This is a genomic window from Planococcus glaciei, from assembly GCF_900099655.1.
Lineage (GTDB): Bacteria > Bacillota > Bacilli > Bacillales_A > Planococcaceae > Planococcus > Planococcus glaciei.
Map to the genome: position 1 here is coordinate 57,672 of NZ_FNDC01000011.1, position 87,369 is coordinate 145,040.

At 45.2% G+C, this 87,369-nt stretch carries 102 protein-coding genes, 2 pseudogenes and 1 riboswitch (1 of these 105 cut by a window edge); of the genes and pseudogenes, 80 read left to right on the forward strand and 24 right to left on the reverse strand.

From position 1 onward, the window contains the following. The 4 genes from BLQ32_RS13470 to BLQ32_RS13485 all read left to right on the forward strand — a co-directional run. Positions 1 to 423: the 3' end of a heavy metal translocating P-type ATPase gene (locus BLQ32_RS13470; protein ID WP_074510713.1), read on the forward strand. 1,698 nt of this gene lie to the left of the window's left edge; only the last 423 of its 2,121 coding nucleotides appear in the window; its start codon lies beyond the left edge, outside the window; the stop codon is at positions 421 to 423. Between the two features lie 186 nt (positions 424 to 609). Continuing rightward, positions 610 to 933, forward strand: a complete 324-nt coding sequence (locus tag BLQ32_RS13475) for an ArsR/SmtB family transcription factor (protein ID WP_036808954.1) — start codon at positions 610 to 612, stop codon at positions 931 to 933. Positions 934 to 1,070: 137 nt separating this feature from the next. Continuing rightward, on the forward strand, positions 1,071 to 2,303 hold the full coding sequence (locus BLQ32_RS13480) for an MFS transporter (RefSeq protein WP_074510714.1): 1,233 nt from the start codon (positions 1,071 to 1,073) through the stop codon (positions 2,301 to 2,303). Between the two features lie 364 nt (positions 2,304 to 2,667). Beyond that, positions 2,668 to 3,333: a Type 1 glutamine amidotransferase-like domain-containing protein gene (locus BLQ32_RS13485; protein ID WP_074510715.1), complete on the forward strand. Its 666-nt coding sequence runs from the start codon at positions 2,668 to 2,670 to the stop codon at positions 3,331 to 3,333. 283 nt (positions 3,334 to 3,616) lie between these two features. Here the strand turns inward: BLQ32_RS13485 and BLQ32_RS13490 are convergent, their stop codons facing one another. Continuing rightward, entirely contained in the window at positions 3,617 to 4,078 is a 462-nt protein-coding gene (locus tag BLQ32_RS13490) for a universal stress protein (RefSeq protein WP_074510716.1), read from the reverse strand. Between the two features lie 279 nt (positions 4,079 to 4,357). Here BLQ32_RS13490 and BLQ32_RS13495 point away from each other — a divergent pair, with 279 nt between their 5' ends. Beyond that, on the forward strand, positions 4,358 to 5,122 hold the full coding sequence (locus BLQ32_RS13495; protein WP_074510717.1) for a sporulation protein: 765 nt from the start codon (positions 4,358 to 4,360) through the stop codon (positions 5,120 to 5,122). A 100-nt stretch (positions 5,123 to 5,222) separates the two neighbouring features. On the opposite strand, the gene BLQ32_RS13500 is transcribed toward BLQ32_RS13495, so the two are convergent. Both BLQ32_RS13500 and BLQ32_RS13505 read right to left on the reverse strand, forming a co-directional pair. Further along, positions 5,223 to 5,456, reverse strand: coding sequence for a hypothetical protein (locus BLQ32_RS13500; protein WP_074510718.1), 234 nt, complete (start codon positions 5,454 to 5,456; stop codon positions 5,223 to 5,225). Between the two features lie 118 nt (positions 5,457 to 5,574). Next, a complete protein-coding gene (locus BLQ32_RS13505) occupies positions 5,575 to 5,817 on the reverse strand; it encodes a hypothetical protein (RefSeq protein ID WP_036808936.1) in 243 nt (80 codons plus the stop codon). Between the two features lie 247 nt (positions 5,818 to 6,064). On the opposite strand from BLQ32_RS13505, the gene BLQ32_RS13510 reads away from it, so the two are divergent. Next, positions 6,065 to 7,351 carry an MFS transporter gene (locus BLQ32_RS13510; protein WP_074510804.1) on the forward strand — a complete coding sequence of 429 codons (1,287 nt, stop codon included), beginning with the start codon at positions 6,065 to 6,067 and terminating at the stop codon, positions 7,349 to 7,351. Between the two features lie 70 nt (positions 7,352 to 7,421). Here the strand turns inward: BLQ32_RS13510 and BLQ32_RS13515 are convergent, their stop codons facing one another. The 3 genes from BLQ32_RS13515 to BLQ32_RS13525 form a co-directional block, all read right to left on the reverse strand. Continuing rightward, entirely contained in the window at positions 7,422 to 8,081 is a 660-nt protein-coding gene (locus BLQ32_RS13515; protein WP_074510719.1) for an O-methyltransferase, read from the reverse strand. A 62-nt stretch (positions 8,082 to 8,143) separates the two neighbouring features. Beyond that, positions 8,144 to 8,470: an antibiotic biosynthesis monooxygenase family protein gene (locus BLQ32_RS13520; RefSeq protein ID WP_074510720.1), complete on the reverse strand. Its 327-nt coding sequence runs from the start codon at positions 8,468 to 8,470 to the stop codon at positions 8,144 to 8,146. Positions 8,471 to 8,538: 68 nt separating this feature from the next. Further along, complete coding sequence (locus BLQ32_RS13525; protein ID WP_074510721.1) at positions 8,539 to 8,889, reverse strand: hypothetical protein; 351 nt, start codon at positions 8,887 to 8,889, stop codon at positions 8,539 to 8,541. Positions 8,890 to 9,174: 285 nt separating this feature from the next. On the opposite strand from BLQ32_RS13525, the pseudogene BLQ32_RS19710 reads away from it, so the two are divergent. The 3 genes and pseudogenes from BLQ32_RS19710 to BLQ32_RS13540 all read left to right on the forward strand — a co-directional run. After that, positions 9,175 to 9,315 (forward strand): annotated as a pseudogene (locus tag BLQ32_RS19710) (c-type cytochrome biogenesis protein CcsB); the annotation flags it as partial. Positions 9,316 to 9,481: 166 nt separating this feature from the next. Continuing rightward, positions 9,482 to 9,961 (forward strand): hypothetical protein, encoded by a 480-nt coding sequence (locus BLQ32_RS13535; RefSeq protein WP_074510722.1) that lies wholly within the window; start codon positions 9,482 to 9,484, stop codon positions 9,959 to 9,961. A gap of 92 nt (positions 9,962 to 10,053) precedes the next feature. Further along, a complete protein-coding gene (locus BLQ32_RS13540) occupies positions 10,054 to 10,530 on the forward strand; it encodes a DUF4306 domain-containing protein (protein ID WP_074510723.1) in 477 nt (158 codons plus the stop codon). Between the two features lie 95 nt (positions 10,531 to 10,625). On the opposite strand, the gene BLQ32_RS13545 is transcribed toward BLQ32_RS13540, so the two are convergent. Beyond that, a complete protein-coding gene (locus BLQ32_RS13545) occupies positions 10,626 to 11,831 on the reverse strand; it encodes an MFS transporter (RefSeq protein WP_074510724.1) in 1,206 nt (401 codons plus the stop codon). A 545-nt stretch (positions 11,832 to 12,376) separates the two neighbouring features. Between BLQ32_RS13545 and BLQ32_RS13550 the strand changes: the two genes are divergently transcribed. From BLQ32_RS13550 to BLQ32_RS13595, 10 genes and pseudogenes are all read left to right on the forward strand, one after another. Further along, positions 12,377 to 12,760, forward strand: a complete 384-nt coding sequence (locus BLQ32_RS13550) for a DUF302 domain-containing protein (protein ID WP_074510725.1) — start codon at positions 12,377 to 12,379, stop codon at positions 12,758 to 12,760. Positions 12,761 to 12,957: 197 nt separating this feature from the next. Next, a complete protein-coding gene (locus BLQ32_RS13555; protein WP_074510726.1) occupies positions 12,958 to 13,218 on the forward strand; it encodes a metal-sensitive transcriptional regulator in 261 nt (86 codons plus the stop codon). 111 nt (positions 13,219 to 13,329) lie between these two features. Further along, positions 13,330 to 13,839, forward strand: a complete 510-nt coding sequence (locus BLQ32_RS13560) for a DsrE/DsrF/DrsH-like family protein (protein ID WP_074510727.1) — start codon at positions 13,330 to 13,332, stop codon at positions 13,837 to 13,839. 16 nt (positions 13,840 to 13,855) lie between these two features. Next, positions 13,856 to 14,221 (forward strand): rhodanese-like domain-containing protein, encoded by a 366-nt coding sequence (locus tag BLQ32_RS13565; RefSeq protein WP_074510728.1) that lies wholly within the window; start codon positions 13,856 to 13,858, stop codon positions 14,219 to 14,221. Positions 14,222 to 14,239: 18 nt separating this feature from the next. After that, positions 14,240 to 14,536 (forward strand): rhodanese-like domain-containing protein, encoded by a 297-nt coding sequence (locus BLQ32_RS13570; RefSeq protein ID WP_074510729.1) that lies wholly within the window; start codon positions 14,240 to 14,242, stop codon positions 14,534 to 14,536. Positions 14,537 to 14,590: 54 nt separating this feature from the next. Further along, entirely contained in the window at positions 14,591 to 15,160 is a 570-nt protein-coding gene (locus BLQ32_RS13575) for a sulfurtransferase TusA family protein (protein ID WP_074510730.1), read from the forward strand. A gap of 37 nt (positions 15,161 to 15,197) precedes the next feature. Beyond that, entirely contained in the window at positions 15,198 to 15,593 is a 396-nt protein-coding gene (locus tag BLQ32_RS13580) for a DsrE/DsrF/DrsH-like family protein (RefSeq protein ID WP_074510731.1), read from the forward strand. A 43-nt stretch (positions 15,594 to 15,636) separates the two neighbouring features. Beyond that, positions 15,637 to 16,764: pseudogene (locus tag BLQ32_RS13585) on the forward strand (MBL fold metallo-hydrolase). A 52-nt stretch (positions 16,765 to 16,816) separates the two neighbouring features. Next, on the forward strand, positions 16,817 to 17,044 hold the full coding sequence (locus tag BLQ32_RS13590; RefSeq protein WP_036808871.1) for a sulfurtransferase TusA family protein: 228 nt from the start codon (positions 16,817 to 16,819) through the stop codon (positions 17,042 to 17,044). 59 nt (positions 17,045 to 17,103) lie between these two features. Continuing rightward, positions 17,104 to 17,880, forward strand: coding sequence for a sulfite exporter TauE/SafE family protein (locus BLQ32_RS13595; RefSeq protein WP_053167982.1), 777 nt, complete (start codon positions 17,104 to 17,106; stop codon positions 17,878 to 17,880). A 58-nt stretch (positions 17,881 to 17,938) separates the two neighbouring features. On the opposite strand, the gene BLQ32_RS19715 is transcribed toward BLQ32_RS13595, so the two are convergent. Next, positions 17,939 to 18,157: a hypothetical protein gene (locus BLQ32_RS19715; RefSeq protein WP_131544287.1), complete on the reverse strand. Its 219-nt coding sequence runs from the start codon at positions 18,155 to 18,157 to the stop codon at positions 17,939 to 17,941. A 581-nt stretch (positions 18,158 to 18,738) separates the two neighbouring features. Between BLQ32_RS19715 and nikA the strand changes: the two genes are divergently transcribed. The 8 genes from nikA (at position 18,739) to BLQ32_RS13645 (ending at position 25,249) form a co-directional block, all read left to right on the forward strand. Further along, positions 18,739 to 20,346 carry a nickel ABC transporter substrate-binding protein gene (nikA, locus tag BLQ32_RS13605; protein ID WP_074510733.1) on the forward strand — a complete coding sequence of 536 codons (1,608 nt, stop codon included), beginning with the start codon at positions 18,739 to 18,741 and terminating at the stop codon, positions 20,344 to 20,346. Positions 20,347 to 20,364: 18 nt separating this feature from the next. Beyond that, the gene (gene nikB, locus BLQ32_RS13610; protein WP_074510734.1) at positions 20,365 to 21,309 is read left to right on the forward strand and encodes a nickel ABC transporter permease subunit NikB; all 945 of its coding nucleotides are present in this window, start codon (positions 20,365 to 20,367) and stop codon (positions 21,307 to 21,309) included. Then, positions 21,306 to 22,136 (forward strand): nickel ABC transporter permease subunit NikC, encoded by an 831-nt coding sequence (gene nikC, locus BLQ32_RS13615; protein ID WP_074510735.1) that lies wholly within the window; start codon positions 21,306 to 21,308, stop codon positions 22,134 to 22,136. Before nikB ends, nikC begins: the two co-directional genes overlap by 4 nt. A 17-nt stretch (positions 22,137 to 22,153) precedes the next feature. Then, entirely contained in the window at positions 22,154 to 22,981 is an 828-nt protein-coding gene (locus BLQ32_RS13620) for an ABC transporter ATP-binding protein (protein WP_074510736.1), read from the forward strand. A gap of 34 nt (positions 22,982 to 23,015) precedes the next feature. Next, positions 23,016 to 23,837, forward strand: coding sequence for a nickel import ATP-binding protein NikE (nikE, locus tag BLQ32_RS13625; RefSeq protein ID WP_074510737.1), 822 nt, complete (start codon positions 23,016 to 23,018; stop codon positions 23,835 to 23,837). Positions 23,838 to 24,103: 266 nt separating this feature from the next. Then, positions 24,104 to 24,289, forward strand: coding sequence for a hypothetical protein (locus tag BLQ32_RS13630; protein ID WP_074510738.1), 186 nt, complete (start codon positions 24,104 to 24,106; stop codon positions 24,287 to 24,289). 44 nt (positions 24,290 to 24,333) lie between these two features. Further along, positions 24,334 to 24,534 (forward strand): hypothetical protein, encoded by a 201-nt coding sequence (locus BLQ32_RS13635; protein WP_036808842.1) that lies wholly within the window; start codon positions 24,334 to 24,336, stop codon positions 24,532 to 24,534. Positions 24,535 to 24,973: 439 nt separating this feature from the next. Next, a complete protein-coding gene (locus BLQ32_RS13645) occupies positions 24,974 to 25,249 on the forward strand; it encodes an NUDIX hydrolase (protein ID WP_157833105.1) in 276 nt (91 codons plus the stop codon). A 251-nt stretch (positions 25,250 to 25,500) separates the two neighbouring features. On the opposite strand, the gene BLQ32_RS13650 is transcribed toward BLQ32_RS13645, so the two are convergent. Then, positions 25,501 to 27,369 (reverse strand): heavy metal translocating P-type ATPase, encoded by a 1,869-nt coding sequence (locus BLQ32_RS13650; RefSeq protein WP_074510739.1) that lies wholly within the window; start codon positions 27,367 to 27,369, stop codon positions 25,501 to 25,503. A 320-nt stretch (positions 27,370 to 27,689) separates the two neighbouring features. Beyond that, on the reverse strand, positions 27,690 to 28,283 hold the full coding sequence (locus BLQ32_RS13655) for a YkuS family protein (RefSeq protein ID WP_074510740.1): 594 nt from the start codon (positions 28,281 to 28,283) through the stop codon (positions 27,690 to 27,692). A gap of 209 nt (positions 28,284 to 28,492) precedes the next feature. After that, positions 28,493 to 28,601, forward strand: a riboswitch (SAM riboswitch). Between the two features lie 95 nt (positions 28,602 to 28,696). Here BLQ32_RS13655 and BLQ32_RS13660 point away from each other — a divergent pair. Further along, a complete protein-coding gene (locus BLQ32_RS13660; RefSeq protein ID WP_074510741.1) occupies positions 28,697 to 30,082 on the forward strand; it encodes an LLM class flavin-dependent oxidoreductase in 1,386 nt (461 codons plus the stop codon). Between the two features lie 237 nt (positions 30,083 to 30,319). Here BLQ32_RS13660 and cyoE read toward each other — a convergent pair whose 3' ends face one another. The 3 genes from cyoE to BLQ32_RS13675 form a co-directional block, all read right to left on the reverse strand. Further along, on the reverse strand, positions 30,320 to 31,216 hold the full coding sequence (gene cyoE, locus BLQ32_RS13665; protein ID WP_074510742.1) for a heme o synthase: 897 nt from the start codon (positions 31,214 to 31,216) through the stop codon (positions 30,320 to 30,322). A 263-nt stretch (positions 31,217 to 31,479) separates the two neighbouring features. Then, entirely contained in the window at positions 31,480 to 32,658 is a 1,179-nt protein-coding gene (locus BLQ32_RS13670; protein ID WP_074510743.1) for an MFS transporter, read from the reverse strand. 43 nt (positions 32,659 to 32,701) lie between these two features. After that, positions 32,702 to 33,280 carry a TetR/AcrR family transcriptional regulator gene (locus BLQ32_RS13675; RefSeq protein ID WP_074510744.1) on the reverse strand — a complete coding sequence of 193 codons (579 nt, stop codon included), beginning with the start codon at positions 33,278 to 33,280 and terminating at the stop codon, positions 32,702 to 32,704. A 173-nt stretch (positions 33,281 to 33,453) separates the two neighbouring features. On the opposite strand from BLQ32_RS13675, the gene BLQ32_RS13680 reads away from it, so the two are divergent. The 5 genes from BLQ32_RS13680 (at position 33,454) to BLQ32_RS13700 (ending at position 37,056) form a co-directional block, all read left to right on the forward strand. Beyond that, the gene (locus BLQ32_RS13680; protein ID WP_074510745.1) at positions 33,454 to 34,008 is read left to right on the forward strand and encodes a hypothetical protein; all 555 of its coding nucleotides are present in this window, start codon (positions 33,454 to 33,456) and stop codon (positions 34,006 to 34,008) included. Positions 34,009 to 34,078: 70 nt separating this feature from the next. Continuing rightward, positions 34,079 to 34,342: a hypothetical protein gene (locus tag BLQ32_RS13685; protein WP_074510746.1), complete on the forward strand. Its 264-nt coding sequence runs from the start codon at positions 34,079 to 34,081 to the stop codon at positions 34,340 to 34,342. 29 nt (positions 34,343 to 34,371) lie between these two features. Next, positions 34,372 to 34,584, forward strand: a complete 213-nt coding sequence (locus BLQ32_RS13690; protein ID WP_074510747.1) for a hypothetical protein — start codon at positions 34,372 to 34,374, stop codon at positions 34,582 to 34,584. Continuing rightward, entirely contained in the window at positions 34,581 to 35,015 is a 435-nt protein-coding gene (locus tag BLQ32_RS13695; protein ID WP_074510748.1) for a hypothetical protein, read from the forward strand. The genes BLQ32_RS13690 and BLQ32_RS13695 overlap by 4 nt, the downstream gene beginning before the upstream one ends. Before the next feature lie 106 nt (positions 35,016 to 35,121). After that, positions 35,122 to 37,056, forward strand: a complete 1,935-nt coding sequence (locus BLQ32_RS13700) for a fructose-1,6-bisphosphatase (RefSeq protein WP_074510749.1) — start codon at positions 35,122 to 35,124, stop codon at positions 37,054 to 37,056. Positions 37,057 to 37,132: 76 nt separating this feature from the next. Here the strand turns inward: BLQ32_RS13700 and BLQ32_RS13705 are convergent, their stop codons facing one another. Next, positions 37,133 to 37,999: an STAS domain-containing protein gene (locus BLQ32_RS13705; protein ID WP_074510750.1), complete on the reverse strand. Its 867-nt coding sequence runs from the start codon at positions 37,997 to 37,999 to the stop codon at positions 37,133 to 37,135. A 295-nt stretch (positions 38,000 to 38,294) separates the two neighbouring features. Beyond that, entirely contained in the window at positions 38,295 to 39,209 is a 915-nt protein-coding gene (locus BLQ32_RS13710; RefSeq protein WP_074510751.1) for a 1,4-dihydroxy-2-naphthoate polyprenyltransferase, read from the reverse strand. 313 nt (positions 39,210 to 39,522) lie between these two features. Between BLQ32_RS13710 and BLQ32_RS13715 the strand changes: the two genes are divergently transcribed. From BLQ32_RS13715 to BLQ32_RS13740, 6 genes are all read left to right on the forward strand, one after another. Beyond that, on the forward strand, positions 39,523 to 40,203 hold the full coding sequence (locus tag BLQ32_RS13715) for a response regulator transcription factor (RefSeq protein ID WP_074510805.1): 681 nt from the start codon (positions 39,523 to 39,525) through the stop codon (positions 40,201 to 40,203). Positions 40,204 to 40,217: 14 nt separating this feature from the next. Then, positions 40,218 to 41,240, forward strand: coding sequence for a sensor histidine kinase (locus BLQ32_RS13720; RefSeq protein ID WP_074510752.1), 1,023 nt, complete (start codon positions 40,218 to 40,220; stop codon positions 41,238 to 41,240). A gap of 101 nt (positions 41,241 to 41,341) precedes the next feature. After that, complete coding sequence (locus BLQ32_RS13725; protein WP_425312170.1) at positions 41,342 to 42,154, forward strand: ABC transporter ATP-binding protein; 813 nt, start codon at positions 41,342 to 41,344, stop codon at positions 42,152 to 42,154. After that, positions 42,141 to 44,054, forward strand: coding sequence for an ABC transporter permease (locus tag BLQ32_RS13730; RefSeq protein ID WP_074510753.1), 1,914 nt, complete (start codon positions 42,141 to 42,143; stop codon positions 44,052 to 44,054). The genes BLQ32_RS13725 and BLQ32_RS13730 overlap by 14 nt, the downstream gene beginning before the upstream one ends. Positions 44,055 to 44,206: 152 nt before the next feature. Continuing rightward, positions 44,207 to 44,632, forward strand: a complete 426-nt coding sequence (locus BLQ32_RS13735; protein WP_074510754.1) for an OsmC family protein — start codon at positions 44,207 to 44,209, stop codon at positions 44,630 to 44,632. A gap of 27 nt (positions 44,633 to 44,659) precedes the next feature. After that, positions 44,660 to 44,893, forward strand: coding sequence for a hypothetical protein (locus BLQ32_RS13740; protein WP_074510755.1), 234 nt, complete (start codon positions 44,660 to 44,662; stop codon positions 44,891 to 44,893). A gap of 6 nt (positions 44,894 to 44,899) precedes the next feature. Here the strand turns inward: BLQ32_RS13740 and BLQ32_RS13745 are convergent, their stop codons facing one another. The 5 genes from BLQ32_RS13745 to BLQ32_RS13765 form a co-directional block, all read right to left on the reverse strand. Beyond that, positions 44,900 to 45,085, reverse strand: a complete 186-nt coding sequence (locus BLQ32_RS13745; protein ID WP_074510756.1) for a hypothetical protein — start codon at positions 45,083 to 45,085, stop codon at positions 44,900 to 44,902. Positions 45,086 to 45,242: 157 nt separating this feature from the next. Continuing rightward, positions 45,243 to 46,157 (reverse strand): iron-hydroxamate ABC transporter substrate-binding protein, encoded by a 915-nt coding sequence (locus BLQ32_RS13750; RefSeq protein ID WP_074510757.1) that lies wholly within the window; start codon positions 46,155 to 46,157, stop codon positions 45,243 to 45,245. A gap of 180 nt (positions 46,158 to 46,337) precedes the next feature. After that, the gene (locus BLQ32_RS13755) at positions 46,338 to 47,393 is read right to left on the reverse strand and encodes a hemolysin family protein (RefSeq protein ID WP_053167607.1); all 1,056 of its coding nucleotides are present in this window, start codon (positions 47,391 to 47,393) and stop codon (positions 46,338 to 46,340) included. 67 nt (positions 47,394 to 47,460) lie between these two features. Then, entirely contained in the window at positions 47,461 to 48,765 is a 1,305-nt protein-coding gene (locus BLQ32_RS13760; protein WP_036808742.1) for a hemolysin family protein, read from the reverse strand. 40 nt (positions 48,766 to 48,805) lie between these two features. After that, on the reverse strand, positions 48,806 to 49,192 hold the full coding sequence (locus BLQ32_RS13765) for a MerR family transcriptional regulator (protein ID WP_036808739.1): 387 nt from the start codon (positions 49,190 to 49,192) through the stop codon (positions 48,806 to 48,808). 243 nt (positions 49,193 to 49,435) lie between these two features. Here BLQ32_RS13765 and BLQ32_RS13770 point away from each other — a divergent pair, with 243 nt between their 5' ends. From BLQ32_RS13770 to BLQ32_RS13790, 5 genes are all read left to right on the forward strand, one after another. Beyond that, positions 49,436 to 50,251, forward strand: coding sequence for an undecaprenyl-diphosphate phosphatase (locus BLQ32_RS13770; protein WP_074510758.1), 816 nt, complete (start codon positions 49,436 to 49,438; stop codon positions 50,249 to 50,251). A 151-nt stretch (positions 50,252 to 50,402) separates the two neighbouring features. Continuing rightward, positions 50,403 to 51,698, forward strand: a complete 1,296-nt coding sequence (locus BLQ32_RS13775) for a M48 family metallopeptidase (RefSeq protein WP_074510759.1) — start codon at positions 50,403 to 50,405, stop codon at positions 51,696 to 51,698. A 260-nt stretch (positions 51,699 to 51,958) separates the two neighbouring features. After that, positions 51,959 to 52,819, forward strand: a complete 861-nt coding sequence (locus tag BLQ32_RS13780) for an SDR family NAD(P)-dependent oxidoreductase (protein ID WP_074510760.1) — start codon at positions 51,959 to 51,961, stop codon at positions 52,817 to 52,819. Beyond that, a complete protein-coding gene (locus BLQ32_RS13785; protein WP_175557117.1) occupies positions 52,809 to 54,371 on the forward strand; it encodes an AMP-binding protein in 1,563 nt (520 codons plus the stop codon). The genes BLQ32_RS13780 and BLQ32_RS13785 overlap by 11 nt, the downstream gene beginning before the upstream one ends. Positions 54,372 to 54,434: 63 nt before the next feature. Next, complete coding sequence (locus BLQ32_RS13790) at positions 54,435 to 54,713, forward strand: hypothetical protein (RefSeq protein ID WP_074510761.1); 279 nt, start codon at positions 54,435 to 54,437, stop codon at positions 54,711 to 54,713. A gap of 72 nt (positions 54,714 to 54,785) precedes the next feature. On the opposite strand, the gene BLQ32_RS13795 is transcribed toward BLQ32_RS13790, so the two are convergent. After that, positions 54,786 to 55,529 carry an alpha/beta hydrolase gene (locus BLQ32_RS13795; RefSeq protein ID WP_074510762.1) on the reverse strand — a complete coding sequence of 248 codons (744 nt, stop codon included), beginning with the start codon at positions 55,527 to 55,529 and terminating at the stop codon, positions 54,786 to 54,788. A gap of 79 nt (positions 55,530 to 55,608) precedes the next feature. Further along, positions 55,609 to 56,124 carry a cysteine hydrolase family protein gene (locus tag BLQ32_RS13800; RefSeq protein WP_074510763.1) on the reverse strand — a complete coding sequence of 172 codons (516 nt, stop codon included), beginning with the start codon at positions 56,122 to 56,124 and terminating at the stop codon, positions 55,609 to 55,611. Positions 56,125 to 56,303: 179 nt separating this feature from the next. Between BLQ32_RS13800 and BLQ32_RS13805 the strand changes: the two genes are divergently transcribed. The 25 genes from BLQ32_RS13805 to BLQ32_RS13925 all read left to right on the forward strand — a co-directional run bounded on the left by BLQ32_RS13805 (position 56,304) and on the right by BLQ32_RS13925 (position 79,437). Next, positions 56,304 to 57,068, forward strand: coding sequence for a creatininase family protein (locus BLQ32_RS13805; protein ID WP_074510764.1), 765 nt, complete (start codon positions 56,304 to 56,306; stop codon positions 57,066 to 57,068). A gap of 80 nt (positions 57,069 to 57,148) precedes the next feature. Continuing rightward, complete coding sequence (locus BLQ32_RS13810) at positions 57,149 to 58,135, forward strand: alpha/beta hydrolase (protein WP_244890365.1); 987 nt, start codon at positions 57,149 to 57,151, stop codon at positions 58,133 to 58,135. A 211-nt stretch (positions 58,136 to 58,346) separates the two neighbouring features. Beyond that, complete coding sequence (locus tag BLQ32_RS13815) at positions 58,347 to 58,724, forward strand: hotdog domain-containing protein (RefSeq protein WP_074510765.1); 378 nt, start codon at positions 58,347 to 58,349, stop codon at positions 58,722 to 58,724. 110 nt (positions 58,725 to 58,834) lie between these two features. Further along, on the forward strand, positions 58,835 to 60,256 hold the full coding sequence (cls, locus tag BLQ32_RS13820) for a cardiolipin synthase (protein WP_280513364.1): 1,422 nt from the start codon (positions 58,835 to 58,837) through the stop codon (positions 60,254 to 60,256). A gap of 41 nt (positions 60,257 to 60,297) precedes the next feature. Beyond that, the gene (locus tag BLQ32_RS13825; protein ID WP_074510767.1) at positions 60,298 to 60,696 is read left to right on the forward strand and encodes a hypothetical protein; all 399 of its coding nucleotides are present in this window, start codon (positions 60,298 to 60,300) and stop codon (positions 60,694 to 60,696) included. Positions 60,697 to 60,981: 285 nt separating this feature from the next. Beyond that, the gene (locus tag BLQ32_RS13830; RefSeq protein WP_074510768.1) at positions 60,982 to 61,278 is read left to right on the forward strand and encodes a hypothetical protein; all 297 of its coding nucleotides are present in this window, start codon (positions 60,982 to 60,984) and stop codon (positions 61,276 to 61,278) included. Positions 61,279 to 62,002: 724 nt separating this feature from the next. Next, a complete protein-coding gene (thrS, locus tag BLQ32_RS13835) occupies positions 62,003 to 63,949 on the forward strand; it encodes a threonine--tRNA ligase (RefSeq protein ID WP_074510769.1) in 1,947 nt (648 codons plus the stop codon). Positions 63,950 to 64,152: 203 nt separating this feature from the next. Continuing rightward, a complete protein-coding gene (locus tag BLQ32_RS13840; protein ID WP_074510770.1) occupies positions 64,153 to 65,154 on the forward strand; it encodes an ATP-binding cassette domain-containing protein in 1,002 nt (333 codons plus the stop codon). Next, entirely contained in the window at positions 65,151 to 65,993 is an 843-nt protein-coding gene (locus BLQ32_RS13845) for an ABC transporter permease (protein WP_074510771.1), read from the forward strand. The genes BLQ32_RS13840 and BLQ32_RS13845 overlap by 4 nt, the downstream gene beginning before the upstream one ends. A 185-nt stretch (positions 65,994 to 66,178) precedes the next feature. Then, the gene (locus tag BLQ32_RS13850; protein ID WP_074510772.1) at positions 66,179 to 66,949 is read left to right on the forward strand and encodes an SDR family NAD(P)-dependent oxidoreductase; all 771 of its coding nucleotides are present in this window, start codon (positions 66,179 to 66,181) and stop codon (positions 66,947 to 66,949) included. 218 nt (positions 66,950 to 67,167) lie between these two features. Continuing rightward, on the forward strand, positions 67,168 to 68,355 hold the full coding sequence (locus BLQ32_RS13855) for a YhgE/Pip domain-containing protein (RefSeq protein WP_074510773.1): 1,188 nt from the start codon (positions 67,168 to 67,170) through the stop codon (positions 68,353 to 68,355). Positions 68,356 to 68,398: 43 nt separating this feature from the next. Beyond that, positions 68,399 to 68,938 (forward strand): PadR family transcriptional regulator, encoded by a 540-nt coding sequence (locus BLQ32_RS13860; RefSeq protein WP_074510774.1) that lies wholly within the window; start codon positions 68,399 to 68,401, stop codon positions 68,936 to 68,938. 232 nt (positions 68,939 to 69,170) lie between these two features. Continuing rightward, the gene (locus tag BLQ32_RS13865) at positions 69,171 to 69,728 is read left to right on the forward strand and encodes a hypothetical protein (protein WP_074510775.1); all 558 of its coding nucleotides are present in this window, start codon (positions 69,171 to 69,173) and stop codon (positions 69,726 to 69,728) included. Positions 69,729 to 70,196: 468 nt separating this feature from the next. Further along, on the forward strand, positions 70,197 to 71,180 hold the full coding sequence (locus tag BLQ32_RS13870) for a ring-cleaving dioxygenase (RefSeq protein ID WP_074510776.1): 984 nt from the start codon (positions 70,197 to 70,199) through the stop codon (positions 71,178 to 71,180). Between the two features lie 165 nt (positions 71,181 to 71,345). Further along, positions 71,346 to 71,714 carry a DMT family transporter gene (locus tag BLQ32_RS13875; RefSeq protein WP_053167815.1) on the forward strand — a complete coding sequence of 123 codons (369 nt, stop codon included), beginning with the start codon at positions 71,346 to 71,348 and terminating at the stop codon, positions 71,712 to 71,714. A 179-nt stretch (positions 71,715 to 71,893) separates the two neighbouring features. After that, complete coding sequence (locus BLQ32_RS13880; RefSeq protein ID WP_074510777.1) at positions 71,894 to 72,175, forward strand: hypothetical protein; 282 nt, start codon at positions 71,894 to 71,896, stop codon at positions 72,173 to 72,175. A 25-nt stretch (positions 72,176 to 72,200) separates the two neighbouring features. After that, entirely contained in the window at positions 72,201 to 72,638 is a 438-nt protein-coding gene (locus tag BLQ32_RS13885) for a DUF4279 domain-containing protein (protein WP_074510778.1), read from the forward strand. Positions 72,639 to 72,657: 19 nt separating this feature from the next. Then, positions 72,658 to 73,119, forward strand: coding sequence for an NUDIX domain-containing protein (locus tag BLQ32_RS13890; protein ID WP_074510779.1), 462 nt, complete (start codon positions 72,658 to 72,660; stop codon positions 73,117 to 73,119). A gap of 153 nt (positions 73,120 to 73,272) precedes the next feature. Further along, the gene (locus BLQ32_RS13895) at positions 73,273 to 74,241 is read left to right on the forward strand and encodes a quinone oxidoreductase family protein (protein WP_074510780.1); all 969 of its coding nucleotides are present in this window, start codon (positions 73,273 to 73,275) and stop codon (positions 74,239 to 74,241) included. Positions 74,242 to 74,509: 268 nt separating this feature from the next. Then, entirely contained in the window at positions 74,510 to 75,280 is a 771-nt protein-coding gene (gene sdhB, locus BLQ32_RS13900; protein WP_074510781.1) for a succinate dehydrogenase iron-sulfur subunit, read from the forward strand. A gap of 306 nt (positions 75,281 to 75,586) precedes the next feature. Next, positions 75,587 to 76,363: a molybdate ABC transporter substrate-binding protein gene (gene modA / locus BLQ32_RS13905; protein ID WP_074510782.1), complete on the forward strand. Its 777-nt coding sequence runs from the start codon at positions 75,587 to 75,589 to the stop codon at positions 76,361 to 76,363. Beyond that, positions 76,356 to 77,036 (forward strand): molybdate ABC transporter permease subunit, encoded by a 681-nt coding sequence (gene modB / locus BLQ32_RS13910; RefSeq protein ID WP_074510783.1) that lies wholly within the window; start codon positions 76,356 to 76,358, stop codon positions 77,034 to 77,036. The genes modA and modB overlap by 8 nt, the downstream gene beginning before the upstream one ends. Positions 77,037 to 77,041: 5 nt before the next feature. Then, the gene (locus BLQ32_RS13915; protein ID WP_074510784.1) at positions 77,042 to 77,695 is read left to right on the forward strand and encodes an ATP-binding cassette domain-containing protein; all 654 of its coding nucleotides are present in this window, start codon (positions 77,042 to 77,044) and stop codon (positions 77,693 to 77,695) included. Between the two features lie 189 nt (positions 77,696 to 77,884). Next, positions 77,885 to 78,904, forward strand: coding sequence for a ThiF family adenylyltransferase (locus tag BLQ32_RS13920; protein ID WP_074510785.1), 1,020 nt, complete (start codon positions 77,885 to 77,887; stop codon positions 78,902 to 78,904). A 17-nt stretch (positions 78,905 to 78,921) separates the two neighbouring features. After that, complete coding sequence (locus tag BLQ32_RS13925; RefSeq protein ID WP_074510786.1) at positions 78,922 to 79,437, forward strand: MogA/MoaB family molybdenum cofactor biosynthesis protein; 516 nt, start codon at positions 78,922 to 78,924, stop codon at positions 79,435 to 79,437. On the opposite strand, the gene moaC is transcribed toward BLQ32_RS13925, so the two are convergent. Continuing rightward, the gene (moaC, locus tag BLQ32_RS13930) at positions 79,422 to 79,910 is read right to left on the reverse strand and encodes a cyclic pyranopterin monophosphate synthase MoaC (protein WP_074510787.1); all 489 of its coding nucleotides are present in this window, start codon (positions 79,908 to 79,910) and stop codon (positions 79,422 to 79,424) included. The two genes, BLQ32_RS13925 and moaC, sit on opposite strands and share 16 nt — an antisense overlap. Before the next feature lie 63 nt (positions 79,911 to 79,973). Between moaC and BLQ32_RS13935 the strand changes: the two genes are divergently transcribed. The 11 genes from BLQ32_RS13935 (at position 79,974) to BLQ32_RS13980 (ending at position 86,950) form a co-directional block, all read left to right on the forward strand. Further along, a complete protein-coding gene (locus BLQ32_RS13935) occupies positions 79,974 to 81,218 on the forward strand; it encodes a molybdopterin molybdotransferase MoeA (RefSeq protein ID WP_074510788.1) in 1,245 nt (414 codons plus the stop codon). Then, positions 81,206 to 81,727, forward strand: coding sequence for a molybdopterin-guanine dinucleotide biosynthesis protein B (gene mobB / locus BLQ32_RS13940; protein ID WP_074510789.1), 522 nt, complete (start codon positions 81,206 to 81,208; stop codon positions 81,725 to 81,727). The genes BLQ32_RS13935 and mobB overlap by 13 nt, the downstream gene beginning before the upstream one ends. Next, positions 81,714 to 82,154: a molybdenum cofactor biosynthesis protein MoaE gene (locus BLQ32_RS13945; protein ID WP_074510790.1), complete on the forward strand. Its 441-nt coding sequence runs from the start codon at positions 81,714 to 81,716 to the stop codon at positions 82,152 to 82,154. Before mobB ends, BLQ32_RS13945 begins: the two co-directional genes overlap by 14 nt. Then, positions 82,151 to 82,384: a molybdopterin converting factor subunit 1 gene (gene moaD / locus BLQ32_RS13950; RefSeq protein ID WP_074510791.1), complete on the forward strand. Its 234-nt coding sequence runs from the start codon at positions 82,151 to 82,153 to the stop codon at positions 82,382 to 82,384. Before BLQ32_RS13945 ends, moaD begins: the two co-directional genes overlap by 4 nt. Further along, positions 82,381 to 82,941, forward strand: a complete 561-nt coding sequence (mobA, locus tag BLQ32_RS13955) for a molybdenum cofactor guanylyltransferase (RefSeq protein ID WP_074510792.1) — start codon at positions 82,381 to 82,383, stop codon at positions 82,939 to 82,941. The genes moaD and mobA overlap by 4 nt, the downstream gene beginning before the upstream one ends. Positions 82,942 to 82,958: 17 nt before the next feature. Continuing rightward, positions 82,959 to 83,975, forward strand: a complete 1,017-nt coding sequence (moaA, locus tag BLQ32_RS13960; RefSeq protein ID WP_074510793.1) for a GTP 3',8-cyclase MoaA — start codon at positions 82,959 to 82,961, stop codon at positions 83,973 to 83,975. A 681-nt stretch (positions 83,976 to 84,656) separates the two neighbouring features. Then, the gene (locus BLQ32_RS13965; RefSeq protein WP_074510794.1) at positions 84,657 to 84,953 is read left to right on the forward strand and encodes a hypothetical protein; all 297 of its coding nucleotides are present in this window, start codon (positions 84,657 to 84,659) and stop codon (positions 84,951 to 84,953) included. A gap of 270 nt (positions 84,954 to 85,223) precedes the next feature. Next, positions 85,224 to 85,718, forward strand: a complete 495-nt coding sequence (locus tag BLQ32_RS13970) for a hypothetical protein (protein WP_074510795.1) — start codon at positions 85,224 to 85,226, stop codon at positions 85,716 to 85,718. Positions 85,719 to 85,867: 149 nt separating this feature from the next. After that, on the forward strand, positions 85,868 to 86,026 hold the full coding sequence (locus BLQ32_RS19875; protein ID WP_175557118.1) for a hypothetical protein: 159 nt from the start codon (positions 85,868 to 85,870) through the stop codon (positions 86,024 to 86,026). Positions 86,027 to 86,225: 199 nt separating this feature from the next. Continuing rightward, the gene (locus tag BLQ32_RS13975) at positions 86,226 to 86,411 is read left to right on the forward strand and encodes a hypothetical protein (protein ID WP_074510796.1); all 186 of its coding nucleotides are present in this window, start codon (positions 86,226 to 86,228) and stop codon (positions 86,409 to 86,411) included. 92 nt (positions 86,412 to 86,503) lie between these two features. Beyond that, positions 86,504 to 86,950: a DUF7878 domain-containing protein gene (locus BLQ32_RS13980; protein ID WP_074510797.1), complete on the forward strand. Its 447-nt coding sequence runs from the start codon at positions 86,504 to 86,506 to the stop codon at positions 86,948 to 86,950. Positions 86,951 to 87,024: 74 nt separating this feature from the next. Here the strand turns inward: BLQ32_RS13980 and BLQ32_RS13985 are convergent. Then, positions 87,025 to 87,369, reverse strand: a 345-nt coding sequence (locus BLQ32_RS13985; RefSeq protein WP_074510798.1) for a group II intron maturase-specific domain-containing protein, incomplete at its 5' end; no start/stop codon positions are given.

The following is an 87,369-nucleotide window of genomic DNA, read 5'->3' on the forward strand; positions in this document are numbered from 1 at the left end:
GAATACAAAGCCAATCAATCCCCGCAGGATAAATACAATTTGGTCGAATCTCTGAAAAGCAAAGGGCAAACCGTGATCATGGTCGGCGATGGCGTCAACGATGCTCCATCTCTTGCGATGGCAGACGTTGGTGTCGCAGTCGGAGCCGGCACTCAAGTCGCTATCGATTCCGCAGATGTGATTTTGACGCAGTCGGATCCAGGAGACATCGAATCATTTATCGAATTGGCCAATAAAACAACCGGTAAAATGAAACAAAACCTCGTTTGGGGAGCCGGCTATAACTTTATTGCCATTCCTATAGCTGCCGGCGTTTTAGCTTCCATTGGGATTACGTTAGCGCCTGCAGCAGGAGCGGTCCTGATGTCCGTCTCAACTGTCATTGTGGCGATCAATGCGATGGCCTTAAAACTTAAGAATTAGGTCGGTTTAATAGCCTGCTAGAGAAAAGGTGCCTCCAAAAAGTTGATTTATGATAACTTTGGAGGCACCTTTTTTTATTGGCTGCAGTCAAAAATGGGTTTAAAGATATTATTTTCAACGCTTCAATACTTCAGTTTTAATTCAAATGCATTGACATATCGAATTAAATCGATATAAGATGCATACATGGACAATTTAAATGCATTAGATATTTTCAAAGCTTTATCAAACGAAACCCGTCTGAATATTTTAAAGTGGCTGCGGGAACCAGAGAAGAATTTTCCAGCGCAGCAAGCGCATTTGCCAAAGGAGGTAAGCATTGAAGGCGGCGTTTGCGTAGGAGATATTCAAGAAAAGGTGAACCTTTCTCAGTCAACCGTTTCCCATTACTTGTCGCTCATGCAGAAAGCAGGTTTGCTTGAAGCGGTGCGTTACGGGCAGTGGACATATTACCGACGGAACGAAGTGACATTGGCGAAAATCGCACAGTTCATCAACGAAGAAATTTAAGGCAGTAGCATGCCTTTTTTTACTTGTTACATCGAGATTTTTAGATATATCTATATTCGTAAAGACATGCTTGGAGTAGGAATGAAAGAATTCATTCATATGTACAAGGAAATTAAGAATTAGGAGTGAATTTTTTCATGACCAAAGTTTTAGAAAAAGGTTTGTTAACAACAAAACAGAAAGTATTGGCTTTTACACTGACGCTTTTAACGTTTGTCATGGGGACGAGTGAATTTGTAATTGTCGGCCTGTTGACCGAAGTTTCGTCCGATTTGAACATCAGTTTAGCCGTCGCGGGTACCTTGGTATCGGGCTTTGCCATCGCTTACGCAATTGGAACGCCCGTCCTGACAGCGTATGTCAGCCGATTTCCCAAATATCCATTAATGCTATCGTTGATTTCTTTATTCATTGTCGGGAATATTATCAGCGCATTGTCCGGCTCTTATGAACTGTTGATTTTTTCAAGAGTCATTACGGCGGTTGTCAGCGGTGTTTTGGTAGCTCTGTCGATGAGCATCGCCAGCGATATCATGCCGGAAAGTAAGAGAGGCTCCATCATCGCATTGATTTTTGCCGGGTTCACAATCTCCAATGTCATTGGCGTGCCTTTAGGGACACTCATTGGCCAGCTCGGCAACTGGCAATTGACTTTCTGGTTCACTACGTTTTTAGGCATAGTCAGTTTGGTCTTGAGCATTTTTATCCTGCCGAGAAAACTGAAAGTGCAAAAAGCGTCAGCGAAAGAACAGCTGGGGTTGCTGACAAACCCGCGGATGATTCTGGCTTTCTTTATCCCGACATTTTCAATTGCGGGAACCTATACTATCTACACATACATCACACCGATCTTAGAAGAAGGATTGGGAATTTCTACAAGCTATGTGAGTATGATCTTACTGGCCTACGGAGCATTTTCAATCTTGAGTAATGTATTGGCAGGAAAAATCGCCAGCCACAACGGTGTAAGCAAGCTGCGCTATGTGTTTATTGTCCAAGCTGTTATATTAGGTTCCTTATATTTTACAATGGAATCCACTATTGCTGGTTTAGTCAGTTTAATGTTGATGGCAGTGATGATTTATGCCATGAACGCGACAATACAATTGTATTTGATGAACTTGGCGACTGTATATTTTCCAGCAGCTAAAGATTTTGCTTCTTCCCTAACGCCAGTAGCCGTTAATATTGGGATTGCATTAGGTGCAACACTGGGAGGATATGTAGTAGCAAATGGCGGTTACGTCCACCTCTCCTGGGCTGGCGGCGCTTGCGCGCTGATCGCTTCTGGCCTGGCATATGCCAGCTACCGTATGGACCGAAAACAAGTTTTATCAAGTTCGAAAGCGTATGAGGGAGCTGATTACTAAAAAATATTGAACACCTTGCAAAAAGCAGGGTGTTTTTTTATTATCAGTATTGAATCATATTTGAATGGATTAGATGAATCAAGATATTTAGTAAATCTGCAAAAAAACAACAGATGATCAGATTCTGATATCCGGTAAGAAGGAATTAAACGTAGATGCCTTGAATTTTAAAACATCCAGAAGCCTTATGATGGTCGAAGCAGAAAAAAACGGGGAACTGTCCGATTAGGGAAAAGAATACGAATTTGTTTTATTTCGATTCATTAAGCCTAGCTCCACTCAATAGCTGAAAACTCAATAGAAATTGAACTTATGTTAAAGCGTATGGTTATCCAATGAAAAATTTTGAGAATGGGGTGGGGTTATGAAATTTCTGCTTACATCTGCAGGCGTGACGAACAAAAGTATCCATACTGCACTGATTGAATTGTTAGGAAAGCCGATAGCGGAATCCAACGCCTTGTGCATTCCGACAGCGATGTATGGCCATCCTTGGGTCGGGCCTGGCATCAATGCATGGGAGTTTATCAGCGGGAAGTCTGAAAACCCCATGGTTGATTTAGGTTGGAGATCTGTCGGTGTGCTGGAACTCACAGCACTTCCAAGCATTGGCAAAGATCGCTGGGTACCACTAGTCCAGGAGACGGACGTTCTGCTGGTGGCGGGCGGCGATGCCCTGTATCTGGCTTATTGGATGAAGCAATCAGGGTTGGCAGAACTTTTGCCGTCGCTAAACGCAGTTTATGTAGGAATGAGTGCAGGCAGCATGGTTCTGGCTCCTCAAATTGGAGAAGACTTCGTAGGATGGATTCCGCCAATCGAGAGTGATGAAGTGCTGAACTTGGTTGACTTTGCGGTGTTTCCGCATTTGGAGAATGAAACGCTGCCTGAAAACACCTTGGCTGCCGCAGAGCGATGGGCCGCAGGCTTGAAAGGAACGGCATATGCGATTGATGATCAAACCGCCATCAAAGTGGTCGACGGATCAGTTGAAGTTGTAAGTGAAGGGCGATGGAAGTTATTTCGGTAATGATTATGCGGATGATCTAATATCGGAGTAATGGAAGCAGAATTTAAGTGAACTAGCGCGTGATATTAACTTAAGAATTATGAAACGCTTAAAATTCTTCTGACATGGAGGGGGGGTGGTGATTTTAGAAATTTATGCATGCCGCCGACACTACTTTACTGAATTAGGGCACCCGAAAATTAAGTTCTTAAACTTAATTTTCGGGTGCCTTTTTAAAATGGATGTTATGAAATAAATGCTTGGCATTGTTTAAACCAAAATTCTTAAACAGGCGAGTTCCTGATTAAGAATTGGCTTTTGCATGGTCTTTTGTTCGGACTACTAAAACATCGCATCGGCTTTCGCGGACGATGTGTTCTGAGACACTGCCAATGATAAACCGTTGAATGGCATTCAAGCCGGTGGCTCCGCAAATGATAAGATCCGCATTTACTTGTTTGGTTATTTCTCCGGCTATTAAATATTTTGGAGAACCAACGGCCAGGATGACGTTAACATCCGGGATGTCCGTTTGTTCCGCTTCTTTTTTGTATTTGGCTAATAGCTCTTTTCCAAGCTTGAAAGCATGTTCTTCTAGAGAAGGGTCATAGACTTCGACTCCGGTGAATGGCCGGCTTTCCACTACATGGACAATATTCAATTTCGCGTTGTTGCGCCGTGCAATTTCAATTGACTTTTTGAATGCCCATTCTGCTTCACGGGAACCATCAACTGCTAGCAAAAGATGTTGGTATTCCAATGCCATATCCATCCCCCCGATTTTTCGATTATTGATTTAATTCTCCAGCACCCCGATAAGTCCTGCTGAAATCGGTTAAATCTGCCCGTCCGCTTCGGAGATTAACCCAAACCAGCATCTTTAAAAGAACGTTAGGAAAACCATCAATCCGGCTAAATTAAAGGTTTTGAAACGCATGGCCGACAGTAAATTCCTTACTTGCGTGTCCTAAACTCATCTTGAAGCAATAGACAATCCCTGGTGATATAATAAATTGAATATATAGATAAATAGGGAGGGATTGCAGTGTCTCTTTTAGAAACTTTAAGAGCAAACGCCGGAATAGGGAATGCCAAAATCGGACTTCATATCTTAAACGCCAAAGTGAGACAAGGAGATATGGTTTCAGGGCAAGTGTATGTAATTGGAGGCGAAGCGGAGCAAAAAATAGATGAAGTAACAATTTCAGTCATGACAACTGTTTCGGTGAACGATGGCGAACGGAAAGTTATGCAAGACGCAGAAATCCAGAACTGCAGCCTGACAAATTCCTTTCGGATTTTGCCGAAAGAAGAAAAAACGATGCCGTTTTCACTAAAGCTGTCTCCTGAAACCCCTCTGACTATCCATAAAGTGGATGTTAGGCTGAAAACAGCGTTAAAAACGGAGAGGGAGAAAGAGGAAATCGATGAGCATGACATCCATGTCGTGGGAACTGAAGCGGCAGAAAAGATTTTGACTGCTCTGCATGAATTGGATTTTCCGCTAAAAAAGGCAGCGAATATCAGAAGCAATCTGACCCATAGCGGCGTTGTTCAGGAACTTGAGTTTTACCCCAGCCACAAATTCGAGCGGCATTTCACTGTCCTGCAATTGGCTCTCATTTCGGATAGTGTAGGAACCACGGCCTATATCAAGCTAGTTCGTGAAGGGAAAAACCAGAAACATTTACTTGGCCATAAAACGAAGGGAACTGAATCGAAAACACTGCTTCATTACCGTTATGGCAATGTGCCTGATAAGAAAGAGATCTATCAACAACTCCTTCATCTTCTGGCAAGCAAATCGTAAATAAGTAGTTCAATATATGAAATACAAGCAAATAACTTGCTAGAAGCTCCGGGAAAAGCTGCCGAGTCAACCAACAGAAAAACCTCCTTTTTCAAGGAGGTCAGTTTGTTTTAGCGGCATGAATTCTTTTGTGCAGAGCTTCAGCTGCTTCATCGACAGTCGTATAGTATTCAATGTGCTGATTTTCACTGGAAGTCACTTCAAGGATGAACGTGTCTTTAAGGCATTTTACGGTCAGTGTCTCTTCCGCCCCAATCGAGAAGGAATGGCTGATGGTCGAAGTATTAAAATTGCATGAAATCTGCAAAAGATTCTTGATGTGTTCCAACTTCATGATAATCGCGCTCTTTCCTTCTTTGACATAGGTCGTCCATTATTTTTAATACGCTCAAGCCTGTCTATAAAGGTTTTACCCGATTTCTTATTTCTTAATCGAAAAAACCCCTGAATTGTCAGGAGCTTTTGCTCATATCGTAAGAACTTAAAAATGAAATGATGTATTGTGCTGTTTCCTCAGTCGAATCGTTTTGGACAATTTCTTGGGTAAACGAATGAGTAATCTCAAATGTAGTCGTATTTGGCAAACAGCGGACAGACAAGCTTTGACCGTCTTCCGCGGTAAAGACCTGATTGATCTTCACCGTATTGTATTCACACATTGTTTCTAAAAAAACTTTTACGCTATCGTATTTCATAGAGAGTGTCTCCTTTCCTGCTATGGAAAGTGACTAAGAAAAGTCTGAAAGAATCCATTAGTGCTAGAGAATAAGTATAGCACGGGAAAATGGGAAATCCTACCGAACGCCCTTATGGCCTGTAGCGCACTGGATTTAACTTTTAATAATCTCAAATAGGGAGCGCCGGCTATAATGGTTGTGTGTTTCCAAAGCTTTTTCATTTCTATAGTATTCGCGGCGTTTCGCCAAAAGAAGGTGGTTCATGATGGCAATTAAAACCGATCAGTCCGTTCAAACTTATATCGACTCACCGGAAAAACTGAAAAAATTATACCGCCGGGTCATTTTTATCGCCAGCCTGTCCCAGATTTTTGGCGGGGCCGGATTGGCAGCAGGAATTACGGTAGGGGCTTTATTGGCGCAGCAAATGCTCGGTACGGCTGCTTATGCCGGAATGCCGATCGCCTTGTTTACACTGGGGTCAGCTGCTGCAGCTGTTCTTGTCGGTCGGCTTTCTCAACGCTATGGCCGACGCCGCGGCTTAACCACAGGTTTTATGCTCGGAGGAATTGGCGGGCTGGGGGTGGTGCTTGCTGCAATCCTAAATAGCCTTCCACTATTAGTAATATCGATGCTCATTTACGGGGCTGGAACGGCGACTAACCTGCAAACACGTTATGCTGGAACAGATTTGGCCGCTAAGAACCAGCGGGCGAAAGCGATCAGCATCATCATGGTATCCGCTGCATTCGGAGCGTTTGCCGGTCCGAATCTGGTCGGGATAATGGGCGAGTTTGCTTTATCAATTGGAATTCCGGCACTTTCGGGACCGTTTCTGTTATCGGGGACAGCGTTTCTGTTGGCGGGGCTGGTGATTTTCCTGTGGCTTCGCCCGGATCCGTTTTTAATTGCCAAAGCAATAGAGGATTACCGCAAAGAGCATAAACAACAAAACGTTTCAGAGGATACGCCTCAAGCCTACAGCAAAAAAGGGGTGGCAGCCGGGGCTGCTATTATGGTACTGACACAGATGATCATGATTGCGATTATGACGATGACACCTGTACATATGGGGCATTTCGGCCATGATCTTGGAGACGTCGGACTGGTGATCGGCATCCATATCGGAGCCATGTATCTGCCTTCGTTGTTTACAGGCATCTTAGTCGATAAATTCGGAGCCACTGCCATGTCTGTGGCAGCAGGTGCCACACTCACAATAGCCAGTGTTTTAGCGGCATTAGCGCCGGGAGAATCTTTGATCTCGATTATTTTGGCACTGGCTTTGCTTGGCATTGGCTGGAACATCGGGTTGATCAGCGGAACGACGAAAGTGGTCGATTCTACGGTTTCAGATAACCGAGCCAAAATCCAAGGGAACGTGGATGTCTTGATCGCTTTATCGGGAGCTTCTGGAGGGGTATTATCGGGCATGATAGTGGCTGGATGGAGCTATACTGTCTTGTCTTTGAGCGGGGGAGTGCTGGCGCTGATTTTAATTCCCATCATGCTTTGGACAAGCCGCAGCAAAAGTTCATCGCGTGCGGCTTAAGCAATAGAAAAAGACATTCATGGCAAGTGGATTAATCACTTACTGAATGTCTTTTGTTTAAGTAAATGCCTTATTTCACAATTCCGATAGCAAAGCCGTCATAGCCTTTGCTGCCGACTGTTTGAAGGGCAGTGCCGTCGATCAATGCCTCATCCGCCATCAAGTCCATGAATTCCCGCACCGCTTTTCCGGTAGGGTCTTCCGGGTCGAGTACGCGCCCGCTTCGTACCACATTATCGGCAATGATAACGGTGCCAGGTCGTGAAAGTTCCAGTGCCCATTTAAAATATTCAGGATAGCTCGGTTTGTCCGCATCAATGAAAATCAAGTCGAAAGCTGGCCATCCCTTGGATTTCAAAGTCGGCAATGTATCAAGGGCTGCTCCTTCGATGACTTCGATTTTATCGGACAATCCCGCGCGTTGGATGTTTTCGCGGGCCACTTTGGCGTGGGCGTTTTTGTATTCAAGTGTCACAATGCGTCCATCTTCCGGCAAGCCGCGCCCCATCCAAATGCTGCTGTAGCCGCCAAGTGTACCGATTTCCAAAACGTTTTTGGCGTTCGCCATTTTCACCATCAGGCTCAGGAACTTGCCATGATTCGCTGAAACATCGATTCCCGGCAATCCGGAATCAGCATTATTTTGCTGCACGGCTTTCATGACCGGATCTGTGTTGTGAAGCTTATCTGTAAAATAATCGTCTACGTCGTTCCACATTTGCTCTTTCATTAAAAGACCTCCTGATTTTCAAGATGCTGTTAAAGTTTGCGCCAGCTTAAGCTATAAAGAGCTTAGTTTTCTTGAACTGCCGTTTTAACTGCCTTTACTTCGTATTTGGCCACTTCCACATTAAGGATATGCGCCGGTTTGGGTTTGTTCAGGTTCGCTTTATGGCCGGCGATATGGACATCGCTTTTCTCCCATTGCTTCCAATGCGCTTCGGATTCCCATGTCACGAGGATCAGCACTTCTTCTTCGCCGCGTCTCACTTTTTTCTGTAAAACCTTCATATCAACAAAGCCTTCTTGCTTTTCAAGAATTCCGGGTTTGCTGAAGCGCTCAAGCACCAAGTGGGAATTTCCTTCAGTGATGGTCATTTTACGGGATTGGATAAACATATTTTAATCTCCATTCATTTTATAATTTTGAACTTGCTTTCGATACATTCTCTGCGATTTCTTTAAACTTACTCGCCATGGACAGTTTCGCCGGGTTTGTCTTCGGATGCGGAAGAACTTTCATGCATTTCGTCTTCATGGATTTCAAACAGCTGCGTAAATTCAGCGATCACCATATCAACCGCTTTCAGTTCACCGACCAGAACCGGATGGATCGTCTGCAATTCCGGCGTTTCCAGCTGCTGTTTTAACGTATGCCGGCGGGTGTTCATGCGGGCCAGAAATTCAAGGGCTCTGCCGCGCCTGAACGTTTTGGCGCCGCCGCGTTCTTTGCGCCGGTGTCCGCCTCTGCCGCGACGGAATTCCTCCCGACTTAGGTCATCAGATCTGGTTGGTTTTGTGTCTTCGGGTTCTTTCATTGCTTTTACCTCCAAACGTATGCATTTCATTATCCGTTCTTTATTGTATACATTTGTATACAAAGTGTCAAACTATTAACGAGCAACCTTGTAAGGACATTAATAAACTGAAATAGAAAGTATATTAAACAAAAATTAAGAAGTCGTTCACAAAAGTACTTCACATGATTGACTTACATTAAATGCCATCAATAATGCTATGATGAAAAAGAATGAATTTATCCATTTTTTATATGTCGAAGGAGGATAATTATGTCCACAGAATCCATGATTTCGTTAAGCAGTTCGTCATTCCTTCATTTGCGGCTCGGTAAAGAATGGATAGGGGAGAAAACGGCCTGGCTCGCCATCATCGGTTTCGGGACAATCATTTTCAATCAAATTTTTGTGAACTTAGTTATCGCCGGTTTGCATTCTTATGCCTAAACGAAGTTAGAGCCCTGGGAGAACGATTTGTTCTCTCAGGGCTGTTTAGGTTCTAAAAATCTACGGAAAGCTAAACGGTGGAACGCGTTTTATGGGATAATAAGGAAAATATACATCAGCTTCAAACAATAGCCGCTTCATCCATAAAATGAAAGGAACAGGGTTCATGGCATTGAAAAATATACTGGCAGCTGGGTCACTCCTTTTTCTTTTAATAGGCTGTTCGGCTGGGATAATAAAAACAAACGGAAGTACAGAAGAAACGCAGGCAGAGTTTCCGCCGTCGATGGCAGGAATGGTCCGCATTGACGGCGAGCTGCACGACCTGAAAGAAGGCAACCTCCGGTGGGAAAGGAAAAGCGGCACCGGAACGGAAGTTGCGATGACGGATGCTGCTTCACCGCCTCAATTAGCTGAAGAAGTAGTTGCGATACAAGCAAGCCCAAACGCCGTGATTGAATTGGAGATAGAGAGAGATCCAGAAATTTCCGTCTATCATTGGAGTGAAAACAGGAGAGAGGAGAAAATAGAGTTAACCGACCATCAATTCCAGGTTCCTGTTAGCGGAGGCCGCTATATTTATGAAGTGCTCGCAACTTGGGAAGGCGGAGAAGTGTCCTATACGTTTGTCATCGAAGTGGAGTAGTTTTTGGAGAGATGTAAATATATCCTATAGATGGAACTTATTATCTTTTATTTCTTAAGGATGATTAAAGCAATACGGAAGGAGAAAGACGTATGTCATTTAAAAAAATTGTCCTGTTGATTGGCGCGTTTGTTGTATTTATACTGGCGGCGCTCATCAGCTGGTACGAAGGCGGGCAATTGCGCGACGAACCGGGGGAATGGCGGTATACCGCCGTGTTCTCTAATTGGGCAAATGAAGGCTTCACAAATGCAGACAATCTGTGGGTTCTTGATCATTTTGTCTATGCCGCAAAGTTTGAGCCCCTTTTTCCGCTAGTGATGGCGATATCGTTCTATTTTGTTTTGTTCCAGCTGACTTTCTGGTTATTAAGAGGAAGAAGAACCGTAAGAAATGCGATATTATTGCTCATAGCGAGCATTTCTTTCCTAACATGCTATGCTTTATTTGATTCGCCGACCATTGGCTTTCAGCTGTTTGCTTTCCTATTCGGGATTACAGGGGCATTCTCCGTATTTGGGATGATTGCGGTAAAATCCGGAAGATACAGTGAAGCGAAAGGCTTTTGAAAAGGAAAATTTTCGTGACAGGAAGCTTTTCCTATTTATATGAATCAAAAGAGACAGCCGATTGACAAACGGCTGTCTCTTTTTGTATATCTCTTTTATTCCTGCACAGTTCGCCATAAAAGAACTCTTCCTTTATAAGCAATCAAGCTGACTGCTGCTAGTAAGATACCCGACAAGACAAAGACTCCGCGGATGCCAAATGCATCTGCCAAAACACCCATCATAAGGGAGGCGACGCCAAAGGTTCCGGTGCCGATTGCGCCGAGCGTTGTGAACACCATTGGCAATTGGTTTTTCGGTACGCTTGTCTGGACCACGGTCTGCTGCGGAATGTTTTTGATCTGTCCGAAAACACCGACCAAAAAAGACAATAGCAATGCTAGCAGCGGCAGGCTGTTTAGCCCGAAGAGAATAGTGGCAAGACTGCTTGAGACAGCACCTAGGAAAATGAACTGGCTGAGCTTTTGCTCGATCCGGTCCGAAAAGCGCAGACAGAAAAGGCTGCCTGCGATCAATCCGAGAAAGAAAGAACCATTTATGAAGCCCCACCATTGTTCACCGGCCGACAAAGCATCGCTGACAAAAACATAAAGAATTGCGGCGATCCAAACAGTGCCGGCAACGGTTTCCAAAACATCCATCCAGGCAATCCGTTTTAGCACGGGTGAAGCGGAAACGGTCTGCCAGCCCTGTGTGATCTGCTGCCGCTTGCTTTGCTCCTTGGAAGGCGTAATGTGAACGGACTCCAACCCGCATAAAAGAAGGCTCGACAAGAAAAACAAAGCCGCAGTCAGCCAAACCAAATCGTTTGCTGAGAGCCAAATCAACAGTGAGCTGCTAACAAACCACATGGCGGTTTGGATCGACTGGGTAATAGTTTCAGTGATGCCATTCGCTTTTAACAGCTGTTCACTCTTCACGTAATGCTGGAGGAGTGTTTGAGTCACAGGGTTGGCACAGCCGTCCAGCAAGGCAACTATACTGATGACTGGAAATAGCACATAGTAGTTGGAAAGAAAGAGTTGCGGCAATAAAGATGCTAGCAAAATCAGCAAGGCGGTTTTGCCCATCTGCGAGCCAGTTAGCAGCCATTTCAAATTAAAGCGCTGCATCAGCAGTGGCGTCAATGTGTTCGACAGAAACATCGATGCGGTAATGGTAAATGGTACAAAAGCGGCAGCAGTGGCCGATCCGGTCAATTCAAAAATTAGGTAAATCACACTGACGATGTACAAGACGTCGCCAATATTCGCAAGCGACTGCCCGGTCAACAGCAAATTGAAATTTCGATTCAGTTTCATAATTGTATTCCCCCGTGAATTCAATTCGTAATTGTTATGAATGAATGGGGCTATTTAAATTGGACTACAGGTCATATCGAATGCCCCTTTCAGCTGTCGGACGGTTCCCCGGGGGGAAAGGGGGGCGTCCTGGATTTTGGTTAGCTCCATTATACGTTAAATATACATAAAATAAATGGGATTGAAAGAAGAAAATGGAAAGTGGCGCAAGACAACTCTCATTTATTTAATGACTAAAAATAGATAATCCAACTAGTCGCTTTAAATATATTGAAGCACATCAGTTGCACTTAATTTACTTTCAAGTTATTCTAAGTACAAGAAATATACCCCTAGGGGTTTAATTTGGCGAAGGAGATTTTCATGAAGACATTTTGGAATTCGCTATGACCAGCGCAGCGGTTAGCATTTCTGGCAGGAATTGCGTTTTTTGTTTTTATAGTCGTCACCAAATAAAAGTTAATACAAACGGCCAAATGATTCATTGGCTGATAAGAGGGAACAATACTTAGGAATAAGCAATTAACAAGAGAGGGGTTTTCATTATGTTCAATTACACAGTAGAAACGGAAAAAGGCAGAGACGAAGCGGTTCAAGCACTCGCAGAAAACTTGCAGGCAGAAAAGTTCGGGATTCTTTGGAATTTTGATTTGACAGCAAAACTTCAGGAAAAAGGCACAGATTTTGATACTCCGTTCACCATTCTCGAAGTCTGCAACCCTCAGGAAGCAAACCGGGTGCTGTCAGAAGACTTGATGGTCGGATACTTCCTGCCATGTAAAATTGTAGTCTACGAAGAAGAGGGAACGACGAAAATCGGCATGCCAAAACCAAGCGCTTTGATTGATATGGTGCAAAATGAGTCAATCAAACAAATCGCTTTGGATATTGAAGAAAGATTGATTGGCTGTATTGATAAATCTGTTTAAAAAGACAAGCTGAAGCCAAAATAGAGGCAAATAGCTAAAGAAGATGGAACAATTCCTGATGTTTAAATGTGCATAGGCGAAAAATTAGGGATTGTTCCTCCTATATAAAGAAAAGCAATATAGTTGAAATTATACCCAAAGGGGTATATGATATGATTATCAAAAGCTTATAAACTTTTTAAAGGAGAGACAAACCAATGGAATACGATAAACAAGTCCAAAACCGGCTAAAACGGATTGAAGGCCAGGTGAAAGGCGTCCTGCGGATGGTCGAAGAAAACGACGATTGCCGCGATGTAGTTACTCAGCTGTCTGCAGTTCGAAGTGCAGTGGATCGCGCAATCGGCGTCATTGTCAGTGAAAACCTGGAACAGTGTGTCCGTGAAAGCCTTGAAAAAGGGGAAAGCACCGATCAGCTTGTAAAAGATGCAGTGAGTCTTCTGGTCAAAAGCCGCTGAGAAAATTCGTCAATCATGTGTTGACGAATTTCTTCTCGGATGGTAATATACCCCATAGGGTATTAAGTTAAAGTGTGCGAACCTTTTTTATTTATAAATTTATATACCCCTATGGGTAAATGGAGCGGAGGAAACAAGACAGTGGAACAAACAAAATCAACAAACATTATTTTATTCAGCGGGGATTACGACAAAGCGATGGCAGCTTATATCATCGCAAATGGGGCGGCGGCCTACGACCACAAAGTGACCATCTTCCATACATTTTGGGGATTGAATGCACTTCGGAAAGACAATCCGCCTGCCGTAAAGAAAGGTTTTCTTGAACGGCAATTTGCCAGAATGATGCCGCGGGGCGCAGACAAGATGGGCTTGTCCAATATGAATATGGGCGGCATGGGACCCAAAATGATCAAACAGGTCATTGGCAAACACAATGCGATGACGATGCCGCAACTGATTGAAATGGCGCAGGAACAGGACATCAATTTGGTGGCATGTACAATGACGATGGATCTTCTCGGACTGCAGCAGGAAGAATTGCTTGATGATGTAACATACGCTGGAGTAGCGGCCTATTTGGCAGATGCAGAAGACGGCAACGTGAATTTATTCATTTAACGAAAAGAGGGGAACTATGGATACTTGGTTAATGATTTTAATCGGTGCTGTTATTGTCTTTATCGGTTACCGCGCGATCGCACCAGCAAAAGGCGGAAAATCCATTTCGACGGATGAACTGAAGCCAGAACTTAAGAAAATCGGCAAACAATTTATTGATGTAAGAACACCAGCAGAGTTCAAAGCAGGGCACATCAAGGAATTCAAGAATATCCCGCTCAATGAATTGCCAAATCGCCTGAATGAACTGAACGCAGAGCAAGACATTTACCTGATCTGCCAGAGCGGTATGCGAAGCAGCAGAGCAGCAGACTTATTAAAGAAAAATGGTTTTGAACAAGTCGTTAATGTAAGAGGCGGCATGAACAATTATCGTCCATAAGCTGAAGGAGGAAAAACAATGAACCGAATGACCACACAAGAAGTACAAGCACATATTAAAAACAATAAAGACGCATCAATTATCGATGTGCGCGAAACAGAAGAAGTAAAGGCAAGAAAGATTCCCGGCGCAGTTAATATCCCTTTAGGGCTTATCGAGTTCCGTTTGCAGGATATCGACAAATCTAAAGAACACATCCTAGTTTGCCGATCCGGCAACCGCAGCGGCATGGCAACAAATATCCTGGAAAGCCGCGGCTATAACGTCATCAATATGGATGGCGGCATGCTGGACTGGGACGGACCGACTGAGTAAGTAAAAATTTTTTAACTGAAAATATACCCCACTGGGTACTAGGAGGATTATTACATGATTAAAACAGACCAAATTCTTGATGCAAAAGGGCTTGCATGCCCGATGCCGATTGTACGCACAAAAAAAGCGATGAAAGACTTGGAACCCGGACAAGTGATTGAAGTGCAGGCGACCGACAAGGGTTCGCTGGCCGATATGAAAGCTTGGGCGAAGAGCAGCGGCAACCAATACCTCGGTTCTTCCGAAGAAGGCAATGTGCTGAAGCATTATTTGCGCAAAGCTGATCAAACAGAAGAAAAAGAGGAAGTTCAGTTTCCTCACACCGTGACGAACGCAGAATTGCAGGGACAACTGGGCCGTGGCGATGTCCTTTTGCTCGACGTCCGCGAACCGGCGGAATATGCATTTGGCCACATTGAAGGTGCAGTTTCCATTCCGCTTGGCGAACTGGAAACCCGTGTACAGGAATTGGATGCAGAAAAAGAAGTCTTTGTTATTTGCCGGACAGGCAACCGCAGCGATTTGGCAGCGAAACAATTGGCGGAAAAAGGCTTTGGCCGCGTGAAGAATGCCGTAGAGGGCATGAGCCAATGGGCCGGCGAAACGAAACAAAGCAATAGCTAAGCAATCTTACAATTTAATTTAACTGGAGGAATACAAAATGGCAGGAAAAACAGCAATCATTGCATCAAACGGATCGTTATTCGATGCTTACAAAGTCTATAATATCGCAACAGCAGCAGCGGCCAGTGATCACGAAGTGGCCATCTTCTTCACATTCGAAGGATTGAACCTGATCAACAAAGAAGCATATGAGCAGTTGGCGCTTCCGGAAGGGAAGGAACAGATGGCTGAAGGGTTACGGGCAGCGAATGTACCGACCATTCCGGAATTGGCCGAAATGGCGCAAGAACTTGAGGTAAAATTCATCGGCTGCCAAATGACGATGGACTTGTTCGGACTAGAAAAAGACGCATTCATCGACGGCATTGACGTCGGCGGAGCTGTCACGTTCCTGGACTTTGCAAAAGACGCAGACGTCACCTTAACGTTTTAATCCAAAAAAATTTACGCGATAAAATACACTAGGGGGTATTTGTATGACTGTAAAAGCATTGACTGCAAAACAAGTAGCAAGAAAAGTAATCGACAACGAACCATTGTTCATCCTGGATGTGCGCAACGGCGACGCATTCGCCGACTGGAAAATTGAAGGTGGCAACATCCAATATTTGAACACACCTTATTTTGAGTTATTGGACGGAGTCGAAGAAGTGGTTTCAGAGCTTCCAAAAGACAGAGACATCCTTGTGGTTTGTGCATAAGAAGGATCTTCTGTCATGGTAGCCGAAATGCTGGATGAAGAAGGCGTCGACGCGGCGTATCTTGAAGGCGGCATGAAAGCCTGGAGCGAACATTTGGAACCAGTGAAAGTCGGCGATTTGAAAAACGGCGGCGAATTATACCAATTCGTCCGTATCGGAAAAGGCTGCTTGTCGTATATGGCCATCTCCGGAGGCGAAGCTGCGATCATCGATGCCACTCGCATGACCGATATCTTCTTGGATTTCGCGCAGGAAAAAGGGGCAACGATCAAGCACGTATTCGATACACATTTGCATGCTGACCATATTTCAGGAGGCCGCACAATTGCAGAAGCGACTGGCGCAACCTATTACTTGCCGCCGGCAGATGCAGAAGAAGTGGTATTCGACTATGCAGAATTGGTCAATGGTTTGGAAGTCGCGATTGGCGATGCAAAAATCGAAATCGAAGCCTTGTACTCACCCGGGCATACCATCGGTTCGACATCGTTCATCGTGGACGACCAATACTTGATGACAGGTGACATTCTGTTCATCGATTCCATCGGACGCCCTGACCTTGCCGGCCTTGCGGAAGACTGGGTAGGCGACCTGCGTGAATCGCTTTACAGCCGCTACGCAGAATTGGCTGACGAGCTGATCGTTTTGCCGGCTCACTTCATGATCATGGAAGAGCTGAACGCAGACGGCAGCGTTGCGAAAAGATTAGGCGACCTGTTCAAAGAAAACCATGGCTTGAATATTGAAGACGAGCAGGAGTTCCGCGATATGGTCACGAAAAACCTGCCGCCGCAGCCGAACGCATACCAAGATATCCGCCAGACGAACATGGGGAAAATCACACCGGACGATGAAGTGCAGCGCGAAATGGAAATCGGACCGAACCGCTGTGCAGTCCGTTAATTCTAAATCAAAAATTCAACTAAAAAAGCAGAAACTCAAAGGAGCGAATACGATGAACGCAGATAAAGTATTAGACGCAAAAGGCTTGGCTTGTCCAATGCCGATCGTCAAAACAAGAAAAGAAATGAAAGACATGGAGTCTGGCCAAGTGTTGGAAATCCTGGCAACCGATAAAGGCGCAAAAGCGGACATGACGGCTTGGGCAAAATCGGGAGGCCATGAATTGCTGGACATTCAAGAAGAAGGCGGCGTCCTGAAATTCTGGATCAAGAAAGGCTGAAAGCAGTAGAAAGGGTATCGCTGTGATACCCTTTTCTCTTTTGGAAAGGGTGACAAAGAATGAGTTTTGATTTTATTATCGTCATATTCCTGATCGGCTTTATCGGTTCTTTCATCTCCGGTATGGTCGGCATCGGCGGCTCGATCATCAAATACCCGATGCTTCTCTACATACCGGTGATGTTGGGTTATTCCGCATTCAGTGCCCATGAAGTCTCCGGCATTAGTGCCATCCAAGTGTTTTTTGCGACAATTGCCGGGGTTTGGGCATACCGCGGCAGCGGGTATTTGAACAAAACGCTAATTGCCTATATGGGCGGAGCCATTTTACTCGGGAGTTTCATCGGAGGCTACGGTTCGACGCTAATGTCTGAGCAGGCCATCAATGTCGTATACGCCGTTTTGGCCACGATAGCGGTCATCATGATGTTCCTTCCGAAAAAAGGAGTCGATGATATCCCGCTCGATCAGGTCACGTTCAATAAATGGCTGGCAGCCGCATTGGCCTTTATCGTGGGGATTGCAGCGGGAGTCGTTGGAGCGGCGGGCGCCTTTATCCTGGTGCCCATTATGCTGGTGGTCCTGAAGATTCCGACCCGCATGACCATTGCGACATCGCTTGCCATTACGTTCATTTCGTCCATCGGTTCGACCGTGGGGAAAATTGCAACAGACCAGATTCTCTATGGCCCTGCGGCAGTGATGATTGTTGCGAGTCTCTTGGCAGCACCGCTTGGCGCAAAGCTAGGCCAGAAAATGAATACAAAGTATTTGCAATGGATACTGGCACTCTTGATCCTTGGAACAGCGATTAAAATTTGGGCGGATATTTTGTAATTGGACAGAGGGTTATTGAAAAGGAGACAGCACATGGCTGTCTCCTTTTTATATTAGATTACGGTTTGCACTGTGTTTCTTCTTCGACAAATCCAGAAGGATAAACCACTTGGCCTGATTGTTCATAGTCGGCCGATGATTCGCCTGCATAGATGATTTCGTCGCCCTCATCTGCTTGTTTATACATGTCACGGGCTAATTGGATCAACTCTTCTTCTGTTTGCGGAACCGGCACATCGGGTTCATCGATCTCTAAAATTGTCGTCTGTCTAATCACAAATTGGGTTCCTTCCGAATTTGTTACAGTCTCATATGGAGTTAAATCGTTTTCATCACAAATTATCTGATCTTTTTTTAATTGGCTGTTGGAAACTACTGCAGAACCTTTATATATAATCGGATAAAGAGCAGCCGATATAAACAAAATAAATGCCCATCTAAGCAATCTTTTCAAGCCATCTCCTCCATTTCTCCTTGAAAAATAGAAACGCTGCGAACCCATTAAACACCCGACTTATTAACTATGATCGTACCATTTATATGGATGGGATGACGAGAATTCTAAAAAAATATATTAGTCCCAAACTTTCTCGGTTAATCAAGAAAGTTTTTTCATAACTATTGTTATATTGAAAATAGTAATGGAAAGTCATAGTTAGTAGAATGAACTTTGAATGCGGCCAGATTAAATCTTACATAGGCCAAATAACCTTGCCTGTACTGGTTAGATATATGCTTTTAATATTTTTCGAAACAATCATTCATGAATTATATTGACAATGAAAGCTCAGAAAACTATAGTTACAATAGTGAAATTGATAATCATTATCAATGAGAAAAGAGAGGAATTACTAAATCATGAATAAGCATAGAAAATTTTTAGCGGTGGCAATAAGTTTAGCGATAGCCATTATACTAGGAGGCTGTTCGGACGATAAAGCCGAATCTGCTAATGGGGCTTCAGCGGACAACTCCATCACAATCTCCTGGCCAAGAGATATCGGCACGATGAATCCGCACGTTTATAATCCATCGCAGCTATTGGCCCAATCGATGATTTATGAACCGCTGGTCAGCTATAAAGAAGGCGGCGAAATCCAACCGCATTTGGCAGAGTCTTGGACGGTTTCCGAGGATGGGTTAGAATACACTTTTAAGATTCGTGAAAACGTTAAGTTTACTGATGGCTCGGCGCTCACAGCGGCTGTAGTCAAAAAGAACTTCGATGCGGTCATGAAAAATTCAAGTTCCCACAGTTGGCTTGGCGTAATCAATGTTTTGGAAAAGACCGAAGCAGTTGACGATCGGACTTTTAAAATGGTGCTAAAAGAGCCGTATTATCCGGCACTTCAGGACCTGGCTGTTGTTCGGCCGGTGCGATTCCTGGGCGAAGCAGGATTTCCGGAAGACGGCGACACATCTAAAGGCATCACCGAGCCTGTCGGTACAGGTCCATGGATGCTGAAGGACTATAAGAAAGACGAATATGCGGTGTTCACCCGCAATCCCGATTACTGGGGAGAAAGCCCACAGCTTGAAGAAGTCAAAATCAAAATTATCCCCGATGCTGAAACCCGGGTTCTGGCATTTGAAAAAGGCGATTTGGATTTGATATACGGCGAAGGCGTCATCAGCATGGATTCCTTTAATCAGTTGAAAGAATCGGGTGAATACCAAACCGCTCTTTCTGAACCAGTCGGAACAAGAAGCTTGCTGTTAAATACAACAAATGAAAAATTGGCAGATTTGCGGGTGCGGAAAGCTCTCCAGCACGGTTTCAACAAACAGGCGATGGTCGAAGGTGTCACATTAGGATTGGAAGAAAAAGCGGACAATATCTTATCGACAAATTTCCCGTATACCGATATTGAAGTGGAACCGTTTGACTACGATGTGAAAAAAGCTGCAGATTACCTGGATGAAGCAGGCTGGAAGCTGCCTTCCGGAAAAGCAGTCCGTGAAAAGGACGGCCAGCCCCTCGAATTGGAATTAATCTACGACAAGACCGATCCAATTCAAAAAGCGATGGCCGAAACACTGCAGGCCGAATGGTCAGCAATCGGCATTAAGCTGAATATTAGCGGGCTTGAATTGACCACTCAAATCGAACGCCGGAAAGCCGGAGATTTTGATGTCGATTTCTGGTACAACTACGGAGCGCCTTACGATCCGCATTCGTTTATTAATGTTGTAGCAGAAAAAGGATGGGGCGTTGCAGAAGCCCATTCGAACTTGCCGATGAAATCGGATTTGGATAAGCAGATAAAAGAAACGCTGGGGTCTACGGATGAGGCGAAGCGCCAGCAATTATACGGTTCGATTCTTGGAACCTTACAGGAACAATCTGTTTTTGTACCCATTTCCTATATTAAAAAGTCGGTCATTTACCAAAACGGTGTGGAAGAATTTATCTTCCCGGCAAACCGGGATGAACACCCTTTCAACGAAATGAAAATCAGCAAGTAACAGCGGGGAGGACAAGTCATGGCAACCTATATTTCAAAACGGCTCCTTGCTGTCATCCCCATCGTTCTCTTTGCCATTTTTCTGATGTTCTTACTCATCCGCCTTTCGCCGGTTGATCCTGCAGAAGCGTATCTTTCCGCAGCCCATATTCACCCAACGGATGAAATTCTGGCCGAAAAAAGGCACGAATTCGGTTTGGATCAGCCCTTGTGGATGCAGTATGTCCAAACGGTCAAAGGAATTGTCCTACTGGATTTTGGCAATTCGTTTGTAACGAATACTCCTGTTTGGCAGGAGATTTCAGCAAGAATGCCAGCAACCATCCAGCTCGCCCTCAGCAGTATACTGTTGGCTATTGCCATCAGCATCCCGCTCGGCTTTTTTTCAGCGGTATACAAAAACGGGGCAATCGATCATTTTAGCAGGCTGCTTTCTTTTTTAGGCGCTTCCATCCCCCAGTTTTGGCTGGGCTACCTGTTGATTTTTCTCTTTTCCGTCAAGCTGGATTTGTTCCCGGTGGAAGGGAAAGGGACCTGGCAGCATTTTGTACTGCCCAGTCTGACTTTGTCCCTGGCATTGATTGCTGTCTACACCCGCTTGCTTCGGGCCAGTGTACTGGAAGAGCTGGAGCAGCAGTATGTTTTATATGCGCGGACGCGGGGCATCAAAGAAAAAGCCATTATGGGCAAACACGTCTTAAAAATCGCGATTGCTCCTATGATGACGGGGCTTGGCATGAACCTTGGAAAACTTTTGACCGGTACGATTATCATCGAACAAGTTTTTTCATGGCCGGGATTCGGCCGATATTTTGTAGAAGCCATATTTAACCGGGACATTCCTGTTATTCAATGCTACGTGATGTTGGCCGTTTGCTTATTTGTCATATGCAACTTGATTGTGGATATTGTGCAAATGTACATGGATCCACGCATTTCATTGAAGGGAAGGGCTCAGTTTTGATTTCTAGCATACGAATCGCAAGAAAGAGCCAGGCGGCCATTCTCATTGGCTCTGCCACACTGGCCGCATTCTTCCTGATTGCTATTTTAGCTCCGTGGATCGCGCCGAATGATCCCATCCAGGTGAACCTGGTGCTTAAATTGTCGCCTCCTTCTTTCGACTACCCTTTGGGAACGGATCATTTAGGGCGCTGCAACCTGTCTCGGCTTTTATACGGCGCGCGCGTCTCGTTAGGTTTCGCTTCTTTAATTTTTGTGGCTGCTTTAGGTTTCGGTTTGGTGATTGGCACAATTGCTGGATACAAAGGCGGCGTAATTGATGCTGTATTGATGAGATTTTGCGAAGGCGTTATGGCGTTTCCGAATCTTGTGCTTGTTCTTGGCATCGTCGGATTGCTCGGCCCCGGGCTTTGGCAGGTGGTGATGGCGCTGATGATGGTTCAATGGGTATATTACGCAAGAATGATCCGCAATATGATTGTCGGTTTGAAAGAACAAAATTTCATACTGGCTGCCCGCATCAGCGGATCTTCCACAGGGAAAATAATCAGGCGCCACATGATTCCAAATGTGCTTCCGCCGGTTCTGGTGATGGGCACACTTGAAATGGGATGGGCTATCATGGATCTGTCGGCACTGTCATTTCTCGGGCTCGGCGTCCAACCTCCGACTGCCGAATGGGGTGCCATGATTCTGGAAGGCAAAAACTTCATCCGCAGCCAGCCTGAATTGATGCTCTACCCGGGGATCATGATACTGCTCGTTGTGATTTCTTTTAATGTATTAGGTGAAGCTTTATCAGAGAAGTACGGCATTAAAAAACGGTAGTAGAGAGGGATGATTGGATGGACAAACAGCATTATGTACTGCAGGCGAAAGGCGTAGACATCTCAGTAAACTCAGCTCAGGGAAGGCTGCCCCTTGTTCATGACCTGCATTTGGACTTGAAGCCTGGAAAAGTGCTGGGACTTGTAGGAGAAAGCGGGAGCGGCAAGACCATTACGTGTATGGCGCTGCTACAGCTGTTAAATCCAAAAACCATACAAATAGGCGGAAGCATCCAGCTCAATGGCCGTGAACTGAATGGGTTGAAGCCTAAAGAAATGCGCAACGTTCTCGGGAAGGAAATCGGCTACATTATGCAGAATCCCATGAATGCTTTTACTCCCGTGTATACAATCGGCAGCCAATTTGTAGAAACGATCCGCGCGCATACACCTCTTACAAAAAAACAGGCGATTGAATTGGCGGTTTCGTCTATGGCCGCAATGGATTTGCAGGAACCCGAGAAATTAATGCGGATGTACCCTTTTCAGCTGAGCGGCGGAATGCTGCAGCGGGTCATGATCGCGATTTCGATGTGCCTGCGTCCATCTGTGCTGATTGCGGATGAACCGACAACTGCACTTGACGTTACAAGCCAAATGCAGGTTCTTTCAGAACTGGACCGGCTTCGAAAAGAGTGCGGCACTTCGATCTTGTTGATATCACACGATTTGGGCGTTATTTCAGCTCTTGCTGACGATGTCGCAGTGATGCAAAAAGGACGGATTGTTGAAAAAGCGGAAGCCTTCCAATTGTTCGATCAGCCGCAGCATCCCTACACGAAAAAATTGCTGCAGGCCAGACCTATGTTGCCGATGGAATACGAACGTGAAAAGCTGGTCATTTAAACTAAATGGCCAATAAAGTGAGATGAGGGACACGATGAATTTACTTGAAGTGGTAGGCGTGACGCATACATATGGCTCGTTCCGTTCTTTTCGCCGTAAAGAAAAAGCGGCGACTGCCCTTTCCGATATATCCCTTTCTATCGGAGAAGGTATGTGCCTGGGGCTTCTCGGAACAAGCGGAGCCGGAAAAAGTACATTAGGGAAAGTGATCTTGGGTGTCGAAAAACCGACAAAAGGAACGGTCCTATTCCAAGGCCAAGATCTCTACACAATGGGGGCTGCCGCCCGAAAGCATTTTCGCAGAGACCTGCAAGTCGTTTTCCAGGACAGTTTTTCATCGGTGAATCCTAGAATGACGGCGGAAAAAATTATAAGTGAGCCACTGGAAAACTATGAGAGACTTTCTCCATCGGAACTGAAAAGGAATGTGGCGCAATTATTGGAAGTTGTCGGATTGCATGCGGATGACATGACAAAATATCCGATGCAATTCAGCGGCGGACAGCTTCAGCGGATCAACATTGCGAGAGCAATTGCCCTAAAGCCGAAAATGATCGTTTTGGATGAACCCGTCAGCAGTCTCGATATGGTCACTCAGACACATATCTTAACTTTATTGAACGAGTTAAAAGCTGAGTATGGCCTTTCATATTTGTTTATTACACACGACATCAGAGCAGCATACTCGGTTTCTGATGCACTTGCAGTAATGGATAAGGGAAGAGTGGTCGAAATGGTTCAAGACAAGGATGAAATCTTTTCTTCACAGCAGCCTGTGGTGAAGAAATTGGTGTCTTCCATTCTTCCTGAACATCCACGAAACCGGACGCTATTAAATGGGGACGTGTTTGTATAATCAAGACGGGCTGATCCAAGCCCATAAAGTAATTTGGTCAATGAAGTAGAACGCACATTGAAGGATGCAGCGCTGCGAAAAGAAGACATAGCCAATAAGCCGCCGAAGAGAAACGATGTATGTTTCTCCTTGGCGGTTTTTGTGTTAACTTGGGGTAGGAAATAAAAGGAATTATTGGTAATCTAAAATAGTGTGGATTTCCATTAAAAAGAAGTTTTATCGAATAGAACTTAATTGGCCGTTTTTAGTGCAAAAAGGAGGAACTCATGAAGCCGCGTTTGGAACTTTCAATCATTTATTTTTTTGTATTAGGCTCAGGTGCCATATCTACTATGGATTTTATAAGCCAACCGGCAAAGTCTGTATTTTTGGAAACTGCAATGGCCGTCCTAATCTCTATGGGAATCATGTATATCTATAAATATTTCCAAAAAGCTTCTGAAAGCAAGTAAGAGAGATGCATATATAATTTTGGATTTGAAGGAGGGATGCTGAAATGGAAAGGTTCGAGATGAGTTTTAAGAACAAGCGGGTGCGGATCTGGTTTTCGGTGATTTTGCCAATAACTGTATTGGCGATTCTTTTAACCATTTTTCTTCCTACTGAGATGCAAATAGTTCCGACACTGCTCTTAATGGCCACGTTAGTCGTCTACTATGCCTGGGTTTTTATGAGCCAAAGGAAGAATAAAGGCTGAGCAAGTAAACGGAGCATTCTTGCATTATGCCACGGTGAAGTCAGTTTCTTCAGAAGAAGTTTTTCAATATGTTAAAGGGATAATAAAAGGAAAGCTTCCTTCTTTAATTGCCTTCTACAATGGCCGTTACTAGCTTGAGGTGAACAGTGATGAAGTGGTGATCATTGCTAAAAAGAAAGAAGACATAAATGTGTTCTAGAAATTTCTGCTGAAAGGATAAAACCCATGAAAAATTATCTGTTATATCGTACCGCACTCATCATCCTATTTACGGCAGTCCTTATTTATGACCTAATGACAAAAGGTTTTATCTTAACTTTAAGTGCAGCCATCCTGTGTACCGTCCTATTAATGGCGATGGATAAGAAAATGAAGAGCTTAAACAAGGCAGCGAAGCATTCTTAAATGAAGGCAAATGGGGAATTGGGGAGGAACTGCAATGGCTGATCCAAGAAAAATCTGGCATGGTGCAGCAGCGCTTGTTATGCAAGAACACAAGCTCTTGATGGTGAAAGCGAAAGAATCCGGCAAATGGAGCATTCCGTCTGGCGGAATTGAAAAAGGAGAGTCGCCTGAACAGGCATGCGTGCGGGAAGTTTGGGAAGAAACCGGCTGCACAGTAAAAGTGCACGGGTCCATACATACGAAGAAAATAGTCATTAAAGGCTACGACGTCACCACTTCATATTTCCACTGCAAATTGGTGGAAGGGTAGATAGCGTATCATGATCCGGACGATGCCATTGAAGAAATTGCCTGGAAAACGGAAAGAGATCTGCTGCATCTGGATCTTGAATACCCCGAAGATCTGGAACTCCTGCTATCCCATTTAAACCGCAGGGCTATAGAAATGTGACCTGTTGAAGAACCAGGCACGCGAGAATTATGTATCCTTATCCATACAACGAGCCGCTTTTATCAAAGCGGCTCGAATTTGTATTTTAGGAATGATGTATTTCAGAAGTTTTATACCTTTCTGTTCAGCATGCGCAGCCCGTTCAAAATAACCAGAATCGTGCTGCCTTCATGGCCGATCACACCATAAGGAATAGTGATCGATTGCATAAAATTCAGGAATACCAGAACAATAATGACGCCCACTGAAAAGTACATATTCTGCTTGACGATTTTCTCCATTTTCCGGGCCAAGCGGATGGAGTACGCAATGCGTGATAAATCGTTTTTCATCAAGATGACATCGGCCGTTTCCAGTGCCACGTCCGTGCCTTCGCCCATTGCAATGCCGGTCGTGGCAGTTGCCAGTGCAGGCGCATCGTTAATGCCGTCGCCGGTCATGGCCACAAATTCATAGTCGGTGATCAGTTTCTTCAGTTCTTTCACTTTGTCGCCCGGCATACAGCCACCGACATAGGCATCCACGCCGCTTTCTTCCGCAATGGCTTTGGCTGTTTTCTCGTTGTCGCCCGTCAGCATGATGCAGAAATTGCCGGCTTTCTGCAATTCGTGGATGGTGCTCTTCGTGTTGTCCCGGATGGTGTCTTTCAAGGCAATTGCCGCGGCTATGCCTTGGCTGTCCCGGACAAATGTGACGGTTTTGCCTTCGTTTGCCAATCGGGTCAATAAACCGCCATGGAAAGCTTCGGCTTCATCCTCTCCGGCAAATGCCGGTTTGCCGATTTTGATTTCTTCCCCTTGAATGATCGATTTCAACCCGTTTCCGGGGACATCCGTTATTTGAAGATTAGCCAGCGGTTCGATCTTTTGGGATGTGATGTATTCCGTAATGGCTTTGGCCAGCGGGTGGTTGGACTGCTTTTCAATTCCTGCAATTTTCTCCATTATTGCTGTAGAATCAAGCCCTTCCCGCAAGACGAAATCCGTGACTTGCGGCTTGCCGCGGGTAAGTGTACCGGTCTTGTCAAAGGCGATGGCACGAACAGCACTCAAGTTCTCCAAATGGACGCCGCCTTTAAAAATGATGCCGCTTTTGGCGCCATTGGATATGGCAGCCAAAGTCGCTGGCATGATGGATGCCACGAGCGCACAGGGAGAAGCCACAACGAGCAGGAGAATCGCCCGGTAAAAAGTGGTGTTCCAGTCCCAGTTGAACAGATAGTGCGGAAGGAAAAGCATCAGCGCAAAGACCGCCAGCACAACGTTGACATAGTTTCCTTCAAAACGTTCGACGAATTGTTGGGAAGGCGGTTTCTCGCTTTGGGCCGATTGCACGAGATCGATAATCTTTTGCACCAGCGTTTCAGAATTCGGCTTTGTCATTTCCATTGTGATGGCGCCGCTTAAATTGACCGTCGAAGCAAATAAATAATCAGGAACGTCTTTGGACACAGGAATCGATTCGCCGCTGATGGTCGATTCATCAACGACAGTATGACCCTTTACTAACTTGCCATCGGCCGGTATGCGTTCGCCCGGCTTCACGATCAGCTTGTCGCCGGGCTTTAGTGTGGAAATGCCGACGCGGGTTGTTTCGTTCCCTTTCAACAGCCAGGCTTCTTCCGGCTGGATTTTCATCAACGCAGACAATTCCTGCCGGCTCTTATTTACGGTGTAAGTCTCCAGCGCGCCGCTCAGTGAGAAAATGAAAATCAGGATGGCGCCTTCCGTCCAGTAGCCGATGATGGAGGCTCCGATGGCAGCCAAAACCATCAATAACTCGACATTGGGTTTTCGGTCTTCCAAGGTTTTTTTCAGCCCATACTTTGCCTTGGCATAACCTCCGATTCCAAAAGCAAGCAGATAAGTAAAAATGGACAGGCTTGCCACTCCCGAAGTTTCTAAGAGATAGGCGATGATAATCAATATTCCGGATAAAATGGCCGCAATCAATTCGATATGAGTTCTCCAGTTTCGCATGCAGCACTTCCTCGGTTAAGACGTCTTTTATAAGAGTTTTTTTATGCTCATTCTAAGAAGTGGTATTTAAAGTGAATATTCTGATTATAATGCTGATTCCATCTTACTATGAATGCATGAAAAAGATAAGGAGGACTTTAAAGGAAGGGGGACAAATATTTCCAGATTCCATCGGAGCTAAAGGATACATTTGACGAATGGGTAACGATGGAGGCGAGGAATGCAAGCCGCAATTAATTTTATCAACAAAAAACACCGAAGCTGCCGGTTCGGCGGCTTCAGTGTTTCCCGGTTGCTGTTCTATTCAAAGCCGAAACTGCTTAGTTAAGCATAGAAGAATCGGTTGAGTTGGTAGTGGTTGTAGTTGTTTTGCTGTTATCGCCCTCTTTAGAGCTTGATACTTTTTCTTTCACTTGATTTGTAGCGTCAGCCGCTTTTTCTTTTGCCTGCGAAGCGAGTTCAGTGGCTTTTTCTTTTACTTGGGCGATTTTTCCGCTGCCGTCGCTAGAAGAATTGCTGCTGGCCAATTTATCTTTTACAGTTACTTGCAATTCCTTGCCGCTTTTTGGTGCCATTAGAAGGGCAAGGGTAGATCCGATTGCTGCTCCGCTTAAAAGACCTGCGAAGAATCCGCCGCCGGATTTGCCTTTTGCCGCATTCGGCTGGCCGCTGATTTTTCCGGCCCGCTGAAGGCGTTCTTCTACTTCAGCCACAATTTCTTTCACGGAACTGCCGCTTACTTCTACAAGCGAGCCTTCAAAGCTAAGGTAATCATAGCTGTCTGAGTTGCGGACAACGATTACGTCATAGCGGATTGCGTCCGTTTTCTGATTGACCATATCGGCCTGATACCCTTTTTTCTGCAAAGCTTTTTGAATGTCTGTAAATGGATGTTCTACTGCGATTCTTGGCATATTATCTACCTGCTTTCTATTAGAGTCATGCCTGTCTTTTTCCCTCTTTCACCCCGTTCTTAAACATAAGGCGTATTTTAAGGTGGAAAGGCGTTCAAAAGTGGGGAATCGGTGAGGTGAAAAGCTATAACTGAGTAAACAAATAAGAATTGTAAAATTAGTTGTTGACTCTCCGTTGTTTTAATATTATGATTATTTTAACTTCATACATCTTATCCAGAGAAGCCGAGGGACTGGCCCGTTGACGCTTCAGCAACCTCTGACATTTGTCAGAAAGGTGCTACTTCCAGCAAGGATTTTATTCTTGGGAGATAAGAGCGGGACGGTAGTGAAACTTAGCCTTCTTTTCTCTTTCTGGGAAAAGAAGGCTATTTATTTTTGTTAAAACAATGCAACCAAAGGAGAGGGACATTATGACACGCAAACGGATTTATTTGAACGCTTTTGACATGAACTGCGCCGGCCATCAATCGCCGGGGCTCTGGACGCATCCGGAAGACCAGTCGCATCAATACAAAGACAGCGAATACTGGATCGAACTTGCAAAACTATTGGAGAAAGGAAAGTTTGACGCCATTTTCATCGCCGATGTCCTCGGTACATATGATGTCTACAACGGTTCAAGAGACGCTGCCGTCCGGCAGGGAGCCCAGTCGCCGGTCAATGATCCTCTGCTTGTCGTGCCGCTCATGTCAGCCGTGACGAAACATTTGGGCTTCGGCGTCACTGCTTCAGTCACGCATGAACATCCTTACACCTTTGCCCGCCGGATTTCAACGCTCGACCATTTGACGAAAGGCCGCGTCGGCTGGAATATCGTCACTTCCTATTTAAAAAGTGCTGCGTTGAATATCGGCAAAGAAGATCAGGTCAAGCACGACAAACGCTATGATATTGCCGATGAGTATTTGGAAGTTTGCTATAAGTTATGGGAAGCCAGCTGGGAAGATGATGCGGTCATTCTGGACAAAGTGAATGGCATTTACGCGGACCCCGATAAGGTGCATGATATCAATCATATAGGAAAACACTATAAAGTGCCGGGTGCCCATTTAACGGAACCGTCGAAACAACGGACGCCGGTGCTTTATCAGGCAGGCGCATCCAAAAAAGGCGTGGCGTTTGCCGGAAAACACGCGGAATGCGTCTTTATCGGCCCGCCGAATATCGATATTGCCAAGCAGACGATCACCAAAATCCGTACGGAAGTGGCAAACGCCGGACGTGACCAAGAGGAAGTCAAAATTCTATCCTTGCTTACACCGATTGTTGGCAAGACGGAAGAAGAAGCCCTTGCCAAATACGAAGATTACAAGAGCCACATCAGCCATGAAGGGGCACTGGCTTTATTCGGTGGATGGACGGGCGTCGATTTGTCCGGCTACGCACCGGAGCAGCCGCTTGAATACATTGAAAACGATGCGATCCAATCCGCATTGGAGAATTTCACAAAAATACTGCCGGGCAGAAAACCGACCGTCAACGACATTAAGGAATATGTCGGCATCGGCGGACTTGGGCCATTTACGGTTGGCTCTCCAGAACAGGTAGCGGATACTTTGGAACAATGGGTTGATGAAGCGGGCGTCGACGGCTTTAACATTGCCTATGCAATCACCCCGGGAACTTTTGCTGATTTTATCGAACTGGTCGTGCCCATCCTGCAGGAACGCGGCCTTGTCCAAAAAGAATACCAGGGCAGTTCTTTGCGGGATGCCTTATTCGAAAAAGGAGACCATTTATTGCCGGCTCACACAGGCAAACAGTACATGCGGGTTCCAGCCTCGGTTGACAGCTAAATTCGCTTGCGAAAAAGGAGGGGGAAAAGCCTGGTATTCAGCTTTTCCTCTCGTTTTGTTTGTATCTATTCCCACGCGTTCATGGCTGATTTTGATACGTCTCGTTGATTTGATGGATAACCATGTGGAGCTGAAGTAAGTGCGGTCTTTATTCCAACACCCCCCCATTAGCGAAGCGGCAATCAACGTGAGAAAACCCCTCATAATTTGCTTGTGAGGGGTTTTCTTAGCGTTTATTTATAAAGCGTTCAGAATCAGTCCGATTGAAGAATAAATAATGACCGTAGAAAAAATCGTCATCATATGGATCAGGGAAAACAGGAACATTTTATTCGCCCATACTTCAATTGTCATGCTGCGGGAGCCAAACAAGCTCAATCCCAGCCAAATCAAGCCAAGAATCAGTGACATCAAAGTCAAGCCGAGGCTCAAAGGCAGGAACAAAAAGCTGGAGAGTACCAGCAGCACCAAGTAGATATTGCTTTGGATGTAAGTGCGTCTCGCGCTTTTGACAACGGGAAGCATCGGAATGCTTGCCGCTGCGTAATCTTCTTTTTTGCGGATGGCAATGGCGTAAAAATGGGGCATTTGCCAGATCACCATGATCAAAAATAATGCCCAGCATGCCGGATGCCAGATGTCAGGAGCCACGGCAGCCCAGCCGATCAAGGGAGGGATGGCTCCGGAAATGCTGCCGACTTCGGTATTCCAGATAGTATGGCGCTTGGTCCACATGGTATAAGGAATGACGTAGAAAAAGACCCCCAGAAATCCGAGGAACGCCGCCAAGGGGGAGGCAACATACAATAACCCCAGCCCAATCAGCAATAACAGGACCGCCACTATGGCCACCCGTTTAATTGAAATGGTTCCGGTCACCGTGGGGCGAACTTTCGTGCGGGCCATCAAGGCGTCAATGTCGCGGTCGTATATGTTGTTGAACGCACCGGACGCTGCAATGATCGCTGCAGTTCCTGTGAATGCCAGTAAGATGTTCACAATGTTATCGGTAAAGCTGTATTGATATGTGTACAACGCGAGCATCAATCCAGCGATCATCGGTATCAGATTCGACTTGATGATTCCGGTTTTGACGACTTGGGCCCATAATGTTTTCTTTGATTGTTTTGTCATTTAATCTCTAGCCTCTTTCATATCCACGAAGGCCACTGTAACTCAGATGATTGTTCGGATTCTTTAAATCTCATATGTGCACAATCAATTTCACGCAGTTCAGTAAGACGTCGTTCATACTCTTGCTTTCTGTATCCAACAACTAAGTATACATGAAATAACGGTTTAAGTTGGTTAAAACATATCGACAATTTCTAAAGAAGGCGTTCACTTTACTTTCTTTACTGTTGCAATGATTATTTTTACACAAAAAAGCAGCGAAATTAATTCGCTGCTTCTTGCTGTACTTGCTTCGGTGTTTTCCAGGCAAATGTCAAAGCAATGCCGATGGCAAGCGTGACTGTTGCAAAATAGAATGGATAGTTCAAGTCGATATCGAACAGGATGCCTCCGATAATTGGGCCAATAATGTTCCCGATGCTTGTAAACATCGAGTTCATGCCGCCGACAAACCCTTGTTCATTTCCGGCAATCCTGGACAGATACGTCGTAACCGCAGGCCGCATCAAGTCGAAACCGACAAAGACCACCATGGTGACGAGCAAAATTGCCCAGTAGCTGGTCACATACGTCAAGATCAGGACAAGAGCGGTCGAGACGATCAAACTGTAGCGGATCAAACGGATCTCGCCCCACCAACGCGTAAAACGGTCGAAAAAGCCGACTTGCACGATGACTCCGACAATCGCACCTAGTGAAATGACGATGGCGATATCCTGCGGCGTAAAGCCGAATTTGTGGTCCACAAACAAAGCGAACAGCGACTCGAAAGATGCAAGCCCGAATGAGGAAATGAGGATGACCATAAAGGCGATAAAATACATGGGTGAAAAAATGCGGCCGAATCCCGTTTTCTGTTCACCGTATAAATTCTCTTCCTGTTTTTGGCGTTCCGGTTCTTTCAGCAGCAAGAGCGATAAGAACATCGCAAACAGCCCGAAGCCTGCGGCGAAGAAAAAGGGAAGGCGTGTGCCGATTTCTGCCAGGAACCCGCCGATTCCAGGTCCGATGATAAAACCGGTTGAAATCGCTGCTGACATGTAACCCAGTGCTTTAGGGCGCGTTTTGAGCGTCGTGATGTCTGCAATATACGCGGTAACAGCCGGCATGATAAAAGCCGCACTGACGCCGCCAAGCAGGCGGGACACGAACAGCACTTCAACCGATTGCCCGAGGCCGAATAACAATTCGGACATACTGAATACGAATAATCCCAATACAATTAAAGGTTTACGGCCGTACTTGTCCACGGCGCGTCCGGCAAGCGGGGAAACGACCAGCTGCGCCAGCGCAAAAGCGGATACCATGTAGCCGACAACCGTTCCTGAAATATTCAATTCGTTCATAATGGTCGGGGTTACCGGGATGACCAAGCCAATTCCTAAAAATGCGATAAATAAATTCAACAGCAAAATAGATAAAACCAATTTGTAATTCTTCATAAATAAACCTCTTTTACATTTTTTCAATTACTAAAACAAAGCTTTATGCGCGGACCAGGCCGCGCCAAAAAATCGGCCACACCGCTTCATACCGCTTCAAGTATGCAGCTTCGCCGCTGTACACCAATTCCGTGATCGTCCCTTCAATGACGGTGATAAACGCCAAAGCACAGCTGGAGAAGTCGTCGGAGTAAAGGATGTTTTCACGGCGTTCGCGTTCTCTCATGACGCGGGTAAAGTGCCGGTGCATGCTGTCGAACAGAGGATTGATCAACTCGCCAATCTCGTTCTCGAGGCGGGCAGGAGGGAAGTACATCGTCCGGAGGATAAACTTCATATGGTCGTTGCCTTCTAAGTCCTGGATAAACCAGTTAAAATAACCGCGCAGCAAATTTTCGAGCGGCTCTTCTTTCATTTGTTTAAAATAGCACCCCAAATGACTTCTTTCCCTTTCCAAAGCATAGGTTAATGCGGACAAAAACAACTCATCCTTGCCGGCATAATGGGCGTAAATCGAAGGTTTTTTGATGCCTACCGCTTCAGCAATCTTGCCAAGAGAAGCGCCTTCGTACCCTTCGTTGGCAAACTGGACAAGCGCTATTTGCAGAATTTCCTTTTTCATTTGTTCACCTTCCTAACGGTCGTTAGTCTACTATCGCATAATAGAAATCAAAGGTCAAAAGATTGAGCAGGACTTCCAGCAATAATATTTATAAGGTCTTAATCACCTAAATTTTTGTAATAATGAAACTCTCTGGCAGAGACGACGTATACTAGAAAAAGGGGCGTGGGAATATGAGACATAGGCACATTCATAAAAAACTGCTTTTCATTTTACTAGTTATGTTATTTGCAACAGGAATGTTGGTTGGCTGTTCCCGAACGGGAGCGGAAAAAACAAATGAACAAGTGATCCAAAAGGTACTCGAGCTCCAGTTCTCAGGGCCGGATGAAGAATTCATGGATGCCATCTGGAACCCAGAGTACAAAAAAGTAGTAGACGGAAAAGAAGAAAACGAGGTCTTTGACCGGTTCGTTCAAGAAGCATATGGCGATTATTTCACTGAAAGCGAACTTGACACCTTTGTCAGAGCATTTGGCACACAGTATCCAAGCACTGCACATTCTAATGGCTATAAATTAGATTTAAAAAACGTCTCTATAGAGCAGACTGAACAAGCTACGAACCGCTACGAGTTTATTGCACAAGTCGGTTATCAGAAAGACGGAGGCAAAGAGGAAACAGCAAAAGTGGAAGGCGCCATTTTCTTCTCGACAAAAGAAGAAGGGAAAATTGGGCGTTTCCAATACAGTAAGGACGAAAGTTTAATAGAAAGTTTAAGCCGGTAATAAGTCGGCATAAAAGGCTGGCAATCATAAAGCAGCATGTGGCAATGTAGCTTCAAAGGGGGGGAGAATAATGACAGAAAAAGATTCCGGCGTTTCTATTCTCTATTTATTTTTTGGTACGCTCGGCATGATAATGGTGGCGCTTGCAGGATTAAATATGATTCAAGCGGAAGATAGTACTACACGGGTAATGATGATTTTGATTGGGATTATCGTTGTTGTAAATTATGTTTATTATTTGGAACGGAAAGCGGGAATGAGCAATAAGGCCATCTGGGGGCAGTCCGGTGTTCTTATTGCCTCCATTATTGGATATGCTTTTTGGGTTCTCTAATGAATAGAAAACCAAGGAGGGGCGAAACAGTGGAGATAGCTAAAATAATGAGCGATGTAAGTTTCTTTTTCGGGCTTTTTCTCTGCTTTATGGGATTCATCCATGTTTTAGGATTTTCCAATCACGAGATTTTACGTCTTTCAGTTTTCTTCGGATTTCTATTTATCGGGCTAGGGGGTTTGCTAAGTAACTTTGCGGAACCCAAAACAGGGCAGTTAAAAGGGAGGGAGGAAAACAATTGAAGGACTATCTGCCAGGCGCCTTCATCTCGCTGCTGCTCTTTTTTGTATTGATGTATGTAGACCAGACAGTTTACCGGAATGTTATGCCATTAAACGCAATCATCATGTTATTGGCGCTACATGTCATTTTCTTTAAATATTTGCTGACGGAAAAACGTATCCTGCCTTATATTTTGTTGCTGATCCTCCTGGTTCCCGCCGTTTACTTCTCGCTCCCTGCATTAACGTATGACGAAGCCGAACAAAAGGTTCTCAGCAGCTATAATTTGGCAGAAGTGGATTCGATGCTCGTGCCGCTTGATAAGAATTCCTGGAATCCCTTTACGGCAAGATCGGCGCATTTGTTTACCGGAAAGTCCGGATCTGAAGAAATTACTTTGCTGGTGAATACGATGACGGGCGAAATTTTGCCGAGTACGTTGCCATATTAACAAAAGCTTTTCAGATAATGTGATAACTTCCGGCGTTTTCTTCTATAATGGAAGTATAAACATTAATTATTTGGCAATTAACTTTTAAGAACGGAGGGAGTTCAACATGAAAAATATTAAATATTTGGATTTACTGGCGCAAAAATATGACAGTGAGGAAAAAGTAGCCACTGAAATCATCAATCTTGAAGCCATTCTGGACCTCCCTAAAGGCACAGAGCATTTTGTCAGCGACTTGCACGGCGAATACCAGGCATTCCAGCACGTGCTGCGCAACGGCTCCGGAAATGTAAAGGTAAAAATACGCGACCTTTTTAAAGATGAGATGCAGGAAAAGGAACTGAACGAATTTGCAACTTTGGTTTATTACCCTGAAGAAAAATTGCAAATGATCAAAAGCCATTTCAGCACCAAAAAGGAATTGCACGAATGGTACATAGAAGTCATAGAACGGATGTTAAAGCTGATTTCCTACGCTTCTTCAAAATACACCCGTTCCAAAATACGCAAGGCTTTGCCGAAGCAGTTTGTCTTTATCATTGAAGAACTGTTGTATAAAACAGATGAGTTCACGAATAAAAAAGACTATTACGGGAAAATGCTGGAACAGATCATTTCCTTGGGCCAAGCGGATAAGCTAATCATCGGGCTAGCCTACACGACGCAGCGATTGGTTGTGGACCATCTTCATGTGGTCGGCGATATTTACGACCGGGGACCGGATCCGCATAAAATCGTGGATACGCTGATTGATTATCATTCGGTCGATATCCAATGGGGGAACCATGACGTTCTTTGGCTGGGGGCATTTGCCGGCTCGAAGGTCTGCCTGGCAAATATCATCCGGATCTGTGCGCGCTACAACAATTTGGACATCATCGAAGATGTCTACGGCATCAATTTGCGCCCGCTTTTAAACCTGGCGGAGAAATACTACGACGACAATCCTGCTTTTCGCCCGAAGCGAATTTCCGGTGAGAAATTGACCGAACAGGAACAGCTGCAAATCACCAAAATTCACCAGGCCATTTCAATCATCCAATTCAAACTGGAAAGCCCGATCATCAAACGGCGCCCGTGCTTTGCGATGGAAGACCGCTTGCTGCTCGAGAAAGTGGATTATGAAGCGAACACTGCCACGTTGCACGGCATAACTTATAATCTGGAAAATACGTGTTTTAGTACGGTCAATCCGAATCAGCCGGATGAATTGCTGGAAGAAGAACAGCAAGTCATGGACAAATTAATAGTGGCGGTCCAGCACTCCGAGAAACTCGCTCGCCACATGAATTTCATCATGAAAAAAGGCAGCCTTTACTTGAAGTACAACGGCAACTTATTGATCCATGGCTGTATTCCGCTGGATGAGGACGGCAATATGGAAGGCATGGAGATTGAAGGCAAAAATTATTCAGGGCGTGAGCTCTTGGATATTTTTGAGCATTACTTGCGCTATGCGTTCGCGCATCCGGAAGAAACGGATGATTTCGCGACCGATATGGTGTGGTATTTGTGGACCGGCGAGTATTCATCGCTGTTCGGAAAACGGGAAATGACCACATTCGAACGCTATTTCATCAAAGAAAAAGAAACGCATAAAGAACGAAAAAACCCTTATTATTATTTGCGTGAAGACGAGGATGTATGCCGGAAAATGCTCGAGGAATTCGACTTGAACCCGGATCAGGGCCGCATCATCAATGGCCATACGCCGGTCAAGGAAATTGACGGGGAAAACCCGATCAAAGCGAATGGCAAGATGATCGTCATCGACGGCGGATTCTCCAAAGCCTACCAGTCGACTACGGGCATTGCCGGCTATACGCTGTTGTACAATTCCTACGGCATGCAGATTGTCGCCCACCAGCTGTTCAATTCCAAAGACGAAGTATTGAGCAATGAAACCGATGTATTATCGGTCAAACGCTTGGTCGATGAAGAACTGGAAAGAAAAAAAGTCCGGGAAACCAATATCGGCGAACAACTAATCCAGGAAATTTCCATTTTAAACAGCCTGCGGGAATACCGCTACATGAAATAGCAGCTAGAAAAACAAAAAACGGAAGCCGCAGAGATAGAAATCTATCTTGGGGCTTCCGCTTTTTAATTGCCTGCAATTATTTTTCTGAAACTTGCAGGTTGTGGAATTTCATCGCATGGGCTATTTTGCTGTACACTTCGATTTCACCGAAATTGATGCCTAACTGGATGGCCGTTTGGGCAATTACCGGGCTGATGCCCGCAATCGCTGTTTTTACGCCAATGATTTTCAGGCCTTCGATCAGCTGGAAAATTTGATGGGCTACCATGGTATCGATGATCGGAACGCCAGACAAATCAATGAATAAGCGCTCGGTGGAATTGTTATGGCATTGCTGCAATACTTTTTCAAACATGATTTGCGCACGGTACGTATTGATTTCGCCGACCAACGGAAGCAAGCCGATGTCTTTGGTCAACAGGATGACTGGCGCACTCATTTCAAGAATCATTTCCTGTTGCGCATTTAACCGGTTTTCTGCGGCTTTGGTATTTTGAACAGTAAATTCCAATATGATTTTATTAATCGTATTAACGACTGCTTTGTTCCACTCGTTGACTTGTGCAGGGGAGATATTTTCTTTCTGCGTCGCTGCAAATTCTTCAATGTACTGCAAATACTGCTCCTGTGTTCTGAAAAATTCTTTTAAAACGGACTCAAGCGGTGTGGTTAAATGGCCCTCGTCTTTTGCGACCCGCTCTATCCAATCTTCAAACTCTTTTATGCAATCAACTTCGTCTTTTGTAAACATCGAGCAAAAAACTTCATGAAACTCGTAATTTTGCTGCTTCATTTTTTCGATTGTTTCCGGATTGTTTGAGGAGTAGATGCCTCCGGCTTTTTTATCAAGGGTTTGATACCATTCTTCCGTCATTACTTTATTTCTTTCACATAAAAAGTCGTGAAGTTTGTCATTTTTTAATGTCAGTTGTTCGTTCGGCATGATGTCTTGCTCCTTATTTAGCTAGAGTTGCTTGGCTTCATGTACTTATGATAAATGAAAACTAGCATTTGTGCACTTCTTACTGCACGATTTTTAATAAGATTTACTTTTATTAGTAAAACTAGAAGCAGCCTTGCCAAGAATTCCTTTTAGGCGTCTTATAGCAGGAGCGCCTGTTTAGCTGGATTTAATGCAGCTGCACTTGAAGGTATGTGGAAAATGCACTGATTTTCCGATAAAAATAGGACCCCGAACTGCTGAAGGATTTCTTCGACGGTTCGGGGTTCTGATTCGATTAAAGGAGATAACTGATCAACAAGCCGGCAGACAACAGGAAACCAAAAATAGTGTTGGTCATTGCCGTTGATTTCATGGCCAATTTCATAAACTGCGGTTCGGCTGCACCTTGCCGGAACCCTTGGATAGCCGACATCGGTTTTTTCAAGCTCAGGAATACCACTAATGCCCATGGGCTGATATAGCCCATTACCACAATGGCGACGATCCAAAGATATGCTACTGCAAAGGCGATTGCCAATCCAGTAACGGCTTTGTCTCTGCCCAGCATAATCGGCAGCGTTTTTCTGCCGCCTTTCGTGTCTTCCACGATATCCCGGATATTGTTCGACATGTTGATGGCGCCGACCAAGATGCCGACGGGGATGGAGATCAATAAACTTTCAAGGGTGATAAATCCGGTTTGGATGAAGAACGCGATCAAGATGAAGCCGGTCCCCATCGCAAGGCCGGAAAACAATTCGCCAAAGGGTGTGTAGGCGATTGGCAGCGGGCCGCCTGTATACAAAAATCCGATGGCCATGCCGGCAAACCCGATAACTACTAGCCACCAGCTGCTGTTCATGCAGATATACAATCCGATAAATGCAGCAAACACATACAAAGAGACGGCTACGCTTAAAACATTTTTCGGTTTCAGTCCGTGGCGGACAATCCCGCCGCCGATGCCGACCGAATCCGCTGTATCCAAACCACGTTTAAAATCGTAGTATTCGTTGAACAAATTCGTCGCAATCTGCAATGCCAAACACGCAACCATCATCGCAATAAATAGGAGCCAATCAATTTCCGTTACATAAAGGGCCGCTACTGTTCCCAAAATGACGGGCGCAAATGTCGCCGTCAACGTATGTGGGCGCGTCATTTTCCACATCAATTTGGCGGGACTGATTTCCATAGTGTTTTCGATCATCTTTTCTTTTCTCCCTGCATAATTTAATCGTCAATGCTGACTAAAGCATCTGCCTGTTTCTTCTTTACAATTAAATATTATAGCAAATAAACGCCCTTTTTTTAATCTTTACTGATTATTAAAACGTGAAGATCTTTAGAGTTTGCGGCTCTTCATGGCGAAATTGCCATTTTTCGAAGAAATCCTTTAGTAGATCAAACTTCCAAACAAGGAAAAGGACTTGGGAAGACGTATATTCCATCTTCTATAAATTGCGAGTTTATTTACACTTCCAGTAGAATGGAAAGAAGAAAGGAAGTGTCCGATTATGGAAATGAAGATTTTCATCGTGGAAGACGATGCGGCCATATTCCAGTCATTGAAAGAAGGGCTGGAAAAGTGGGGCATGCAAGTAGTAGGTCCAGACAATTTCCAGGAAGTGCTTAGCACTTTCCTGAAAGAACAGCCGCAACTTGTCATCATGGATATTCAGTTGCCGGTTTATGACGGGTTTTACTGGTGCCGGGAAATCCGGGCTGTTTCCAAAGTGCCGATTATTTTCCTGTCTTCCCGCGATCACCCGATGGATATGGTGATGGCGATGCAGATGGGCGCAGATGATTATGTCCAGAAGCCTTTTAATTCAGATGTTTTGATGGCAAAAATCCAGGCGACTTTGCGCCGCGTTTATTCCTATGGGGAAGAAGCGTCGACGGATGTGATCGAATGGAACGGCGCGGTGATCGATTTGAAACGCGGCATGATCCGGATGGGAGACACCGAAGCGGAATTGACGAAAAACGAGTTTTTCATTTTGACCGTATTGGTTGAATCAAAAGACAAAATCGTTTCTCGTGATGAACTGATCCGCAAGCTGTGGGATGATGAACGTTTTGTCAACGACAATACATTGACGGTCAATGTCACAAGGCTTCGGCAGAAACTGGCTGAACTGGGCTTGGAAAATGCTATCATGACGAAAAAAGGGCTGGGCTATTTGGCGGTTACTTTGTAGAACGGAGGGGTTTTTTGTTTTTCGCGTATTTAAAGGATATGAAAAGCTGGCTCTTCTTTTTCCTGTTGTCGCTTTTGGCAGCCGATCTTCTGCTTTTGCTGGATCCGGGAATTGTGGTGAAAATTTCATCCTTGGTGTATCTCAATGTATTGATCCTGATTGCTTTTTCCATCTTTGTATTTTGGCGTTGCCGAAAAGAAACGGTCTATATGCGGCGATTGGTAAAACTGGTAGGCGAGGCCGATTCCGATTGGCATGAAGCTTTGCCTGAAAGCGAGTTTGCACGGGACGAAACGGTGAATGAGCTTTTGAAAGATGCAGGAATGGCTTTTTCAAAACGATTGAGTGAGGTCCGAAGCCGTACCGTCGTGCAAGGAGAATATACGGCTGCCTGGGTCCATGAAGTAAAAGCGCCCCTTACAGCGATGAAGCTATTGATTGATGCCAACCAGGACATTTCGGTAATGCGCCGAATCGATGCCGAATGGCTGCGCGTGTTCTTATTGGTGGACCAGCAATTATACATATCGCGATTGCCAACACTTGAACAGGATTATGTGCTCGAATCGGTGCCGTTAAAAAGTCTGGTGGCAGCAGAAGTCCGGGAATTGATGTCCTGGTGCAGGGAAAAGAACATTGCTTTGGAATTGGACGGATTAGATAGGATCGTCTTAACAGACCTGAAGTGGAGCCGTTTTGTTTTCCGGCAAGTATTGACGAATGCGGTGAAGTACAGTCCGGTGGACGGGACCATCACCGTGGAAGCACGTGTGGAAAACACCGGCCAAACCATTTTATCGGTGAAGGATGAAGGGCCCGGCATACCGGATCATGAAATGCCGCGCATTTTCGATAAAGGTTTTACTGGAGGCGCCGGCCGTATTCAAAATGCGGCAACAGGGCTGGGGCTGTATTTGGCTAAAACGGTAGCAGGAAAAATGGGCATCGCTTTATCGGCGTTCTCTGAAGAAAATCAAGGAACAAAAGTCGAAATGGCCTTCCCGCTGGAAAATGAATTTGAACGCATCCGTAAGTGACAATATTGTCACTTAAGGCTCCCTGTTTGTCATGTGAATCAAACGACCTGCAAATCATAAGGCAGTAAGATAAGGATATAAGTAAACAGGGAGGCAATTGTATGACAATGTTGAAAAATACCAAAATCGATACCACTCAAAAAGCGAAACAAACCGTGCTGCATGCACAGAATGTCCGCAAGTCTTTCGGCTCGCGGGGCAATGTCCAGCAAGTTCTGAAAGGCATCGATTTGCATGTGGAAGAAGGCGAATTTGTCGGAATCATGGGGCCATCGGGTGCGGGCAAAACCACGCTTTTGAATGTGCTGGCTACCATTGACCGTGCCACAGAAGGCACGATTTTAATCAGCGGGTCAGACATCTCACGCATGAAAGACGCGAAATTGTCCGCATTCCGGCGCGACCAGCTTGGATTCATCTTCCAGGATTATAATTTGCTCGATACCTTGACCGTAAAAGAAAATATTTTGCTGCCGATATCGCTTGGCAAAATGAAGAAAAAAGAAGCCGAAGCGGAGTTTCAGTCGATTTCATCCATATTAGGCATTACGGAACTGGCAGACAAATACCCGCACGAAATTTCCGGCGGCCAAAAACAGCGGACTTCTGCTGCGCGCGCACTGATCAATAAACCGTCAATGGTGTTCGCGGATGAGCCAACCGGTGCACTCGACTCCAAGTCGGCTTCCTCGCTTCTCGGCACATTGGCCGACGTCAATCAAAAACGCGAAGTCACGATTATGATGGTCACCCATGACCCGCTCGCTTCCAGCTACTGCAGCCGTGTCGTCTTTTTGAAAGATGGACATATTTATTCTGAGCTTTATAAAGGAAGTAAATCAAGACAAGCCTTCTTCCAGGAAATTATGAATGTCCAGGCTGTGCTCGGGGGTGACAGCGTTGACACTCTTTGATCTGGTCATCCGCAGCATGCGGAAAAATATCAAGCATTATTACTTGTACTTTTTCGCCCTTATTTTAAGTGTGGTCTTGTATTTTGTGTTTGCCACCTTGCAATACGATTCGGCCATTCTGGAGCTAAGCGGAACAAATATGGGCACCGCTTTCCAGGCAGCCGGGATTCTCCTGTTGTTTATCGCTGGCATTTTCGTGGTTTACGCCAATTCGATTTTCTTGAAAAGACGAAGCCGTGAAATCGGGCTTTATCAATTGATTGGGTTAACAAAACGGGTAGTGGCCAGGCTGCTGATTGTCGAAAACATTCTTCTCGGCATCGGGGCTTTAATTATCGGAATTGCTGTTGGGCTGCTCGTTTCCCGGGTGTTCCTGCTGCTGTTGATGAAGCTGATCGGCTATGAATCATTTATCGAAGTGAGTTTTTCGGTGGCTGCTGTGGTGCAGACAATCGTTGTATTTATCGGCATTTTCGCATTGACCACGGTTCAAATGATTGTCATGGTTTTTCGCAATACGCTGCTTTCTTTGTTCAACTCGGACAAAGCAGGCGAACATCCGAAAAAGCCGAAGACGGGCGTCTCTGCTGCATTTGGCTTACTTGGTCTTCTATTAATCGGCTTCGGATATTGGTTTTCGGGCCGCATGCTGAACGAGCTGTTTTTCTTTAACATTTTGATTGTATTGGCTACGGTCATTGCAGGAACTTATCTGTTGTTTCGCGTCACCATCAGCTGGCTGTTATTCAAAGTTAGAAGCCGCAAAGAAGGCCATCTCGGCTTATTGAACAGCTTGTCGTTGGCGCCGCTCATGCACCGGTTAAAAGGAAACGCCAATTCACTGACGGTCATTACGATTCTGTCGGCGATGACGCTGACAATGGTCGCTTTTTCATACGCGATGTACTATGAAACCGAACGGGAAACCGATATCCGGATGCCGTTTGATTTCATGTTTGACAACAATGAGGCACAAACAAATGAAATTATGGGCGAGATGGACCAAAAAGGGATTGGCTACCAGCACGGCAAGGTGGACATGCTGGTGGTGCCGACCATGTTCGAACAAGGTGTTTTCCCAGGGGAAAGTTTTGAACGGCCGACGGCAATTATCAGTGATAAGCAGCTGCAAGCAGCGGGTATCGATATCGTGGCTCCGAAAGATGGATCAGCCAGCTATCATGATGCATCTTCACTTTCCATGTTCGCAGATTCTGTCGATTTGCCAATTAAAATAGAAATCCAAGACGAAGACCGCACGACCGTCGAGATCACAGAGATGGGCGAACGCAATGTCATCAATTGGTCTCTCTTTTATGGCCAGCTCGTGGTCAGTGACGAGACTTATCAGTCACTGAAAAACAAATTGTCTGGAATGGAAGGCGCAAAGATAGAATACATCGACGGCTTTCACATTTTAGAGGAGAAAGACCAAAAAACCGCATCGGCCATTTTCCAGCAGCCGAAATACACTTCAAGTGGACCGCATGTGGATTATTATTCTTCTTACGAAGAATCGGTTCAGGACAATGGGTTGATGATTTTTATAGCCGGTTTCCTGGGGCTGGTGTTCCTGATTTCAACAGGAAGCATCTTGTATTTCAAGCAAATGACTGAAGCCGAACAGGAAAAGAAAAGCTATGCAACCCTGCGCCAACTTGGGTTTACAGGCAAGGAAATCATGAAGGGCATTATCCGCAAGCAAGTGTTTGTCTTTGGCTTGCCGCTTGCCATTGGTCTGCTGCACTCCGTCTTTGCGATGAAAGCTGCATCTTTCTTCTTCCAGTCGGATATCCTGATGCCGGCAACTCTGGCAATGGGGGTATATACACTGATCTATACGGCGTTTGCATTTTTGACAATCGGCTATTACCGCAAAACGGTAAATGCTGCTCTATAATATAAAGCACGAAAAGGACCTTTCCTTTCGTGCTTTTTTTATTCCATTATCATTTTTTAATGTAATAATTAAGGAATTGGGTATAGAGAAATAGAAGGCACCTTATCACCAAGGTGATTAATAGCAATAAAACTGGAAAGGGAGCGATGTTGATGAAAGCAAAATTGAATTGGAACGGCGGAATGGCGTTTAGCGGAGAAACGGAATCGGGGCACCACGTGCTATTGGATGCCGGCGAAGAAAATGGCGGAGCCAATAAAGGCCCGCGTCCGACAGAAGTGCTTTTGAATGCGGCGGCTGTCTGCACCGGAATGGACATTGTCATGATCCTGGAGAAAATGCGCTTGACCATTGACGGGTTCCATATTGAAATTGACGGTACGCGCGCTGAAAATCATCCGAGACGCTTCACTGAAATCACGATCACCTATCATATCGACGGCGAGCTCCCGGAAGACAAGGTGGTTCGGGCCATCAAATTATCGCGGGATACGTATTGTACTGTTGTCAATTCCCTCAATGCTTCTATACACTATGATTATGTGTTGAATGGAGATGCCCCGAAAACTATAAGTTAAATGGATGGACACAGGAAGGAACACAGAATGAGAAAGAGTTTTTTGAGACAGGAGAAATGGGAAATACTGCTTTTTGCAGTAGTAATGGCCGCTGGATATATTTCAAGCGTCATTTTGATCGGCGGGCCGGTTACGTATTCCGGTCCGGCAGGATGCGTAACCGGATTCCTTCTGTATCAGGCGTGGAAATATAGACGCTTTAAAAAAGAATGGAAATTGAAGGAGCAGCCAAACTTTTCAAATGATCCCTTTTATTTATAATTTTTTTCAATAAATATCCCACAGCTTGATTGGCTGCGGGAAAAGGAAAGCAACTGCTTTTTCTGCCAGCCTGTCGAAGGCTGGCTTTTCAGCGTTTATTCTACCAAATCGTTTAGAAAGACACCTATTACGCTTACAATAGCAAAAATCAACAATCCGATTAACAAGATCATTTTCATGGAAATGAATCATGTGAAAAGCCCCTTCATATGTATCTGCAGTCGTTTTAATATCATTTATTGAAAGCGTGAGAAGGAGCAGGGGAATTCAGGAATTAGTGGAATAGGAAAACCCCGAATCGCTTCACTTTTAAAAAGTGGCACCGATTCGGGGTTTTCCTTATTCGATATTAGTTTCCAAGAAATGATTCTTCGAAGTACGTTAACAGTGTCTCCAATGTAATCGGATCGCTGTACGTAGACGCTTTTGTATTGATTTCAAACACTTGGCCGTTTTTAACGGCGGGGATGTTTTTCCACAGTTCGGTTTCCGTAAACGAGTTGTCTACATCCGGGTTTTTGCTGAAGATCACGTAGTCTCCGGCAAAGTCAGGAAGCACTTCAGAAGAGAACGTATAAACGCCGGATTCAAGCGCCAGTTCTTCTACTTTAGCAGGCATTTTCAAGCCCATGCCCTGATACAGGATCTCCGTTCCGCGTGCATAGTTGTCGCCGAACACATAAAACTCTTTGTTTCCGCTTTCGATGACCGAAACTGTTGCATCTTCACCGATTTTTGCGCGGATTTTTTCACCCGCTGCGGCTGTCCGTTCCTGGAAGTCTGCTACCCAGTCCGTCGCTTCTTTTTCTTTGTTCAGCAATTTGCCGATTTCAACTTGCTGTTCCAAGTAATCCAGTTTGCCCCAAGTGTACACGACAGTCGGTGCAATTTCGCTCAATTTGTCGATGTTTTTCATATGAGACCCGGCAATGATCAAATCCGGCTCCAATTCGAGGACTTTTTCAAGGTTGTCTTCCGTGACAATCTCTGCGTCTTTCAGTTTGTCTTCAAACAGGGGATTGGCATTCGTCCACTCATCGATTCCGACGATATTTCCTTCCAGTGCCAGCACGTTCGGGCCGTTTGTCAAAGCGATGATTCGCTTAGGCTCTTTCGGAACTTCGACAGGTCCGGTTTCAGATTCGTATGTAATGGTTTCAGTGTCTTTTTCAGCCTCGGCTGATGGGCTTTCGTTTTCTTTTTCGCTGCAGGCACCTAAGATAAGGACCAATAAAAGCAGGAAGGGCAATAAAACTTTCTTCATTATGACATCTCCTTTTTGACAATGATAATCATTATCAATTATTGATATTATAGATAATATTTCAGCTTGTCAATAAACTTTTAATCGAACGAGGAGCTTGGCAAATGAAAACCATCCCTTCCAAATAAAAAGGAAGGGATGGTTAGGATTACTTTAATTGATTTTCAAGCGAACGGCAGATTAAACCGTTCCGGCTTCGAAAGATTCATCGCTGATTTCACCGACGATTTCTTCCAAAATATCTTCCATTGTTACGAGCCCTGTGGTTTTGCCGGCCCGGTCCGTCACAACAGCCATATGGATCCGATTTTGCTGCATATAAGTCAGCACTTTTTGGATCGGCGTGTTTTCTGTGAATCGCGGCATTGCATGCAGGAAGGAGTCCGCTTTTTGGGCCCTGCCGGCTGCCATGCTGGTCAACAACTCTTTTGTATTGATAAAACCTGCTATCTTGTTAATGTCATTTCCTTCTGTTACGGGGTAGCGGGTAAATTCATGGGCATCAATGACAGAAAAGAATTCTGATTGATCTAAGCTTTTATCAACAGTAATCATCTGGTTTTTAGGAACCATGATGTGTTTGACAATCCGCTCATCAAAATCAAAAATATTCTTCAAGTAGGTCAATTCGGTTTGATTGATTTCACCGCTCTTGTAGCTTTCCGCCATGATCAACTTCAGCTCTTCTTCTGAATGGGCTTCTTCATGTCCAGCGGGTTCCACTCCAAAAAGTTTCAAGAATAGGCGGGCTGAACCGTTCATCACCCATATAAAAGGGTTCATAATTTTACCAAACCAGTATAGCGGCGGAGCAAGCAGCAACGTCATACGCTCCGCGTATTGGATTGCCAATGTTTTGGGCGCCAATTCTCCGATGACAACGTGCAGGAAAGTGACGATTCCAAGAGCGATGGCATAAGAAAGGGCAGTGGCTAATGCTTCCGGTACTGCGAAATATTCAAAAACCGGGTGCAGCATTTTTTCGACCGTCGGTTCTCCTAAAGCGCCCAATATGAGGGCTGTGACAGTAATGCCAAGCTGGCAGGCAGACAAATAATAATCCAGGTTATTTGCGACTTCTTTCGCGCGTACTGCTTTTTTATTGCCTTCTGAAATCAGTTGGTCGATCCGGGACATGCGCACCTTTAAGATGGCAAATTCGGCACCGACGAAGAATGCGGTCGCCAAGATCATTAAAGCGACCAGTATTAAGTTAATTGTTATTTGTCCGTCCAATACGGTTCCCCCGGAATGGGGGATTCACCTCCATTAAGTAATTAAGCGAATGATTAGGGGGTTCGGTTTATTTCAGGTTTTGGTGAAACATGACTTGTTTGATTTGCTGATTGTCCATTTCCGTGATCGTCCATAAACCGTTTTCTTCAGTCAGTGTGTCGCCGGTCTGCACTTCTCCGACTGTTTTGTAGTGAATCCAGCCACCGATTGTATCAATTTCTTCACTTTCCTCAAAATCAATGCCGAAGCGTTCTTCGAGATCTCTTAAAAGCATGCGGCCATTGATCAAAAACTGATGGTCGCCGACTTGGCTGATTTCAGGCTGTTCATCCGCATCAAATTCATCGCGTATTTCTCCAACGATTTCTTCCAGGATATCTTCAAGCGTTATCATGCCGGCAGTACCGCCGTATTCATCTGCAACAATCGCAATATGGACACGGGCTTGCTGCATTTTCAGCAAAGCATCCTGCAAACCGGTTTGTTCAAAGACGGTCGGCAATTCAAGCACAAATTCCTGAAGCTGCCAAGGGCGTCCGGCAACAATATGGGGAAGCATCTTTTTGGCGCTGACAAAACCGATGATGCGGTCCTTATCGCCTTCTTCCGTCACCGGGTAACGTGTATAGTTATTTTCATCGAGTGTCTCCACAATTTCTTCAAGCGGCATGTCTTTATCAAGCGTAACCAATTCCGTACGGGGGACCATGATGTCTTTAGCCGACCGTTCATCGAATGTAAAGACGTTCTCCATATAAGACAATTCGGTTTCGTTGAGTTCGCCGCCTTCAAAGCTTTGTGCCATGACAATTTTCAGTTCGTCTTCTGAATAGGCTTGGTCATGTCCCGCCGGCTGGACGCCAAATGTCCTAAGCAACACACGCGCCGCTCCGTTCAGTGCCCAGATAAATGGTTTCAAGATTTTACCGAACCAATAAAGGGGAGGTGCAAGCAATAGAGACATTTTTTCTGCGTACTCGATGGCCAGCGTCTTCGGAGCCATCTCGCCAAGGACCACGTGCAAATAAGTGACGAGCATGAACGCGATGGCGTAGGAAGCGGCAGATGCGACTGCATCGGACACCGCTAAGTACTCGAAAATCGGATACATCAATCGCTCGACTGTCGGTTTGCCGAGTGCTCCGAGTCCAAGTGCAGTTACGGTGATTCCGAGCTGGCAGGCGGACAGGTAATAGTCCAGATCGCTGGCCACTTTCTTGGCCGTTATCGCTTTTTTATTGCCTTCTGCGATCAATTGATCAAGCCGGGACATCCGGATTTTTACGACCGCAAATTCCGATCCTACGAAAAAAGCGGTTAACGCAATTAAAATAACCAGTAACCCTAAATTCAACAATGTAATTATGTCCACTAATTTTCCCTCTGTATGAGGGATTCACCTCCGGTAATAGTTACAGCAGCGCAAGGAGGGAAGCGATGGCAACCATCTTGCTTTCCAGTGCTTTGCTGATTTGGATCTTCACATGGCTTGGCGCATCTTTCAACTGCTCTTCCAAACGGGTAATGTTTCGCTGCAGGCAATCGAATTCTTCATAAACTTCTTCCACCAGCAATTCGGTTTGGGGATTTTCGTTTGTTTCGAGGACATCTTTGATTTCTGAAATCGACATCCGCTGCTTTTTCAATATCTGAATCCGTTCAATTGTCTGCAACACAGACGCCGGATACATCCGGTAATTGGTTTTCGTACGTTCTGCAGCAAGGAGGCCGCAATTCGTATAGTAATCAATAGTTCGGGTCGATACGCCGCTTAACTTCGCAAGTTCACCAATTTTCATTAAGTCCTTCCCAATGCACACGCCTCCTTCTTCAAGTTAAAAAAATTTTATCACAAGGCATCGAAAACCATACAGTAACACGTTATGCTTTTTGTCTTTTTTGAAAATTTCTTTCGGAAAAGCGCCATAGTTTCGCCATTTTTTTGCTTGAAAATAAGTTGGAACATTGTGTTTTCAATAAAAAATGAAACATCTGGGGGCAAAGAACGTTGTTATTAACATTGGATAAATTAAGGAGGGCTTATGGGAGAATTAGATTTAATCTTAATACTTAAAATGGTGATGATCGGAATCGTCCAAGGGTTTACGGAACCGATTCCGGTGTCATCAAGCGGGCACGTCATGATTGCGAGTGAAATACTGGGGCTCGGCGAACAGGGCTTCACTTTTGCCATATTGACAAACACAGCATCGCTATTGGCGATCATGTTCATTTACCGGAAAGACATTGCGCGTCTCGCAGTCAATTCACTCCAATACATAAGAACGAGAGAACAAACCTACAAAAGTGATTTTCTTTTTGTCTGCTATATCGTGATCGGTTCGATTCCTGCGGGGATTCTTGGCGTTCTGTTGAGCGAACTGATTGCCGAAAGCGTCAGCATGACCACCATCGCCCTTATGTTGTTTGTGACAGGAATTGCGTTGTTCTTAATACGCAATATGAAAGGGAAGAAAGACGAATCAACCATGACGGCTAAAGATGCAATTCTTGTCGGGTTGGGACAGGCAGTCGCTTTGACGCCGGGAATCAGCCGATCCGGCGCAACGATTATTACGTCAATTGCTGTCGGCTTAAAGCAGGAGACAGCTTTGCGCTTTTCGTTTATGCTTTACATCCCGGTCAGCCTAGGCGGCGTGGTGCTCGGCTTTACGGACTTCCTGGATGAACCGGATAAAGCGGCTTTAGCGGTTCCTTATGCAGCTGCCTTTATCGCGACGCTGATCATGTCCTATTTTGCGATGCGCTGGTTTATGGGCATCATGAAGCACGGGAAATTGATTTATTTCACGTATTACTGCTTTTTGGCAGGGACCTTGCTGCTGATCTTTTTTTAATAGCACTTATTCAAGAGGCATTTCCGAGTAAATTCGGAGATGCCTTTTTGCGTGCAGAATTTTTAAAATGAAATATCAGAAATATTCATTCTTTTGTTGGGCATTATGTGCTAATATATGTAAGATATTTCATATTTAAGGGGAGAAAGTAATGACCAATTCCAATATCCAATCGGATAGAGAAACCATTTATTTTATTTTCAGCTTGATTTTCAGTATTTTGATTTATGTATTGGCTGTCGTATCCATCATCGGCATCGCAATTGCTTTAAGTTTATTAGCACTTATATTGTTCTCGAATGCTTTAATGCTCGGTTCGATTCGCGGAAACGGCATCCGGATCCACGAACGCCAATTTCCGGATGTGTATGAAAATGTGCAGGCCATGTCCAAGGAAATGGGCCTTAAAAATGTGCCTGATGTTTTTGTTATTCAGTCGGAAGGCGCATTGAATGCTTTTGCCACACGCTTTTTCGGTCGGAATATGGTTGTGCTGTATTCAGAAGTGTTCGAGTTGGCACGCGAACAAGGCATGGACGAGTTGAATTTCATCATCGCCCATGAGCTGGCGCATGTGAAACGCCGCCATGTCTGGAAAAATATTTTGATCATGCCGGCCGGCTTTATTCCGTTTTTAAGCCAGGCGTATAGTCGCTCTTGTGAATATACGTGCGACCGCCATGCGGCTTATGCCATTCAAAACGTTGCGGCATCCAAACGGGCTCTGACTTTACTCGGCGTCGGCAAGCAAATGTACACTGAAGTAAATGAAGATGCTTATAGAGAACAGATTGCGACTGAATCGAATAGTTTTGTTTGGCTCAGTGAAGTGCTGTCGTCGCATCCGCGATTGCCTAAGCGCATTCAGGCGCTTGAACAATTTGATAAAAGCGGAGTGCCTGTCTATACCCAAAACCATGGCAAAATCGCTTTAGGAGCAACTTTGATTTTCGGTGGTTTGATTGGTGTATACATTTTGACTATCGCACTCTTTACTGGCGGAGCATTGGCTTTTTCCCAATTGATGCCGGACACGCTGGAAGATTCGCTTTATGCAGATCCTTTTGCGGCAGAAGGAGAAACATCATTAATGACGGCTGCATCCATGGGTGACCAGGCAGAAGTCGAACGATTGATTGCTGAGGGTGCCGACATCCAAGAAAAGGATGCGGACGGGGCAGATGCGTTGATGTATGCCGTTTACGCAGGAGATGCAGCCATCGCATCTTCCTTGCTTGAAGCAGGCGCCGATCCGAACACTGCTGACAATTATTCTTCGGCGCTCGGCAATGCGGTTATGTACAGTGAATACGACACAGCAAAATTACTGGTGGAAAAAGGGGCTGACCCGACGCTTGCCGGTCCGGATGGAATGGCCCCAATGGATTTAGTGGGCGCCGCAACAGAAGCGGAATTCATCGAAATGGTGAAAGCTGAAAATTATTGACCGCTTTTTATAAAAGGATTGGAAACAGACAAACAGGAGATGCTCTATGAGTACCTCCTGTTTTTTTATAAGCAGATTCTGGATGAATAAAAGCCGAAAAGGAAGGTTTAAAGTGCGAACGCAGATAAATCTATGGAATCGCAGATAAATGGCTAGAATCGCAGAATAAACTGGAGGATCGCAGATAAAGTTTCGGAAACGCAGATAAATGAACAGAAGCGCAGGGAACCGCTGCAGTTGAAAAGGAAGGTGGACTATACATGTACAATTACACGCTGCTTGAAAAATCCCTGTTTATGCCGCGCCGCTTTAAGCTTTCAGATTTAACAAAGACAGTGGAAGGAAAAACCGTTTTGATCACAGGTGCGAGTTCCGGAATCGGCAAAGAGCTGGCTTTATTGTTCGGAAAAGCACGCGTGCACCTGATCTTAGTGGCGAGAAGGCAGGAAGAACTGCAGCGCATCGGTGAGGAAATCGAAAAAGGAAATGCTTCCGTCAGCATCTTTCCGGCGGATTTGCGGAATGAAAAAGAGATGGACGGCTTGCTGGCTTTTCTTCATGAGCTTCCAGACGGCTTGGATATCGTCATCAACAATGCCGGCCTTTCGATCAACCGGCCTGTTTCAAAATCACTCGACCGCTACCATGATTTTACCCGCACCATGGCAATCAATTATTTTGCGCCAGTGCGATTGCTGTTGACGGCCATACCGCTGCTTGCAAAAAAGAAGGGCCATATTGTCAATGTTTCCACCATCAACGCGCTGCTCCATCCGGTCCCGTACTGGGCTGCTTATCAGGCATCCAAAGGCGCATTTGATACGTGGCTCCGTTCTGCGGCCCCGGAATTGAAAGCCCAAGGCATTTCCACTTCCACCATCTATCTGCCATTAGTGAAAACGCCGATGATTGCGCCAACTGCAGCATATCTTGGGAAGCCGGCGATGTCGCCGGTCCATGTAGCAGAAATCATTGGTCGTGCGATTTGCCATAACCGAAAAGGCTACAAGCCGTGGTGGCTGGGTTCAGTGGAATTGGCTTCATTGTTATTCAGGAAGCCGCTGGACATGCTAGTTTCACGCTTGGTAAAGAAAAAGGAGGCAGGAACCGTTGGCGATTAGCTTATTGAAAGTGTTGTTCCATCTTCAACTGCTGTCGCCTGTGAAGCTGTTCTTTTTCATAAGGGCCGCTCGGCGAAACGGCATCAATCTGATGCTTTTATTTTCACTCATCGGAAAAGAGGACCGTGTCAAAATAGCCCTTTCGGACAGCCGGGAAATGCTCACATATTTACAGCTCCAAGAACGATGTGAAAATCTCGCGGGCCATTTGAAAACACGTTGCCGAATCGAAGCCGGCCAAAAAGTCGCTTTTTTCTGCCGCAACCACGCGTCGCTGGTGCAAGCTTTGTTTGCGGCATCCCGTTTGGGGGCGAAGCTTTTTCTCCTTAACAGTTCCATGTCCAAAAGCCAATTTAATCGGATGGTGGAAGAACAGGACTTCGGCTTTTTAATTTATGATGAAGAATTTAGCGGCCTGATCGAAGCTTCCAACTACAGGCATGAAAAGCTGTTAAGCTACCACGAAACCAAGCCGGCCGTCAGCTCGCTCGCACGCCAAAAGCGAATTGAAGAAGAGGTTTTAAAACCTGTCTCCGGCAGCCAGATCATTTTATTGACCGGCGGTACGACCGGGAAGCCGAAACAAGTGGTCCACCAGCCTTCGATTTTCACATTTCTTCAGCCGTTTTGTGCGCTGCTCGACCGCTTGAAGCTTGCAAACTATCACACGGGCTTTATCGCCACCCCGGTTTACCACGGCTATGGCATCGCCATTTTACTGGCCCTTTTTGCGCTTGGAAAGAAAGTGGTGATACAGGACCGTTTTGAAGTTGCTGCAGCCTGCAGGCTGATCCGGGATCACCAGGTCGAAGTCGCCACAGTGGTACCGTTGATGGTCCATAAACTGCTCCAGCACAATGCAGCCGATTTGCATTCGCTCAAGTGCATCGCCTCCGGCGGCGCTAAGCTGAATCCCGTCTTAGTTGGGGAAGTAAAACAACGACTGGGGAATGTTTTATACAATTTATACGGAACATCTGAAGCAGGGCTGAATATCATTGCCACCCCCGAAGATCTCGCCTATAATCCGGATACACTCGGCCGGCTGCTTCGCGGCGGAAAGCTGAAGGTGATGGCTGACAAGGAAGAAGTGGGACATGGAGTGGCCGGGAAGTTTGTCTTCCAAAACAACTGGTCGATGAAAAACCAGGAAAGCCGCTGGGTCGAAACGGGAGACATCGGGTATCGGGACAATCGGGGATATTGTTTTTACTGCGGAAGAACCGATGATGTAATTGTTTGTGCCGGCAACAACATCCATCCGCTGGAAGTCGAAACAGCGGCCACTGCCCACCCGCTTATCGATGATATTGCGGTAATAGGAATTGAAGACAACTACCGGGGACAACGGCTAAAAGCCTTTGTGCAGTGTTCTTCAGGATGTACATTGGACGAAAAAGAGCTGATGGGGTGGCTCCGTACGCAGCTGGCCGATTTTCAAGTGCCGAGGGAAATTGTTTTTGTAGATGAACTTCCTTATACAGCGGTCGGCAAACTGGATCGTAAAAAGCTGCAAAGCGGGGAACTTCACTTGCTTGAAAGACGCCTTTAAGAATAACGAAATTTCCAAAGCGGAAATGGATTGGCTGAAAGGTGAGGGAAAGAGGGGGATCTTTTGCTGGAAAAAGTGTATTCGATCGGATCGGGATTTTGCTTGCTGCTCATGATTCTGCCGCTCGCGCTTCCGTATTCTCCAGGCGGTGTGGACTTGTTTGATTTGCTTCTCTCCGTAAACTTTTATTTTCCCATGCTGCTGGGAGCAGCCGGAATCGTATTGGGATGGCTTGGCGTTAAAGGAAATGTGAGGTTTTATCTGGTTTTGCTGAACTCGCTTATGTTCACCTTTTATATCTTAGTCACATGGGTGGCTGTCTTTGGATTTCAAGAGCCTTAAAATGATTTGACAAACAAAAACGGAACGGCGGGAATGAAAGACCGCCGTTCCGTTTTGATTTATATCAAAAAATTATTCGTATTTCTTGAAGAAAGCCATCGTTTCTTCAATAATGCGCTGCTGGTCATTGTCCAGCGTGGCGACATGGTAGCTGTCGGGCATTTCAATGATTCTTTTTTCCATGGAGGAAATTCTGCTGAAAATCATTTGCGAGTTTTCCGGCGGAACGACGTGGTCTTCCGGAGACACAAAAATTAAAGCGGGACAAGTGATTTTTGGCAAATCGTTGCGCACTTCATCCATGAACGCAAGCAATTGCTTGATGGACGCCACCGGTGTTTTTTCATATGCCAGTTCCGTAATGCCTTCTTTTTTGATGTCCGACCCGATGGCATCCATGAAACGGACATCTTGCATATCATGGACTACAGCCATCGCAGGGACGTCCACAGCGGCATTGATCAGAGAAATGGCTTTGATTTCCGGATGTTTTTGCGCCATATGTAACGCCAAAGTACCGCCCATCGATAAGCCGGCCATGAAAATCGAATCGCAGCGTTCGCTCAGCCAGCCAAAAGCTTCTTCAATAGATGTGATCCAGTCATGGTAAGTGGTTCCTTCCATTTCCTCGTGATGGGTTCCGTGCCCGTTCAAGCGCGGCACCGTGACTGTATAACCCTGGCCGGCAAATGCTTCGCCGAGCGGGCGCATGCTCTGCACTGTACCGGTAAAGCCATGAGAAACAAGGATGCCTGTCCGTCCGCCTTCAACTTGAAAAGGCTCCGCTCCGTTTAACACTTCAAAATTTGCCGTCATTAAAAAACCTCCTTTTTGTTGTTTGAATCAAAAGAAAACTTACACGTATCTTTTTTAAACCTGAAACACGTTCGGGTCATCAGGAAAATTGGATCTCTTTTGCATTTTTAAGTTCTGCGAAGGAACTTAGCACGTCGTTGTGATGATCGATAATCTGTTTGGCGGTTAAAAGCTCCGAATTCCATGTCCCGTGCCCGTCTTTGGCCAGTGTCACCTTGTAGCCGAGACTATAGGCACGGCGGCACGTTGTATCAATGCAGTACTCGGTTTGGTTGCCGGCAAGGATGAGGTTATGGATGTTTTTCGCTTTTAAGGCATTTTGAAGCTCCGTCTTGTGAAACGAGTCCGGCGTCGTTTTTTGTATGACGGCTTCTCCGGCAAGCGGCTGAACGGACGCATGGATTTGCCAATCGTGGTTGCCAGCAACCAAAGCCCTGTCATTGTGCTGGACAAAGATGACGGGAACATTTGCGGACCTGGCCCCTTCAATTAAATTCTTTAGGTTTTCAAGCAAGCCATCCTTGTTGTAGACCGGGTTGTCTTCAGCAAACATTTCGTTTTGGGCGTCTATAACGAGCAACGCAGTGTTGTCCATTCTGCTTCCCTCCATTTCACTTCTTAAATAGGATATTCGGCATTTTCTGGCAGAATCCTTTCTTTTAATTTACAGATGCCAAGGAGTGCAAACTTAGGCAGAACAAATGCAAGAAAGGGATTTTAGCTGTACATAGCGAAAACTTAAAAAAGACCAAAATGACTACGGGAGGAATCGCTTTGCCTTTAAATGATTTTTTGCTTGAACGTATGAACTGGCCGGCCATAAAAGAAAAAATAGGTGCGGGAATGGACACCGTCATCATCTGTACAGCTTCGGTCGAACAGCATGGCTATCATTTGTCCGAACTGACGGATACGCTGATTGGTGAAGCAACAGGACTATTAGTTGCTGAAAAATTAGGAAATGCTTTAATGGCTCCGGTGATCCGCCCAGGCCTTTCTGAACACCACATCCCGATGGCAGGCAGCTTGACGCTGCGTCCTGAAGTTTACCGGGGGCTTCTTGAAGACTATGTCACCAGTTACCAAAAACATGGGTTCAAGAAGGTCGTTATTTTTTCATCCCATGGCGGAAATTTTAATGAAAATGAAAAAATTGTGAAAAATTTAAAGGAAATGCATCCGGATATGCAATTCAGCAGTGCCTTGACTTTGATGGAACTGATGAGGCTCATGGCGCAATTTGAACGACAGTATGACTTGGCAGAAGGCAGCTGCGGGCACGGAGGCGCAATGGAAACATCGGTCATGCTGCACATCGCTCCAGATCAGGTAGATATGGAAAAAGCGACGCCCGGCTTTATTGGGAAGATGAACGAAGTAGTCTTGGAGAAGTTATTTGAACACGGCATTGTCGGACTTTCTGAAGTGGGCATTATCGGCGACCCGCGGCAAGCAAAAGCAGAGTGGGGGGAGTGGTTTCTGGAACTGATGTCCGATGAAATCGTCAAAGCTGTGCAAAGGGATCTTAAAGGTTTATAAAAAACGGAAAGTTCTCATTCAAATAAAAGCTTTAAGCAACAAAGTGCGAAGGAATAGCCTGAAAATAAGGTGGGAAACCAGTGAAAGTCACTTACAAAATGATTGATAAGCAATTAAGGCTACGGGGATTTTTGTACAATCTATTATTAAAAAAATCCAGTGAAGAAAAATACATTAAATTTATGCATACCATCAAAAAGCAGACGGAAAACCGCAAGGGGCAAAAAGTCGATGGCCTGCATTTCTCGGAACAATGGATTGCGCGAAAAGACGGAACCAAACTCCGCATCTGCATTTACAAATCGCTCGATCCAGTCCAAAGTGCTCCTGGGGTTCTATGGCTGCATGGCGGCGGATATTCACAGGGGATTCCGGAGCTTTTTTCGGCGACTTACAAAAGGCTTATCCAAGCCCGCAACTGTGTCGTCATTGCACCGGATTACCGGTTGTCGATTGAAGCGCCTTATCCGGCGGCTTTGGATGACTGTTACGACACGCTCCTATGGATGAAAGACCATGCAGAAGAATTGGGCATTCGGGACGATCAGCTGATTGCGGGAGGCGAAAGTGCAGGAGCGGGGTTGACTGCCGCTTTGACGCTCTTGGCGAGAGACCGAGGGGAAGTGAATATCGCATTTCAGATGCCGCTTTATCCGATGCTCGATGACCGCATGGCGACAGAGTCAGCAAAAGACAATAATGCACCCATCTGGAATTCTGACACAAACCGGTGGGCATGGAAGCTGTATCTGGGAGAGTTGTACGGCAGAGAAGTGCCGGTTTATGCTGCGGCTGCTCGGGCAACAGATTACAGCAAGCTGCCGCCGGCCATTACATTTGTCGGCGATATCGAACCGTTCAAAGATGAAACAGTCGAATATGTAAAGAATTTGGAGCAGGCAGACGTGCCGGTTAAATTTGAATTATTCAAAGGCGGCTACCACGGATTTGATATCATCAATCCGAACGCAGAACTGAGCAAAAAGGCCACTGCCTTTTTCATCGAATCCTTTAATTACGCAGTGGACCATTATTTCGCTGAACAAAACCAACCGGTGAAAGATTGACATGCATTCTAAAAAAACCTTCTACTCGGTACCCAAGGTAATTGCCTGATCCTAAGCTTTTTTAAGAAGGGGAAGGATGGAGACACTCGCTTCAATTGGAAGCAGGAAGGGAACGGATTTTGGGAACAGCACCGGAGCGAACATGGACTGAAAATGAAAGAGCTATAGGATGCATCCGGTCCATCCACCTGAAAATAGAGGAGGAAAAGATGTGGTTATTGCTGCAGGTGAAACCATCACATTTGAACGCAATTTTTCGAAAAAAGATGTCGAATTGTTTTCACAGATTTCCGGAGACGAAGGGATTCATCACCTTGAGCCGGATGAACAAGGGAGGTTGGTTGTGCAGGGGCTGCTGACAGCGACCTTGCCGACAAAAGTAGGCGGGGACCACAATGTACTCGCCCGCCATATGGACTTTGAGTTTTTGCGGCCCGTATTTACCGGAGATACGATTCGCTGTGAAGTAACCATCAGCCATTTTGAACAACAGGAAAAACGTGCCCGCATTACTGCCCCTTTTTCCTGTACCAACCAGCATGGAAAAGAAGTGCTGAAAGGGAGCTTCTCAGGAGTCATATTACGATGAGACTAGCGCACGCTTTTTAGGGTAAGGAAAAGAGATGCTAAAGAAAGGAGGTAATCGTTATTGCTTCCGAATGGTGGAATTCTATTGATTGGTGGTATACAATCAGCACATTGTTTTTGATCGCGAATATTGTGCTGGCGTTTTTTGTTCTTTTTATTGAACGTAAAAAACCGTCTTCCAAATGGGCTTGGGTTATGGTTTTGCTGTTCCTTCCTTTTTTGGGAATGTTGCTGTATCTGTTATTTGGACAGCCCTATAGAAAAAACAAAAAACGCCATGAATCGGATGCTTCAATTTCGAATCTTCAAGACCTGACAGAACGGCAGCTGGCAGAAGTTGATGCAGGTTCTTTCGTTTATTCGTCTGTTGTAGCGGAGGACTGGCAGCACCTAGTGCGGATGAATTTAAGGAGCGAAACCACTCCGTTTTCACAAAACAACCGCCTTCAGATTTTTAATGACGGCAAGCGGAAGTTTGAGGCCTTATTCAACGACATTGAAGCGGCAAAAATCCATGTACATCTGGAATACTATATTATCAACAATGATGATATTGGAAATCGTCTGCTCAAACTTCTGACGAAGAAAGCGGAGGAAGGCATTCAAGTGTTGGTGCTGTATGACGACATCGGTTCAAAGTCGCTGCCCAGAAATTTTTTCAATGCATTTGAACGGGCCGGCGGCAGAACAGCCGCTTCACTCCCCTCCAAATTGCCTTTTGGAAATCCGCGCGTCAATTACCGGAACCATAGAAAGATAGCGGTCATCGATGGGAAAGTGGGTTATAACGGCGGGTTTAATGTGGGCGATGAATATTTGGGCGAAGTCGAAAAGTTTGGGTACTGGCGTGACACGCATCTCCGCATTGAAGGGGATGCCGTACACTCCCTCCAACACTGGTTTATAAAAGACTGGAATGAAACTTCCAAGAAATATCCGCTTAAACAAGAAAAACATTATTTCCCGCCATTAAAAAATGAGAAAGGTGCGGGGATGCAAGTGGTCGTCAGCGGTCCGGACGAAGAAATCGATCAAATCAAAAACGGCTATTTGCGAATGATTTCTCAGGCGCGCAAATCGGTTTATATCCAGACGCCTTATCTAATTCCGGATTTAGGCGTATTGGATGCGCTTTTAACGGCAGCGCTCAGCGGAATTGACGTCCGGATTATGATACCGGATAAACCGGACCATATATTTGTGTACAGCGCCAGTTTGTCGTTTGCCAGAGAATTGGCGAGATCCGGCGTGAAAATATACGCTTATAATAATGGATTTCTTCACGCCAAAACCGTGGTAGTGGATGGGAAAGTGGCTTCGATTGGCTCGGCCAATATGGATGTACGCAGTTTTACATTGAATTACGAAGCGAATGTCTTCGTATACGATGAAGAAACAGCAGAGGATATGGTCCGTCTATTTTTAAACGACAGCAAGCTTTCTCAAGAACTCACTTCTGAATATTTTGAGCAGCTTTCGCTTTTCAAGCGTTTCAGGCTGCAGGTGGCCCAGTTGGTAGCGCCGATTCTATGAGAAAATCACAGTCGATTTGAGTGATGGGACGGAGTGAAGTGATGATTGTTTTTAGCCTCGGCTTTTTATTTCAATCAGTGCTGGTTCTCGGAAGTTTGTCGGTGTTCGTTTACTTCTGGAAGAACAAAAAAAGCCAGCCGAAAACGAAATCTGTTCTGGCCGGTTCAGCTTTAGTTTTAATGATCAGTTTGTATTTTTTTGTGCTCAGTTCTTTGGACTTTATTCATCTGTTGTCTGGAAATGCCGAAACGGCGAAAGGAGAATGCATCTGGACACATTATGACGGCGGGAAAAATTCATGGGTAGAGTTCACTGTCGGCGGGCTTGCTCTCCAAACAGGGACCAATGATTTTCCCGAAATCGAAGAAGGCAGTTTTTCATGTGAAGCAAAATATCTGCCCTATACGAAAAAAGTGATTGAAATCCAGGTGCACGACTGAGTTGGCAAGCAAACTGGTGCGCATGTTTGTGCTTAAAGGGCAAACAGGAAGCGGTGCATCAAACAAAAGGAAGTGAGAAGCCAATGGCAAGTCAGAGAATAAGCGCAGCCGGTAAGTTACCTGGAAAAATTTCAGCAAAAGAATTGAACATTGTTTAAATGAAAAGGAATAGCCATTCTATATTGAGTTTTGAAGTACAGAAGGTTTGGGGCTTATTTTCAATCCACTATTGTTTTCCTTTCTATAAACTGGTAATATTTTTTATCATAAGTAGGAGGAAAGACATTGGTCAAATTACTTTATTTTATAACAACAATTACCATACTGACATTGGTAAACTTCATATCGTCTTCATATTTTCATCTTAGTTTTATTGATTTAGCATTGCCGGTCGGCGTTCTTGGCATTCTTGCAACTGCGCCAAACAATTTTTTAACTGATTATTTTAATAGCCAGCCGTATATGGAAGTTGAACCTGAACGGCATGCGAAATTCGGCAAAGCCCCAATTTTTGCTTCTAGTGCCTATACATTGTATGCAGTCGTTTTTATCTTCATTTATTATCGAAGCTACTTTTTTTAGATTTTTGTATTCTTGTTCAATGCTAAAATTTTAAAAAAATATACGCTCATTTTAAAGCTGTATTTCCACTGTGCTGTTTTTTGTTTTAAGTGATGATGTTTAGAGCATTTTTTGATTATTAAAATTCTATTTGACAAAAAATGGAGCGCCGATTATATTAAGTAAAAGATATTTTAAGTGCGATGACGAGGACATGAATTTTCCGGACAGTTGACAGAGAGGAAAGCAAAGCTGAAAGCTTTCTAACTTGAATGGATCACTTTACCGCCTCTGAGCCGTACAGGTGAATGAACAGTAGCCTGTGCCGCAGAAGCTGCGATAAAGCCGAAACAGAGCCATTAGCAATTGCATGCAAATGCTGATGGGAAGTTGGGTGGAACCACGGGTCCAAAACACACTCGTCCCTTTATCGGGATGCGTGTGTTTTTTTATGCCATTGAATAAAGAATGCCATGACAAGGACACGGATTTCTCTTAACGGTTTCCAGAGAAGGAAAGCAGAGCTGAAAGCTTCCTAACGCTGCAGAGAAAGTCACCCCCTTTGAGCAGTACCCGTGAACCACCAGTAGCGGATACCGCAGAAGCTGCGATAAAGCTGAAACAGAGCCGCCGTCTTTTGTTAGTGGAAGTTGGCGGGAAGCTGGGTGGAACCACGGGTTTAAAACACACTCGTCCCTATTTAGGGATGCGTGTGTTTTTTTATTCTAAAAAAGGGGTGTTCAGGATGAGCAGAAAAGACGTAAAAATCAAGTTTCCAAACGGTGGACAAAAAAGTTTCGAACAAGGGATATCGCTGAAGGAAGTTGCGGAATCCATCAGTTCCAGTCTGAAAAAGAAATCGGTCGCAGCGATCGTAAACGGTTCAGCTATGGATCTTCAAAGAAAGGTTGAAAGTGACGCGGAAATTAACTTTGTAGACTTGCATTCACCCGAAGGCGCTGAAATTATGCGGCATTCGGCGGCCCATATTATGGCCCAGGCTGTCAAAAGGCTTTATGGAAAAGTGAATTTTGGTGTGGGACCGGTGATCGACAACGGCTTCTACTACGATTTCGACTTGCCGCATTCGCTGTCGGAACTGGACTTGGAAAAGATAGAAAAAGAGATGAAAAGGATTGTTTCGGAAAACGTGAAGATTGAACGGCAAGAAGTGCCACGGGAGGAAGCAGAAGAGATATTCAGAGAAGATCCATTGAAATTGGAATTGCTGGCTGATATTCCGCAAGAAGAAGCGGTGACTGTGTACCGGCAAGGAGAGTTTGTTGATTTATGCCGAGGACCGCATATGCCGTCCACTCATTTTTTGAAAGCTTTTAAACTGACTCATGTTTCCGGTGCATACTGGCGCGGCGACAGCAGCAACAAGATGCTGCAGCGGGTATATGGTGTTGCTTTTTCCGAACAGAGCCAATTGGAGGCGTACTTTCATATGCTTGAAGAAGCGCAGAAGCGGAATCACCGCAAACTCGGGAACGAATTGGAGCTGTTCATGTTTTCGGAAGAAGCCCCGGGCATGCCGTTTTATTTGCCGAATGGCCATGTGATTCGCAATGAGCTGGAACAATTTTTGCGGGGGCTCCAGCAGTTTTACGATTACCAGGAAGTCAGGACTCCCATCATGATGAACCGCCGGCTTTGGGAAAATTCAGGGCACTGGGATCACTACAAAGAAAATATGTATTTTTCCGAAGTGGATGACCAGGCGTTTGCGCTGAAACCGATGAACTGCCCTGGCCATATGCTGATATTCAAGGACAAGCTCCACTCCTACCGCGACCTGCCCATCCGGCTATCAGAGTTCGGACAAGTCCACCGCCATGAGTTCAGCGGGGCTTTGAACGGCATGCTCCGCGTGCGCGCATTCTGCCAGGATGATGCACATATTTTTGTAAGGCCGGACCAGATTGAATCCGAAATAACTGCTGCTTTAAAACTGATTGATGAAGTATATTCGGCTTTTGGATTCGAGTATGCCATCGAGCTATCCACTCGGCCGGAAAAGTATATGGGAGATGAGCAACTATGGGTTGAAGCGGAAGGTGCTTTAAAAAACGTCTTAAACAAACAGGGCTATAACTACCGCATCAATGAAGGCGACGGTGCTTTTTATGGACCGAAGATTGATATCCATATTAAAGATGCGTTGAACCGGAGCCATCAATGTGCGACAGTCCAATTGGATTACCAGATGCCAGAGAAGTTCGATTTATCTTATATGGATGCGAACAACCAAAAAATGCGGCCGGTTGTCATCCACCGGGCTGTTTTTGGATCAATTGACCGGTTCCTTGGCATTCTCATCGAGCATTTCAGCGGCGCATTTCCTGTCTGGCTCGCGCCTGTCCAAGCCCAGATCATTGCTGTTTCAAATGAGCACCATCTGGAGTATGCAGAAGAAGTCCGAATGGCATTAAAGAAAGCCGGCATCCGGGTGAACCTGGATGGGCGCAATGAAAAACTTGGATATAAAATGAGAGATGCCCAAATGAAAAAAATCCCTTTCATCCTGGTTGTTGGGGACAACGAAAAAGACAGCGGACAAGTAAATGTCCGCTCGCATGGAGATAAGGAATCGAGAGCCATGGCTGTCGAAGAATTCATTCAGCAAGTGGCGGCTTTAGCCGAATCAAAAAGTTTATACATGAAGCAGGAGCAGCCTGAGTTTAGTTAATTATCGATTGATGATTTTTTATCATCTGGATGCGCTCATTCAAAAAGAGGATTTCCTTCAAAAATAAGATGGAAATCCTCCTTTTTTGAGGTTTATAATAATAAAATAAGGGAATTCAGAATATTAAGAACATATGTTCCTGTGAGGGATTTTAATTATACATATTGCTGTGCCAATAGACCAATCGAATGGAGAAGGTGAGAATGTTGGAATCTGCAAAACAGTTGCCCAGATCAGACTTCCTGGCCATTGAAGCAAAAGGTCTTGTGAAAATTTACGGAAAGCAGCGCGCCGTTGATGGAGTAGATTTGGCAATCCCTAAAGGAATGGTTTACGGGTTTTTAGGACCGAATGGTGCGGGAAAAACAACGACAATCCGCATGCTGGCCACTTTATTAAAGCCGGACGCTGGAGTTGCCCATGTTCTTGGTCATGACCTCGGCAAGGAGAACGATGAAATCAGAAGCCGCATCAGCTTGACAGGACAATACGCTTCGATCGATGAAGATTTAACGGGGATGGAAAACCTCACCATGATGGCAAAACTGATGGGCTACAGCCGCCGTGAAGCAAAAATGCGTGCAAGTGAACTATTGAAAGCTTTTGGCTTGGAAGAAGCGGCCAAACGCCAAGTGAAAAAGTATTCAGGAGGAATGCGCCGCCGCATTGATATTGCCGCCAGCATTGTCGTAACGCCGGATTTGCTGTTTCTCGATGAACCGACCAGCGGATTGGATCCGAGAAGCCGCAACCAGGTGTGGGATATAGTCCGTATGCTTGTAGGTTCAGGAACGACTGTGCTGTTGACAACTCAATATTTAGAAGAAGCGGATCAGCTGGCGGACCGGATTGCCGTCATCAATAAAGGGAAGATCATCGCGGAAGGGACAAGCAGTGAATTGAAAGCCGCCGTAGGAAGCGGCACATTGAATATACAGCTAGTCCGTCCGGAAGACCGCGTGCGAGCAGGGAATTTGCTCCAACAAAAGATCTTAACAACTGTCCATCATTCCGGCGATTCCGCGTCGGTGACTGCTCAGATCAACGACCCCGCCCTAGTCGCCGAAGCCATAAGCGAACTGGCAAGAGAAGGAATAGCCATCAGTGACTTTTCTTTCGGGAGACCCAGTCTTGATGAAGTCTTTCTTTCCTTGACCGGGCATAGTGCCGAAGGAGAAGCGGATGCTGAGGAGGAGACATTATGACCGATTACATCGAACAAGATGCGTCAAGAACAGTGGAATTTCCCATGTCTGAAACCATTGCTTCGAGCAAACGCCCTGCTCGCCCTACCGTATTAGCGACCATTGGAGCTTTCGCCACCCGTGCATTGTTGCGCATCAAACATGTGCCGGAGCAGATGTTTGATGTTACGTTATTTCCGGTTATTTTCCTGCTTATGTTCACGTATTTATTCGGCGGCGCCATTGCGGGTTCAACTGCTGAATACCTTCAATTCCTGCTGCCCGGGATTCTTGTCATGACCGTGTCGCAGATTACGATGTACACCGGCATCGATTTGAACAACGATATCCGCAAAGGTATTTTTGACCGCTTCCGCACCTTGCCGATCTGGCTGCCTGCTGCGTTGATCGGGGCATTATTGGTGGATGTCATCCGCTATTCCATCGCTTCCATCATCATGATTGGCCTCGGTCTGTTGCTTGGATTCCGGCCGGAAGGCGGATTTATCGGAGTAATGGGGGCTCTTGTGTTGATTCTCATTTTCTCATTCAGTCTTTCGTGGATTTGGACAGCTTTAGGATTGATTGTGCGGTCCGAAAAATCATTGATGATGCTCAGTTTTCTTGTCATGATGCCGTTGACCTTTATCAGCAATGTCTTTGTAGACCCGTCCACTTTGCCGTCCTGGCTGCAAGGTTTTGTGAGCATCAATCCGATATCCATCCTCGCCACCGCCGTCCGCGGTTTTATGCATGGAACGGTCACAGCCGAACAAATCATTTGGGTGTTGGTTGTTTCGGTGATCCTGACTGCCATCTTTGCGCCGTTTACGATGTATCTGTACCGGAATAAAGAATAAAAGCTTTTTAGAGAGAGAAGTTGAGTTTATTACTCAACTTCTTTTTTATATGGAAGCTCGGTTTCTGCAAATCGATTTTTCCCTTATTTCTACCAATAGATTAGTGTTATAATAAGATCGTCCGTTAGTTTGAATATTCCGATTAATAAATTACGTAAATTGATGTTATTAAGGGAGGAAGTTCAATGGAAAATTTAGCAGGCAAGGTGGCAATTGTAACAGGCGGGGCATCTGGAATTGGATACGCCATCGTTCAACGTTTATTGGAAGTAGGAGCAAATGTAGCTGTAGCGGATTTAAATGAAGAGAAATTAAGCAAAATGGAAAAGCTACATAACGGCGCACTTATCAGTTCAGTCACCAATGTCACTAAAGAAGCGGACATCAAAGCACTTGTAGCAAAAACAGTGGAAGCTTTTGGCGGTTTGGATTATGCCTTTAACGTAGCAGGTGCTTCAAAACCAGGGGCTATAGTTGATCAAAGCGAGGAAGACTGGGATTTTACAGTCGATCTGTGCTTGAAAGGTGTGTTCCTTTCCGTTAAGCATGAAGCTAAATATATGAAGGATCACGGCGGAGGTTCAATTGTAAACATCGCTTCATTAAATGCACACGTTCCAATGTTTTATGGGGCGGCTTATTCGTCTGCAAAAGCGGGTGTAGAAATGCTGACGAAAAATGCAGCCTTGGAATTAGCCCAGCATAATATACGTGTCAATGCCATTTTGCCTGGTCTGGTCATGACACCTTTGACTCAAGGTTTGACGGAAGTTGAAGCGATCAATGATGCCTATATGGATCGAATTCCCATGCGGCGTGCTGGAACACCAGATGAAATGGCTGGACCTGCAATGTTTTTAATTAGCGGCGATGCATCCTATGTAAACGGTTCGAGTCTGATTGTGGACGGCGCATGGGCAGTTAGCGGTTATCCGGATTTGAGCAAGTTTATGTAAGTTATCTAAGGAGCAAAAGCTCAAGCATGAAATCATGCCTGAGCTTTTTTAACTGGTTTTTGTTTTCGCCACATTTAGAAAAGAATAAATAGATTTTTTCATATTGAATTGATTTTTTAAGGGGACAAGCGTAAAATTCCAAAAGTGGTCAATATAAAGTACTTTAATTAAAGTACTTTTTTAAAAATTAAATTCAATTTGAAAGAAGGAAAGCGAGAATGAAGTTTACTCAGTTTTTAAAAACAAAAGGAGCCATTGCGTCCATTTTTATGGGAATCTTTTATGCGGTCGCCATGCTTGGCATTTTCATCCCCGGATATTCGGCTATCCCGAATAATGTCGATCAAATGCCGATTGCCATGGTCAACGATGACACCGGGCAGTACGGCACCATGATTTCTGAACAGCTGGCGGAAAAACTGCCATTCAAAGAAATCGAAACAGGTTTGACCAATAAACAGGCAACGGAACAACTGGAAAAAAACATGCTGGCATTGGTCATCCATATTCCTGAAACTTTTTCGGCTGATATGCAAAACGGGGAGACTTCTTCCAGCATTGATTTTACAACGAACGGGGCCAGCTCCACAGTCGTTTCGTCTACCATGACGTCAATTGTCAATCAGATCAACACACGATTAAGCAACCAATTATCGACTCAAACGGCACAAGGGGTTTTGATGAACTTGAACATCCCGGAAGCGCAGGCCACAGAGATGGCGGAAATGATTGAAACGGCTTATGTCGGAAATATGGTGACCATCAACGAAGTTCCGGCAGGCATGCACAATAATATGCTGCCGATGTTCTTTACGATGGCCGGCTATACCGGAGCGATGATCGGTGCGATGCAATTGGTCGCTGCTTTCCGGGAAAGCCGGGGCAAAGCAAGCAAGACGCGCCTATTCCTGTATGTTCAATTAACTGCTTTGTTAATTGCTGTGGTGTCTTCTGTAATCGGTGTCAGTGTCGCCTATCTGGTGAGCAGCCACGGAGCAGAAATGTTCGCAGGCCTCGCCGCGCAGCAAATTTTGAATTATATGGTGTGCTTTAACTTCACGGCAATCACGATTTTCTTATTGGGTGAAGGCGGCATGGTTTTGAACTTGCCGATCCTCTTGATCCAAACACTGGCGAATGGTGCGACCATGCCTCGGGAAATGATGTATTTGCCGTATGAATGGATGAGTTACATCTCCCCAATGTATTATTCAGTACAGGCCTATATGGCCAACTTATACGGCAGTGTAAGTGCTGAGCCATTCCAAGTGATGATGGCAACAATCGGCGGAGCAGCTTTAATCATTAACATCCTGATTGTGGCTTTGTTCCATAAACCTGTTCCGGTTGCAGAGACGGAAGCGAAGGCAGAGACTGTTCCGGCTTCGGCTGAAATCACTGTCTAAAACTGCTACAATGGGCTTAAGTCCCGCTGAAGGAGCAAACCTTATGTCTATCCAAATATACATCTTGAGCAAATTGATTGAAGGAAATAATTATCCATATGAATTAAAACGGCAGCTTTCGGAACCGATTCCATTTGATGAATTTGCAGGGCTTACGGAAAGTAAGCTGTACTATCATTTTGATTCGCTGGCGAAAAAAGGATTAATCGAGGTCTTGGAAATTGTCAAAGAAGAACACCGCCCGGACAAACAAGTATTCGCCATCACGGAAAAAGGCCGAAAAGAACTGCCAAAAAAAATATACAAGCTGTTCGAAAGCACTACGGAAATCAACGAAATGATGGTCGGCCTTGTTAACTTGAAACATGTGGACCGTGACCGGATCGTTGATACATTGGAAGAGAAGCTGCAAAAACATAAAGAGAAATGGGAACTCATCAGAGAGTCTGCTAGCCAGCTTAAAGTCGATGACTCAAAAAAAGGGTTGGTTGACTTTATCTCCGACTATTCCATAAGCAAATCTAAACAAACCGAGCATTGGTTAGAAGAATTGATAGAGCGGATTCAGAATCATAAGATGTAACGTATGTAGACAAATTAAAAATCGCACCTAAAAAAGCCGGCTGATTTCAATGATCAGCCGGCTTTTTTTAGTTTGAAGCAGTAAAATGAGAATCTTTATTTAAATAAAAATATGTAAGATGCCAAATATTTTGAAAATTATTCCACATTTACCAGTATAATAAGAGTAAGTTATTGGGATCGAATGAACAGCAGAAATAGGAAACTTTTGAATAAAAGGAGCGTGGCATTGGATGAGCAAAAAATGGTCTTTGTTATTGTTGTTGCTTCTTTTGATTCCTGTTGGATTTGCAGTAAAGGATTCCAATCAATATGAAATAGAAGATACCGGAGCGGACATTGAGTCAGCTTTAGTCGAATGGCAATCTAAAGGGAACAGCACCGAATTCCAATTGGAGGTCATAAGCACTAAACAGCTGGAGAACACAAACTCTAAAATTGTTTTATTCGAAACACCAGATGAAAATATCGGCTATGCCCATTTAATAAAAGGCTGGAACGGCAAATATAAAATCAACGTTTCCGGATGGGGAACAAATATGGTGTCCTATCACGACATCAAAACAGATAAAGGAACGTACGGCGTCTTCATTGGGAAAAACTCAAAGGCCGAGATCAAGCGTGTGACCGCAAAATTAAGCAAACAGGATACCGATTTTTCTTCCATGGTCCCGGAAGGCAAACAATTTATCATTTACAAAAAGTTGCCTGCACGTCTTAAAGAAACGGACCTTCTGGAAATCTATCTATATGACAAGAATGGCAAGGAAATTATCCCGTTGTTGGATTGAAGAACAAAACGGTTTTAATACCGGTGGATCGAAAGGAGTGGTCAAATGGGATGGATGATTATTATCGTATTGGCTTATTTGCCGATTTTTTACCGGATCCACAAGAAGTTAGGTTTTTTTGAATCCGAAGTCGAAAGGCTGAAAAATGAAAAAGAACTGTGAGATAGACAACTTAAACAAGATTCCGGCTCTCATTATAATGGCATGTAGAGGTATAATATGAAAAACTAAGGTTTGCAACTAGCCTGGATCCTGCCGGATATTCTTTGTTGTGGGAGGGTAGTAGCAGCATCAAAACGATAATCCAATTGATGTGAGAAAGAAATAGAAATAGTTGACGCTTGAAAAAAGACATGTTATGATTATCTCGAATTAAAGATAATTTACAGCATTCACTTGCACCTCTATTTTTTTAATTATATATCTCGAATTCGAGATAATTAAACTGGATTAAAGGGAGAGAATAACATGAACGAAATTAAAGGGATTCACCACGTAACCGCCATTACTAGCAACGCAGAAAAGAACTACGAATTTTTCACTTATGTTTTGGGCATGCGTTTAGTGAAAAAAACGGTTAACCAGGATGATATTCAGACCTACCATTTATTTTTTGCAGACGACAAAGGATCTGCTGGAACTGACATGACGTTCTTTGATTTTCCGGGCATTCCAAAAGGCGTGCATGGCACGAACGAAATCTACAAAACAGCGTTCCGCGTACCGTCGGACGAAGCCTTGGCTTACTGGATTAAACGCTTCGATAAATACGATGTAAAGCATAAAGGCATTCAGGAATTGTTCGGCAAGAAAACATTGTCGTTTGTCGATTTTGACGATCAGCAATACATGCTCGTTTCTGATGAACACAACGAAGGCATCGCATCCGGCACCCCGTGGCAAAACGGACCGGTGCCATTGGAATTTGCCATTACTGGACTTGGCCCGATTCATGTCCGGATTGCCGAATTCGACTACTTTAAAGAAGTGCTGGAAAAAGCGATGCTGATGCGCGAAACGGCAAAAGAAGGTTCACTCCATCTATTTGAAGTGGGCGAAGGCGGAAACGGGGCTCAAGTGATTGTCGAGCATAACGTTATCCTGCCAGCCGGCCGCCAAGGTTTCGGGACTGTTCACCACGCAGCGTTCCGTGTTGCAGACACAGCTGTCTTGAAAGAATGGATCGATCGCATGGAAGGGTTCGGATTTGGCACTTCCGGCTATGTGGACCGCTTCTTCTTTGAATCGCTTTATGCCCGTGTAGCAAATGGCATCTTATTTGAATGGGCGACAGACGGCCCTGGATTCATGGGAGATGAGCCGTACGAAACAGTCGGCGAAAAATTATCGCTGCCGCCATTTTTGGAACCGAAACGCGAACAAATCGAAAGCATGGTTCGCCATATCGACACCGTGCGCAGCACCCGCACGTTTGAAAAAGAATATCTATAAGCCGGCATAATTTATAAGGTCGAAGCTCATTTGTTGAGCTTCGATCTTTTTATTTTTTCATGTTAATTTCGCAAATATTAATTACAAACTCCGGTCAACGGGTAAAGGACATTTAATGGTCCAGTCTATACATATGTTTTTTAAAATACCCGGAGGTTGATGTTGATGTCTTATATGTATCTATTGCTTGCCATCATCGGCGAGTTATTCGGCTCATCGCTGTTGAAAGCTTCTGAGGGATTTACAAAGCTCATACCGACAATGAGCATGCTGGTCGCGTTCGTATTTTCATTTTTCTTCCTGTCTTTGGCGTTAAAGACAATCCCCCTCAATGCTGCTTATGCCATCTGGTCTGGACTTGGTATGGTTGCGACTACAGTAATATCCGTTTTAATATGGAAAGAAAAAATCAACTTTGCCAGTGTTTCCGGCATTCTTCTCATTCTGATCGGAGTGGTCATTTTAAGTTATTTTGGTCCGGGGCATAGTGAAGCCAATCCTGAACCCGAAGTTGAAAAAAACAACGGCGAATAAAAATAGCGGCGAGTCCAAGCGTGTAGAAATGCGCTTGGCCTTTTTTAGTTTTACTTTCTTGAAAAAGAAATAGAAAAAATGAAAATCCCTATGCTCCTCAGTGGAAAGACTGATATACTAAATTTTAGGTGAATGTGAAAATAATGGTAACTGATTGATAGATAAAAAGAGGTGAATAAATGAAGATTATACTGCAAGCATTCCTTGCCTCGACAGCGATTCATGCCCTATATTTTTTGACCACAATGGCGGTCGGCTATGTGAAAACTGCCCTTTACCGACCGAATATGGTGGACGCATGGCAAAACGCCGAAACCCTTCAAAGTGAAGCGGCATTTGGCTCAACCGGTTCTCCTTGGTTCAACTTCGCTACGTTTCTGAGCGTCGCTTTCGTCTGCTGGGTTCTCTTGTTTGCATGTAAAAAAATGAATGCCGGAACGAATCGGCCACAAGTAAAATAAATACTGAGGAAAAGGTGCGGGTTCATTGGAAAAATCACAAGTAATGGTTTACTTCTCTTTTACTGCAGATAGCTTCCCGTTAGAGACAGTATCAAAACGAATGGGTATCGAACCGACAAAAACTCATAAAAAAGGAGATTTATTCAGAAAAATCAGCGAGACTAAAACACACTCAAGAAGCTATTCTTCTTGGGAACTTTGCACAGGGTACCAAGAATCAGTGGATGCAGGTGAACAAATCGATCAAGTTATTCGCCAGCTGAAAGATAAAGAAAAGGTTATCAATGGGTTGAGATCGGAGTTCGGATTAGCATGCCGGTTTACGATCGTCATCGTCATGAATGATGGGAATACGCCTGCTTTGTATTTAGATGTTCCGGTGATCGATTTCGCCAGCCGCATCCAAGCGGACTTTGACATTGATTTATATGCAAACCCTTATGAAGAAGAGTTTAACGAGTAAAATCAGGCGGTGAATTTCATTGAACAGTACTCAGAATCATGGTTTCGAATTCATTGGCTTTGTAGTTGCCCAAGAACAGAATATTGGCGAGTACCATCCGCTTGCCGGTTCGTTTGCGGTTATCAAATGCAAAGAGAAATACTTGATGTGCTTCAACAAGTGGAGCAAGCAATGGGAATTGCCAGCCGGCAGCCGGGAAGGAAATGAGACGCCGCGGGAATGTGCCATCAGGGAACTCTATGAAGAAACGGGCCAAGTAGTCGGTCAGCTGGAGTTTAAAGGAGTATTGAAACTAAGGAATAGCAAGACCGGCTCTATAAAAAACAATCCGGTTTATTACGCAGAGATTAAAGAGCTGCAGCCGTTCATCCAAAATGACGAAACAACAGAAATAAAACTATGGGATTTGAAAGAGGAGCTTGGCATGATTGATGAAATGGACCTGAAAATTTTAGAGAGTCTGTCGTTGAGTCTTCATTAAAACAAAAATCTCTGTTGTTAAATATATGGATATGAGGAGGCCGCTGGAATCACAGCGCCTCCTTTCTTTATTTTTTCAGAAAATTCAGATTGTATTAATTGTTGTTACCTGCTACCTTAACAGTAAGTAAAGATACTGGAAAGGGGTTTATTCATGGAAAAACAGATGAAAGCCGCAGTTTTGCATCGTTTTGGCGGGCCTGAAGAATTCCGGATTGAACAAGTTCCCGTACCTCAAGCCGCTTCAAACGAGGTGCTAATTAAACTTCAGTATTCAGCGGTCAGCACTTGGGATGCTTTTGAACGGCAGGGAGGCTATGCCGAAATGCTCGGGATGCAGCCGACCTTTCCCTATATTCTTGGTTCGGAAGGGGCTGGGACAATAGTGGATATCGGGAAAGATGTGGCGCAATTCAAGCTGGGAGATTCGGTTTACACGGCTTCATTTCTGAATGCAAATGGAGGAACTTATGCAGAATATGTGGCAGTAGGTGCGGAGTATGTTTCACTGATTCCGAAGCCGCTTGGAATGAAAGAAGCAAGTGCGATCTTAGGGGTTGGTATTACAGCACTTAGAGGTTTGGAAGATGTGTTGAACCTTCAAAAGGGCGAAACAATTTTGATCTTGGGTGCCAGCGGCGGAGTCGGCCATATGGCGGTGCAGCTTGCCAAATTGATGAAAGCAGAAGTAATCGCAGTTGCCTCAGGCGATGATGGCGTAAACTTGGTTCAGCAACTGGGAATTGAAAAAGTGGTAAATGGCCGCAGTGCAAATGCTTTGGAGCAAATAAAAGCACTGGTACCGAATGGCGTGGATAGCGCGTTATTTACGGCAGGAGGAAAACTGGCACAGGATCTTCTGGAACTTGTACGGAATGAAGGGCATGTAGCCTATCCGAATGGCGTCCAGCTGGACGTCAATACGGCTGTAAATTTAAAAGTCAGCGGCTATAACGGTGAGCCGGAAGGAGAAATCATAGCCCGGTTAAGTCGTTATATTGAATCGGAGGCAGTAACGGTACACATTGCGAAAGAGTTTCAACTTGAAGAAATCCAAGTAGCCCACAAAGCACTTGCAGGCCATTATTCAGGAAAGCTGATAGTAGGAATAAAACATGAATGAATAACAGTTGAATAGTTAAGTTTTAACTTATTCAACCGAAAGCAGCGCGGCTGTAAGCATTCCTTTTATTGAATAAAACGATAAGAGTTGTTCGTTTCTATTCGATTGAATATAAATGGATAAGTTGTATAGTTATTCGTTTATAGTGTTAAGGTTTGAATAAACGAAAATTCTTATTCATCCATTTAGCAATACAGTCAAGGAATGATTATTCGCCTTATTAGTTTAGTGATTTCCGAAATCCGAAACCGAAAGGAGTCGAATGGGAATGGGGGAAGCAGCAAAAACCGTCATTTTTGAAATTGAACGCAGAAACAGCACCAATGAAAAATCGTATTGGGAGAAGTTCGAATTGCCGTATCGCGCGAACATGAATGTCATTTCAGCATTGATGGAAATTCGCCGAAATCCGGTGAATGCAGAGGGCAAAAAAACAGTGCCGGTCGTCTGGGACATGAACTGCCTGGAGGAAGTATGCGGTGCCTGTTCAATGGTCATCAACGGCAAAGCACGCCAATCGTGTACTGCACTTGTAGATCAATTGGAACAGCCGATCCGCCTTCAGCCAATGAAGACATTTCCGGTAGTCCGGGATTTGGTCGTCGACCGGAGCACCATGTTCGATACGCTCAAGCGATTAAAAGCGTGGATTCCGATTGACGGAACTCATGACCTTGGTGAAGGGCCGCGTATGCCTGAACGAAAGCGCCAATGGGCTTACGAACTTTCAAAGTGCATGACATGCGGCGTTTGTTTAGAAGTATGCCCGAATGTGAATGACAAATCCGAATTTATCGGAGCGGCTCCGATTTCCCAGGTGCGCCTGATGAATGCCCACCCGACCGGGGCCATGAACAAAGATGAGCGGTTGAATTTGCTGATGGGTCCAGGCGGCATCCAGCAATGCGGTATGGCCCAGAACTGTGTGGAATCCTGTCCAAAAGGGATTCCGTTGACGACTTCAATTGCAGCCATGAATCGTGACACGACCGTCCAGATGTTCCGGAATTTCTTCGGCAGCGATAATATGGTCAAGTAGAAAAAAGAGATTGATGGTATGGCAAGTAGATTCTTTATAAAGCCGGGGCTGATCTTTAATTTGATCATCCTTGGCTTGTTTTAATAGGAAATCGAAAAAATTTTTAGCCGGCAGTGTTTAGCTTTCTATTTGCCTAAGTGAAAGAATGGATTGGCACGGGCGCTTATTGACGGAAGCCTGAGAGAAACGGTATCCTTATTTTCAATCAGTAAAGGAATTATATGAATTGAAAAAATAGGTCTGTTTTCATGTTCAGCAGTTGCGAAATAGAAAGCAGTTTTTTAAAGGAAGGGGATGACAGTTTAAATGAGAAAAATAATGCCTATGCTAGCGGCTGCATTGCTTCTTTCAGCCTGCGGAGAAACTTCAGCCGACAACAGCGAAGAACTGCTCATATCTTCTGCATCCAGTTTGACCGATGTAATGCTTTCTGCTGAAAAAGCGTTTAACCAAACGCATCCTGATGTGGAAGTGGCCTTTAATTTTGGATCCTCCAGCAAGCTTCGGAACCAGATTGAGCAAGGCGCGCCGGTGGACCTTTTTTTATCAGCGAGTGCTCAAGATGTGGATATGTTGAAGAAGGACGGACTGGTTCAGGAACAGACTATCCAAAATTTCGCTGAAAACCGGCTGGTGTTGGCGTCAGTTGGCCAACTAAAAGAAACCGACCCTGTACAATTGCTGAAAGATTCAAAGGGAGTGGTTGCGGTAGGTGAACCGGAAAGCGTGCCGATTGGTTTCTATACTAAAAAAGCGCTTAGCGGGATCGGCGTATGGGATTCCCTGGAGGGCAGTTTGATTTTTGCAAAAGATGCACGCCAGGTTTTGAGTTATATTGAAAGCGGCAATGCGGAAATGGGTGTTATTTATTCATCCGATGCCGCACAGTCGACAAACCTCCAAACAGCAATCGGTTTGCCGCAGGACGGACTCGAAATCGTTTACCCTGCTGCCATTGTAGAAGGAACAAACAACAAAGAAGCCGCTGAAGCTTTTTTGGAGTTCTTGATGAGTGAAGAAGGGCAACAACTGCTGGAGGAATATGGCTTTATGCCAGTCAAGGGAGCGCAGCCGGATGCCTGATGATTTATCGCCTTTTGTTTTATCGTTAAAAGTGGCTTCCATTTCGACTTTTTTCGTATTTATCTTCAGCCTATTGCTTGCCCGCTTTATGGCCAGAAAAAACTTCGTTGGAAGAAGCTTTGTGGAAGCCTTCATTCTTTTGCCGCTTGTTTTGCCTCCAACGGTCATCGGCTTTGGCTTGATTTACTTGTTTGGTATCAACGGTCCGCTTGGCAGCCTATTGGAAGAATGGTTCGGCATTCGCATTGTGTTCACTTGGGTGGGTGCGGTCATTGCGTCTTTTGTCGTGTCCTTGCCGTTGATGTATCAAAGTACACTCGCCGCTTTTGAAAAAGTGGATCCCCGCTGGGAAAATGTCGCACGGACAATGGGCATATCCGAATGGCGCATTTTTCGGACCATCACGTTTCCGCTTGCCTGGCCAGGCATTTTTGCCGGGCTGATTCTGTCTTTCGCAAGAGGAATCGGCGAGTTCGGGGCGACATTGATGATTGCCGGCTATATTCCCGGGCAGACTGAAACGGTGCCGCTCGCCATTTATTTTGCTTATGAAGCAGGGCAAATGGAAAAAGCCGCTTTCTGGGTGGTTACTATTTCAGCACTGGGACTAGCCGTGATGTCCTGGTTGAATTATTGGCGAAAAAAGAATGAAGTCCGGCTGGGGAGGGAGTAGCTGCCATGCTGAAAGTGAATATCCGCAAGCAATTGGAACAGTTCGAACTGAACGCGGATTTTGAACTGGATCAAGAAATATTGGCGTTGATCGGTTCTTCAGGCTCCGGGAAAACCACTTTGCTGAATTGCATTGCCGGCATTGTCCAGCCGGATCATGGGGAAATTTCTTTGAACGGACAAGCCTTTTACCAAAAAGGGCAAAAGCCGCTAAAGATCCAAAAGCGGAAAGTCGGATATTTGTTCCAGGATTATGCCTTGTTTCCGCATTTTACGGCAGAGAAAAACATCCTTTTCAGTTTGGGCAGGAACGCTGATTTGTCCCATGTGAATGAATTGACCCGGCTTTTAGGAATCCAGAAACTGCTGGGGAAATATCCGCATCAAATATCAGGCGGAGAAAAACAGCGGGTGGCACTGGCGCGTGCGCTTGCCGCAAAACCGGACATCCTGCTTTTGGATGAGCCATTTTCCGCGCTCGATGACGCGACGCGCAGCCGCTGCCATGACGAACTTCTGCGCATCCACGAACTTTGGAAGATTCCGGTGATCCTGGTGACTCACCGCATTGCCGATGCTGAAGAACTCGCCCATCGCATCGTACGGATCGAAAAAGGCGTGATGAGTGAACAAGAATCAAAACAAGCATCCCTTCTTTAAGAAGGATGCTTGTTTTTTTATTTACGAAGACTGTTAACTGATTGAATATTATGATTAGATTCACTGCTTTCCTTTCTTTTGCTATCGCTTTTTATTAAGATGGGAATAAGACGTGAACAGCAATTGCTTTTTTGAAAAATAAAAATGAAATGTTAAACTATGACAAGTTCAGAAAAGAGGTGGCTGCAAGTGGAAGACCGCTATTCCCGGCAACGATTATTTAAACCGATCGGAACGACGGGACAGGAAAATCTCAGTAAAGCAAGGGTTGCAGTCATCGGCTGCGGGGCACTTGGATCGGCCATTGCAGAAACCTTAACAAGAGCAGGCGTTGGCGAAATCCATTTGGTGGACCGTGATTATGTAGAACTGTCCAATTTGCAGCGGCAGCAGCTTTTTACCGAAGAAGATGCTAAACAGATGACGCCCAAAGTGGTCGCTGCTGAAAAAAGGCTGAAAGCGATTCGGAGCGACGTCCGCCTGATAACGTATATGGAACATTTGGATGAACGGTTAATGGAAAAATTGGCTGGAGTCTGTACATTGATCATGGACGCAACCGATAATTTCGAAACACGGCTCGTCATTAACGATGCTTCGGCCAAATACCGGATTCCCTGGATTTACGGGGCATGTGTCGGAAGCACCGGCGTTGTTTTTCCGTTTGTGCCTGGAGAGACCCCTTGCTTCCGCTGCTTGCTTCCGGTATTGCCGGCCGTCAATCAAACCTGTGATACGGTCGGCATCATCCCGCCGGCAGTCCAAGTGACAGCCGCCCTCCAATGTACGGAAGCATTGAAATGGCTGAGTGGAAACTCCGATGCCCTGCGAAAAAAAGTCCATTACTTTGATTTGTGGGACCCTGATCAGCATGATATCGGCGTTTCCCGCATAAAAAATTCCGAGTGTGCAACTTGCGGAAAAGAGCCGGTCTTTCCGGCACTGGAAGCAAGAAGCCAAGGGTCTTACGCGGTTTTATGCGGCAGGGATGCCGTGCAGGTATTGCCTGACCCAAGCCGGCTGATTTCACTTGCTGATGCTGAAAAAATCGGCCGGCAAGCAGAGGGTGCTGTAAAACGCACACCGTTTTTTGTGGAATTGAACGTGCATGGAAAAAGGGCCGTCCTGTTTAAAGACGGCCGCTTGCTGATCCACGGCATCCGGAATGTTGCCGAAGGCCGCAAATTTTATCATCAGTTGTTTGGCTGAAGAAAAGGAGAATTTGAATGTCGGAATTATTTGAGCTGAATCAGAATATCCGCATTGCCGTCTTGACGGTCAGCGACACCCGCACACCGGAAACCGATACCGGCGGAGCATTGGTCAAAACGATGGCTGAAGCGAACGGCATCGAATTGGCCGGTTACCGGATTGTAAAAGATGATGCAGCGGAAATTAAACGAGCATTGGGAGAGTGGCTGGAAGAAAAAGATCTAGACGCTATCATTTCAACCGGCGGCACGGGCATTGCTAAGCATGATGTATCGATTGAAGCGATCGAACCGCTTTTCGAAAAACAAATCCCGGGTTTCGGCGAACTGTTCCGTTTTCTGAGTTTTACAGAAGACGTCGGCACAAGAGCCCTCTTAAGCCGCGCATCGGCAGGAGTGGCTTCAGATAAAGCCATTTTTGTCCTGCCGGGTTCACGCGGTGCGGTGAAGCTGGCAATGGAACGGCTTGTGTTTCCGGAACTCGCCCATATTACATTTGAACTGAACAAACACCGTCAAGCACGTTCGTAATCGCCCGACTTGCCGCCTGTTTTTTCAAGCAGCATTGTCGGTCCGATGACCATTTCCTTGCCGGCTGCTTTGCACATATCGTAAATGGTGAGCGCAGCGGCAGAAGCGGCCGTCAACGCTTCCATTTCCACGCCGGTCGGGCCTTTCGTTTTGACGGTTGCATAAAGCAGCACTTCATAATGCGCATTTTTTTCATCGACATTCCATTCAAATTGAATGTCGACGCCGCTCAATGCGAGCGGATGGCACATCGGAATGATTTGGGCAGTGTTTTTGGCCGCCATGATGCCGGCAACCTGTGCCACCGCAAACACGTCGCCTTTTTTATTGGTGCCATCTTTGATTTGCTGATAGATGGCTTCGTTCAGAAGGACAGCCGTTTTAGCGCGTGCCATCCGGGCGGTGTCGGTTTTCTCCGAGACATCGACCATTTTGGCCCGTCCCTGTTCGTTGAAGTGTGTCAGTTCAGACATGTAAAACACCCTTTCTGTCTAGTTAAAAATAGTATATCAGGAATAACCGAGGAGTAGATATAGATGGTGGAACACCGAAAGCCGATTCCGGTTTCAGAAGCTGTACAAAAAGTGATTGACCAAGCGCGCCTGCTGGAAACGGAAATAGTGCCGCTCGAACAAAGCTACAACCGCATACTTGCAGAACCGATTGTCGCGGGGCATCCGGTGCCGCCTTTTGACCGTTCGCCGTATGACGGGTTTGCAATCATCTCCAAACATTCAGCCGGTGCTTCTGGCGACAACCGTATCCGTTTCGATATCGTCGACCATATCGGCGCGGGGGCGGTTTCGGAAATGACGTTGTCCGGCAATCAAGCGGTCCGGATCATGACCGGTGCACCGCTTCCTGAAAATGCAGATGCGGTCGTCATGTTTGAACAGACGGTGGAATCGGACGGATTTTTTACCATCCGCAAACCGTTTGAACCGCTGGAAAACGTGTCGCTCAAAGGCGAAGATGTCGAGCAAGGCGAAACGGTCATCGAAAGCGGAAATTTGATCCATCCCGGTACCGTCGCCTTGCTGGCAACATTCGGCTACGCAACGGTCCGTGTGGCCAAGCACCCGGTCGTCGGCATTCTTTCTACCGGTACCGAACTGCTGGATGTATCCGAGCCGCTCGTTCCCGGAAAAATCCGCAATAGCAACGGTCCGATGATCACAGCACAACTGGCGCGCATGGGAATCCCTTGTAAAACTTACGGCTTGTCCGTCGACAATCTGGATGAGAGTTTTGACATTGTAAAAAGGGCCGCTGAGGAAACGGATTGTTTGATTACCACCGGCGGCGTATCGGTCGGCGACTTTGACTTTCTGCCGGCCATCTACGAGCGCCTCGGAGCGAATGTCCTGTTCAATAAAGTCGCCATGCGCCCCGGAAGCGTAACGACCGTTGCTGTAGCGGGTAGCAAATATTTATTCGGCTTATCCGGCAACCCTTCCGCCTGTTTTACCGGTTTTGAATTGTTCGTGCGTCCGGCCTTGTTAAAAATGATGGGAGCGCAAAAATTGTATTTGCCGCAGACAACAGCCGTCTTAGCGGAAGATGTTCCGCAAGCGAATCCATTTTCCCGCTTTATCCGGGCAGTATACGATGGGCAAACCATCAAACCCGCCGGCTTCAACAAATCAAACGCTGTCGCATCGATTGCCAAAGGCAACGCGCTGATTGTGTTGCCGGGCGGCACGAGAGGCTTTAAAAGAGGCGATGCAGTGGACGTCCTGTTGCTTGGCGTCGAGGAAGGCAGCGCTGCATGGAAGCTGTAAGGATTCTGCAAGTGGTCGGCTTTAAAAACAGCGGCAAGACAACGCTCATGAACCGGTTGATTGAACTAACCCGTACTTCAGGGATGAAAGTCTCGGCCATCAAACATCACGGACACAGCGGCAGACCAGAGCTGCCGCCGCAGAAAACCGACAGTGTGCAGTTTCTCGCAAGCGGCGCAGCCAGTTCGCTTGTTTACGGCGATGGATTGATCCAGATGCATCTCGAGGAACCCGAAGCGGATCTGGAAAAATTCATCCGGTTCTCTTTATTGGCCAATCCGGATTTGATTCTGATTGAAGGTTTTAAGGCAGCTCCTTATCCGAAAATTGTGCTGGTCCGAAGCCTGGAAGATTGGCGGGAACTTGAAACCCTGTCGAATATCCAGCTGGTCATTGTGCATACAGGCGTGAAGTTGGAAAATACCGCAACGGTGGAGGCAAGTAATAGAGAAGCTATCGACCGTTTTTTTACAGAATGGATGGAAGGTGAAGTGGATGAAGGCATATAGTGTAGTGACCGAACCGATCAACCCGCAACTTTACGCCGATTACGTGCTGCGTCCGGAAGCCGGCGCCGTGACGCTTTTCACCGGACACGTCCGGGAATGGACCAAAGGCGTAAAAACCTTGTATTTGGCGTACGAAGCCTACGTGCCGATGGCAGAGAAAAAATTGGCGCAGATCGGCCGGGAAATCGAAGAAAGATGGGAAGGGACCCAGGTGGCGATCGCGCACCGCATCGGCGAACTTCAAATCAGCGACATTGCGGTCGTAATTGCGGTATCCTCGCCGCACCGGAAAGCGGCTTATGAAGCGAATGAATACGCAATTGAACGCATCAAGGAAATCGTGCCAATCTGGAAAAAGGAAATCTGGAATGACGGCGAGGAATGGATCGGCGACCAGAAGAAAAAACCGGGAGGAGAAATGATATGATTACCATTCATTATTTCGCTGGCATCAAAGAACTGACCGGAACGGCTCAAGAGACGTTGCAGTTTGCCGGGCAGACCGTGGATCAGCTGCGAAAAGAGCTTGCCGGCAAATATCCTGGTATGGCGGAAAACTCTGTCCAGGTGGCAGTGAATGAAGAATACGCTTTGCCCGATGACGTCCTGTCAGAAGGCGATGTCGTCGCGCTCATCCCGCCGGTCAGCGGCGGATGAGCCGGACGGTCGGAATTCTGCTCGCCGGTGGGTTGTCCAGGCGCTTCGGGTCGCCAAAAGCGTTTGCTGAAATAGACGGCCGCCTCTTTTATGAACGAGTTTATGAAGCGCTGGCAGCAGCTTGTGGCCAGGTAGTCATCGTGACGCGCCCAGAGTTGATCACGTGTTTTCCGGCTGAACTGGACGTCATTGCGGATTTGCCGAAAGTGGCCGGAAAAGGCCCGCTTGCCGGCATTTGTTCAGCAATGGAAGGGAGACCGGCTGAACGGTATCTCGTGCTTCCATGCGATATGCCTTTTATCGGACCGAATGAAACGCAGGCGTTGGTGCAGCTGTCTTCAAATGCTGATGTGACGGCGGTCCAAACAGCAGTTGAAAAAATTCCACTGTTCAGTGTATGGAACGGCAACTGGAGCCAGGAATTAAAAAAATTCATCGAATTCGGCAATTTGAGCGTATTCGCTTTTTTGGAAACAATCCATACGGAATGGATTTCGTCTTCGCTGATCCATGAAGACCTTGACGTATTCCAAAATATAAATACCCGCATCAACTAGAAAGGGAGGGCGTTAGCATGGAAAGGCAAGCACTGAAAGACCGGCTGGGACGTCCGATACGCGATTTGCGGATTTCGGTCACCGACCGCTGCAATTTCCGCTGTTCGTACTGCATGCCAAAAGAAGTGTTCGGCGATGATTATGCATTCTTACCGAAACAGGAATTGCTGTCCTTTGAAGAAATCCACCAGTTGACCCAGGTTTTTGTGTCAATGGGCGTCAAGAAAATCCGGTTGACTGGCGGGGAACCTTTGCTGCGCCGCGGGCTCCCGGAGTTGGTGAAGAAAATCCTCTCTGTTGAAGGAGTGGAAGATGTCGGGCTGACGACGAACGGTTCATTGCTGAAACAGCACGGACCGGCGCTGTTTGATGCCGGACTTCGCCGGCTGAATATCAGCTTGGATGCGCTCGAACCGGATCTATTCGGGAAACTGAACGGCCGCGGCGTTGGCTCTTCACCGATCCTCCAAAATATTGATTTTGCCAAAGAGCTGGGCTTTGAAATCAAAGTCAATATGGTGGTCCAAAAAGGAGTCAACGAAGCGGAAATTCTCCCGATGGCTGCTTACTTCAAGGAAAAAGGCATCACGCTGCGCTATATCGAATTCATGGATGTCGGCAACGACAATGGATGGAGCTTTGAAAAAGTCGTCACCAAAAAAGAGATTTTGGAAAAGCTTCGGTCTGCCTATGAACTGGAACCGGTCGATCAGGATTATTTCGGCGAAGTGGCAAAACGCTACCGCTATAAAGGCAGTGACTCGCAAGTCGGCTTTATCACTTCCGTTTCCGAATCCTTCTGTTCATCGTGCACACGCGCCCGCCTGTCATCCGACGGCAAGTTTTACACCTGCCTGTTTGCCACCGAAGGGTTCGATATCCGTGAATTGCTGCGAAGCGGCTTGGATGATGTGGAACTGCTCGAGGCCATAAGCCGTGTATGGGAACGCCGGAGTGACCGGTATTCGGATGAGCGGACGGAACAGACAGCGAAATCGCGTAAGAAAATAGGCATGTCGTATATTGGTGGGTAAAGATTAAATTAAAACTTTTTTCTGTATTTAAAAGTATGATAATTAAATAAATGATTAAAAACGAGGTGAGATTTTGCAAGAATCATTCCTCGTTTTTAATTTGAAATTTTAAGTGAGGTGTTCGGAAAAGTGAATGAACATTGGTGAACGTTCGCAATATGTTTTAACACATTTATGAACGCTTTTGTTTCCAGAATTAGCTAGCTATCTTTTTATTGTTTACCTATATTTTAAGGAACAGGTATTGAGTTCTTTGCTTTCTTAAAAGCTATGTTAAATAACTCTTAAAGAAGTGGTTTTGATTGATGTGTCTAAAAAAGAGAAGCGTCAATCATTAACTCAGTAGAGCTTAAAAAACAACATGGATCTTATTTATGTCCTTGTTTTAAGATTTATAGTCAATAGCATTATTTCGCAAAGCCTTATCGTGAGAATTAAGTAGCTTTTTGGTAACAACTTATTGAAAAGGATATATTGCCAATCCTTGGAACTTACTAGTTAGAGTAAACGTATATATACTCGCTAGTGGAAAAAACATGAAAGTTATCAGACTAAAGGCAGAAAAATTATACAAAATTGGTTAGTAAAGTTTTTTCTCTTTGTTCTTTTCAAAACCCGTTCATTGTCATAGCAGCTATGTGGTTGCAAAAATATGAAATCATTGACTAAGGAGGCCGACAAATGGGCAAACTGAACGCTTTATCATTTTTGTTATTCTTTATCGCTTTAACTATGCAAATCATTGACGCTGTTCTGGAATATGGGAATGTGTCGATTGACTTTAATTATTACTACGATCACTTTCTTCAGTGGGTATTATTGGCGATTGTTGGAGGTCCTGGAATCGGGTTTATCTTGGCCATATTCGGAAAAAAAGGGAATCCTCGGCTGATTGCCATCACGGCTAATGCCATCTTTTTTGTGATTGTTGCTCCATTAGGATTGTTGAACCTGTGGATTATGACTTTTGGTAAATAAACTCTATGGAATGAAAGAAGGGAACTAATAAGACGATTAAATAGTAGATAGAAAGAAAATAATTTTTAGTTTACATATCCCAACTTTATCGGCAGTCCGATAATAGAAAAATAGAGGAGGTGCTGCCCTAGAGTCCCTTCTCCATTTTTCAATGAATCCCTTTAGATCAGTGTTTTGCAGTTGAAAAATTTTAAAATAAAGCTAAATTTAAGAGAATATACAAAAGAACAACTGGAATTAGCTTTAGCAACGAATAAGGAGGAGAAAAAGATGTTAGAAAAAAAAGAAGGAAGAATCAACGAAATTGTTTACGAACATACGGCACATCGGGGAGGTAAGTACCGATTGTATCCGACGATTGATGGTTTAAAGTCACTTCTGGATGACTTGATAGAAGCGAATGCCACTACGGAGTACCTGCGTGTTAATCCATTCTATGTGAATGAAAAGGTGAATCTGCAACGGGAGTTTGACGAATTGATGTTTTTCATGGAATGCCGGGAATCCGTGACTGAAGAAGAGGAACTAGCTGATATCTTAGAAGCTATCGATCAAACTCCTTTGATGGATCTGCCCGCCGGAAAAGCGCTGCGTCCGATGTGCCGTTTTGATGATCCGAAAAAATTTGGCCAGTCCTTGGCGATTTACCGTAATTACCTGAAGACGGCCATTCCACAGATGTTTGCCATTGCTAAAGAGGACTTGAACTTGACGGAAGAAGATCTAGGATTCGGCTATTTCTGTTTCGAAATCCATAGCGGATAACGAGAGAGGAATTGAGAAGATGCGTCTAGAAGCATCTTCTCTTTTGTTTTTTCAAGAAATCTCTTTAAACCGGTATCTTTCAGTCTAAAAGAAGCATAAAATAAAGTTGCATTTAAACCTGATTAAGGATTAATTTAAGGAGTAAAAACGTGCGAATTCCATTTAGCCGGCTGGTAGAAGAGCTGAATCTGGAAGCCCATCAACTTCGTGAATGGGAGAAACGGGATTGGCTTGGAGAAGTCGTGAAAGACCACTGCCAGAGTCACCATCGAGTTTACAGGGAAGAGCAAGTGGACGGATCCAGCTGATTGCCAAAACCTTTCAATCGCAGCGAGCGAAGGGAATCAAGCGAACCGATTTTTAAGAAGTTGAAGCGAAATTATTGGACCGATTCGGGGGAGAAGTTAAACAGATCGAGACGAATCTAGTGGTTCCTCCGCAGTCTCTCAATCAAATTGTCGAATTGCTGATGGGCAGAACCAGAAAAGCAATGAGCTGCAGCAACTCATGCAGCAGCAGCCCAAACAACAATTGCCGGATCCGGTGGATCATACAGGTGTGCTTGCGGACCTGAAAAACGAACTGAAGAAGAGCCAGGAACGGGAAGGACAGCTACTCGCCTTGGTTCAGCAGCTGCAAAGCGATTTGGACGAATTGAAAAAAGCCCCGGCAAAATCCAAGTGGAAGTTTTGAGGAAAAGACTAGGATTTGAATGTAACTTATGTGCAGTTAAGTTACATTCACACTGAAAAATTCCAGTAGAAACGTACTTAAGGAGTGATTGCATGGAGAATCTGGCTATTGATTTTGAATTGGATCCGTTATTGAACTTGGATAAAAAGCTAATTCGACAGAAAAACGGAAAATTATTGATTGATGTGCAAGGGGAATTAACCATTCATATCGGTCATTCGTGTTTCTTTCACGAACCGTCCTTAGCGTTGCTTGAACTGGCTGTTACTTTAAAAGAGTGGAGAGTGAAAGATTCCGAAGGAGAAAATGATTTTTATTACTTCACGATGGAACATGATGAAATAGAAGGACCTATTTTAGCTTTTATTAGAAAAAGCGAAAATGAATGGCAACTCTTTTCAATTTGGCAAGAATTTAAACACGAAAGCACGATAGCTTCTGTGGTGTTGTTAAAAGCAGTAGACCGGTATTTAACTAAACTAGAAGATATTTTGTTGAGGAAGTTCAATATCAAGTATTCATACTTTTATCGATTCTGAATCGAGTAGGAGGGAGCGATTAACTCCCGACCTCTCACACCACCGTACGTACCGTTCGGTATAAGGCGGTTCAATTAAGATGGATGACGCAAAGTTTCATAACGTGCAACCAGACTTTTGAGCCCTTGGGAACTCCAGTAGGAGTTTCCGAGGGCTCTGTGCAATACGGGACTTTTTGAAATTCGCCAGTAGCTCTTTCGCGAGTTGCCCCATTCATAAGCCTTCCCTTTCGGGATACTCAACCCGATGAGTTTTCTCACTTTCGTACTCGGCTTCTTCCAATCTTTCCATATGCACATGCGGAGCCTTCTTCGAATCCACGATTCGAGGTCTTTGAATACGCTCGGCGTATCCGCCAACACAAAGTAACCGCACCAGCCCGTCAGGTACTGGTTCAGCTTCTGAATCCGCTCTTCCAT

Bases quoted from the DNA above. Each gene is read 5' to 3' on its own strand.
- BLQ32_RS13475 (WP_036808954.1), top strand. From the start codon at position 610: ATGGACAATTTAAATGCATTAGATATTTTCAAAGCTTTATCAAACGAA.
- BLQ32_RS13480 (WP_074510714.1), top strand. From the start codon at position 1,071: ATGACCAAAGTTTTAGAAAAAGGTTTGTTAACAACAAAACAGAAAGTA.
- BLQ32_RS13485 (WP_074510715.1), top strand. From the start codon at position 2,668: ATGAAATTTCTGCTTACATCTGCAGGCGTGACGAACAAAAGTATCCAT.
- BLQ32_RS13490 (WP_074510716.1), bottom strand. From the start codon at position 4,078: ATGGCATTGGAATACCAACATCTTTTGCTAGCAGTTGATGGTTCCCGT.
- BLQ32_RS13500 (WP_074510718.1), bottom strand. From the start codon at position 5,456: ATGAAGTTGGAACACATCAAGAATCTTTTGCAGATTTCATGCAATTTT.
- BLQ32_RS13505 (WP_036808936.1), bottom strand. From the start codon at position 5,817: ATGAAATACGATAGCGTAAAAGTTTTTTTAGAAACAATGTGTGAATAC.
- BLQ32_RS13510 (WP_074510804.1), top strand. From the start codon at position 6,065: ATGGCAATTAAAACCGATCAGTCCGTTCAAACTTATATCGACTCACCG.
- BLQ32_RS13515 (WP_074510719.1), bottom strand. From the start codon at position 8,081: ATGAAAGAGCAAATGTGGAACGACGTAGACGATTATTTTACAGATAAG.
- BLQ32_RS13520 (WP_074510720.1), bottom strand. From the start codon at position 8,470: ATGTTTATCCAATCCCGTAAAATGACCATCACTGAAGGAAATTCCCAC.
- BLQ32_RS13525 (WP_074510721.1), bottom strand. From the start codon at position 8,889: ATGAAAGAACCCGAAGACACAAAACCAACCAGATCTGATGACCTAAGT.
- BLQ32_RS13535 (WP_074510722.1), top strand. From the start codon at position 9,482: ATGGCATTGAAAAATATACTGGCAGCTGGGTCACTCCTTTTTCTTTTA.
- BLQ32_RS13540 (WP_074510723.1), top strand. From the start codon at position 10,054: ATGTCATTTAAAAAAATTGTCCTGTTGATTGGCGCGTTTGTTGTATTT.
- BLQ32_RS13545 (WP_074510724.1), bottom strand. From the start codon at position 11,831: ATGAAACTGAATCGAAATTTCAATTTGCTGTTGACCGGGCAGTCGCTT.
- BLQ32_RS13550 (WP_074510725.1), top strand. From the start codon at position 12,377: ATGTTCAATTACACAGTAGAAACGGAAAAAGGCAGAGACGAAGCGGTT.
- BLQ32_RS13555 (WP_074510726.1), top strand. From the start codon at position 12,958: ATGGAATACGATAAACAAGTCCAAAACCGGCTAAAACGGATTGAAGGC.
- BLQ32_RS13560 (WP_074510727.1), top strand. From the start codon at position 13,330: ATGGGTAAATGGAGCGGAGGAAACAAGACAGTGGAACAAACAAAATCA.
- BLQ32_RS13565 (WP_074510728.1), top strand. From the start codon at position 13,856: ATGGATACTTGGTTAATGATTTTAATCGGTGCTGTTATTGTCTTTATC.
- BLQ32_RS13570 (WP_074510729.1), top strand. From the start codon at position 14,240: ATGAACCGAATGACCACACAAGAAGTACAAGCACATATTAAAAACAAT.
- BLQ32_RS13575 (WP_074510730.1), top strand. From the start codon at position 14,591: ATGATTAAAACAGACCAAATTCTTGATGCAAAAGGGCTTGCATGCCCG.
- BLQ32_RS13580 (WP_074510731.1), top strand. From the start codon at position 15,198: ATGGCAGGAAAAACAGCAATCATTGCATCAAACGGATCGTTATTCGAT.
- BLQ32_RS13590 (WP_036808871.1), top strand. From the start codon at position 16,817: ATGAACGCAGATAAAGTATTAGACGCAAAAGGCTTGGCTTGTCCAATG.
- BLQ32_RS13595 (WP_053167982.1), top strand. From the start codon at position 17,104: ATGAGTTTTGATTTTATTATCGTCATATTCCTGATCGGCTTTATCGGT.
- nikA (WP_074510733.1), top strand. From the start codon at position 18,739: ATGAATAAGCATAGAAAATTTTTAGCGGTGGCAATAAGTTTAGCGATA.
- nikB (WP_074510734.1), top strand. From the start codon at position 20,365: ATGGCAACCTATATTTCAAAACGGCTCCTTGCTGTCATCCCCATCGTT.
- BLQ32_RS13620 (WP_074510736.1), top strand. From the start codon at position 22,154: ATGGACAAACAGCATTATGTACTGCAGGCGAAAGGCGTAGACATCTCA.
- nikE (WP_074510737.1), top strand. From the start codon at position 23,016: ATGAATTTACTTGAAGTGGTAGGCGTGACGCATACATATGGCTCGTTC.
- BLQ32_RS13630 (WP_074510738.1), top strand. From the start codon at position 24,104: ATGAAGCCGCGTTTGGAACTTTCAATCATTTATTTTTTTGTATTAGGC.
- BLQ32_RS13635 (WP_036808842.1), top strand. From the start codon at position 24,334: ATGGAAAGGTTCGAGATGAGTTTTAAGAACAAGCGGGTGCGGATCTGG.
- BLQ32_RS13645 (WP_157833105.1), top strand. From the start codon at position 24,974: ATGGCTGATCCAAGAAAAATCTGGCATGGTGCAGCAGCGCTTGTTATG.
- BLQ32_RS13650 (WP_074510739.1), bottom strand. From the start codon at position 27,369: ATGCGAAACTGGAGAACTCATATCGAATTGATTGCGGCCATTTTATCC.
- BLQ32_RS13655 (WP_074510740.1), bottom strand. From the start codon at position 28,283: ATGCCAAGAATCGCAGTAGAACATCCATTTACAGACATTCAAAAAGCT.
- BLQ32_RS13660 (WP_074510741.1), top strand. From the start codon at position 28,697: ATGACACGCAAACGGATTTATTTGAACGCTTTTGACATGAACTGCGCC.
- cyoE (WP_074510742.1), bottom strand. From the start codon at position 31,216: ATGACAAAACAATCAAAGAAAACATTATGGGCCCAAGTCGTCAAAACC.
- BLQ32_RS13670 (WP_074510743.1), bottom strand. From the start codon at position 32,658: ATGAAGAATTACAAATTGGTTTTATCTATTTTGCTGTTGAATTTATTT.
- BLQ32_RS13675 (WP_074510744.1), bottom strand. From the start codon at position 33,280: ATGAAAAAGGAAATTCTGCAAATAGCGCTTGTCCAGTTTGCCAACGAA.
- BLQ32_RS13680 (WP_074510745.1), top strand. From the start codon at position 33,454: ATGAGACATAGGCACATTCATAAAAAACTGCTTTTCATTTTACTAGTT.
- BLQ32_RS13685 (WP_074510746.1), top strand. From the start codon at position 34,079: ATGACAGAAAAAGATTCCGGCGTTTCTATTCTCTATTTATTTTTTGGT.
- BLQ32_RS13700 (WP_074510749.1), top strand. From the start codon at position 35,122: ATGAAAAATATTAAATATTTGGATTTACTGGCGCAAAAATATGACAGT.
- BLQ32_RS13705 (WP_074510750.1), bottom strand. From the start codon at position 37,999: ATGCCGAACGAACAACTGACATTAAAAAATGACAAACTTCACGACTTT.
- BLQ32_RS13710 (WP_074510751.1), bottom strand. From the start codon at position 39,209: ATGATCGAAAACACTATGGAAATCAGTCCCGCCAAATTGATGTGGAAA.
- BLQ32_RS13715 (WP_074510805.1), top strand. From the start codon at position 39,523: ATGAAGATTTTCATCGTGGAAGACGATGCGGCCATATTCCAGTCATTG.
- BLQ32_RS13725 (WP_425312170.1), top strand. From the start codon at position 41,342: ATGACAATGTTGAAAAATACCAAAATCGATACCACTCAAAAAGCGAAA.
- BLQ32_RS13735 (WP_074510754.1), top strand. From the start codon at position 44,207: ATGAAAGCAAAATTGAATTGGAACGGCGGAATGGCGTTTAGCGGAGAA.
- BLQ32_RS13740 (WP_074510755.1), top strand. From the start codon at position 44,660: ATGAGAAAGAGTTTTTTGAGACAGGAGAAATGGGAAATACTGCTTTTT.
- BLQ32_RS13745 (WP_074510756.1), bottom strand. From the start codon at position 45,085: ATGATTCATTTCCATGAAAATGATCTTGTTAATCGGATTGTTGATTTT.
- BLQ32_RS13750 (WP_074510757.1), bottom strand. From the start codon at position 46,157: ATGAAGAAAGTTTTATTGCCCTTCCTGCTTTTATTGGTCCTTATCTTA.
- BLQ32_RS13765 (WP_036808739.1), bottom strand. From the start codon at position 49,192: ATGAAAATTGGTGAACTTGCGAAGTTAAGCGGCGTATCGACCCGAACT.
- BLQ32_RS13770 (WP_074510758.1), top strand. From the start codon at position 49,436: ATGGGAGAATTAGATTTAATCTTAATACTTAAAATGGTGATGATCGGA.
- BLQ32_RS13775 (WP_074510759.1), top strand. From the start codon at position 50,403: ATGACCAATTCCAATATCCAATCGGATAGAGAAACCATTTATTTTATT.
- BLQ32_RS13780 (WP_074510760.1), top strand. From the start codon at position 51,959: ATGTACAATTACACGCTGCTTGAAAAATCCCTGTTTATGCCGCGCCGC.
- BLQ32_RS13795 (WP_074510762.1), bottom strand. From the start codon at position 55,529: ATGACGGCAAATTTTGAAGTGTTAAACGGAGCGGAGCCTTTTCAAGTT.
- BLQ32_RS13800 (WP_074510763.1), bottom strand. From the start codon at position 56,124: ATGGACAACACTGCGTTGCTCGTTATAGACGCCCAAAACGAAATGTTT.
- BLQ32_RS13825 (WP_074510767.1), top strand. From the start codon at position 60,298: ATGATTGTTTTTAGCCTCGGCTTTTTATTTCAATCAGTGCTGGTTCTC.
- thrS (WP_074510769.1), top strand. From the start codon at position 62,003: ATGAGCAGAAAAGACGTAAAAATCAAGTTTCCAAACGGTGGACAAAAA.
- BLQ32_RS13840 (WP_074510770.1), top strand. From the start codon at position 64,153: ATGTTGGAATCTGCAAAACAGTTGCCCAGATCAGACTTCCTGGCCATT.
- BLQ32_RS13845 (WP_074510771.1), top strand. From the start codon at position 65,151: ATGACCGATTACATCGAACAAGATGCGTCAAGAACAGTGGAATTTCCC.
- BLQ32_RS13850 (WP_074510772.1), top strand. From the start codon at position 66,179: ATGGAAAATTTAGCAGGCAAGGTGGCAATTGTAACAGGCGGGGCATCT.
- BLQ32_RS13855 (WP_074510773.1), top strand. From the start codon at position 67,168: ATGAAGTTTACTCAGTTTTTAAAAACAAAAGGAGCCATTGCGTCCATT.
- BLQ32_RS13860 (WP_074510774.1), top strand. From the start codon at position 68,399: ATGTCTATCCAAATATACATCTTGAGCAAATTGATTGAAGGAAATAAT.
- BLQ32_RS13865 (WP_074510775.1), top strand. From the start codon at position 69,171: ATGAGCAAAAAATGGTCTTTGTTATTGTTGTTGCTTCTTTTGATTCCT.
- BLQ32_RS13870 (WP_074510776.1), top strand. From the start codon at position 70,197: ATGAACGAAATTAAAGGGATTCACCACGTAACCGCCATTACTAGCAAC.
- BLQ32_RS13875 (WP_053167815.1), top strand. From the start codon at position 71,346: ATGTCTTATATGTATCTATTGCTTGCCATCATCGGCGAGTTATTCGGC.
- BLQ32_RS13880 (WP_074510777.1), top strand. From the start codon at position 71,894: ATGAAGATTATACTGCAAGCATTCCTTGCCTCGACAGCGATTCATGCC.
- BLQ32_RS13895 (WP_074510780.1), top strand. From the start codon at position 73,273: ATGGAAAAACAGATGAAAGCCGCAGTTTTGCATCGTTTTGGCGGGCCT.
- sdhB (WP_074510781.1), top strand. From the start codon at position 74,510: ATGGGGGAAGCAGCAAAAACCGTCATTTTTGAAATTGAACGCAGAAAC.
- modA (WP_074510782.1), top strand. From the start codon at position 75,587: ATGAGAAAAATAATGCCTATGCTAGCGGCTGCATTGCTTCTTTCAGCC.
- modB (WP_074510783.1), top strand. From the start codon at position 76,356: ATGCCTGATGATTTATCGCCTTTTGTTTTATCGTTAAAAGTGGCTTCC.
- BLQ32_RS13915 (WP_074510784.1), top strand. From the start codon at position 77,042: ATGCTGAAAGTGAATATCCGCAAGCAATTGGAACAGTTCGAACTGAAC.
- BLQ32_RS13925 (WP_074510786.1), top strand. From the start codon at position 78,922: ATGTCGGAATTATTTGAGCTGAATCAGAATATCCGCATTGCCGTCTTG.
- moaC (WP_074510787.1), bottom strand. From the start codon at position 79,910: ATGTCTGAACTGACACACTTCAACGAACAGGGACGGGCCAAAATGGTC.
- BLQ32_RS13935 (WP_074510788.1), top strand. From the start codon at position 79,974: ATGGTGGAACACCGAAAGCCGATTCCGGTTTCAGAAGCTGTACAAAAA.
- mobB (WP_074510789.1), top strand. From the start codon at position 81,206: ATGGAAGCTGTAAGGATTCTGCAAGTGGTCGGCTTTAAAAACAGCGGC.
- BLQ32_RS13945 (WP_074510790.1), top strand. From the start codon at position 81,714: ATGAAGGCATATAGTGTAGTGACCGAACCGATCAACCCGCAACTTTAC.
- moaD (WP_074510791.1), top strand. From the start codon at position 82,151: ATGATTACCATTCATTATTTCGCTGGCATCAAAGAACTGACCGGAACG.
- mobA (WP_074510792.1), top strand. From the start codon at position 82,381: ATGAGCCGGACGGTCGGAATTCTGCTCGCCGGTGGGTTGTCCAGGCGC.
- moaA (WP_074510793.1), top strand. From the start codon at position 82,959: ATGGAAAGGCAAGCACTGAAAGACCGGCTGGGACGTCCGATACGCGAT.
- BLQ32_RS13965 (WP_074510794.1), top strand. From the start codon at position 84,657: ATGGGCAAACTGAACGCTTTATCATTTTTGTTATTCTTTATCGCTTTA.
- BLQ32_RS13970 (WP_074510795.1), top strand. From the start codon at position 85,224: ATGTTAGAAAAAAAAGAAGGAAGAATCAACGAAATTGTTTACGAACAT.
- BLQ32_RS13975 (WP_074510796.1), top strand. From the start codon at position 86,226: ATGCAGCAGCAGCCCAAACAACAATTGCCGGATCCGGTGGATCATACA.
- BLQ32_RS13980 (WP_074510797.1), top strand. From the start codon at position 86,504: ATGGAGAATCTGGCTATTGATTTTGAATTGGATCCGTTATTGAACTTG.